General features: G+C 42.3%; 89 protein-coding genes, 7 pseudogenes and 2 CRISPR repeat arrays (1 of these 98 running past the window's edge). Of the genes and pseudogenes, 46 read left to right on the forward strand and 50 right to left on the reverse strand.

Features of this window, described 5'->3' with window-relative positions; all coding sequences use genetic code 11:
* A pseudogene (locus tag ACYRY3_RS19975) lies at positions 1-110 on the reverse strand (high light inducible protein); the annotation flags it as partial.
* A 565-nt stretch (positions 111-675) separates the two neighbouring features.
* Here ACYRY3_RS19975 and ACYRY3_RS19980 point away from each other — a divergent pair.
* A complete protein-coding gene (locus ACYRY3_RS19980; RefSeq protein WP_460203359.1) occupies positions 676-3,807 on the forward strand; it encodes an MFS transporter in 3,132 nt (1,043 codons plus the stop codon).
* Positions 3,808-3,948: 141 nt separating this feature from the next.
* On the opposite strand, the gene ACYRY3_RS19985 is transcribed toward ACYRY3_RS19980, so the two are convergent.
* Complete coding sequence (locus ACYRY3_RS19985) at positions 3,949-4,824, reverse strand: HEAT repeat domain-containing protein (RefSeq protein ID WP_460203361.1); 876 nt, start codon at positions 4,822-4,824, stop codon at positions 3,949-3,951.
* 220 nt (positions 4,825-5,044) lie between these two features.
* Positions 5,045-5,245 carry a hypothetical protein gene (locus ACYRY3_RS19990; RefSeq protein WP_460203362.1) on the reverse strand — a complete coding sequence of 67 codons (201 nt, stop codon included), beginning with the start codon at positions 5,243-5,245 and terminating at the stop codon, positions 5,045-5,047.
* A gap of 359 nt (positions 5,246-5,604) precedes the next feature.
* On the opposite strand from ACYRY3_RS19990, the gene ACYRY3_RS19995 reads away from it, so the two are divergent.
* From ACYRY3_RS19995 to ACYRY3_RS20005, 3 genes are all read left to right on the forward strand, one after another.
* Positions 5,605-7,533, forward strand: coding sequence for an alpha-amylase family glycosyl hydrolase (locus ACYRY3_RS19995; protein ID WP_460203363.1), 1,929 nt, complete (start codon positions 5,605-5,607; stop codon positions 7,531-7,533).
* Positions 7,534-7,700: 167 nt separating this feature from the next.
* Positions 7,701-8,183: a cupin domain-containing protein gene (locus ACYRY3_RS20000; RefSeq protein WP_460203364.1), complete on the forward strand. Its 483-nt coding sequence runs from the start codon at positions 7,701-7,703 to the stop codon at positions 8,181-8,183.
* Between the two features lie 142 nt (positions 8,184-8,325).
* On the forward strand, positions 8,326-11,229 hold the full coding sequence (locus tag ACYRY3_RS20005) for a PAS domain-containing hybrid sensor histidine kinase/response regulator (RefSeq protein WP_460203365.1): 2,904 nt from the start codon (positions 8,326-8,328) through the stop codon (positions 11,227-11,229).
* 92 nt (positions 11,230-11,321) lie between these two features.
* On the opposite strand, the gene ACYRY3_RS20010 is transcribed toward ACYRY3_RS20005, so the two are convergent.
* Positions 11,322-12,788, reverse strand: a complete 1,467-nt coding sequence (locus tag ACYRY3_RS20010) for an aminotransferase-like domain-containing protein (RefSeq protein WP_460203366.1) — start codon at positions 12,786-12,788, stop codon at positions 11,322-11,324.
* A 214-nt stretch (positions 12,789-13,002) separates the two neighbouring features.
* On the opposite strand from ACYRY3_RS20010, the gene ACYRY3_RS20015 reads away from it, so the two are divergent.
* Positions 13,003-13,230 (forward strand): hypothetical protein, encoded by a 228-nt coding sequence (locus ACYRY3_RS20015; protein ID WP_460203367.1) that lies wholly within the window; start codon positions 13,003-13,005, stop codon positions 13,228-13,230.
* Positions 13,231-13,537: 307 nt separating this feature from the next.
* Here ACYRY3_RS20015 and ACYRY3_RS20020 read toward each other — a convergent pair whose 3' ends face one another.
* On the reverse strand, positions 13,538-14,026 hold the full coding sequence (locus tag ACYRY3_RS20020) for a nuclear transport factor 2 family protein (protein WP_460203368.1): 489 nt from the start codon (positions 14,024-14,026) through the stop codon (positions 13,538-13,540).
* A gap of 80 nt (positions 14,027-14,106) precedes the next feature.
* Positions 14,107-15,216, reverse strand: coding sequence for an aldo/keto reductase (locus ACYRY3_RS20025; RefSeq protein WP_460203369.1), 1,110 nt, complete (start codon positions 15,214-15,216; stop codon positions 14,107-14,109).
* A 581-nt stretch (positions 15,217-15,797) separates the two neighbouring features.
* Between ACYRY3_RS20025 and ACYRY3_RS20030 the strand changes: the two genes are divergently transcribed.
* The 4 genes from ACYRY3_RS20030 to ACYRY3_RS20045 all read left to right on the forward strand — a co-directional run bounded on the left by ACYRY3_RS20030 (position 15,798) and on the right by ACYRY3_RS20045 (position 23,312).
* Positions 15,798-17,195 carry an ATP-binding protein gene (locus ACYRY3_RS20030; protein ID WP_460203370.1) on the forward strand — a complete coding sequence of 466 codons (1,398 nt, stop codon included), beginning with the start codon at positions 15,798-15,800 and terminating at the stop codon, positions 17,193-17,195.
* Positions 17,196-17,332: 137 nt separating this feature from the next.
* Positions 17,333-17,815: an ankyrin repeat domain-containing protein gene (locus tag ACYRY3_RS20035; RefSeq protein ID WP_460203371.1), complete on the forward strand. Its 483-nt coding sequence runs from the start codon at positions 17,333-17,335 to the stop codon at positions 17,813-17,815.
* Positions 17,816-18,698: 883 nt separating this feature from the next.
* Complete coding sequence (locus tag ACYRY3_RS20040) at positions 18,699-19,925, forward strand: efflux RND transporter periplasmic adaptor subunit (RefSeq protein ID WP_460203372.1); 1,227 nt, start codon at positions 18,699-18,701, stop codon at positions 19,923-19,925.
* A gap of 120 nt (positions 19,926-20,045) precedes the next feature.
* Complete coding sequence (locus tag ACYRY3_RS20045; protein ID WP_460203373.1) at positions 20,046-23,312, forward strand: efflux RND transporter permease subunit; 3,267 nt, start codon at positions 20,046-20,048, stop codon at positions 23,310-23,312.
* Between the two features lie 20 nt (positions 23,313-23,332).
* Here ACYRY3_RS20045 and ACYRY3_RS20050 read toward each other — a convergent pair whose 3' ends face one another.
* A complete protein-coding gene (locus ACYRY3_RS20050) occupies positions 23,333-23,503 on the reverse strand; it encodes a hypothetical protein (RefSeq protein WP_460203374.1) in 171 nt (56 codons plus the stop codon).
* A gap of 85 nt (positions 23,504-23,588) precedes the next feature.
* Between ACYRY3_RS20050 and ACYRY3_RS20055 the strand changes: the two genes are divergently transcribed.
* The 6 genes from ACYRY3_RS20055 to ACYRY3_RS20080 all read left to right on the forward strand — a co-directional run bounded on the left by ACYRY3_RS20055 (position 23,589) and on the right by ACYRY3_RS20080 (position 27,907).
* Positions 23,589-23,831 (forward strand): hypothetical protein, encoded by a 243-nt coding sequence (locus tag ACYRY3_RS20055; RefSeq protein WP_460203375.1) that lies wholly within the window; start codon positions 23,589-23,591, stop codon positions 23,829-23,831.
* Between the two features lie 217 nt (positions 23,832-24,048).
* Complete coding sequence (locus ACYRY3_RS20060) at positions 24,049-24,648, forward strand: GUN4 domain-containing protein (protein WP_460203376.1); 600 nt, start codon at positions 24,049-24,051, stop codon at positions 24,646-24,648.
* 23 nt (positions 24,649-24,671) lie between these two features.
* The gene (locus ACYRY3_RS20065) at positions 24,672-26,012 is read left to right on the forward strand and encodes a proton extrusion protein PcxA (protein ID WP_460203377.1); all 1,341 of its coding nucleotides are present in this window, start codon (positions 24,672-24,674) and stop codon (positions 26,010-26,012) included.
* A gap of 50 nt (positions 26,013-26,062) precedes the next feature.
* Positions 26,063-26,731 carry a carbonic anhydrase gene (locus tag ACYRY3_RS20070; RefSeq protein WP_460203378.1) on the forward strand — a complete coding sequence of 223 codons (669 nt, stop codon included), beginning with the start codon at positions 26,063-26,065 and terminating at the stop codon, positions 26,729-26,731.
* A 6-nt stretch (positions 26,732-26,737) separates the two neighbouring features.
* Positions 26,738-27,031 carry a hypothetical protein gene (locus ACYRY3_RS20075; RefSeq protein WP_460203380.1) on the forward strand — a complete coding sequence of 98 codons (294 nt, stop codon included), beginning with the start codon at positions 26,738-26,740 and terminating at the stop codon, positions 27,029-27,031.
* Positions 27,032-27,253: 222 nt separating this feature from the next.
* Positions 27,254-27,907 (forward strand): pentapeptide repeat-containing protein, encoded by a 654-nt coding sequence (locus ACYRY3_RS20080; protein WP_460203381.1) that lies wholly within the window; start codon positions 27,254-27,256, stop codon positions 27,905-27,907.
* 157 nt (positions 27,908-28,064) lie between these two features.
* Here the strand turns inward: ACYRY3_RS20080 and ACYRY3_RS20085 are convergent, their stop codons facing one another.
* The 3 genes from ACYRY3_RS20085 to fraC form a co-directional block, all read right to left on the reverse strand.
* Positions 28,065-28,844 carry an ABC transporter permease gene (locus ACYRY3_RS20085; protein ID WP_460203382.1) on the reverse strand — a complete coding sequence of 260 codons (780 nt, stop codon included), beginning with the start codon at positions 28,842-28,844 and terminating at the stop codon, positions 28,065-28,067.
* An 89-nt stretch (positions 28,845-28,933) separates the two neighbouring features.
* Entirely contained in the window at positions 28,934-29,962 is a 1,029-nt protein-coding gene (gene fraD, locus ACYRY3_RS20090) for a septal junction protein FraD (RefSeq protein ID WP_460203383.1), read from the reverse strand.
* A 57-nt stretch (positions 29,963-30,019) separates the two neighbouring features.
* Positions 30,020-30,568, reverse strand: a complete 549-nt coding sequence (gene fraC / locus ACYRY3_RS20095) for a filament integrity protein FraC (RefSeq protein ID WP_460203384.1) — start codon at positions 30,566-30,568, stop codon at positions 30,020-30,022.
* A 224-nt stretch (positions 30,569-30,792) separates the two neighbouring features.
* Here fraC and ACYRY3_RS20100 point away from each other — a divergent pair, with 224 nt between their 5' ends.
* Entirely contained in the window at positions 30,793-31,929 is a 1,137-nt protein-coding gene (locus ACYRY3_RS20100; RefSeq protein ID WP_460203385.1) for a cob(I)yrinic acid a,c-diamide adenosyltransferase, read from the forward strand.
* Between the two features lie 190 nt (positions 31,930-32,119).
* On the opposite strand, the gene ACYRY3_RS20105 is transcribed toward ACYRY3_RS20100, so the two are convergent.
* The 4 genes from ACYRY3_RS20105 to ACYRY3_RS20120 form a co-directional block, all read right to left on the reverse strand.
* Complete coding sequence (locus tag ACYRY3_RS20105) at positions 32,120-32,419, reverse strand: hypothetical protein (RefSeq protein WP_460203386.1); 300 nt, start codon at positions 32,417-32,419, stop codon at positions 32,120-32,122.
* 649 nt (positions 32,420-33,068) lie between these two features.
* Complete coding sequence (locus ACYRY3_RS20110; protein WP_460203387.1) at positions 33,069-33,278, reverse strand: hypothetical protein; 210 nt, start codon at positions 33,276-33,278, stop codon at positions 33,069-33,071.
* Positions 33,279-33,376: 98 nt separating this feature from the next.
* Positions 33,377-33,682, reverse strand: a complete 306-nt coding sequence (locus tag ACYRY3_RS20115; RefSeq protein WP_460203388.1) for a helix-turn-helix domain-containing protein — start codon at positions 33,680-33,682, stop codon at positions 33,377-33,379.
* A 2-nt stretch (positions 33,683-33,684) separates the two neighbouring features.
* Positions 33,685-34,221, reverse strand: a complete 537-nt coding sequence (locus tag ACYRY3_RS20120; protein ID WP_460203389.1) for a hypothetical protein — start codon at positions 34,219-34,221, stop codon at positions 33,685-33,687.
* A 179-nt stretch (positions 34,222-34,400) separates the two neighbouring features.
* Here ACYRY3_RS20120 and ACYRY3_RS20125 point away from each other — a divergent pair, with 179 nt between their 5' ends.
* The 6 genes and pseudogenes from ACYRY3_RS20125 to ACYRY3_RS20150 all read left to right on the forward strand — a co-directional run.
* Positions 34,401-34,865 (forward strand): ribbon-helix-helix protein, CopG family, encoded by a 465-nt coding sequence (locus tag ACYRY3_RS20125; RefSeq protein ID WP_460203390.1) that lies wholly within the window; start codon positions 34,401-34,403, stop codon positions 34,863-34,865.
* Between the two features lie 136 nt (positions 34,866-35,001).
* Positions 35,002-35,154 (forward strand): hypothetical protein, encoded by a 153-nt coding sequence (locus ACYRY3_RS20130; protein WP_460203391.1) that lies wholly within the window; start codon positions 35,002-35,004, stop codon positions 35,152-35,154.
* Positions 35,155-35,337: 183 nt separating this feature from the next.
* Positions 35,338-36,507 (forward strand): GmrSD restriction endonuclease domain-containing protein, encoded by a 1,170-nt coding sequence (locus tag ACYRY3_RS20135; RefSeq protein WP_460203392.1) that lies wholly within the window; start codon positions 35,338-35,340, stop codon positions 36,505-36,507.
* Between the two features lie 6 nt (positions 36,508-36,513).
* Positions 36,514-37,566 (forward strand): MAE_28990/MAE_18760 family HEPN-like nuclease, encoded by a 1,053-nt coding sequence (locus ACYRY3_RS20140; RefSeq protein WP_460203393.1) that lies wholly within the window; start codon positions 36,514-36,516, stop codon positions 37,564-37,566.
* Positions 37,567-37,952: 386 nt separating this feature from the next.
* Positions 37,953-39,725 carry a P-loop domain-containing protein gene (locus ACYRY3_RS20145; protein ID WP_460203394.1) on the forward strand — a complete coding sequence of 591 codons (1,773 nt, stop codon included), beginning with the start codon at positions 37,953-37,955 and terminating at the stop codon, positions 39,723-39,725.
* 187 nt (positions 39,726-39,912) lie between these two features.
* Positions 39,913-40,503, forward strand: a pseudogene (locus ACYRY3_RS20150) (WD40 repeat domain-containing protein); the annotation flags it as partial.
* A gap of 105 nt (positions 40,504-40,608) precedes the next feature.
* A CRISPR array of direct repeats spans positions 40,609-41,216; the repeat unit is 36 nt; unit sequence GTGCTCAACGCCTGACGGCATCAAAGGTTTGGTCAC.
* A gap of 269 nt (positions 41,217-41,485) precedes the next feature.
* Here ACYRY3_RS20150 and cas2 read toward each other — a convergent pair.
* The 7 genes from cas2 to cas6 form a co-directional block, all read right to left on the reverse strand.
* Positions 41,486-41,779 (reverse strand): CRISPR-associated endonuclease Cas2, encoded by a 294-nt coding sequence (gene cas2, locus ACYRY3_RS20155; RefSeq protein WP_460203395.1) that lies wholly within the window; start codon positions 41,777-41,779, stop codon positions 41,486-41,488.
* Positions 41,780-41,788: 9 nt separating this feature from the next.
* Entirely contained in the window at positions 41,789-43,453 is a 1,665-nt protein-coding gene (cas1, locus tag ACYRY3_RS20160; protein WP_460203397.1) for a type I-MYXAN CRISPR-associated endonuclease Cas1, read from the reverse strand.
* A gap of 143 nt (positions 43,454-43,596) precedes the next feature.
* Positions 43,597-44,229, reverse strand: coding sequence for a type I-MYXAN CRISPR-associated protein Cas5/Cmx5/DevS (gene cas5, locus ACYRY3_RS20165; RefSeq protein WP_460203399.1), 633 nt, complete (start codon positions 44,227-44,229; stop codon positions 43,597-43,599).
* A complete protein-coding gene (locus tag ACYRY3_RS20170) occupies positions 44,226-45,164 on the reverse strand; it encodes a DevR family CRISPR-associated autoregulator (protein WP_460203400.1) in 939 nt (312 codons plus the stop codon). Before ACYRY3_RS20170 ends, cas5 begins: the two co-directional genes overlap by 4 nt.
* Positions 45,165-45,373: 209 nt before the next feature.
* Positions 45,374-46,903, reverse strand: coding sequence for a type I-MYXAN CRISPR-associated Cas8a1/Cmx1 (cas8a1, locus tag ACYRY3_RS20175; protein WP_460203401.1), 1,530 nt, complete (start codon positions 46,901-46,903; stop codon positions 45,374-45,376).
* The gene (gene cas3, locus ACYRY3_RS20180; protein WP_460203402.1) at positions 46,894-49,293 is read right to left on the reverse strand and encodes a CRISPR-associated helicase Cas3'; all 2,400 of its coding nucleotides are present in this window, start codon (positions 49,291-49,293) and stop codon (positions 46,894-46,896) included. The genes cas8a1 and cas3 overlap by 10 nt, the downstream gene beginning before the upstream one ends.
* A 2-nt stretch (positions 49,294-49,295) precedes the next feature.
* Positions 49,296-49,952, reverse strand: a complete 657-nt coding sequence (gene cas6 / locus ACYRY3_RS20185) for a type I-MYXAN CRISPR-associated protein Cas6/Cmx6 (RefSeq protein ID WP_460203403.1) — start codon at positions 49,950-49,952, stop codon at positions 49,296-49,298.
* A gap of 412 nt (positions 49,953-50,364) precedes the next feature.
* Positions 50,365-52,115: a CRISPR direct-repeat array (repeat unit 36 nt; unit sequence GTGCTCAACGCCTATCGGCATCAAAGGTCAGAACAC).
* A 347-nt stretch (positions 52,116-52,462) separates the two neighbouring features.
* Between cas6 and ACYRY3_RS20190 the strand changes: the two genes are divergently transcribed.
* Positions 52,463-53,020, forward strand: coding sequence for a Uma2 family endonuclease (locus tag ACYRY3_RS20190; RefSeq protein WP_460203404.1), 558 nt, complete (start codon positions 52,463-52,465; stop codon positions 53,018-53,020).
* Between the two features lie 90 nt (positions 53,021-53,110).
* Here the strand turns inward: ACYRY3_RS20190 and ACYRY3_RS20195 are convergent, their stop codons facing one another.
* The 9 genes from ACYRY3_RS20195 to purC all read right to left on the reverse strand — a co-directional run bounded on the left by ACYRY3_RS20195 (position 53,111) and on the right by purC (position 65,235).
* On the reverse strand, positions 53,111-53,911 hold the full coding sequence (locus ACYRY3_RS20195; RefSeq protein ID WP_460203405.1) for a YdcF family protein: 801 nt from the start codon (positions 53,909-53,911) through the stop codon (positions 53,111-53,113).
* Between the two features lie 817 nt (positions 53,912-54,728).
* Positions 54,729-55,943: an AAA family ATPase gene (locus tag ACYRY3_RS20200; protein ID WP_460203407.1), complete on the reverse strand. Its 1,215-nt coding sequence runs from the start codon at positions 55,941-55,943 to the stop codon at positions 54,729-54,731.
* 198 nt (positions 55,944-56,141) lie between these two features.
* Entirely contained in the window at positions 56,142-57,464 is a 1,323-nt protein-coding gene (locus ACYRY3_RS20205) for a DNA cytosine methyltransferase (protein ID WP_460203408.1), read from the reverse strand.
* Positions 57,465-57,793: 329 nt separating this feature from the next.
* Positions 57,794-58,963: a lipid-A-disaccharide synthase gene (lpxB, locus tag ACYRY3_RS20210; RefSeq protein WP_460203410.1), complete on the reverse strand. Its 1,170-nt coding sequence runs from the start codon at positions 58,961-58,963 to the stop codon at positions 57,794-57,796.
* Positions 58,964-59,197: 234 nt separating this feature from the next.
* A complete protein-coding gene (lpxA, locus tag ACYRY3_RS20215) occupies positions 59,198-60,016 on the reverse strand; it encodes an acyl-ACP--UDP-N-acetylglucosamine O-acyltransferase (protein WP_460203411.1) in 819 nt (272 codons plus the stop codon).
* A gap of 195 nt (positions 60,017-60,211) precedes the next feature.
* Complete coding sequence (gene fabZ / locus ACYRY3_RS20220) at positions 60,212-60,742, reverse strand: 3-hydroxyacyl-ACP dehydratase FabZ (protein ID WP_460203412.1); 531 nt, start codon at positions 60,740-60,742, stop codon at positions 60,212-60,214.
* A 138-nt stretch (positions 60,743-60,880) separates the two neighbouring features.
* Positions 60,881-61,753, reverse strand: coding sequence for a UDP-3-O-acyl-N-acetylglucosamine deacetylase (gene lpxC, locus ACYRY3_RS20225; RefSeq protein ID WP_460203413.1), 873 nt, complete (start codon positions 61,751-61,753; stop codon positions 60,881-60,883).
* 69 nt (positions 61,754-61,822) lie between these two features.
* Positions 61,823-64,339: a BamA/TamA family outer membrane protein gene (locus tag ACYRY3_RS20230; protein ID WP_460203414.1), complete on the reverse strand. Its 2,517-nt coding sequence runs from the start codon at positions 64,337-64,339 to the stop codon at positions 61,823-61,825.
* Positions 64,340-64,497: 158 nt separating this feature from the next.
* Positions 64,498-65,235 (reverse strand): phosphoribosylaminoimidazolesuccinocarboxamide synthase, encoded by a 738-nt coding sequence (purC, locus tag ACYRY3_RS20235; RefSeq protein ID WP_460203415.1) that lies wholly within the window; start codon positions 65,233-65,235, stop codon positions 64,498-64,500.
* Positions 65,236-65,609: 374 nt separating this feature from the next.
* Here purC and ACYRY3_RS20240 point away from each other — a divergent pair, with 374 nt between their 5' ends.
* On the forward strand, positions 65,610-65,879 hold the full coding sequence (locus ACYRY3_RS20240) for a DUF7219 family protein (protein ID WP_460203416.1): 270 nt from the start codon (positions 65,610-65,612) through the stop codon (positions 65,877-65,879).
* 35 nt (positions 65,880-65,914) lie between these two features.
* Here ACYRY3_RS20240 and ACYRY3_RS20245 read toward each other — a convergent pair.
* Positions 65,915-67,738: pseudogene (locus ACYRY3_RS20245) on the reverse strand (adenylate/guanylate cyclase domain-containing protein); the annotation flags it as partial.
* Between ACYRY3_RS20245 and ACYRY3_RS20250 the strand changes: the two are divergent.
* The 3 genes from ACYRY3_RS20250 (at position 67,650) to ACYRY3_RS20260 (ending at position 71,713) form a co-directional block, all read left to right on the forward strand.
* Complete coding sequence (locus ACYRY3_RS20250; RefSeq protein ID WP_460203417.1) at positions 67,650-68,654, forward strand: glycosyltransferase family 2 protein; 1,005 nt, start codon at positions 67,650-67,652, stop codon at positions 68,652-68,654. The pseudogene ACYRY3_RS20245 and the gene ACYRY3_RS20250 overlap by 89 nt on opposite strands.
* Position 68,655: 1 nt before the next feature.
* Complete coding sequence (locus ACYRY3_RS20255) at positions 68,656-69,933, forward strand: glycosyltransferase (RefSeq protein WP_460203418.1); 1,278 nt, start codon at positions 68,656-68,658, stop codon at positions 69,931-69,933.
* Positions 69,934-70,153: 220 nt separating this feature from the next.
* Entirely contained in the window at positions 70,154-71,713 is a 1,560-nt protein-coding gene (locus ACYRY3_RS20260) for a flavin-containing monooxygenase (RefSeq protein WP_460203419.1), read from the forward strand.
* A 22-nt stretch (positions 71,714-71,735) separates the two neighbouring features.
* Here ACYRY3_RS20260 and ACYRY3_RS20265 read toward each other — a convergent pair whose 3' ends face one another.
* Both ACYRY3_RS20265 and ACYRY3_RS20270 read right to left on the reverse strand, forming a co-directional pair.
* On the reverse strand, positions 71,736-72,467 hold the full coding sequence (locus tag ACYRY3_RS20265; protein WP_460203420.1) for an SH3 domain-containing protein: 732 nt from the start codon (positions 72,465-72,467) through the stop codon (positions 71,736-71,738).
* A gap of 358 nt (positions 72,468-72,825) precedes the next feature.
* Positions 72,826-74,058 (reverse strand): tetratricopeptide repeat protein, encoded by a 1,233-nt coding sequence (locus tag ACYRY3_RS20270; protein WP_460203421.1) that lies wholly within the window; start codon positions 74,056-74,058, stop codon positions 72,826-72,828.
* A gap of 218 nt (positions 74,059-74,276) precedes the next feature.
* On the opposite strand from ACYRY3_RS20270, the gene ACYRY3_RS20275 reads away from it, so the two are divergent.
* Entirely contained in the window at positions 74,277-74,879 is a 603-nt protein-coding gene (locus ACYRY3_RS20275) for a CpcT/CpeT family chromophore lyase (RefSeq protein ID WP_460203422.1), read from the forward strand.
* A gap of 142 nt (positions 74,880-75,021) precedes the next feature.
* Here ACYRY3_RS20275 and cpdA read toward each other — a convergent pair whose 3' ends face one another.
* Positions 75,022-75,819 (reverse strand): 3',5'-cyclic-AMP phosphodiesterase, encoded by a 798-nt coding sequence (cpdA, locus tag ACYRY3_RS20280; RefSeq protein ID WP_460203423.1) that lies wholly within the window; start codon positions 75,817-75,819, stop codon positions 75,022-75,024.
* 488 nt (positions 75,820-76,307) lie between these two features.
* On the opposite strand from cpdA, the gene ACYRY3_RS20285 reads away from it, so the two are divergent.
* Positions 76,308-76,466 (forward strand): hypothetical protein, encoded by a 159-nt coding sequence (locus ACYRY3_RS20285; protein ID WP_460203424.1) that lies wholly within the window; start codon positions 76,308-76,310, stop codon positions 76,464-76,466.
* A gap of 71 nt (positions 76,467-76,537) precedes the next feature.
* Here ACYRY3_RS20285 and ACYRY3_RS20290 read toward each other — a convergent pair whose 3' ends face one another.
* Both ACYRY3_RS20290 and ACYRY3_RS20295 read right to left on the reverse strand, forming a co-directional pair.
* Entirely contained in the window at positions 76,538-76,939 is a 402-nt protein-coding gene (locus tag ACYRY3_RS20290) for an ExbD/TolR family protein (protein WP_460203425.1), read from the reverse strand.
* Positions 76,923-77,576 (reverse strand): MotA/TolQ/ExbB proton channel family protein, encoded by a 654-nt coding sequence (locus ACYRY3_RS20295; RefSeq protein WP_460203426.1) that lies wholly within the window; start codon positions 77,574-77,576, stop codon positions 76,923-76,925. The genes ACYRY3_RS20290 and ACYRY3_RS20295 overlap by 17 nt, the downstream gene beginning before the upstream one ends.
* 296 nt (positions 77,577-77,872) lie before the next feature.
* Between ACYRY3_RS20295 and ACYRY3_RS20300 the strand changes: the two genes are divergently transcribed.
* The 4 genes and pseudogenes from ACYRY3_RS20300 (at position 77,873) to ACYRY3_RS20315 (ending at position 81,827) form a co-directional block, all read left to right on the forward strand.
* On the forward strand, positions 77,873-79,444 hold the full coding sequence (locus tag ACYRY3_RS20300; RefSeq protein WP_460203427.1) for an energy transducer TonB: 1,572 nt from the start codon (positions 77,873-77,875) through the stop codon (positions 79,442-79,444).
* A gap of 16 nt (positions 79,445-79,460) precedes the next feature.
* Positions 79,461-80,492, forward strand: coding sequence for a FecCD family ABC transporter permease (locus ACYRY3_RS20305; RefSeq protein ID WP_460203461.1), 1,032 nt, complete (start codon positions 79,461-79,463; stop codon positions 80,490-80,492).
* Positions 80,489-81,328: pseudogene (locus ACYRY3_RS20310) on the forward strand (FecCD family ABC transporter permease); the annotation flags it as partial. The gene ACYRY3_RS20305 and the pseudogene ACYRY3_RS20310, both read left to right, overlap by 4 nt.
* Before the next feature lie 307 nt (positions 81,329-81,635).
* Positions 81,636-81,827 carry a hypothetical protein gene (locus ACYRY3_RS20315; RefSeq protein ID WP_460203428.1) on the forward strand — a complete coding sequence of 64 codons (192 nt, stop codon included), beginning with the start codon at positions 81,636-81,638 and terminating at the stop codon, positions 81,825-81,827.
* A 41-nt stretch (positions 81,828-81,868) separates the two neighbouring features.
* Here the strand turns inward: ACYRY3_RS20315 and ACYRY3_RS20320 are convergent, their stop codons facing one another.
* Positions 81,869-82,522, reverse strand: coding sequence for a helix-turn-helix transcriptional regulator (locus tag ACYRY3_RS20320; protein ID WP_460203429.1), 654 nt, complete (start codon positions 82,520-82,522; stop codon positions 81,869-81,871).
* A gap of 166 nt (positions 82,523-82,688) precedes the next feature.
* Between ACYRY3_RS20320 and ACYRY3_RS20325 the strand changes: the two genes are divergently transcribed.
* On the forward strand, positions 82,689-84,452 hold the full coding sequence (locus tag ACYRY3_RS20325) for a Rieske (2Fe-2S) protein (RefSeq protein WP_460203430.1): 1,764 nt from the start codon (positions 82,689-82,691) through the stop codon (positions 84,450-84,452).
* A gap of 289 nt (positions 84,453-84,741) precedes the next feature.
* Here the strand turns inward: ACYRY3_RS20325 and ACYRY3_RS20330 are convergent, their stop codons facing one another.
* The 5 genes from ACYRY3_RS20330 to ACYRY3_RS20350 all read right to left on the reverse strand — a co-directional run bounded on the left by ACYRY3_RS20330 (position 84,742) and on the right by ACYRY3_RS20350 (position 88,362).
* Positions 84,742-85,215, reverse strand: coding sequence for a hypothetical protein (locus ACYRY3_RS20330; RefSeq protein WP_460203431.1), 474 nt, complete (start codon positions 85,213-85,215; stop codon positions 84,742-84,744).
* A 300-nt stretch (positions 85,216-85,515) separates the two neighbouring features.
* The gene (locus ACYRY3_RS20335) at positions 85,516-85,995 is read right to left on the reverse strand and encodes a GNAT family N-acetyltransferase (protein WP_460203432.1); all 480 of its coding nucleotides are present in this window, start codon (positions 85,993-85,995) and stop codon (positions 85,516-85,518) included.
* 160 nt (positions 85,996-86,155) lie between these two features.
* A complete protein-coding gene (locus tag ACYRY3_RS20340) occupies positions 86,156-86,590 on the reverse strand; it encodes a hypothetical protein (protein ID WP_460203433.1) in 435 nt (144 codons plus the stop codon).
* A 189-nt stretch (positions 86,591-86,779) separates the two neighbouring features.
* A complete protein-coding gene (locus tag ACYRY3_RS20345; protein WP_460203434.1) occupies positions 86,780-87,235 on the reverse strand; it encodes a cupin domain-containing protein in 456 nt (151 codons plus the stop codon).
* A gap of 938 nt (positions 87,236-88,173) precedes the next feature.
* Positions 88,174-88,362, reverse strand: coding sequence for a CRISPR-associated endonuclease Cas1 (locus ACYRY3_RS20350; protein WP_460203435.1), 189 nt, complete (start codon positions 88,360-88,362; stop codon positions 88,174-88,176).
* A gap of 2 nt (positions 88,363-88,364) precedes the next feature.
* Between ACYRY3_RS20350 and csx18 the strand changes: the two genes are divergently transcribed.
* From csx18 to ACYRY3_RS20380, 6 genes are all read left to right on the forward strand, one after another.
* Positions 88,365-88,676 (forward strand): CRISPR-associated protein Csx18, encoded by a 312-nt coding sequence (gene csx18, locus ACYRY3_RS20355; protein WP_460203436.1) that lies wholly within the window; start codon positions 88,365-88,367, stop codon positions 88,674-88,676.
* 237 nt (positions 88,677-88,913) lie between these two features.
* On the forward strand, positions 88,914-91,172 hold the full coding sequence (gene cas10, locus ACYRY3_RS20360) for a type III-B CRISPR-associated protein Cas10/Cmr2 (protein WP_460203437.1): 2,259 nt from the start codon (positions 88,914-88,916) through the stop codon (positions 91,170-91,172).
* Positions 91,169-91,885, forward strand: coding sequence for an RAMP superfamily CRISPR-associated protein (locus ACYRY3_RS20365; RefSeq protein ID WP_460203438.1), 717 nt, complete (start codon positions 91,169-91,171; stop codon positions 91,883-91,885). The genes cas10 and ACYRY3_RS20365 overlap by 4 nt, the downstream gene beginning before the upstream one ends.
* Complete coding sequence (csx10, locus tag ACYRY3_RS20370) at positions 91,882-93,111, forward strand: type III-D CRISPR-associated RAMP protein Csx10 (RefSeq protein ID WP_460203439.1); 1,230 nt, start codon at positions 91,882-91,884, stop codon at positions 93,109-93,111. Before ACYRY3_RS20365 ends, csx10 begins: the two co-directional genes overlap by 4 nt.
* Positions 93,108-93,515 carry a hypothetical protein gene (locus tag ACYRY3_RS20375; protein WP_460203440.1) on the forward strand — a complete coding sequence of 136 codons (408 nt, stop codon included), beginning with the start codon at positions 93,108-93,110 and terminating at the stop codon, positions 93,513-93,515. Before csx10 ends, ACYRY3_RS20375 begins: the two co-directional genes overlap by 4 nt.
* Positions 93,516-93,642: 127 nt before the next feature.
* Entirely contained in the window at positions 93,643-94,782 is a 1,140-nt protein-coding gene (locus tag ACYRY3_RS20380) for a CRISPR-associated protein (protein WP_460203441.1), read from the forward strand.
* Between the two features lie 196 nt (positions 94,783-94,978).
* On the opposite strand, the pseudogene ACYRY3_RS20385 reads toward ACYRY3_RS20380, so the two are convergent.
* Positions 94,979-95,242 (reverse strand): annotated as a pseudogene (locus tag ACYRY3_RS20385) (magnesium-protoporphyrin IX monomethyl ester (oxidative) cyclase); the annotation flags it as partial.
* 467 nt (positions 95,243-95,709) lie between these two features.
* On the opposite strand from ACYRY3_RS20385, the gene ACYRY3_RS20390 reads away from it, so the two are divergent.
* On the forward strand, positions 95,710-96,219 hold the full coding sequence (locus ACYRY3_RS20390; RefSeq protein ID WP_460203442.1) for a TM2 domain-containing protein: 510 nt from the start codon (positions 95,710-95,712) through the stop codon (positions 96,217-96,219).
* Here ACYRY3_RS20390 and ACYRY3_RS20395 read toward each other — a convergent pair.
* Together ACYRY3_RS20395 and hemW are read right to left on the reverse strand one after the other, a co-directional pair.
* A complete protein-coding gene (locus tag ACYRY3_RS20395) occupies positions 96,216-96,866 on the reverse strand; it encodes a DUF2996 domain-containing protein (protein WP_460203443.1) in 651 nt (216 codons plus the stop codon). The genes ACYRY3_RS20390 and ACYRY3_RS20395 overlap by 4 nt on opposite strands.
* Positions 96,867-97,055: 189 nt before the next feature.
* Positions 97,056-98,237 carry a radical SAM family heme chaperone HemW gene (hemW, locus tag ACYRY3_RS20400; protein ID WP_460203444.1) on the reverse strand — a complete coding sequence of 394 codons (1,182 nt, stop codon included), beginning with the start codon at positions 98,235-98,237 and terminating at the stop codon, positions 97,056-97,058.
* Between the two features lie 343 nt (positions 98,238-98,580).
* Between hemW and ACYRY3_RS20405 the strand changes: the two genes are divergently transcribed.
* Positions 98,581-99,657 carry a PIN domain-containing protein gene (locus ACYRY3_RS20405; protein WP_460203445.1) on the forward strand — a complete coding sequence of 359 codons (1,077 nt, stop codon included), beginning with the start codon at positions 98,581-98,583 and terminating at the stop codon, positions 99,655-99,657.
* A gap of 367 nt (positions 99,658-100,024) precedes the next feature.
* Here the strand turns inward: ACYRY3_RS20405 and ACYRY3_RS20410 are convergent, their stop codons facing one another.
* The 5 genes and pseudogenes from ACYRY3_RS20410 to ACYRY3_RS20430 all read right to left on the reverse strand — a co-directional run.
* The gene (locus ACYRY3_RS20410; RefSeq protein WP_460203446.1) at positions 100,025-100,420 is read right to left on the reverse strand and encodes a type II toxin-antitoxin system VapC family toxin; all 396 of its coding nucleotides are present in this window, start codon (positions 100,418-100,420) and stop codon (positions 100,025-100,027) included.
* Between the two features lie 23 nt (positions 100,421-100,443).
* Entirely contained in the window at positions 100,444-100,695 is a 252-nt protein-coding gene (locus tag ACYRY3_RS20415) for a hypothetical protein (RefSeq protein WP_460203447.1), read from the reverse strand.
* 425 nt (positions 100,696-101,120) lie between these two features.
* Positions 101,121-107,420 (reverse strand): EAL domain-containing protein, encoded by a 6,300-nt coding sequence (locus tag ACYRY3_RS20420; RefSeq protein WP_460203448.1) that lies wholly within the window; start codon positions 107,418-107,420, stop codon positions 101,121-101,123.
* A 279-nt stretch (positions 107,421-107,699) separates the two neighbouring features.
* Complete coding sequence (gene gloA2 / locus ACYRY3_RS20425; protein ID WP_460203449.1) at positions 107,700-108,086, reverse strand: SMU1112c/YaeR family gloxylase I-like metalloprotein; 387 nt, start codon at positions 108,084-108,086, stop codon at positions 107,700-107,702.
* A gap of 278 nt (positions 108,087-108,364) precedes the next feature.
* Positions 108,365-108,628 (reverse strand): annotated as a pseudogene (locus ACYRY3_RS20430) (hypothetical protein); the annotation flags it as partial.
* Here ACYRY3_RS20430 and ACYRY3_RS20435 point away from each other — a divergent pair.
* From ACYRY3_RS20435 to ACYRY3_RS20450, 4 genes and pseudogenes are all read left to right on the forward strand, one after another.
* Positions 108,620-109,069, forward strand: a pseudogene (locus tag ACYRY3_RS20435) (AMP-dependent synthetase); the annotation flags it as partial. The pseudogenes ACYRY3_RS20430 and ACYRY3_RS20435 overlap by 9 nt on opposite strands.
* Before the next feature lie 229 nt (positions 109,070-109,298).
* A complete protein-coding gene (locus ACYRY3_RS20440) occupies positions 109,299-109,613 on the forward strand; it encodes an acyl carrier protein (protein ID WP_460203450.1) in 315 nt (104 codons plus the stop codon).
* Positions 109,614-109,664: 51 nt separating this feature from the next.
* A complete protein-coding gene (locus tag ACYRY3_RS20445; protein ID WP_460203451.1) occupies positions 109,665-114,491 on the forward strand; it encodes a type I polyketide synthase in 4,827 nt (1,608 codons plus the stop codon).
* Between the two features lie 17 nt (positions 114,492-114,508).
* A protein-coding gene (locus ACYRY3_RS20450; protein WP_460203452.1) for a type I polyketide synthase crosses the window boundary here: on the forward strand, positions 114,509-115,343 show its 5' portion. It continues 4,046 nt past the right edge of the window; the window shows 835 of its 4,881 coding nt (coding positions 1-835); the start codon lies at positions 114,509-114,511; the stop codon falls past the right edge of the window.

Genomic DNA, 115,343 nt, shown 5'->3' on the forward strand with positions numbered 1-115,343 from the left:
CCATTCCACAGTTCGGCTTGAGGGTTCCAGCCAAACAGAAAAGCATTGCGGTCTACACCGTTGTATTCTTTTGCGACAGGTGGTAAATCAGTAGCGGGACGGCTTTCCATTATTTTGACCTCGTTTAATTTGTTTTTTAGCTTTTTATTTCTTAACTTAAATGTAGCTACTGAGAACTCTGGTGCTTTCCGCCAATGGGAACAAACTATAGCCATCTCTCTTGGACGATTCTCGGGTCTGTGTTTTATTGGATAAATCCACCTAGAGACAGTGCAAAAAAAGTAATTATAAATAAATGTAACGATGATGACAAACTCTTGATTGAACTTTCCCCAATTCCCTAATAGAGAAGGACTATGGGGTATTAATTCCTGTTATCTAATAAGGAAAAACATTAAGAAATCACATTTAAAACAAAAAAAGGTAAAAAATCCAGAAAGAAGACTAAATCAATCTATATTTATTGACCTTGAAACTTTATCCTTAACTTTGATTTCATTAAGTAAAAAAACTTCTATCTCTCGCTGTAGGGTATGTTCAAACTTTGGAGAGATGCTTGGAACACCTGAATTCCAGGATTCTAAGCATAAAGAGTTGGGTATTACAACATACAAAATTAATTCTCATGTTAATTTTAATCCCCACCGACTTGAGCTATACGAGGAAGGAAATAGGATGTTTCATAGTACGCACGTAGCACTGGCACTCTATAAATCGCTCTTTTGGGTGGCACAGGAGCCAGTTGTTAACCAGCCAGACATCACTTTCGGACCGCGCTTTTTTTTCGCTTTAATCTCCGGTGTGATCCTGGCTTTCGCCCTACAACTGGTTTTAACGAACCTCTCCGTTGCCGCAGGTATTTCCTACTTGGGGCATTCATCTGACTCAAATGGAGATAAAGATAATGGCGAAGTTGAAAGTTTAGGTGGCACGATTCGCAAAATAGGTACGGCATTGGGGATGTGGACAGTCATTTCCGTGACTATTGCTCTTGCCATTGCTTGTTTCTTAGCAGTAAGACTCAGTCTTTTGGATTTAACTCCAGGGCTGGGAGCAATTCTCGGGTTGGTGATTTGGGGAGCGTACTTTTTATTACTGGTGTGGGTGAGTTCAACCACGGTGGGTTCCTTAGTTGGCTCGTTAGTTAACGCAGCAACTTCCGGCTTACAGGCAATTATGGGGACTGCTACCGCCGCAATCGGAGCAAAAGTTGTCAATCAGCAGGTGGTATCAACTGCTGAAGCCGCCGCCGCCGCCGTGCGTCGGGAGTTGGGCAGCGCAATTGACCCCGCTACTCTTCGTGACAGAGTGGAGGATTATCTAGATATGGTTCGTCCTCCAGAACTGGATCTATCTAAAATTCGGGGTGAATTTGAAAATTTGCTTAGAGACCCACAACTACTGGCGATCGCTGGTGGTACAGCAGCAGGTGGTGCAGCACTCCGCAATATAAATCGGCAACAATTTGTTGATTTAGTCAGCAGTCGTACCGACCTCTCCAAACGGGATGTGAACCGCATTGCCGACACATTATATGGTGTTTGGCAGCAGGTGGTAGGTCAACAACAGCCAGTGCAAGATCGCTTGGCTGAGATGATTGACTATCTCAAATCCCTACCATCGGGACACAGCAGGACTGATGAACTCAATGCCAAGCTGGATCGGCTGATGGAAGAGATGCGCTCTACAAAAGACGCAAACCAAAGGTCAACTCAAGAAGCCACTCCCGGTCCAATTCAGCGGACAATCCAACAGGCAATCACAGCGCTGACTGGTGTTGTCATGGGACGCGCAGATTTATCTGACTTAGATGTAGAAAAAATTTTAGGTGCCCTCTCGTCTGCTAAAGATAAAGTCTCCGAACAAGCTGATAAATTGGGTTTACCCACACCAAAACAACCTTACAGCCCCATTCGTGCTGATGTAGAACACTACCTCCTCAACGCCCACAGCTGGCAACTCAATTCCGATAGAGCTACCCAAGAGTTTCGCGATGTCATTTACGATCCAGCCGCTGACCCTGGAACGGTGCGGCGAGAGTTAGAGCAACTATCTCGTAATGACTTTGCTAATATTCTGCAACAGCGGGGTCTATTCACTCAAAACGAAATTCAGCGCATTAGCGCTCGCTTGGAAGAAGTCCGCCAAGAAGTGTTGATTGCAGTCACCGCTGAAGAGGAAAGAGAGATAGTACAAGACTTGCAACGTCGTGTAGAAAGCTATCTATTGGTGACACCTAAATCAGAATTGACTGCTGAAGGTATCCAAAGAGATTTCAAATCACTGTTGGAAGACCAAGACGCAGATTATGAAACCATGACTCGGCGACTGGCTCAGTTTGACCGCCAGGAACTGCGGGAAATACTATTAGAGCGGAATGATATATATCCAGAAGAAGCAGACACAATAGTTGACCAGTTGGAAAAGCAGCGAGATCGAGTTTTGGTTGAATCCCAAGGAGTTGCAGAACAGGCAAGATATCAAGCCGAAACATTATGGTTGAATCTAAAGTCTTATTTGCGTAATACTGGCACAGATGAACTTAATCCTGATGCTATCCGGGCCGAGCTGAAAAGATTGCTTGATGACCCACAAGCAGGGGCGGAGGCAATTAGGGCTCGTTTGTCTCGCTTTGACCGCGACACATTGGTAAAACTACTGGCTCAACGGCAGGATCTGAGTGAAGACCAAGCAAATCGTATCTTGGATACTGTGGAGCACTCATGGCATAACATTCGCCATGCTCCAAAAACCGTAGCAGATAAAGCAAAGGAGCAATACGACTCCATCACAACCACAATTACAGATTACTTGCGGAACACTGGCAAAGATGAACTGAACCCCGAAGGAATTCAGCGGGACCTTAACAGGTTGTTGCAAAATCCAAGAGAAGGAGTTACAGCACTGCGGCGTCGTTTATCTCAAGTAGATAGAGATACGTTGGTGAAGTTATTGAGTCAACGCCAAGACTTGAGTGAAGAACAAGTCAATCAAGTTGTTGATTCAGTCCAATCTACCCTTCGGAATATACTACGTACACCCCGCCGCCTTGCCACTCGGACACAGCAAAGAGTACAAAATTTCCAAACCTATTTGGAAGAATACTTGCGCCTCAGTGGCAAAGAAGAATTAAACCCCGAAGGTATTAAGCGCGATTTACAATTGTTGTTGCACGATCCGCAAGTGGGTTTAGAAAGTTTCGGCGATCGTCTCTCCAAATTTGACCGTTCTACCATCATCACCCTCCTAAAGCTGCGGGAAGACTTGAGTGATGAGGAAGCGGAACGGATTGCAGACACCATGATTTCTGTGAGGGATCAGTTTGTCGAACAAGTGCGGGGTATCCAACGACGCATTCAAGATGTTATTGATGGAATTTTTGCCCGCATTCGCGCCTACCTAAACTCTCTGGATCGTCCGGAACTCAACTATGATGGTATTAAGCGTGATATTCGCAAATTGTTTGATGACCCACAAGCCGGGTTTGAAGCATTGCGCGATCGCTTAGGGTCATTCAACCGCGATACCTTAGTGGCAATCCTGAGTTCCCGTGAAGATATCTCACAAGAAGATGCCAACCGCATCATCGACCAAGTTGAAAAGGCGCGTAATAGTGTCCTACAAAGAGCAGAACGCATACAGCAAGAAGCTCAACGACGCTTGGAAGAAGTGAAGCGTCAAACACAACGCCAAGCAGAAGAAACCAGGAAAGCAGCAGCATCTGCAGCTTGGTGGTTGTTTACTACAGCCCTCGTCTCAGCAGTTTTCTCCGCAATTGGGGGAGCAGTCGCTGTAGTTGTTTCATAGGTTGACAAAATTGTCTCCGCTTACCTGATAATTGCCTCTCTAAAAAGGGAGGCTTTTTTATTTTAAAATGTAGTAAGTTTTGTAAAGACGCGTCATGGCGCGTCTCTACAAGAGCATAGGTTTTTTAAAACAATTAACCGATTACCTAACACGATTCATTCTTTCTTTCTTCAATATAGTGAGAGGTTCGCTCACAGACGTCACTGCTTCTGGGCGGAATTGTAGTGAGGGATTCTGCACAAATTTCAGCGCTTCTTCCAAGTTTGAGATAACCATGTCTAATTCTTTTATAGGTAACTCATCAATATCCTTATGTAATTTTGAACTGATAGTACCTAAAGCATAAGCGGCGCTATGGCGAACTGTAATATCCGTATCTTGCAAACGAGCAACTAAGATAGGCACAGCGGGTGTAGCGGCTGTACCGATACTACCTAAAGTAGAAGCTGCGCTCACACGCATCCAAACATCTTCTTTATCCTGTAACTTTCTGATTAGTGTCGGTACAGCAGGTGCAGCATCTTTTCCCATAGCACGTAAACCATGAGCTGCATTATAGCGTTCCCATGACTTTGCACTATCTAAACCAGCTATGAGGTGAGGTACATAAGCTTGTTTGCCAATTTTGTTAATAGCTTGGACTGCATGGAAACGAACCGTCGGATCTTTGTCATCTATCATCCGCAGTATAGCCGGTGCCGCTTGAGCTGCATCTGGGCCAATTTTACCAAGAGCGATCGCAGCACTGCCACGCACTTGGGGGTCGCTATCCTGCAAAGCTTGTATTAAAGCTGGAACAGCAGGTTTACCAACAGTGACTAAATCATCTATTGCACCAGCTTGCTCTTGGGGATTTTTTAACTGCTGAATATAAAAGCTAATTTGTGTCTCGGTTGGTGATTGTGCCCAAGTCGTTTTTGTCACTAGTGAAGATAATGTCAGGCAGAATAAAGCGATAACGATTTTGGATGCGATAACATTAAAGCGTAGTTGATGGGCGTATCTCATCTTGGACATGATTTGGCAAATTTATTTATCCACGTTATCAAATCCGTAGGAGGACGGCTGTTCTCCCTACTGTAAGCGATGGGTGTATTGATGGCAAGAGAGCTTTAAAGTGCCTCAGCACTAAAATTTTTACAAATGACAAATGACTAGCTTAACTAATTAACAACAACCCCGCTTGAAATACTGAAATTCAAGCGGGGTTTTTACTGTATTAAAAATTTTATCTACTTTATCTAAGAAGTCTTGTTACCCTAACATCATATTCTATGCCTTGTGGGCGATCGCTCCTTGCTTGAGTGCGTGCTATTCTATCAGCTTTTGCTTTTGACTCTGCATCTATTTCGTAACGTCTCGTCCCGCTTTGAAAGGTATTATTTGCCAATTCAGAAAACTCTTTAATATCGACTAACACCTCATATGTGTGAACCATTTTGGGACCTCCAAATGCTCATTGAGCAACGATAGGAATGTATCTAGTATATGAACCTAGATAGGTATCAGATATACAACCAACATAATAGTTCTCAAACCAATACAATTCTTTACTCAACTCTAAATACCTATTTTTTTTTGTAAGTTTTACTCAAATAAAGCAAAAAAAGCTGTCATTGTGAAAACCCAGGTTACTTTTGCTAAAAAATACGGAAATTCCAAACATCTGTCTTGCTAAAGATAGATACTAAATCGAAAGATAGATTAGATAATATTAACAATAGTTAAGTAATGTGTATATAAATACATTACTTGCGAAAATGCAAACCCAAGTTCTGTGAATTTACGTAAGTTAATATGGTAAACACTCCTCCTTCACTGTTTTCCGAAGATCAGTACAAGGTAGAAGATGTAAATGCAGAAGTCTCTGCCATCATAGAAACAACTCCATCCGAGACAGAAATTGACTTAGAGTTCCTTTTCACAAGGGATATTGAATTTCGTCAGGAAACTCTCTACTTTATCGTGGTCGATCGCTTTTATGATGGAGATCCAGAGAACAGCACAGGTACAAATGCGGAACTGTACGATCCTACCAGACAGGATTGGGGTAAGTACTGGGGTGGGGACTTACAGGGTGTGATTGACAAACTAGATTATTTGAAAAACATGGGAGTGACTGGGATTTGGTTAACTCCCCTATTTGAGCAAATTGAAGATTTATTTGTTGGCAATGCTGCGATGCATGGTTACTGGACAAGGGACTTTAAACGGATTAATCCCCGCTTTATTGCTACAGAAGAAGAACCTTCTTTAAACAAAACTCAAGACACAAGAAATACAACATTTGATAAGTTAATAGACGAACTGCACAAGCGCAAAATGAAGTTAGTGCTGGATATTGTCTGTAACCACAGTAGTCCTGATATCAGTGGTCGAAAGGGTGAACTATACGACGATGGAGTCAAAATAGCTGATTTTAATGATGATGATGCTCATTGGTATCACCACTACGGTGAAGTACAAGATTGGGAAAACGAATGGCAAGTGCAGAACTGCGAGCTAGCGGGTCTAGCGACCTTCAACGAAAACAATATCGAGTACCGGAACTACATAAAGTCAGCCATTAAACAATGGTTAGACCGGGGTGTAGATGCTCTGCGGGTAGATACTGTTAAGCATATGCCCATCTGGTTTTGGCAGGAGTTCACTGGTGATATGTACAATCACAAACCAGATGTATTTATTTTTGGGGAATGGATTTTTAGCCATCCCTGTGACGATCGCTCCGTCGAATTTGCCAACAACTCTGGCATGACAATTTTAGATTTTGGGTTGTGTGTAGCCATTCGGCAAGCGTTGGCTGAAAATGCAGATGCGGGGTTTCATCTGATTCAAGATATTTTTAATCTAGATTATAAATACAACGGGGCAACAGAACTCGTTACCTTCATTGACAATCATGATATGCCTCGTTTTCAATCTTTGAATTCCGATCCTGCGCGGTTAACACTGGCGATTATTCTGATTATGACATCTCGTGGAATTCCCTGTATATATTACGGTACAGAGCAATATTTACATGACGACACGAATGGTGGTCAAGACCCTTACAACCGCCCAATGATGGACAAGTGGGATATAGATACTGAAATTTATCGTTATATTAGACTGTTATCTGGCTTAAGACGGCTTAATCCTGCGGTATCAATGGGTAGCCAATGGCAAAAATACATCACCCCTGATGTTTATTGCTATGTAAGACGCTATCGCGACTCGCTGTGTTTTGTTGCACTCAACAGAGGCGAATCTGTCACTATACCAGAGGTAGTCACAGACCTACCTGATGGAGAACACACCTGTGTGATGACTCGCAATAAGTACGAAGTGAAAGATGGTAAAATTTATAACTTACAACTTGAGGCGCACGGTGTTATTGTTTTAAGTCGTGTTGGAGAGCGAGTGAAGGGGCAAACCATTGTACGAGCCCAACTCAATGGGGTGCAAACTCAGCCTGGTGAAAGCGTCGTTGTCATTGGAGATTGCCCGGAATTGGGTAACTGGGATATTGCGAAAGCATATTATCTTGAGTACATCAACGAAAATACATGGTTTGGTGAAATACCCTTTAATGAAAGCGCGGGTAAATTGATTAGCTATAAATACGCTCTTTTACGAGAAGGGCGATCGCCCCTGCGGGAAAACCTGATGACCCGTCGTTGGGTAATTGCAAAAGAAGGTACTGTTAAATGGCGCGATACTTGGGCACAAGGACGCGAGTCTTAGTATATTCACGGAGAACAGGAAACTCTTAACAATGAATGTTTCAATTGGGGTCTAAATCCCCAATTGATTTGTACCGATCTAGTTATTTACAGGTATTGAATGCAGCACGTAAATTATTAATTAATATGTCTTGTGTGTTAACTCTGTAGTTCCAAAAGGATTCGGAAATGAACAGCTTGATAGCAGATGAGATTCGTGAAATTACTGAACGGTACTGGCAGGCGGGTAAAATGATACAACATATTGGCACAGAAAATCTGCCTTCTCCAAAACACGATCGCCTGCCGTGGGTAAAACATGAGTGTATGCGAGCTAAGCTGATCGAGATAACTCCTGGAAAAATTGGAGAACTTGTTATTCAGTTTCCTCCAGAAGGAAAAGAAGACCTTGAAATGCACAGCCATCCAATTTCAGATCGCATTATTACAGTTCTTGAAGGAGGGGGAGTTTTTCTGGCACAAAACGGTGAGGAAACAATCGAGAGTGAATTGATACCGGGGGATGTAGTATATATGCCAAGAGGCATTTTTCACACTTTTATTGGGGGTAAAGACCCCTTGCTCGTCCACGCTATTCACAATCCTTGGGTGCCATTTGAGCATCCTTTGAACCTAGTTTATCCAGACGGAACAACAACACGCATGAAATGAGCGATTGGGCTTGACAATTTTCAAATATAGGTAGTAGTGAAAACAGCACATACTTAGGTGTAAAGTAAAACAAAAAGTATTGTAAGGTATGATTAAATCCCTATGGACTTGATTAGCTGGATAGTCTGGGGGTAACTAGCTAATGACAAAACCCGTAAAACGTGAAGTCAAAGCAACGACACCAGGAAATATTTTCGCTGGTGGCGGTAACATGGGTGCCCTCATGCAAGCACATGATTGGTTAGCAAGCCCTCTTGGTTCAATCAAACAGTGGTCTCAGAGTCTTCAAATGGCACTGCGTATTCTACTCTCCTCAAATTTGCCCATGCAAATTTTATGGGGACCGGAATACGTACAATTTTATAACGATGCTTATATTCCAATTGCAGGTGACAAACATCCCAAAGCTTTAGGACAGAAAGCAGAACAATGGTGGCAGGAAGTTTGGGATTTTGCCAGCCCTCTTCTAAATCAGGTTATGGCAACAGGAGAGGCAACGTGGTTCAAAGATCGGCTCCTTGTTGTGAATCGAGATGGTTACTTGGAAGAGTGTTATTTTACTTTTTCCTATGCTCCTATTTGGGATGAGTTTGGCAAGGTTGGCGGTATTCTTATTACAGCTGCGGAAACAACCGAGAAGATTTTAAGCCAATGTAGTGAAAGAGAGTTAGGAGACGAGGAACAGACAGCACAAGCAAATTTAGAAAGAGTTCTTGCGAGTATCAGCGATGAATTTATGATGTTCGATCGCCAGTGGTGCTTGAGTTATATTAACAATAAAGCCATTGATACATTCGGCAAATCCAGTGAAGAGTTACTTGGGAAAAGCATTTGGGAGTTATATCCGCAAGCAATTGGTACTCTGCTAGATCGAGAGTTTCATCGAGCAATGGCAGAGCAAGTTGTGACTGAGTTTGAGTATTATGATACCGCTCAACAATGCTGGTTTCAAAATCGGGTTTATCCATTTGCCACCGGGCTTTCTCTATTGCGTGTAGACATTACCAAACATAAGCTGCTTGAAGAAGCGTTGCAAGTATCGGAAGCTAGACTCAATGAACGCAAGCAGGCAGAAGAAGTGCTGCGAAACATTGCTGAAGGTGTGTCAGCTGCGACTGGAGATGCATTCTTCCATTCACTGGTTCAATACTTAGCGAAGAGTTTAAAAACAGACTACGCGTTTATTGCTGCGTTAATAGGTGAAACACATCAGAAAGTGACAACCATTGCTGCCTATGCTGACGGCAAACATGTAGATAACTTTGAGTACGACTTGGCAAATACCCCTTGTCAAAAGGTGGTAGAACAAGAGCTGTGTTATTATGCCAAAGACATTCAGAAAAAATTTCCTCAAGACAGTTTCTTAGCAGAAATGGCGATCGAGAGTTACGTTGGAACACCCTTAATTGATTCCTCTGGATGTGTTCTTGGATTAATGGTTGTTCTGAACCGCAAGCCGTTGGATAACCCTCAAACGACTGTTGCAATGCTACAAATTTTTGCATCTCGTGCTGCAGGTGAGTTAGAACGCAGGCAGGCAGAACAAAAAATTCGCGAACAAGCTGCCTTACTGAGTGTTGCAACAGATGCAATTTTCGTTACAGATTTAAAAAACAAAATTTTGTTCTGGAATACGAGTGCAGAAAGACTTTACGGGTGGAAAAGTGAAGATATCCTTGGCAGGAATCCTTTAGAGTTAATATATGGAACAAGAACTTTGTCAGAGCAGCTTTTACAAATTAAGAAAACACTGATGGAAAAAGGTGAATGGCAAGGCGAGTTGCAGCAGATTGGAAAAAGTGGTAAAGAGTTTATTGTCGCCAGTCGTTGGACATTAGTAACAGATGAAGCAGGTAATCCTAAATCCATCCTTATTGTAAATACAGATATCACCGAAAAAAAACTTTTGGAACGGCAATTTCTTCGCGATCAACGGCTGGAAAGTATTGGTAGATTAGCAAGTGGTATTGCTCATGACCTGAACAATATCTTGACTCCTATTTTGGGCACAGCTCAATTACTGCAACGAAAAAGTTCTCATTTTGATGAACTCACTCAAGAACTTGTACAAATTTTAGAGAAAAATTCCAAACGTGGAGCGGAGTTAGTTAAACAAGTACTATCTTTTACCCGTGGAGTCGAAGGTGAACGTAGAGTAACTCAGGTTCGACATTTGCTGTTAGAAGTAAAGCAGATTGTTCAGCAAACTTTTCCAAAGAATATTAATGTTGATTCAGATATTGCAACAGATTTATGGACTGTGTGTGCTGATATCACTCAACTCCACCAAGTTTTTATGAATCTTTGCGTTAATGCTCGTGATGCAATGCCTAATGGAGGTAGCTTGCGTCTTTGCGCCCAAAATCTCTTTGTTGATGAGACTTATGCTAAAATGCAACTTGAAGCCAAAGTTGGTAACTATGTAGTTATTAAGGTTTGCGATACAGGTATCGGAATTTCTGAAGAAATCATCGATCGCATTTTTGAGCCATTTTTTACAACGAAAGAAGTTGGTCAGGGAACCGGGCTTGGTCTGTCAACTGTTATTGGTATTGTCAAGCATCATGGTGGGTTCATCGTTGTACAGAGTCAACTTGGGAAAGGAAGCGAATTTCAAGTGTTTTTACCAGCGATGGGAACCTTAGACGTAAAAGCTGTAGAAAATCGAGACTTACCTCGCGGGAAGGGAGAGTATTTACTTGTTGCTGATGATGAAACTTCCATTCGAGAAGTTCTCAAAGCAATACTGGAAACGCACAACTATCAGGTTCTTTCTGCCAGCGATGGAATTGATGCAATCTCAGTATATGCCCAGAATACAACTAAAATTAGTGCTGTGTTAATGGATATGATGATGCCATCTATGGATGGTTCAACTGCTATCCGTACTCTGCGAAGAATCAATCCACAAGTCAAGATTATTGCTTTTAGTGGGCTTGCCTCAAACGCTCGATTGGCAACGGATGCTGGAGCCACAGCATTTTTGTCAAAACCCTACACAGAACAAGATTTATTACAAACCTTACATAGTTGTCTGACAGGGTAGATCGCTGACATCTTAAGCTACTCAGTATGACCGTAAAAAAACCCAACTGGAGATGGTTGTCCTTAGTCATTCCTCATGAGTAAGGCTAAGTTTTACACAGCAATCCTTTCACAACCTTTGTGAAGGTATTTCTTCAGTAATTTACCCAAAACAGAGACACCCTGCTCAATTTCTTCCGGAGAAGGAGTGAAAGTTAACCGCATAGCAGGATAACCCTGCCTGTCTGGGAAAAAGACCGTATGACAAGTAACCAGAACTTTTTGCGACAAAGCTTCAAGGCGAACTGTTTGAATGGGAGTATGCTCTGGTAACTGCACCCAAAGAAATAATCCACCATTGGGTACTGTCCACCTGGCTTCTTGGGGAAAGTGACGTTGTAGCGCTGATAACATGACATCACGAGTGTGGAGATTTTCTGTGCGAAGTCGGTTAAGGTGACGGCGGAGATGCCCGGATGCTAAGTATTCGCTGACTATTGCTTGCGAAATAGTAGATGTGTGAAGGTCGTGAAGTAATTTTCGTTCGAGAAGTGCATGAAAATGTTTCCCAGTTACAACCATATAACCAACTCTTAACCCAGGCATTAAAGTTTTAGAAAATGTGCCTAAATTGATGACTAAATCGTTTTTATCAAAGGCTTTTATTGGTGCTGGAACGGGTTCAAAATTTAATCCTTCATAAGCATTATCTTCTAAAATTGGACACTCATATTTCTCTGCTAGCGCTAATAATTCTTGCCTATGTGCTTGTGTTGTTGTGATTCCTGTAGGATTGTGCAAAGTACTAATAGTGTAAATAAGTTTTGGGCGATGGCTCTCTAGATATTTCTTCAATAAATCCAAATTCATCCCTTGAGCAGTCATGGGAATACCGATAATTTTCGCCCCTAATTTTTCTAGGGTGGCAAGAGCACCAAAATATGTGGGAGATTCCACAATTACCCAGTCACCTGGTTGTAAATAATAATGCAATGCCAATGATAGCCCTTGCTCTGAACCATTAGTAATAATCAAATCTTCTGCCGATACTTCCATCCCTTGCTGTATTAACATTTGAGCAATTTGCCTGCGAAGTGCGAGCTGTCCTTCAGGCAAGTCGTATTTAAACAAGCGATCGGGAGTTTGTCTTAGTGCTCGTCTCCCAATTAAATCTATATCTTTTGGCGGATGAGGAAAGCCACAACCAAAGTTAATCATTCCAGGCTGTGTTTGTGCTTGTACTGTAGCCGTGTACATATCAAAAAAACTACTTCTGTTTTGCTCGGGAATAATGACGTTTTGAACTGGAGCAAATGTTGATTTTAAGTTAGCAGAGGCACGATTGACACAATTGACAAAGTAACCTGCTCCCTGACGGGCAGAAATAATTCCATCTGCTTCTAAAACGTTGTAAGCCTCAATAATTGTGAGTTTATTCACTTGCAAACTTTCTGCCAATGAGCGAATTGAAGGAAGGCGATCGCCCGCTTGCAGTACGCCCGATTTTATGAGACGACTGATGCGATCGCGTATCTGCAAGTAAATAGGTTTGGTTGATTGCCGTTCCAACAAAATCTTCATAAAGCCCAGTGTTGAAAGATTACAACATCACTACTACTGGACTATAAGCGATTTTTTCTTTCTCGATCTAGTACAGTTTGGTGAATTTTTACTAGAACAGTTGTCAAGACGCATAACTGTTCTAGTACAAATCAGCTAAAACTGTACCTTCCCTATCAACAATTCTTCAGTGAAGCTAAAAGTAATAGCTCTTTAATTCACTCAAGGTATTGATATGAAAAGTATTAATATTTCTAAAATAATATTGCCGGCATTAACAAAAGTTTGGCAACAGTTCTTAATGTGGCTGAGTGACAACTCCGAACTGCAAGTGTGGCAGAAGTCAGATCGGACAGGACGGGTCTTTTCCTGGTATGCTTACGACCCTCTGACAGGACGTTCTGCTTGTTTTGGTTCTGAAGAGGAAATGCGGATATGGATTGAGCAGTGCTATTACAGGTAATCCAACCTCCAACTGTTGTGGGATGGGCATCTTGCCCGTCCTTTCACTTCCTTCAATAAATTAAACTAATAGCTCATATTGCCTTTAATAAAGTTAACAATCTTGATAAAGCAATGTAAAGTGATGTAACTTAATGCTAAGGGCAATCGATTGCCCCATACATACAGCATCATCGCAATTATAAAACCATGACAGCAACCTTACAACGTCGCGAAAGCGCCAATGTGTGGGAGAAGTTCTGTGAATGGATCACCTTTGCCTCATGAGGCTTCTAGCGATCGCTCTTCCGGAGAGTGACAGAAGAGGGTTAATCCTGAGTACGCTGTTGTTGAGATTGCTCATGAGCAATCTCAACTAGTTGCAGATCGCCGTCAGTCCAAGAAACATTGATAACACACCCATGAATTTTCCAGCCATCCTGAGTTCGCAGCAAACTGAAAACATAACGACCACCGAGCCTCCAGAAGTTACTAATACGGTCGTTTGGTAAGAAGTGTTGCACTTGGAAATTAGCAATGCATTGTGCTGTATCACCATTGATAGTGACATAATGATTGGTAGTAACGTGCTGTGTAGCTTGGAAGCCATCGTGATCGCGCCTCACCTCTTCTACCAGTTCATCTGCCTTTGACGGCATAGATGTACCATAAAGTGCTGAATAGTCAAAATCAACCTGCTCAGTCAGACAGGATCGCATCGCATCATAATCACGAGTGTCCACACTAAACCAAAAGTGGTTGATGGTACTAATAATATTGGCTTGATCGATAACTTGTTGAACACTGGTGTCTTTCATAATTTCTCCTTATTTCTTCTCCCACTTATTCGCATTGCTTTCTTTTCTGTGTACTGGGAAGACCCAGTACTTCTATAAGCTTAGCGACTCCACGCTTTAGCTGTTGCTTCGTTTTTAACAGCCTTTAACGTGACAGGAAAACCACTTCTTAATGCTCGATGGTGGTCAATCTGACTTAAAGTATTACCATACATAGCTTGGCGCACAGATGGGTAAAAGTCGTAGGGAAAACCCATTTCGATACAGCTGGTTGCATCAAGTTGTGCTATTTGTTGCTTGCTCAACTCAAATCTAAGGCAGCCAAGGTTATTCTTGATATGCTCTAGTTTTCTTGCACCCACAATAGGAATGGCTTCCTTCTGCCGTACCCAGTTTAGAGCAACTTGAGCTGGTTCTCGACCAATTTCCGAAGCTACTTCTTGTACTACTTTTGCAATGGCAAGACTGCGCGAATTTATGTGATGAAGGTTCGTTGCATCTTGACGAGTAAACTCGCTGTTATTACCTCCAGCCTGTCCGTTCTCCCTGTTGTACTTCCCCGTAAGGATACCGCTACCAAGAGGACTCCAAGCTAGCACACCGAGGTCGAGGGCATGTGCCATTGGTATAAATTCCCGCTCCACTGTTCGCTCAGCAAGGCTGTACTCAATTTGAAGCCCAATGAACTGTGACCAACCGCGTAATTGTGCAAGCATCTGAGCTTGACTAACAATCCAAGCAGGGGTGTCCGAAATTCCAACATAAAGCACTTTGCCTTGACGCACTAGATCATCAAGACCCCGCATGACCTCCTCAATCGGCGTCATGAAATCCCAAATATGTACCCAGTAAAGGTCAATATAGTCAGTACTCAGACGTTTTAAGCTAGCTTCTACTGACCACATCATGTTTTTGCGGCTATTGCCAGAGGCATTCGGGTTATCATTGTCCAATGAGGATGAGTATTTAGTAGCTAGTACAATACTGTCTCGTTCGGAGGCAATAAATTCGCCAATCAGCTTCTCACTAGTGCCGTTAGTATAAAAATTAGCTGTGTCAATGAAGTTACCACCCGCTTCCCGAAAAGCCTCATAAATCTGGCGACTCGTATCTTTATCTGCCCCCCATCCCCAGTCAGTACCAAAGGTCATTCCACCAAGGCATAGTTCAGAAACACGGAGTCCGCTATTTCCAAGCAGTTTGTAACGCATTGCATTTTCTCCTTACTATGTAAATACTGGTTGTGTAAGTGTTTGTTGTTAATTACCTGTAAACCTACTGACTCAATTACTGCATCAGCGTTCGCCAAACAGTACTCCCAATATCTAAAGCACGCCATTGATGAGTGTAGATTTCGTTGAGCATTAGTTCCTTCATGAGGATAATTTTATTTTAAAAATGGAAAAATAAAATTCTAATCTCATATGTTCTAATGTTAGCTCTTTTTGAAATAATTAGAATTAGATCATATAAAATCTAAAGATTATATCCTCAAATCAAAAAAATGTTCATTGAGTTTTTATATCATTTTTTTTAAACTAAAATAACATATATAAGCTTTTATGTAAAAAAAGAAAGAAAATAATATCTAAAACTAAATTTGCCTTTCTTTATTAGATAGAATAAGCGAAAACATTTTTTTTATAAAATGAAGAAAATGAATTTATTAATAGTTGTTTTTAACTGTTCACATTTTTGTACGTTTTTACTCTTATAATATTTGTCGATAACCTGCCAATTTTTGCAACACAACCAACTCTACCATCATTTACTTCTACTTTTTAGTACAATCATGCTCGACATTAATGTTCTACGCCAAGTTCCACTATTTAAAAGCTTAACTAATGAGCAATTACAGTGGTTATCACAACAAGGAAAAGACCTTTGGTTGCAGCCAAATGAAATCCTTCGTGTTGAGGGTGATTCAGCTGAACACGTATTTATACTCCTTGAAGGAAAATTTCAGATTACTCAAAAACTTGGTAATCAGGAAGTGGTGCTCAAAGTACACGAAAATGAAAAAACTATTTTCGGTGAATTACCTGTTTTGACAGGACTAACTCACTTTTGGGCTAGCGGAGTAGCATCAAGTCACTGTCACATCTTTGAGCTGCCTAACGAAGCATTTTGGCAAATGATAATGACGATGCCTAGCACAACAAAAACAATTCTCCGTACAATGACTCAACGTATGCAAGAAACACAAGTCTTATTGCAACAACGAGAGAAGCTAGCAGCACTTGGTACTTTATCAGCAGGTTTAGCACATGAGTTAAATAACCCAGCATCAGCAAGTTATCGAGCATCTCAGCGGTTGCGAGAGAACCTTCAACTTGTATGTCCCATGGCACTCAAGCTTTACCAAGAAACAACAAACATGCAAAGAGTTTTTCTAGCTAAGCTTCAGGCGGAGGCGCTTGCATCTGTTAACATTTCAGAGCAGCTTGATTCTTTGACACAGAGTGAGTTAGAAGAAGAGGTAGTTGACTGGCTTGAGATGCATGATATTGAAGAAGGCTGGAAACTTGCCCCTACTTTAGTCCAAGCTGGACTAGATATAGATCAACTAGAAGCTATTAAACAAAAATTCTCCTTAAAAACACTTAACGACGTATTTACTTGGCTAGAGACAACTTTAACAGGAGCGCAATTGTTGAGAGAAATTGAACAGAGTACGGAGAGGATTGCTCAATTAGTTCAGGCTATCAAAGATTACTCTTATATGGATCGAGGCCCATGTCAACTCGTAGACTTACATAAAGGGCTAGAAAGTACGTTAACAATTCTTAATCATCGACTTAAGCAGGGTGTAGTACTAACACGTGAATACGACCGAAGTCTTCCACGTATTAATGCTTATGGAAGTGAACTAAATCAGGTTTGGACGAATTTAATTGATAATGCAATAGATGCAATGAGTAGTTCCGGTCGCATTTGGATTAGGACAAGTCGTGAAAAGAATTGTATTTTAGTAGAAATTGCTGACAATGGACCTGGGATTCCGCCCGAGATTCAGTCTCGCATTTTCGATCCATTTTTTACAACCAAAGGTGTCGGAGAAGGTAGTGGCTTAGGTTTGTATATTGCTTACCGTATTGTTGTTGAACATCATCAAGGTAACATCAGCGTTATTTCTGAACCAGGAAATACTCGTTTTCAGATTCGTTTACCTATTGAGCAAGCAAAGTAAGATTCAAAAAATGGACTTGTTTTGAGAAATTAATCCTTGTACCTATAATTATCATTTATTAAACTTAATTGTTGAGAAGATGTAGTAAAAGTTATATATTAAGAACTTTTTACGGTCAATTGAAGGACACTAGGAATATGAACACCAGTCTAGTTACAGCCGTGAACAATAATGATTTTAAATTGACAAAAAAATTAATTGAAAACGGCGCAGATGTTAACCAAACGGACAGCAGTGGAAATAGCCTCTTAATAGTCAGTTCTGCTAACGGTCACTCCGAAATGGTGAAGCTGTTGCTTGACTCTGGTGCCAATGTTCATGCAGTTGACTCAACTATGAAGGCGACTGCACTTCACGCCGCTGCTTATTTGAGGCATCCAGAGGTCATGAAAATTCTGATTGAGTATGGAATTGATATAGACGCTCAAGGTCCAATCAATGGATACACTGCCTTACACGATGCAATTTGGCAGAACAATATTGAAGGAGTTAAGCTCTTAGTCAATGCAGGTGCCCGATTAGACATCAAAGGCAAGAACAGGGACACCCCCTTAGATCTTGCTAAGAAAAGTGGGCATAAAGAGATTGTTGCTATCCTTTCTGGGCAAAAACCTAATTGACTGACATCTGCATTCAGTTCACCAGTCTTAGCTACAAGAAAAGGGGTTGCTACTTGACACTTTGCGCCTGCGCTGAACCCCATCAAGGTGACATCGGCGTTATTTCCGAACCAGGAAATACTTGTTTTCAGATTCGTCTACTCATTAAATCATCAAAGTAAGACTTGAACGCACCCCAACCAAATCTTACGATTATGGTTGAGGAATATTGCGCTATGAAACCCGTTCGCGAAGCGTGCGCTCCGCGCATAAGTTCCACAACGTTCCCAGGTACACTGGCGTCCTCAGCAAAGCGTAGAAACTTTTGTCTACGACAGCCCTAGAAAAACTAGCAATTCCTGAATAGATAATTGCTATAAATGGTCGTGCCTCCACGAGATTTCGCTTTGCCGTACCAACATTATTCTACTACATTGTTGCTGCGCTTTTATATTGGATTTCCCTTACCCCACCCTTCAGGTAAATATTTCCAAGTATTTTTGGGTGGGGACTGCGGAAAATCATTTCTGTTCAAAAAGAAAATGGACATATTTCGAGAAATTAATCCTTGTATCTATGATTCTCATTTATTAGACTTAATTATTGAAAGGATGTAGTGAAAGCTATATCTCAAAAGATAAATGAATGATGCTCATATCTAGCGAAAACTGTTTTCAGCACTCCTCATTTTAGTGCTGTTAGCAGCTTGTAAGTGTAGTGAGACTTCTGGCAGGTCTGATAAATCTTAAAAAATTAGCTTACAGAAGTATGAGTCAAGCCATCTTTAGTATAAACCAAATTTTGATGAAATGGGGGGATAAAGTTTTAGTATAAAAACCAAAATATTCATTAAATAGCTGTGAAAGTCTTAGTAAACATGAAGTATATCCGCAAAGTATTTTGAATGTTAAAAGACAACTCCTTACTTACAACAAAGGTACTAGGGATAGCCCTTCTAGCCTCCACCCTAATCAGCGGCTGCAAAGACGCTGAACCTTCTGCCACAGCAAAAGAACCGCCTTCTGTAGCTGTAAAGTTGCAGGCGCTGAAATCCAGTGAGGTCATAGATAGTTCTGAATTTGTGGGATCGCTAGAAGCCACAAACAGAGTTGACCTGAGACCGGAGATTGAGGGTCGGGTGACTGAGATTCGTGTTTCAAATGGCGATCGCGTTGTTAAAGGAACACCCATCGCTCAACTTCGTTCGGATCAAACTCAAGCTCAATACGCGAGTGCTATTGCTAGAGCTAACTCCGCTAAATCGGCAAGCGCAACTGCTTCTGCAGAACTTCGATCCACACGGGCAGACCAAATCAGAGCAGTGGCGGAAGTAGAACTTCAGAAGGTACAGTTTCAGCGAACTGAGCGACTCGTCAATGAAGGGGTACAGCCCAGGCAGGAATTAGACGTTTCTCGAAGAAACCTGAATACAGCACTTGCCTCCCTTCGAGCCGCCGAGGAACAGGTAGGCGCTGCAAAATCCAGGTTAAATCAGGCAAATGCTGACGTCAAGCAGGCTCAAGCAGATGCAGCAGCTGCAAACGTCTCGCTCCAGTACAAACAAGTACTTGCCCCCATCACAGGTGTAGTTGGTGACTTTTCAGTCAAACTCGGAGACTACGTCAGCACTGGTCAAACTCTAACCAGCATTACCCAAAATGACTCTCTAGAGTTGCGGATTTCGGTTCCCATAAACCGTTCATCGCAACTTAGAATGGGGCTGCCAGTAGAGCTCATTGACCCCAATACACGTAAGCGTCTGGTCACAGGAAGTATCAACTTTATCTCCCCTCGGGTAGACACTGGCAACCAAGCTATCTTAACCAAAGCACGCTTTCCTAATTTAAACGGTCGCTTACGCGATAGGCAGTTTGTCAAAGCGAGAGTTATCTGGAGCAAAGATTCGGGGATTTTGATTCCTACGGTAGCAGTGTCTACCGTAGGAGCACAAAACTTTGTCTATGTAGCTCAGAAAGGGCAAAAACCAGTAGTTCGGCAAAGACCCATTAAAGTAGGAAACATTCAAGACCAAAATTACCAGGTACTCGATGGGGTCAAGCCGGGAGAAGAGATTGCTGTCACACAAATTCTTAACCTGAAAGATGGGACTTCCATTAAGCCTGAATCTTAACTAAGTAGGTCGTTACAAATAAAGTTAAGTAGTTAGGGGTGTCATTTGTCCTTTGTCAAAAGTCATTTGTTATTTGTAAGAAATAAGAGCGATTGAACCATTAACAGGAATTCCTGGATTATGCTGCTAAGTATTGCTGACATTTTCATCAAGCGACCAGTCTTAACTACAGTTTGCACCGTACTTATTCTTTTAATAGGAGGGATTGCCACGCCCCTCCTTCCCTTGGATAAGCTACCAGAAATGGCTCTTAAGCAGGTCACTATAACTGCCAACTATCTTGGTAGTGATGCCAAAACAATGGAAGAAAATGTCACTACCGTACTTGAGCGGCAAATCAATGGCACGGAGCAGGTCGTGTATATGTCCTCCCAAACGACGAATAATGGTGAAACAACCATTAACGTCTCTTTCCCAACGGAGATGGACAGGAATACCGCTCAAGTTCTCGTCCAAAATAATGTGGCGATCGCTCAATCTGAGTTACCTGAGGAAGTCACCCGAACTGGTGTCATAACCCAAAAACAATCCCCGACGATTACCCTAGCTTACGCCTTTTATCCAGAAAAGGATAATAACGGTAACTTTATATACGATAATGTCTTTATCAGTAATTACGTTGACCGACAAGTCCTCGATGAGATTAAACGGATTGAGGGTGTAGGTTTCGCCAGAATTGTGGGAGAACGTAGATATGCCATGCGTATCTGGCTTGACCCTGATGCCCTCGCTGCTAGAAATTTAGCGGCTGAGGATGTCATCAATGCCATTTCAGAACAAAATATTCAGGTAGGAGCAGGGAGAATTGGTCAGCAGCCCACCTCGAACAAGCAGCAGTATGAAATTCCCCTGCAGGCAATTGGTCGGTTCACCACTCCCGCAGAAGCCGAAGACATCGTGGTAAAAGTGGGTGAGGATGGCACGCTGACTAGAGTAAAAGATGTGGGTCGAGCAGAAGTGGGGGCGCAAGACTATAACACTATTAATCTGTTTGATACCTTTCCATCAGTTATTCTCTTAGCTTACCAACTTCCGGGTACTAACGCCTGGAATACAGCCAAGTTAATCAAAGCTAAAATGGCTGAGCTACAACCCAATTTTCCACCAGGATTGAAAACGGCGGTCGCTTTAGACAACACTTTGTTCGTAGGAGCTTCCCTTGATGAAGCCTTAAAAACCTTGATGGAAGCGATCGCCTTAGTATTCTTGGTCATCTTCATCTTCCTGCAGGACTGGCGCACTACCATCATTCCCGCCATTGCCATTCCCGTTTCGCTCATTGGGGCGATGGCGTGTGCCTACGCGTTCGGGTTTACTCTCAATCAGTTAACCTTGTTTGGCGTTATCTTAGCAACTGGTTTAGTGGTAGATGATGGGATTGTGGTCGTGGAGGCGATCGCTGCCAAGCTCTCCCAGGGGATGAAACCACTTCAAGCAGCCCTGGATGCTATGGATGAACTGACAGGAGCAATCATTGCCACATCAGTTGTACTCATGGCAGTATTTATCCCCGTTACCTTCTTTCCTGGTACCACGGGAATCGTCTACAAGCAATTCGCCCTAATTATCGCCTTTTCCATCGCCATTTCCACCTTCAACGCCCTAAGCTTCTCCCCCAGTATGTCTGCCATTATCATGCGGCGGCAGCAGGAAGTACACGGGCCGTTGGGCTGGTTTTTTCGTTGGTTTAATCGCATTTTTGACTGGTTTAAGGCACTATACACCAAAACAGTAGAATTTTTGATTCGGATTCAGCTACTCGTTATTCTAGTTTTTATTGCGGGTTTGGTAGCTACAGGCTGGATTTACCAGACAACTCCCCAAGGATTTATTCCCGAGGAAGACCAGGGCTATCTGTTTTCAATAGTAGAAGCTCCACCGGGAGTTTCTCTGAATTACACCTCTGACTTAGTCAACCGGATTGAGAAAGAAGCGCTGCTAATTCCTGAAGTCGAGCACATTAATGGTCTTGTTGGCTTTGGATTTGAGGGAAATGCCAGCAACAAAGCAGTGATGTTCATTAAGCTCAAAGACTGGGAAGAACGCCATGATGCTGAGAAATCAGTCTTTGGGATTGTGGAACAAATTAATCAGAAGTTGCAGCCAAAGGTTCCAGAAGCCAAAGCAATTGCAGTAAATGCACCACCAGTAGATGGACTGGGCAGTACAGGTGGCTTCGAGTTTTATGTCCAAAACAAACAAGCTCTTCCTATGGAAGCGCTGATTAACAATACGCAAAAGGTCATAGAAGCAGCCCAAAAGCGACCGGAACTGGCTGGAGTCTTTACCCAATTTACCTACAATAGCCCCATAATGCAGATTTCTATCGATCGCAACCAAGCCAAGGCACAGAACATTCAAATTAACAGCATTTTCAATACCTTACAAACCTACCTTGGAGCAAGTTATGTTAATCAATACGTTCTTGGTGGGCGGCTCTATCGGGTTTATGCTCAAGCAGAAGGGGAATTGCGCTCCAATCCTGAAGATATTGGTCGCTTGTATGTGCGCTCCGAAGATGGCAATTTAGTTCAACTAAACACTGTAGTCCGCATGGAAAAAATTACTACTCCACCCATTGTGACCCACTACAATGTTTACCCATCAATCAAAATCCAAGGAGCTCCAGCGCCCGGTTACAGTACAGGACAAGCCATAAAAGCGATGGAAGAGGTTGCCAACGAAGTGTTGCAACCCGGATTCGGTTTTGCTTGGACAGGAACTGCCTTCCAGGAGCAATCCTCTGGCGGTGCAGCGCCAATCATTTTCGGCTTAGCCTTTGTCATGGTCTTCTTGGTGTTGGCCGCTCAGTACGAAAGTTACGTTGACCCCACCATCATTATGATTACAGTGCCTCTAGCAATTTTAGGCGCTCTTGGTGCGGTTATATTTCGGGCAAATGTTTTCCAGGCAGGCAGCGTGTGGCCCGCAGTTAACAATAACATCTATGCCCAGGTAGCTTTGGTCATGCTGATTGGTCTGGCAAGTAAAAACGCGATTCTGATTGTAGAATTCGCCAACCAGTCGGTAGAGATAGGCATGAACATTACTCAAGCGGCAATTCGAGCCTCTGAGGAGCGCCTGCGACCGATTTTGATGACTGCCTTTGCCGGTCTGGTCGGTTTTTGGCCCTTGGTAATTGCTAAAGGAGCCGGGGCGATGAGTCGTTGGTCTTTAGGGACAGCACTCTTCGGCGGTTACCTCATTTCGACTATCTTGAGTTTGTTTTTAGTGCCAGTTTTGTACGTCGTGATTAAAAACTTAGAAGAACGTTTCTTAAAACCAGGCAAACCTGGTAAGCCCGGTAAACCTGACCAATCCAAACAGCCCCTGGTTCAGCAGGAGAAGGGGCAAGCTGTTTCTTCTCAGAACGGTCGAGTTCGTTGACCCATATTATCTAAGTCCTCTTAATGTAATTTAACACACAATTGGCTACTAAAATCATCTTTCCCTCCCTCACTCCCTCCCCCATAGAGGTAACAAAAATGTTTAGCAAATGGAATTTCAACGATTGGATTAGCCACATCTTGTTTTCTATTACTATTTTGTATCTGTTTTACTCTTTCTTTTTGCACCACTAGTTTTTACAAGTCTTTGCATTTTTCATCTTTGTTTAGTTAGTCAATAGACAGAAACAAATGAAACATAACAGTAGAAAAAACCATGAACATTAGGATAATTATCTTTTCAGGGATTATAACTGCTCTTGTCGGCGCGGTTATAGGTTTAGCTGCTACCAAAATTGGTCAACGTAACTTTAATCAACTTCAATACAACGGTCAGTACTACCAAGACTTAAATAAAAAATATGTCTTAATTGGTGCAGCTTTAGGTTTCTCTGTGGGTGCTGGGCAAGAATGCATTCGAGAACTAAAGGCTGAAAGAAATGGAGATTCAGGGCAATAAAACTTCAAAATGTTGTTTAAGTTTAAATACGGCTTACTTTGCTTACTCGTTATTGGCACTGCCACCCTTACCACAACTTACTGGTACTTAGGCATGACTGGAATAACGACATTCTTATTAGCTTACTTCTCCAAAGGCATAAGATGCTATCGATAAAACTTTAACACGTCTAGCATCATGGCACATATTTTTACTGTTTTCCCTTGTGAGGACTCCAATGTCTAATGAAATACAAAAATCTGAAGCTATCACTGGTTCAACTACTACTGAAACGCAGCTACAGCAATTCAATCAGCTTTTATCAAGCCTCACTGAGCGAGTTGCTCAATTAGAAGAGAATTTTAGAATGGTTACGGATGTGTACAAACACAAAAAGCTGCGAGATTTGTTAGCAGCTGGGAATCTGCAAGAAGCGGATAGGGAAACTATTCAAGTTATCCTAACGGTCACAGGAAAGCCAGATGTGGAATCCATCACTCCTGATGACATGAGGCAGTTTCCCTGTGATGAACTTGGCGTAATTGACAACCTTTGGACAACCTATAGCAAGGGTCGCTTTGGCTTCAGCATACAGATGCAAATTTATCAAGATGTGGGCGGTTCTCTTGATACTACCATCTCTCAAGATTATGCAGTTATTGAACGCTTTGGCGATCGCGTCGGCTGGTACATAGAAGGTAAATGGCAAAAATGTGATGAACTAGACTACACCCTTGCAGCGCCGATGGGCTGTCATCCCTCCCGTTGGTGGAATTCTCCCTTTGGTTCAAAAATGACAAACTACTTCTTCAATCGACTGCTTGTGTGTAATCTTTAATCAACTTTGAATCATTTCCTACTATGAAAAAAACTCTCTGGCAACATAAAATTACATCCTACTTAATCTCTATTAAGGAGTGGACTTTAGAAACCCCTGAACGTTCCTTAAATCAAGCATATCAAGCCGCATTATTGATTAGGTCATTGGAGAACAAACACTTCAATGGGAAAAAAATCCCCGCTGAATCCACAAATCATGGAGACGCTGTTATAGCTTACTTTAATTTGGAACTAAAAAAATACTTAAGTCTTATTAGAATAAGATTGGGGGAATTTTATACCAGTAGTTTTTTAATTAAAAATTTTAACAGCGGATTTCTTACAGTAGTTGAATCCACTTCTCCCAATGCCCATCAAAAATTCTTAACGACTCAAAATCCGCTTCATAAAACTTCCGATTTAGAAAAATTAAAATTTATTGATGAAGTCTTAGCTAGTTATAAATTAAATAATGATACTTTATCTATCAATCCTCAAATTATACAAGATGAGAATAATCAAGATAAGATTCCCGAAGAAGTAACACCCATAGTTCATAAACCTAGTAATATTAAAAAAGTAAGTAATCTTGATGAAACAAGTATAGTACCTAGGTCTATCATAAGTACATTCAATCGTATTAGGCTGGATTGCTCACCCTCAATGGAGCAAGAACTAGTCAAAACTTTTCGCCAATCTAGAAGAAAAACTCAAACATCTGTTAAGTTTATTATACTGCTTATTATAGTTCCTGTTATTACTTATAACTTGTCAAAAAACCTAATTATAGAACCTGTTTTTCACCATCTAGATTTATTCCAAAGCCCTACATTTATTAATTCTGAAATGGAGGAAAAAGCTCTTGAAGAAATGCAAAAGTTTGAACAAAAATTAAAATTTGAAAATTTGATGTCTGAAGAAGCCACAATTTCAGCAGAATTAATGGAAACCCAAATGAAGGAAAAAGTGCATGAAATTGTACAAGATTTTCGACAAGAAAGTTCTAATGCCATCAAAAATGTTTTTGCCGATCTTCTCTCAGTCGGAGCTTTCTGTTGGCTTCTACTTATTAGCAAACGAGAAATCGTAATACTAAAAGACTTTATAGATCAAATAATTTATGGTCTCAGTGATACTGCTAAAGCATTTCTTATTATTTTGGTTACAGATATGTTTGTAGGATTTCACTCAGCACATGGTTGGGAAGTCATCCTAGAGGGGGTACTGCATCATTTTGGTTTACCTGAAAATCAGAATTTTATTTTCTTATTCATAGCAACAGTACCAGTTATTTTAGATGCCATATTCAAATACTGGATTTTCCGGTACTTAAGTCGTATGTCACCCTCCGCTGCTGCTACTTATCGAAATATGAATGAGTAGTTTCATATTATTAATACTTGAGAACTGATATTATCTAGAAGGAGAATCTTATGTCGATTCAGGGATTAATTAAAGGTTTGAGAGACTTTCGTCAGAACTATTTTTGCACGCATCAGGAGTTATTTGAGCGGCTTTCTCATTGTCAAGCTCCTGAAGTACTCTTTATCTCCTGCTGCGACTCACGAATTGACCCCAACCTATTAACTCAAACTCAGCCAGGAGATTTGTTCATTCTTCGTAACATTGGTAATATTATCCCCTCATATGGAATATCTAATAATAGCGAAGGCGCTGCTATTGAATATGCTGTTCAGGCTTTGGGTATTAAAGATATTATCATTTGCGGTCATTCTGATTGTGGAGCTATGAAAGGGCTGTTACAGCTTGGCAAACTATCTGAGCAGATGCCTTTGGTTTACGATTGGCTAAAACATTACGGACAAACAACCTACCGCCTTATTAAGGACAACTACAACGAGTATTCTGGTGAGACGCTTTTAAGAGTCACGATAGAGGAGAACATCCTGACTCAAATACAGAACCTAGAGACTTATCCAGTCATCCGTTCTAAACTTCACTCAGGTGAAATGTACCTTCACGCTTGGATTTATCAAATTGAAGTTGGAAGAGTTTTTGCTTATAACGCAAGTCTAGGACAATTTGTACCTATTGAGACCCCATCTCCCGTACCTAATCCTTTAGCAAGTGTACACTCGTAATAGCAGATGAAACGTTTAAAACCTACTCTTACACTGAGTGACTGCAAAAAGTTACTCAGTCGCGTTAAGAATTCGTTTAGAGGGAAGTATCAACTCTACACTGGTGAGCAATTACATTGGATTAAAGTTGTTTTACGATTGGAAAGCTCACTTATTCCACATATCCTTCCTTGGGTATTCTTTTTTACCCTTTATGGCTTTTTAGTATCGTCACTTTACTATTTCGGAGTCCCTGTAGGATTCCCAGCAGGTAATCGTGTCGTTACCAGTGCTGTTTTAAGTATGACCAATGACCAATGACCAATGACAAATGACAAAGGACAAGTAAGCTTTATCAGGGGATTTTGACATGGAAAATCGCTAAAACTGCGTATTTTAAGGTCTTCTCGAAATTTTCCCGATTTTTTCTCAATTTTTTTTAGATTCTTTACCCAGTTTGTCTCCTGTTGCGGTGTAATCTCAGAGATACACTGATTCTTAAGTATCTCCGGCGGAGGTACGTTACACCCAGAGGTCTAAACCATGAGAAACTTTGCTGAACAACAGGAATTTATTCTCAGTCAAATCACAGATACGTCTTTTCAAAGAAGGGATTTAAGTGGATGTGACTTAAGTGGAATCGATTTAAGAGCAGTTGATTTAAGTGGAATTAACTTGATAGGAACCGATTTGCGTGGTGCAAACCTAAGTGGGGCAATCCTCACTGGTGCAAATCTCAGCGGTGCAAATTTAATGCAAGCTAATTTACAAGAGGCTTATCTGTACGAAGCTTCTTTATGCGAAGCAAATTTGTTGAATGCGAATTTGCAGCGGGCAAATTTGTGTGGAGCATTCCTATGGAGAGTGAAATTGTGTGGAAGTAACCTGTGGTCAGCTTCTTTATGTGATGCGGATTTGAGTGAAGCGGATCTGAGTGAAGCTAAATTAATTGAAGCATCACTTATTGAAGCCAATCTTGTCAGGGCAAATCTTTCAGGAGCAAAGCTTTGTGGTGCAACGCTGCTAGAAGCCAATTTAAATCAAGCTAATTTAACAGGCGCAGACCTGACGTGGGCTACCTTAGTAGAGGCAAACTTAAGTGAGGCTAACCTTTGGGAGACAAATCTCACAAACGCCAAGCTTTACGGTACTATTATGCCTGACGGTACAATTCATTACCCGCAATTATTTTTTTAAATTATTTTGATTTAGGGTTTTTGATTTAGGGTGCAAAGTTTCAGGGGCAAGAGGGAGATGATAGACAAAGGGGACAAAGGGGACAAGGTAGACAAGAGGAAATTTGCTGCCTTGTTTTCACACTGTCCTTTTTCTCCCTCTTAATTATTACCGTTAATTAAAACTCCCGTTGCGAGAAAATAAAGATAGCTATCAATAACAGCATAGTGCTGTACAGCAAGCCGTAACCAGCATTGAGTACTAGCGTGATTGCATCGGGTAAGGAACCAAAACCATAAACAGCATCATTTTTCAAATCCAACCGAGATAAATCTGGTAACATCAAGTACAAGGCTTGAGTGATGCGTTCAACACTGGGATTCTGACTTAGGCGACCAAACTGAAGTAAATCTTGAGTAATATTACCCGCAAAATAGACAGCAAACGTTAATGCTGTGGCTAGAAGGGAACTGGTAAATACACCTAGGGTAAGTGCGATCGCTGCAATTAAAGATAACTGAAAAAATAGAAAAATTGTGGTAGCAAGAATGCTGCCCACTGGATATGAAATATTGCTGAATTGCAAAAATAACAGGTAAATCACCGTCATAGCAGCAATCAGCACCGCCAGGACGATGAGTAAGCCTAGATATTTACCTGTAATAAACTCACTGCGGCTAACAGGCTTGGCAATGAGGACTAAAACAGTGCGTTTTTCAATCTCTTTGTTAATCAGTCCCGTGCCAACAAAGATGGCAACGATTAAACCAAGAATACTCATTGCCGCCAAACCCAGGTCTAAAAACATTTTGTCCTCTGTTGCGGCGGCAAAAGCAGGAAGTAAGCGACTGGCAACTCCAAGTATTATGGTATAAAAGCCGATAATGTAGAGAATGCGATCGCGTATCACTTCCCGAAACACGTTAGTTGCTAGTACAGTAACTTTACCGAAGTTCATAGAAATTTAGTCATTGGTCATTCGTCATTGGTCATTAGTTATTCACCCCATCAACCCATCACCCCATCCCAACGTCTCCCCATCTTCATTTATTGTTGTGGTGGGGGTGAACCTGCAAAAAATGATGTTCTTCTGTCACAGCTAATTTCTGCCACAGTGTTTTTTTCATCTGGTTGAGCGACGGCTCTGGTTCTAGTGTTCCCAATTTTTGCAACTGGATCTATCTGACAGGTCTTTTTCAGATAGTACCCACGGGGGTTGGAACTAGGACCCATCCAAATACTAAGTAAGTCTAGTTGGTACCCGGATTGGACATTAGAGACACGGGGTTCCACTACCCACAAGGCTTTCTCTTCATATTGTGCCAAGTTTGTTTCGATAACTCGTCTTCCGAGGTTACCTACGTTTTGTCTGGAATTCAAGAGCCACTGTTCCACTTTAGACCAAGGTTGTTCGGACAATTGCTGTTCTATTTGGGGTGCAAGTCTATCTAAAATCAAATCCCCATTTCTCGGAATTCTTTCTGGGGGTCGTAGTCTAACGACAAAAGCACTGCCCTGGTAATTATCAACTTGTAAACTTGGGTATTCGCTTATCCAGTTTTCCGTGACAAAGTAAAACTGCAACCAGCAGCTAATGACAGCACAACTACCAATTAAAATTATGATTTTCTGACGGTCTTCGAGCTTGGGAATCTGAGTTTTAGCTTCCGTACCAGTTCCTTCAATAAATTCTGGAATTGCAGTAATGATGGCTGAAATTGTTGGCCAGAGAACTATGGTTCTTGGGGTAACTACATCCTCTTCACGACCAAAGGCAAAAACACTCACCAAGAATCCGGTAATTACTGCCCCTATGGGCATATTAGTGCCCGGAACAAGTATGGGGCTATCTGTTGTATACCAAGCAGTACCTAAAATTAAAAATCCCCAGCCACAAAAGGCAATGACATCTTTGATAAAATCTGTAGCCATGGATGACATGAACCACGAGAAGATACTCAAATAGATTAATGTCTGCCATGAATATGCCTTTGGCGGGATGACTATTTTCTTAATGCGTTCGTATATATCCCCAAAAATGTTAAGTATACCAAAGACATCTCTAACTATCTGCATACTCTCTCCTTCGAGGCGATTGATATTTGTCTTCGTCTTGCTGCTAAATTATAAGTTTTAAAGATTGAATGAGCGAACAAATAAAATAGTTGCGATCGCAGTATAACTGAATCCATTTGCTATAAGTATACTTGTAACTACATTCGTATTCTGCAATTTACTTCTATAGGCACGGCGGGAATTGAGTTCCGTAGCTGCTTCCTTCTGTTCTGGGGTTTTGCCAAATTCAGCCAGTGACAGTAATAAAACTCTCAAAAGAATATACTTGACTAAAAAGGTTCCGAAGAAAATGATAAAAGCAGTTAGGATAATTAAAGTTTGTATATTAGGAGATTGTAAACGATTAAAAAAAATGTAGTTAATCATGTCTGCTTTTATGCGTGTTGGTAGTATTGGCTGTGAAAAGAAAAATACCATCCAACCAATAACATTAGAAAAAAGATTGATAGCAACGGCATAGAAAATACTCGTTTTTCTATCAAATTTTAATCTAGAATTTAAAACATATGCTTCTAGGGGAATTGAGACCAGTATAAATAAGAAATTGAACAGAATAGCACCCACAGGGAAAATTCTGGGAATTGGTAATTGGGGAAGTTCAAACATATGAGGCTCACTCCTTCAGTGTGACTTCAAAAAGTATACCTTCTACACTGAGTATGGCGAAGGTAATTATTTTATTCTTCTTCTTGTACCACCTTTTTGTCCCGATCTGTTCTTGTTGCTTTTCTTCATATCTCTCAATAGCCCGCAACACCCCGCCGCCCCTCACCCAATCGGGCAAAACCTTGTGTAATATAAAAGACTGCTACCTTACAGCTTTTGAAGAGATGACAAGAAACGGCATCGGTATCCGGACAGCACAATTGCGTTCCTCACGACTGACTGGTCAAATTCATGTCTATGACGGCGCGGGAAAGGGCAAGTCACAAGCTGCGCTGGGAGTCGTTTTACGCTCTATTGGTTTGGGAATTCACGCACAAAACAACTCTAACCGTGTCTTACTACTACAGTTTTTGAAAGGACCGGAACGGGATTACGACGAAGATGGGGCTATTGCAGCATTGCAAAGCGGATTCCCCCATCTTATCGATCAAGTTCGCACGGGCAGAGCAGAATTTTTTGGACCAGATGAGATTACGCCCTACGATCGCGCCGAAGCAGCAAGAGGTTGGGACGTGGCGAAAGGTGCTCTCGCCTCTGGTTTGTATTCAGTTGTTGTTTTAGATGAAATTAACCCCGTCTTGGATTTAGGTTTGCTTCCTGTAGATGAAGTTGTTCAGACATTAAAATCTAAGCCCCAGGAATTAGAAATTATTGCCACAGGACGCGGAGCACCGCAACAGTTACTCGATATTGCGGATTTGCACTCGGAAATGAAACCCCAAGTTCATCCCACAGCAAAATTGCAGGGAATACAAGGTATTGAAATTTACACTGGTGCCGGGAAAGGCAAGTCTACCAGTGCATTGGGCAAAGCATTAAAAGCCATTGGAAGGGGAATTAATCATCCAGGTTCTACCCGTGTATTAATTATGCAGTGGCTTAAAGGCGGTAGTGGTTACACGGAAGATGCTGCCATAGCCGCTTTACAAAAGTCATATCCAGAAGTTGTAGACCATCAACGCTGTGGTCGAGATGCCATTGTCTGGCGCAATTCTCGCCAAGAATTAGATTACGTAGAAGCCGAACGTGGTTGGGAAATTGCCAAGACTGCAATTGCCTCCGGTTTGTACAAAACCATTATCCTTGATGAACTCAATCCTACAGTCGATTTAGAACTGCTACCCGTTGAACCCATTGTTCAAACCTTACTCCGCAAACCCCGCGACACCGAAATCATTATCACCGGGCGGTGCCAAAATCAGCCAACATACTTCGACTTGGCAAGCGTTCACTCTGAAGTATACTGCCACAAGCACTATGCCAACCAAGGGGTAGAACTCAAGCGTGGAGTAGATTTTTAGCTAATGGCTAATGGCTAATGGCTAATGGCTAATTGCTAATTGCTAATGGGTAATGGCTAATTGCTAATGGGTAATGGATCGTAGTTAGTAGGGTGGGCACTGCCCACGGATACCATGAATTGTGGTACTGCCCACCCGACACACATCCCTGATATTACTCAAATGAAGCCATGCCCCATTAACAATTGGGTTAGTCATCCCCTTCTCTCCCATTACCATTGCTGCTGATTTGCGACTCAAGGTATCGCCAAATGCGATCGATATTTTGTTGAGATTGCCTCAACGCTTGCTGGTGCAATCGGGCAATATTACCCAGTTCCAAAACAGTCCGTTCCAACCGAGCAATACTTTGGCTGTTGCCACGCAGTTCTCTTCTGTTGGCATTTTGCACTGTGCGGAGCAAATCAAACTCGTCCTCTAACACCTCCAAGCGGTCATCAATGTCTTTGAGTCGAGTGCTGACATCTTCTGGTGGCTGTGCGTTGGTCATTTATCCTCCTTGTTGATGGTTTACTTACCGTTATGCAAGCGCATCCTCAATAAAAATCTTTCCAAAAGTGTTTACTGTATGCCCTTTCTCCTCAGCCAAGGCTTTAAGAAAATGTTTGAAAAGTGTATTGTTAAACATTCCTCATTGTCTCGACCTAACCCCCCTGCCCCCCTTCCCTACGAGGGAATGGGGGTGTTCAAAACCTCTCTCCTCATAGAAGGGAGGAATGGAAGTGAGGTTTGGAGTAAACTATATGACTTGACAAACATCCTCTAAGGTCATTCAAAAAACTCTCCTAATTATTTCTATTTCCATAACTGAAAGTCAAAAGAAATCTATTAGATTTCAGATGTGTCTTGTTGGTTGTAATTATCAAAATCCCAAGCCATGATATGGTTCATAATAGTATTTAAACGCTATTATGAACCAGTTAACAATTACGATTTTAACAACATGGACAACCATACACTCGATTTGATAACAGCAGGAATTGCGATCGCAATTCTATTAGGTGGTTTCCTGATGATGTTTACCACTATCTTTACAACAAAGAAAAGGAAGGGGGATTAGCGGTTAAGAGCGAGCGGTTATCAGTTAATTCCTGTGGTTGCCATGCACTCAGACTCGTTTTGATTTAACTGATAACTGTTCACTGTTTGCTAGTTTTGGGCATTTGGTGTTGGAGTTCCAACACCGGACTAAAAATGATTGTAAAATTTGCGCCTGGGATAAGTCGTCTCATGATTTGCAGGTGAGCCTCTGCATCATTTCGGCGACGAAAACGAGTTAGTACTTGGTGTTGCAGATTGGGTTGAAGTCGAACCAAACACCAAGGGCTTAATTTGTCTAAGTATGTCATGGGATTCTTCTGGCAATATTTGCAAACTTAAGCAAGCTTACGTAAGGTCAGCTAAAAAAGACATTTCAAAATGAACTTGCTTTTTTTCACCTTTTGTTCTAGTCATCGCTCAAGTTGGGAAAGCAAAGTTTTATCAAGACTTCTGGAGGAATATCGTCAAAGTGTTCTAGCAGAAAATCCAGCAAAGCAAGATGGCGCAAATCCGAAGGCATGGGACGGCGATAGTTGCGACCCGGAGAAAACCAGCCTTTCACAGTTGAAAGCGATCGCGAGCAGATTTGAGCAAGCAATTCATAACTAACTTGCCACTTGGAGTAAAACTGCGTGGGAGTCATTTCCAGTTGGCAGGAAATGTAGAATTGGATTAACTCTTGTTCTTGCTGAGTGAGAGGACGAGGACTCATATTTAGGTTTTCGCGGTCATTGGTTCCAAATCATCTTCCCAAGCAGTATCGGTAACAGTCCAAGCAGCACTCGGGCTATCTTTGCTCAACCAAATCAAATAGCACCACATCCAACAGCAACGATGGGGAGCAAAGGTATAGAATCTGCCAATAGCAATTCCCCAATCGGTGTTGCTTGCGTCCGTTCGCCAACGCAATCGCTCACCAAACAAAAAGCGAGGTGTATGCGCCGTGTCAGGAAAGCCGGGAGGTAGGTCGATCCGTGATGGAAATTTCAGCTTGATGCCGCCTGGAATAATGTCTCTACTGCCTTGACGGATGGCATGGAAATATTTGGCAATTAAATGACTGTTGATACCTTCGGTCAACCCAGCAATCAACATCGCCGCTACACTTTCTAGTTCGCGCTGTTCCAGATGTATCCGGGCGCTGTTGTGACAGTTGCGAAGTTGTGCCAGGAGTTGTGTGATACCAAAATCATCTAAAGCTTGGAGATAGCCCCTGTACCCATCAGTATGGCAACCAACAGGTCTTGTCATTGAAAAATTCTCCTGAAACAGAGAGGTCAGAAGCCAGTGTTAACCGTAAAAAGTTGAGCGCTGGCTTTTGACTTGACACAGAAGGATTGATAGAAATTAGCATAACACAGTTTTTGTGTGTTCTTATGTGTTTTTGTGTGTTTGAGTCCAAAACACATAACAGAGCCTATGATGGGGACATGACAAAAGTAACCGTGACTCTTTACATAGAAGAAGATGACAAGGAAGCTCTGCAAAAATTGGCAGAAGCAGAAGAGCGTTCCTTGTCTCAAATGGCAGTGTTGATTCTCAAACAAAGGCTTAAAGCACCTCAAGAAGAAGGAAAAACCCGCCAACTCAAAGCCCAGCAAAGGAATGATGGGACAATGAAACAGCCTGGAGTTGCGGATTCAGCGTCTCAATACCGAACCAATGGAGCGGAACTTAAACCGAAAAGTCAGGTGCGAGTAACAGCAGCTTACTTGCAACCCCACGAACTTCAAGCATTAGCTGAAAGAATTGTTGAACTCGAAAATGCAGCGGCTGGTAGTGACCTGAAGTTGAAAGTGCAAATTGAACTGGGTGGAGAATCGCGGCTGTCGGAAGAAGCGATCGCCACACTCAACGAAATACTTCAAGACATTACTCAGGATTTTCAATTGTGATTGTTAGATATCTAAAACCCTGACCAATGACGAATGACAAAGGACGACCCTAACTAGTTAACTTTCATTTGTGCCGACCCACTTATATCATGTCCGGGTAAAGACTTATCATTAAGGCAGATGGGGGGAGGGGGAGATGGGGAGAGAAGCACACATTCTGGCAGGTGAGATGCGATCGCCAGGAGTATACAAATCGCCTGTAAGCGAAATAGTAGTGCCGCAGTCGGCGATCTTAGTGTTAAGAGAATGCAGCTATAGCACTCCTAAATCATTCTTGAAAAATCTCTAAGTAACGTAGGTAGGGCTATGCCACACAATTGAACAACGTGTGGCATAGCCCTACCTACGAATGTTTCAAAAATCAAATAGGATTCTTATATAGACAACTTTACCATCAAGGGAAGCGCTAGGCTATATTCAGCAGGTTTAACCGTGTTTTATGTGCCACTCACTGTTAAGGAGGATGGAGTAAATGCAACTAGCGCCAGCCGAAGAAAAGATGTGGGAAGAATCACGTGCAAAAAATCGCGTCAACAGAATGACGGATGAGCAAATTAACGCTAAGTATGAGAGCGGAGAGCAAAGAATACTCACTGAAATGAATCGTGAAAAACTTCCCAGCTTTGCCCAAGCCTTAAAAAAAATTGGATATATGGATGTGCGACCTTTTTACCAAAGAAGGAGTAGATGGGATGAAAAAATGCAATCACGACTGATAGAATCGTTTTTAATAAACATTCCTGTCCCTCCAATTATTCTTTATGAAAAAGATTATAATTCCTACGAAGTGATGGATGGTCAACAGAGGATTACTGCTATTCAGGCTTTTTATGAAAATAAACTAGTACTGACAGGGCTTGAACTTTGGTCAGAACTAGAGGGACGCACCTATAATACTCTTCCTGCAAAAATTAAGGCAGGTATCGATCGTCGCTCAATATCATCTATAGTATTAATCACAGAGTCTACATCTGACCCCGAAGAAGCATTTTTTTTAAAACAGCTTGCCTTCGAGCGCCTAAATACTGGTGGGGTGGCACTAAGCCGCCAGGAGATACGTAATTGTTTATATTCCGGCAAGTTTAACCAACTATTATTTGAACTAGCAAGTCATTCTATATTTGCGGAAGCTTGGGGAATTCCTGTCGATAATGATGAAGAGATAGTGCAAAACAACCTTTACAAAAAGATGGAAGATGTGGAATTAGTTCTTCGTTTTTTTGCCCTACGGCATATAGAAGACTTTCGTAGGGGAATGGAGGGATTTCTTGACTTATATATGATTAAGAGCCTTAATTTTTCTGATGAGGATATAGATATTTTGAGGGACATATTCCACAATACTGTCAATTTAGCTCACAAAATTTACGGAGATAATTTGTTCAAACCTTTTGATCCAGAAGCTAACAATTGGAAGAATAAAGCTTATAAAGCTTATTACGATGCCGTTATGGTTGGATTGAGCAGTCATTTGGCTGATGCCGATATGTTAGTAGAAAGGAAGTCAAAAGTGATTGAAGAGACAAAAAAACTTTTAAAAGAAGACAAATCAAAGCTCTTAACAGGTAGTGGAAAAACTAAGGCAGATATTCAAAAGCGAATAAGATTGTTTGACGATATGCTGTCCCAAGTCGTTAAATAAATAGCCATGTTCCAGAAGCTTTTAGTGACAGTAAAAGAAAACCTTTCTACTGTCCGTTCTATAATTAAAACCAATGATAAATTAAGAGAAATTGCTTTTGGAGAAGAGGCAACCGGAAAACAAAAATCTCAAGATTATATAGAAGTTATTACCACTCTAAGCCAGGATATTCCCAAGGCAAGGGAGTGGCGAGTTTACGACCACTGTGCTACAGTAACGCGGTTGTACGCGATTTATGAGCGCTTTGCTGAAGACTTAGTTAGTAACTGGTTAGTAGTTCTGCCAGAACTGTTCCCGTGTTATTCTGACCTAGATGAGAGAATCCGCAATACTCATCAGATGGGAGTAGGAAAATTGCTGACCGAACTGAAGAAAAGTAAGTATGAACACTTATCTATTGAGGAAGTTATTCGGGGGTTATATCTCGGTGCTACTGGTGCAGACGAAAAATATGAACTACTGTCACACGCCTTTCTTTTTCATGAGCAGAACTTACGCAAAGAAATCTTAGAGAAAATGTTAGCAGATGCAGGTATATCGAATGCATGGACTTGGGTAAATAAGCACAGATCTGTAAAGAATTTTGTTGAAGTGATTCAAGGGAGCCAAAATACTGCGGAAGGAGAACTTAATGAACTGATTATTTATCGAAATGACGCAGCCCACGGAGCACCGATAGATGACTTTTTAGGTTCCAACACACTACTCGAATTGTGCGATTTTGTAGAGACTTTATGTCAAGCACTTGCTGAACTAGTGACTTATAAGGTCATTGAGCGAAAGAAAGCAACAGGGCAAGCTAGGGAAATTGGTCAAATTACAGAATGGTTTAAGAAGCCGCAAGCAGGAGTAGCAAGGGTTGAGCCAACGAAATTAGCTGTTGGAAGGAGCCTTTTTCTGGTAAGCGAGGCGTACTGCTACTGTCAACTGGCTACAATTGAAAGTATTCAGATTGATAATATTCCAACTAATGAAGTGAAGACCACTACTCAAATGGAAGTGGGATTAAAGTTTGATGTTGATGCTAGAAAAGAGCTGCGTCTATATATAATTGAGTAAATACTTCATCTACAAGACACAGATGAGGTTACAAGTGCCAAACTTCAATTGATAATCGGGTGTAGGAGCTTATTGCATATTTGTTAATAGCTCATAGAGCAACTACTAAAGTTAGAATATTGAGACGCTTCGCGTTGCCGATAGGCTATGCCCTTTGGGCTCTTGCCGTAGGCTATGCCCGATAGGGCTATACGCGCCCTTCGCGTCTATGTCCTTACAGACACGCTTTGCGAACGCGGTTCGACAAAAAAGGGGTTTATAAACCGGAGTTAGTGTTATATATCGCTGCTAGTTACACAACTATGATATTTGCGATCGCCACCAATATACTTGCTATACTGATTCTTATTGTCTTCTTTTAAAAGATTATCATTATTTGCTACTGTATGACAACAAGTATTATTAACGCAATCAAAGGAGTTTTCACTGCTTCGACTCCTTGGATAATGAATAAAGCTAAGGGAAACGAGGTTTTAATTAAATTATTACAGGACTGGAAAATTGACCTAACCAAGCATCCAGATGAAAAATTTGACGTTATTTATGCTTGTACTTTAGTAGTTTACCTCGATGAGAAAAATAAAAATCAAGAACCTAAGGATTTTTTTCAAAATAAAGATGAACTCATTTTAGAAATTTTCGGACAAGAAAAAATTAAAACAGCTTTTGATGAAGCATTTTATCAAAACAATTACGATCTTGTTATTTTTAAAATAAAAGAGATTATTAATTGGGAAGATAAGGATTGGAACACGTTAGGCGAATCAATTCGTAAATTCAATATTGATGTACCTCAGGTATTATCTGAATTTAAAGAGACTTTTATCAAAATGGTAAAACTGAGTCAGACCCCATCTGACAGGTTAATTCATACGGATGTTGAAGAAATACGAGAAAACCAAAAGCTAGATAGTATTAAGCTTGATAAGTTGCTGGAAAAAATTGCTGAGCTTGAGAAGTCACTCTCTAAGCCGCAGGATGTAAAATCTGCTGATTTATCTCCCTACTCAGAAGAATTTGAAGCCCTTATCCAAGAAAAAATTAGCTTATTTTGTGGTCGCAAATTTGTATTTCAAGCTTTTGACGAATTTCTTAACAAACATAGTAAAGGTTATTTTACTGTGGTAGGAGATGCGGGAATGGGAAAAAGTGCCATTGCAGCTAAGTATGTGAATGACCACAACGCTATCTTCTATTTTAATAATTTTCTAGAGGGTCGTACTCGCCCCGAACAGTTTCTAGAAAGTATTCGTCATCAATTAATAAATCGTTACAATTTACAAAACGAAGATGCCGATTTAGGAAAATTACTGACACAGGTTAGTAAAAAACTTGCAGATGGTGAGCGTTTGGTTATTGTGGTGGATGCACTGGATGAAGTAGAGCAAACAACTGGAGGAAATTTGCTATACTTACCCACAACACTGCCAGATAAAGTATATTTTCTGCTGACGAGACGACCCTATATTCCCAATCAAAAGCGTTTGTTTGTACAGGGTACTCCTGTTAAAGAATTAGATTTAACAAGTGAGTATACAGATTTGAGCCAGCAGGATATTAAAGATTACATTCGCTTCTCTCTAGAGAATGACGCCTGTGAATATAAAGATGATTTGAATCGGTGGATTCAAAACCGCAAAGAAAATATCACTACTGATGCTTTTGTTGAGCAGGTTGCAGAGAAGAGTGAAAACAATTTCATGTACCTGCGCTTTGTTTTACCAGACATTGCCAATGGGAATTATGATGACTTAAATTTAAGGGAATTGCCCGATGGTCTGCAACAGTATTATGAAACCCACTGGGAACGTTTGCGTATGACGACTCCAGCAATGAGTCAAAATGCCATCATCTTATATGTACTGGTAGAAGCAGGTAAGCCAATTTCTTGTGAGGCGATCGCCAGTATAACGAATCGAAATGAAGACGAGGTTTTGGAAGTTCTCCAGGAATGGACTCAGTTTTTGCGGCGACAGAGGATTAAAGAGGAAGAGTGTTATTCGATGTATCACAAAAGTTTTACTGATTTCCTCAGAGCTAAACCAACGCTTAAGAAAAATCGCGTGCAATTGCAGGACATCCAGAGCTTAATTTCTCAACAAAATGACCGTTTGTGGGAGGAATTAGAAAAAGAAGGAGAAGAGGAAGAAAATGAGTAATTTTGCTCAAAAATTTGCCAAGATGTCGCCTAGCGAACAACGGCTCTTCCTTGACGACCCCAGTACAAAAGCTAAAACAGGTGAGTTAACCAAGCTATATAAAATACTGACTAATTTCGACTTTATTACCGCCAAGATTAATCATGATGAATTTGGAGTGCAGGCGCTGATTGGTGATTATGATTTGATGAATGATGCAAAGGTCGTTTCAGAGGACAACCTCGAAACCGTCAAAGCGCTGAAATTGGTTCAAGGGGCGTTGCGGCTGTCGGCACATATTTTAAATGAAGATAAAACGCAATTAGCAGAGCAATTAACGGGGCGTTTACTACCTTTTAAAGCATCAGAAATTCTGACTCTGTTGGAACAAGCAAAACAAAACAAAACTACTTGGTTGCGTCCCCTGACACCAAGCTTGACTCCTCCTGGTGGAGGGTTGATACGCACTCTCTGCGGTCATAGTTTCGGTGTGAATGCAGTCGCCGTTATCGATTCGGAGCACGTGATTTCTGCTTCTCGTGACAAAACTCTCAAAGTCTGGAATTGGCAAACTGGGGAGGAGGTGCGTACCCTCACAGGTCATAGTTCCAGTGTGAATGCAGTCGCCGTTATCGATTCGGAGCACGTGATTTCTGCTTCTGGTGACGATACTCTCAAAGTCTGGAATTGGCAAACAGGAAAGAAGGTGCGTACCCTCACAGGTCATAGAGACTGGGTCAGAGCAGTCGCCGTCATCGATTCCGAGCACGTGATTTCTGCTTCAGATGACAAAACTCTCAAAGTCTGGAATTGGCAAACAGGAAAGAAGGTGCGTACCCTCACAGGTCATAGAGACTGGGTCAGAGCCTTTAGGCTTACGCCAATCCTCAAGCTCAAGCTAGGGGTGCTCAACGCCTGACGGCATCAAAGGTTTGGTCACATCTTGTAGCGATCGCATTGTCCTCATTGCTCATGTGCTCAACGCCTGACGGCATCAAAGGTTTGGTCACCCTGTTGCCAGGTCGCAGTAGAAATTTTAGATTTCGTGCTCAACGCCTGACGGCATCAAAGGTTTGGTCACATTCCACTTGTGATGCGATCGCCATGTAAGACAACAGTGCTCAACGCCTGACGGCATCAAAGGTTTGGTCACTGTAACTGAATTGAATTTGTCCCAGCAGTAACAACGTGCTCAACGCCTGACGGCATCAAAGGTTTGGTCACTTTCTTGGGACAATTACGGGACATACGATTTTAAGTGTGCTCAACGCCTGACGGCATCAAAGGTTTGGTCACCGTAGTCAATGTTGGGGTTGGCTTTTCTGAATAACTCGTGCTCAACGCCTGACGGCATCAAAGGTTTGGTCACTTGAAGCTAGTACCTGGCAAGCAGTAAAGAAAACTGTGCTCAACGCCTGACGGCATCAAAGGTTTGGTCACGATAGAGAAGGCATTCCTTATAGGGAACAGCTTAACGTGCTCAACGCCTGACGGCATCAAAGGTTTGGTCACAGCAAGTGCTGAAACCCTTCCTGCTAAAGAACTTGTAGACGATTATGCAAGCTCCTCTCCGTTTGTGCAAAAAGTTCAGCCACAATTGTACTTTAAATACGATTAGGAAAAACAGCCAGTCTTGAAAACCCTTGGTTTGGCTAGCTTTTAAGCCATTGTGAGAAAATGCAAGCATCTCCTGAGGGTTTAAAAATCCTGTACCGTTTGGCTAGCAAAAGTTTCCGCCTTTCCTGCATCATTTTAGCACTTCACAATCACAGATCCATGCATTATATAACTCGGTATGGCTCCTCTAAACCAGACCAAGCGCCAGGGCGGTTGTACATTGGGATAGCAGCAACGCACTGGTGAGACAGCCGAATCAACAGCAAAGAATCTTCTGAGGATAATATTTTTTCAAGTTCCCAACGCAGTTTTTCTCGCGATCGCTGACTGAGCCAACAGCGAAAAATGGAGTATTGCACCCTTTCACCGTATCCCTGAAGTAATTTGTAAGCCTTGCGCCAACGCTTTTGATTGCGAATATCATAACAGATTAAGTAGCAATGTTTGAGTTCAGCCATTTTTCTACCTCATCGCAAGACAAGATGACCAAATAAACCACCCTCCCCAGACCATTCTTTTTCCAATAACCGAACCTCTAGTTCAAACAAACGGCGATAAGTTAAGGAATACCCTGTGACTGGGTGCTTCCAAGTTTCTTGTTTGCGACGTTCATAAAGCTCAACGAATTTACGCTTACCAACTTCGCTTAACCACACCTGCTTTCCTCGGATTTCAAAATCTGCTTTGACATCCCATTGATTTCGATTTACTGAAGCCATTACAGTCATATCCACCAAAGGAACTCGAAAAATTTCCATTAAATCGAGTGATAGGGGTGCAGCTTGAGATCTAGGCTGATGGTAGAAGCCAAAAGCCGGTTCTAAGCCAACTGTTAAAATTGCGTTCATTATATCCTTGAGCAAAAGAGAATAACCAAAGCTTATTAAGGTATTAAACCTATCTAAAGGTGGGCGGCGATTTCGACCTTGAAAGTGCAATTCTTTTGCAATCCCTTCTGAAATCAAACAAGGCAATGCACCAAAATATAGCGCAGCTAGATTGCCTTCGATTCCTAATAGTGATGCTATTGACTTGGTTTTAGGAACTTGTTTGAGAAGAACTTGCATTTGAGCGATCGCTTTCTTCAAGGTTTCTGCTATTTCGCCTTTACCTCGTGTGCCTCGCATTAAAAACTTCCGCTGTCCCTGACCGCGACAAATAACTAGTTTTCGTGCTAATTCCAAGCAAGTATCAGGAGAACTCAGAGCGGCATACTGACGAATACGTCGTTGAATGCTACCCTGACGGGTATCGAAGCTACCGATATAGCGTCCGCCCCCAGAAATGAAATGGATTCCAATTCCCTGCTCGGCACAAAAATACAGTGCTTGGGTGGAAATTTGCGAAAAGCTGTGCAGTACCAGTTGTCCTACTTGACGAGCGGGAACGGTTTCCACAGGTTGATTCCGTCGGGTGATTTTGATTTGTTCTCCGGTTCTACCAACAGTTGTTCCTGGTTCTAAAATGTGAAGGATATGCCGTTCATCATCTTCAGGAAACAACCGAATTGGTTGCCATTCCCGGTTATGTGCCAGTCGAGCCTCTTCTGGCAAACAAACTGGAGCTAGGGAACAACGGGCGCACAATCTCTCGTTGTCAGTCACTGGTGGTCGGTAGCTAGACTGTCTGAGTATTCTTGCTTGTTGAATCGCGTCTCGAACTGCGGCTCGTCCGGAATCGTTTAGTGGAACGTGAACCAGCACATTATCTGCATGGTAGCGGATGCGGTCTTCATTAACTTTAACTCCTAAAGCAGATTCTAATAAATATGCGTAAGCAAGAATTTGCAAGCGATCGCTTTCCCAAGCTTGCGGTTGATTGTTCTCATCTCGGTGACATCGCCCCCGCTTGTGTTCGTAGGGAATTGTTTCACCATTACGAGTTCGCAAAGCATCCACTCGACCGCGTAACCCCAACTCCTCGCTTTCAAGAAATAATTCTTCCCATTCTTCCTCTTCCTGTTTTTCAATCTCTGTATGGAGTCGGCGACCTGCATAAACCGCAGCATCTTGGGTATAAAGTTCTTCAACCTCTTCTAAGTAGAAAAGGCGCGGACAATAGGCGAGGGCATGAAGGGCAGAGACGCGGATAGTATTGGGTTTGGTAAGTTCTAAGTAATCTAAGGTTTGCATGAGTGATATCTGTAAGGTTCTTTTGTTAAGATTTCAGCGCCTTACGACATCCAAGGTTAATTAACTGCCTAGCGATTCAGCCCCCTGATTGCGTGGGATTTTGGCTCAACTGTCTTTGGCATCTGAGAATACCGTGCTTAGAGTTAAGCTGCTTGAATTTCAGTCCAAGCTAACTCGGGCGGTTGCACCTGTTGAGGAATCTGTTGCAATGAATATCGCAACCAACGAGTTCCGCGAGAACCAACGTGATCGACCCAGTAAGGTAAGGTTAATAAACCATCTTCATTTTTAACTAACCACTGTAGTGATTCACTTTGGTTGATTGTAGATAGTAGAGCGATCGTATTTACTAAATCCCGACTTTCTCCAAGACATATCCCTCCAAAACGATCTATAGTCTCTGGGTGAGCAAAGGCTGTTTGTATCCGTTGGGGTAGGGTTAGGGGTTGGGAATCTTTGCCAGAATCAACCCATACTATAAATTGAATATCTGTCAGTAATTCTTGATAATCGGGTCGAGCATTACTGGGATCGCTGAGTTCTTTTTTCTTAAAACGTCGAAATGTCCGAAGGACAGTTGATTTTTGAGGTTGAGATAAAAGAGCGATCGCCAGACGAGTGCCACAGTGTTTGTAACGATCTTTCTCTCCCACGGTTGAGAGTAACATTCCATACACAGTCGATGGTGGGGGAACTGGATAAGTCTCGGCATACTCACGGGCGCGAGATTGCCGAAAACAAGCAATTGGCACTTCTACTTGCAGTGCAACTATCATGTTGTCAACTCCAATAGCGGTAACTTCAAATCTTCAGTAATCTTTTGCTTCAAGGTTGTTGTGGCTAACTTAATGCCTGGAATAACTTGAGCACCTAGTTTTTTTAGCCTGCTGCCATCAGGGGTATGAGCGATCGCACCTGCTACCCACAGTTCTTTGGGATTGATATCCTGAGCTTCAACCCGACGAATTAACTCAGGTGCAGTAATTTCTCCTTCTTCAGTTTCCTCAAAACAGTAGAGACATCTTGGGGAAAAATCATGAGTCCAGAGTAACACCAGGCTATCTGGTGAAAAATCGTAGAGAAAACGAGAGTGATTGCCTGCAACTTCTCCCAAACAAATCAAGCCATTGAGGACTCCAATAGTCCGAGATTTATCTTTTAGTCGTTCTGGAGTCAACGCAAATCCATACTGATAACGTGTTGCATGAACCTCTGTTCCATAAAGTGAGGTTCGTCCCTTTTTGCCACTAGCAGCATTGAAGGTGAGGTCACCAGCATAGGGAGTTGTAGAAACGGCACGTGTTACTTCTAATACTCCCCGCTTTGCAGTCGTTTTACCTTTTGACTTTGTTGCCTTTTTTCCACTTTGTTTAGTTGACTCAGAAGCAGCGCCAGCCTCTTCTTTCACCCCTTCTGCTTTCATAAATCCCAAAACATCATCATCAATGTAAAGTTCATCGTCAAAATTTGGGTTTTTCCAGACATTATCATTAGTATCGTCATCCCATTGACGATTCACTTGATATTCCTGACCAGCAGTTTGCCAGTAATAACGCAATGCCCAGCGAATTGCTTCAGCTGAAACAGTCGTATGGACTTCTCCCTTCCAGAGGATTTTTTGTAGGGTAGTGATATTCCCCTCATTTTCTCCTCGATTATTAGCAGATGTTCCATATCCGGTTAAAACATTTCCAAATAAATGCCAAGACATTTCTACTCCTTATTAAACCAAATATAATTAGCCTTTGTCATGCCAGTTAATTGATGATTTTTAATGGCATCTAGTGCCTAAACACCAATTCTCTAATTCCAAAAACCTGATTTTTCTAGTTGAGCCAACAAAATTTTAGTTTTTTCTATTCTAGAAACTGGGTTTTTAGTTGCGATCGCGAATCTCGAACTGATACTCTAGGTCAAAATTTACAAACCAATATCTATGTCACCATTATCTTCTTCGTTTTCATTGCCCTCATTTGAATCAAGAACTCCTTTACCTTTGTAACTAGCTAATGCAAGCAAAGCAAGGTCTCTAGACTTCTTCCAGTAACTGTCTCGCATGACAAAGTCTATCAAATCTTCCCAATGCTCTTGCAAAGTAGGGATTTTTCCTGCCCTTGACCAAAAATCAGTAATAAATTCTCTAAAATTGACAGCATTTTTACAGCGACCCAAACCCGTTCTAATACGTACAGTTTCTCGGTCAAAGTTTGGTAATTCTCCTCTTTTCTTTGCCTGCTCGGAAATCTGACCATAGGTAAACTTAATGGCTTCATGGCAAGCTTGCACAAATAGTTTTTCACGTGGATCTGAGTCAATTTTTTGAATCACTTGATAGAGCCCTCTTCTTTCATAAGCTAATTTTCTAAACAATTCATCACTATTGACTTTCTCTGAAATACCTGAATACCAAGGTTGAGATTTTGCTAAATTTTCAGCAATCAATTCCCTAGCAAAGCTACTAACAACAAATCCACCTTGCTTACCTTCAATTGATTTGTCCTGTAACCAATTCCGACACACGTCATATTTCTGGCAAATTTGAGTATTTGCCTCTACTATGTAGATATCGCTACGTGTTTTCTGCTGTGTTGCCCAAGGTACAGTTCCTAAAGTTATGACCTGGCAAGATGGTACTCCAAAAGTACTAGCAATATTCACTGTTGTCTCATAAGTCAAAAAGCGTAGTCCAGCATCCCCTAAGCCACAAGCATGGAAATCCTTATAAGTCGCATTTCTCAAATGAGGGTTTTGTCGGTACTGAGCGTACTTTTTTATGTCAGTTACCTCAGGAATAACCAGTGCATATTGAGCACGTTTATCTCGTAGCTTGGATCTCAGCAGGTAGTAGTAACACGCTACAGGAGCAAACAGGAGAACAAAGGCATTTTCTGGAGGTTCTTCAAAACTGGTATCTGAACTAAAGGCAACATGACGTACTACAGCACCGGGATTAAGCCACCCAGCAACGTTAATTGGTTGGCTCAACAACCTTCCCTGTCGATCGCAAAGATTGTTAGCAAAATCCTGGTAAGCATAACTTGTTAGAATTTTGTAGGTAACTTGAATTTCTTTTCCTCCCTCATCTAATTGTAAGGATTTGGTTGTAGTACCAGCCGATTTGTGTGTACTATTATGTTGCAAAAAAGTACCCAAAATTCCTTGGTGAACAATGACTTGAGCATCCTTTCGGATTGTTTTGAAGTCCAAACCTCTAAGGGCTATCAGCCCATCATGAATTTCAAAAGACTCTGCAAGCAACCATTCTAGTACTTTTTTATCTTCTCCTTCCCAGGAAAGGGTAACTTGTCGATTGTTAAGCTGCCAATTTAAATTGTAAGGAGCTTTAATATGCTCTTTTTCCAGTTGTTTCAGGGTCATCCACAACCCAGCTAAACCAGCACGATGCAGGAGGGTAAAACTTGGGGAACCCAAATCAAATTCTACTTGCATGGTTCTGCTCCCGTTTCCTCGTTGTAGTAAATTTCCTCGGTAGGAGCAACAGGATAAAAACCAATACGCTTCCACTCATATAAGTTCTTAGGAATTCGTATGGGGACTGACCATCCTTGAGCTTCTCTCAAAAATGACTTGTCTTTTCGCTGATTAGCTGCTTCACGGATTGCACCCAAATCTTGTTGAAGTAATACGGTGATGGTGTATCCTGCTTCACGTAAAAAGTCTGGATAGGTACACCAGTTATCTTCTAGCCATCTTGATTTGACTACCTTCACTTCTTTGCTGTTCAATTGGGCAGCAATCTCGGCTAAATCTCTTTGAGAGATAGCTGCTTGTCCAGCAACTTGCTTAACTAGCTGCCTTCCTGTTGCTAGTTCTAACTCATTATAAGGATTTTTATCTTTCCAAGGATAAATAATGGCAAGACGTGTTCCCTCTTCTGGTTTGGTCATGCGACGGTTTAGTCTTCCCAAGCGTTGAATCAAAGCCGCAGCAGGAGCCATTGCAGAAATTAGCAAATCAGCGCTCAAATCTAAGGACATCTCACAAACTTGTGTTGCGATCGCCACTACAGGTGCATCTTTTTGGAAAGCTTCAATGATAGCTTTGTGCTTCTTCAGCCTGTCTTTGTAACGGTAACGACTGTGATAAATCAGTGGTGAGATTTTTAACGTCGGTAAATGTTCTGCAAGCTTGTTTTTTGCTGTACGATACAAATTAATGCAAGTCTGTACGGAATTAGTTACCCACAAAACTTTCTGCCCATTTCTGACAGCTTCTATCACTATTTGCCATAGTTCGGAAAGCTCATCGGAATTTGTCAGTTCGGTAATGGCTTGGATTTGATATCTTTTAAGCTCTTCTAACTCTTTTGGCCCCTCGATTGGCTCTTTTATCTCTTCTCCTAGTTCTGAGAGTACCCCTTGAATTGCATCAAGCTGTTGGGGGGTAAAGCTGGCGCTCATCAGAAGTATAGGTGCTCCCCGAAAAGCTTTTAGGAATTGCAGAAGTGCTCCGAATAAACGCTCTTCGTAGGCATGCACTTCATCAAAAACAAAGGCTCCTTGGGCGATAGCTACCCAAGAGTACAGAGGCTTGCGGTTATTCTGAATTAAGCCCAACACAGAATCAACCGTACAAACAATTAACTTCTTTCGCCAAGCTTGAAAAGCTGTTAACCGAGCATCTATACCCTCAGAATCATCTGACTCACCAGAGAACAGAAGTTCTCGATCTAAATCTGCACGGGAATGCATTAAGGCTGCTTCTATTTCCGTACCATCAGCATAGTCAATATATCCTTGAGAAGCTGTACCTGTTGTTGGATAGCAAAAGAAAAGCCTGTGCTTTCCATAATTTACCGCCCATTTTTCTGACCATGCATAAGCAGCAATAGTCTTACCTGTTCCACAACCTGCTGTCACTAAAGTGACTCTAGAACTAGCAGTGGCAATTTGCTCTTGAAATCGACGCAAGGGCTTACCCCGTAAGCGTTGATTGACTAGCTTTTGAACTTCTTCTGCTGATAACTGTAAGCTGAATACTTGCTGAATCCAGGTTTTAAAATCTTCCTCAGCCAACGGCAATGCTGAGCCAGCTAAATCGGCTGCTATAACAGTTGCTTTTACGGCTGCCGTAAATTTTTGATGTTCCCAGTCAAGCTGGGATTCAAACTGAGTAAATTCCTCTCTAAGAGCGTTTAAGGCTTGTTGCAGTTGGCACTTAGACCAAATCTCTTGAGGTAATTCTGGTAATTTTTCCGGTAATTCAAGAAATTGAGTACCCATTCTCAGTACTGCTAAAAAGTCTGAATGATGGGTATATATTTTTAATTCATCTCCAGTACCTGGTGAAATTTCAGCAACAAATTCTGCTGGTTTGCCATCTTTGTTTAGTCCTATCTTAAGGTGATGTCCCATTGCTGCCCAAACAGCAATGATTAAGTTGGTATTTGGACACTGTTCCAACCATCTGCGAAAGTCAGGAACTTGCAGTGCCAAAATACCGCTTATGACTTCATGGCGCAGCATTTGTCTTTCTGAATGGGTTTTGAATAGATCTAGAATCTGCTTTCTGTACTTTAGAATTTTCTGGTCTGGCGATTTAGGATCGAGAGTTTTTAAATACACCATCTCTTGAAAATGCTGATTCGCCTTACCCCAATCATGCAAGTAAGCACTAATCCTGACCGTGGCGGCAAAATAGCCTAAGTCAATTGACTCGATACCTAGCTGCTTCAAGATAGACAACCCTAATCGGTCTACTATAATGTCAGCAGCTTGCATCACACAGTTAATGTGTCCCGTGTACTTTGCTGCTCCTCTTGCTCTGTCTTGGTCAAACTCATATTTAGATAGAGATTTAGCAAGTAACGTTTTAAACACCTCTACCTCCCTTTATGGGGCAAAAAATACCCACAGCCCAAGTGTCTCTTTCCTCCAATACCGCATTGCAAAAGCTTTAGGGAGTGCTCATCACTTAAGCCTGATACTTCAGTAGTAAAACCAACAACGGTGTACCGCTTTATTTTGAGTGTTTTGCGACTTGGTTTGCCTTCTTGATTAACTGGAATAGAGATTTGACCTGAAATTTCTAAACTATCAAGCTGACGTTGGGCAGCAGCTAAAAAGGACTCTGGTTCGTTATATCCCTTGATGGTGACAATCCTAGACCTTAGTCTTGACGCTGGTTTAAGAATAAAAATTTCTGGAATGCCTATGTGAATCGTATGAATTCCAATACAAATAGACTTCCCTGCTAGCTGATAGACCAATGGTATTTGAGAGATTGGGACACGAATTCTTACGCAAGATTCCTCAGTAAGTAGAATTTTGCCTTGGCGATCGCCAATACCAGGAATTGTCAGGATACTGAGAGCAGCCCGTTCACGTATTTCTGGAATGAGATGGACACATGCAGCATACAGTCCATAGTTATGGTCAGCAGGAAGATACTTTCCTTGCACTGGAAAAACAAGTTCAACAAAAGGTTCAAGCCCATTACCTGCATCTAGAGATGCAGAAAAACCCACAGACGCAATCATTTCAAAACCCTCCAAGCACAGCAAATGTTTTAGCAATCTAAAACGCTCAACACCTTACGGGATCTGAGGTAGCTAGTACGGGCAAATTCTGTGTTGTAGCTCTATAGTGACTGGATTTAGTTTTAAATCTGTCACTCCAGAGACTTTACTTTTAAATATTGAAACATTGAAATTATTCAAACACTAGCAAAAGCGATGCGATATGTCAATAAAATTACGATAGGTGCTAAACGCCTTGCGGCATCAGAGGTTAGGAGCAGACAAGGTACTGTTAACCCTAGCTGCCCAGCACCGCTTGAAGGTACCAAACCTTGAAATAGTGAAAGTGCTCAACGCCTTACGACATCTTAGGCACTTTGTGTGAGATGTGTTTGATTTCAAGAATTTAGCTTAGCATTAATTTGAGCATTTTGTGCTCAACGCCTAACGGCATCAAAGGTCAGAACACTCTTGGGGTCGCGGTTTGCAAATCTCAATCATTGAGTGCTCAACGCCTAACGGCATCAAAGGTCAGAACACGTGCGTACTGGTCTAGATATATAAGTCGCTGTTTCGTGCTCAACGCCTAACGGCATCAAAGGTCAGAACACATTTAGTGGCTGTCAAAGCACAGCAATACGACACGTGCTCAACGCCTAACGGCATCAAAGGTCAGAACACCTTTTGACACATTCCTCAATCTCATATGTCATATGTGCTCAACGCCTAACGGCATCAAAGGTCAGAACACTCTAATTGACGCTCTGACCGACGAGCAGATGAAAACGTGCTCAACGCCTAACGGCATCAAAGGTCAGAACACGCCAATCGATTCGCGATCGCTTCCCAATCTATCTGTGCTCAACGCCTATCGGCATCAAAGGTCAGAACACAACAGAGATTTGCATTAACTCAAGCAGTCAATGCCCGGTGCTCAACGCCTATCGGCATCAAAGGTCAGAACACTACTTCCTAGTTTTGTTCGTAAATCAGAATTACCTTGTGCTCAACGCCTATCGGCATCAAAGGTCAGAACACATTCACCTCGCCCAATAGTTTCAACGCGTCCTTTGGTGCTCAACGCCTATCGGCATCAAAGGTCAGAACACGTAGGGTCGTTGCGATTCTAAAAACCTACACTTGGGTGCTCAACGCCTATCGGCATCAAAGGTCAGAACACCAGAGAAAGATTGTAAATTCTTCTCCAAATCGTTGTGCTCAACGCCTATCGGCATCAAAGGTCAGAACACAAACAATATTGCCATCAACATCTTTAATTTCTAATCGTGCTCAACGCCTATCGGCATCAAAGGTCAGAACACTAAAGGCAATTCAATTCTCCCACTGCCTGATAAATCGTGCTCAACGCCTATCGGCATCAAAGGTCAGAACACCGCTCTAAAATTAGCTAAAGAAATAAAAGCTAATTTGTGCTCAACGCCTATCGGCATCAAAGGTCAGAACACCGAGTATGCGTCTTTGCCCAACAGTCCTTTTAGTTGTGCTCAACGCCTATCGGCATCAAAGGTCAGAACACTAGTTGGTGGATCTCCCGTACTAAATACTTGGTATGTGCTCAACGCCTATCGGCATCAAAGGTCAGAACACTGCCTTCTAGCAAATATTCTGGAAAGCAAGCAAAGGTGCTCAACGCCTATCGGCATCAAAGGTCAGAACACGCGTTTAACGAATGATGGAATCACTTGGTCTAATTGTGCTCAACGCCTATCGGCATCAAAGGTCAGAACACCAGCTAACACTCTGGTTGGAATTTTGGGCAGTGCTTTGTGCTCAACGCCTATCGGCATCAAAGGTCAGAACACATTTCTAATAGCACATTCTTAAAACCTGCTTAACTAGTGCTCAACGCCTATCGGCATCAAAGGTCAGAACACCCTTCGTATCTCTCTCTTTCTATAAAAGCTATCTCTTGTGCTCAACGCCTATCGGCATCAAAGGTCAGAACACCCCTTAATGACAGAGATAAAAACGGTCAATTCACAGTGCTCAACGCCTATCGGCATCAAAGGTCAGAACACCTTTTGCCGTTTTGCCAAACAAGCTCCGGTTGATAGGTGCTCAACGCCTATCGGCATCAAAGGTCAGAACACGACTTATGAAACAGATTGCCCTTACAAACTCCAAGCTGTGCTCAACGCCTATCGGCATCAAAGGTCAGAACACGGCGATCGCTGAAACCGTTGCTACGAAGAAGCTTGTAGACCATTTTACAAGCACCCCAAGAATTTGTGTAAAAAGTTTAGCCATAATTGTATTTTAAACGCAATTGAGCAGATTTAGCAATCTTGCAAACCCTTGAATTGCAAAGCTTTTGAGTCACTGTAAAAAGATGCAAGCATCTCCAGCAGTGGGGAAAATCTTGAACAACAGGCTCAGTGGGAGTTTCCGGCTGATATTGCTAATTTCAGTAGTCTACAATCACAGATCCATGCATCACACAGTTTGTTATAGCTTTGCCTGCACTTGCATATCCATAATAGATATTATGCAGCGAGCAGCTGGAGGTTGCCATGACCAAGACACCTTTTAAAATAACAACCCTGGAGGAGTACCGGAATTTTGATGACGGCACGGATAAACGTTATGAACTTGAAGATGGGGTGTTGGTAGAAATGCCTCCGGGTACTGGCAAACATGAGGAGATTATTACCTTGCTCCTTGTTCGCTTCTTTTTGGAGAAACAAAGGTTACAACTACCTTTACAACCACGTCCCAACGGTACTGAGGTGCTAACCGGAAAACAGGTGAGAAGACCTGACGTGTGTGTCATGACTGATGAGCAAGCGCAAAGCATTGCAAATACTTCTGCTATTCTCTTGACAGCACCGCCATTGATTGTTGAGGTGGTCAGTCCCGAATCTGTTAATCGGGACTACAACGACAAGTTGTTGGAGTATGCAGCTATAGGTGTTGAGGAATATTGGATTGTCGATCCATTACAAAAAAAGGTGACTGTCTGTTTGCTGGAGCAAGGAGTCTATCAGCAAATAGCGTACACCGGAAATCAACGGATTGTATCGAGGCTGTTTCCCCAACTGGAACTGATGGCGGAGGAAATCTTGCTTTGATTTGTTTCCAGATTGCTTAAGATAAATCCGAAAGCAGCTAAAGCTGCAACGCATTCATCCCACGGCTAAAAGCCGATGGGCTTTCTGCTTTTATTGCTGTAAATTTTTAACCTTTGCAACTGGTGGAGTCACTTCTTTAGCGACTGTGTGTTGAGGTAAAAACCGCCCTTGCAAGCCGTAGCTCACTAAGCCCATATACTCGTAAAATACCATAATTGCTGTTTTGCTGGAAGATAACCCCCTAGGTACGGGGCTGGTGTGTGGCGTGACTTCAAACCCCATACTCTGAAAAGTGAGTAATGAACGCAACATATGGGGAGGATCGGTTACGAGCAAAATTCTTTTCACTCCTTGTGGTTGTAGTTTTGATGCGGTGAGGAGTGCATTTTCTCTGGTTGTTTCAGAACAGTGTTCTTCGTCTAATGCTTGAGCGGGAATGCCTTTTTCTTTAAGTTGTTCGACGATTTCAGAACCATCTCCCGCACCACTGGCAAAAATTAAAGGTGCGCGATTGGCTTTCCACAACTCACCGGCAACTTCAACACGGGATTCTCTAAAAGGTTTCCCCCTGCCCAGTACCACGATTGCGTCTGCAGTTGTACCGGAGTCAGGGGGGATAAATGCTACTAGTCCTTGTTTTGCAACTGCGATAATAGGGGGAAATGTAGCACTGAAGTAAGATAGGAGCAACACAATTCCCAATCCGCTCAAGATACGTTTCCAGCGCAGTCGGGGAAAGATCCAAGGTAAAAAAACTAAAACCAGGAGCGGTAATACTATTATTATTGGTGTTGTCAGCCACTGAGACAGCGTTGCCTTGAGACTTAGCCACTGACTTACAGAGGGATTCCTTTGGTGAGCTTGGCTAACGCACATAGCTAAATCGAACATTGCAGTTAACCTTTAGACTGTCAATACACTCTTTACTTTTTGTTATATTAGCTAAGTCTCAAGCTATGATGTGTTATCTACGAGCGTCTTGATGATGAAATGAAAATGTGCTTTCTACTTACTCCCTTCGCGCTAGAAGATGACCTCAGGGGGTAATGAACGGTGGGCAGTGCCCACCCAGCCCTTTCAATGCGAACAAATGAACTACTAATTCAAGGGCTGCAAGGCGCTCTGTGTCACACATTTTCTCTTGACTGCAATCCTTGATATTTCGTGAATTTAGAGACGCGCCATGGCTCGTCTCTACACAAAACAAGGTTTCTGGTCTTATCTGAATCGTATTGTCCTATAAAGGACGAATCTATAAACTCTGTTAGGGGGTTCAGGGCGAATGTTTATGCAGTCAGAGAAGTGTCTTGAAGCGGATGGGCGCAAGATTACCGATATTTCCATGTGCGGGTGATTTCAGGATTTTCACAACTTAGCAGAGCAAACAGTAATCGAACCAAATACGTCGATAAGAACAAATAATAATATGTTTAAGGTGCCGTAGATGCAAGCTAGTGATGGTTTCCCGACTTTTTTTACTTAAAAAATCTTTTAAACTTCTTTGTTCATTTACAGAGAGGTATGTTTTAGCAATTGCATTTGAATCAAAAATGTACTTATAATTTTCATTATAAAAAATTGCATTAATACTTTTAGTATGTATTAAGTGAATGTTGCTCTCCATTAAAGCTTTAAGTATTTTAGCTAAGGTGGCTTGTATCTCAGCATCTTGACTGTGAAAAACGATGGGATTGAAAGAAATTATCATTTATTTTTCGTCTTTTTTATTCAGTGCCTTTTGCATTTCCAATATTTCTTTCAATCCCTCATCAAAAACCCCATCTCGCCAATCGCTTAGAACTCCATCTTCATCAATTGTAATTTCCATTAATTCTTTCCCTTTGAATTCAGCATCTTCTAACCAGTAAATTACCACATCATCTTTTGTGAAACCGAAATCATTTTCAACAACTAGCTTACGAAGACGTAAGAGCATATTTTCAGAATGAGTTTCGATGATAAAAGTCTGATTATTCTCCTTTGCTGACTTTGCAAATAACTCAGCTAAATCACCATGTGCCGCAGGATGCAAATGCAGCTCTGGCTGTTCTAAAACAATGATAGAATCTGGTCTATCCGTAACATTAGCTCGAACTACCAAAGGCAAAGCTTGACTCATTCCTTGCCCAACATCTACAAGATTCACATCAGTACCATTTTTAGAAAGTAAAATTTGAATAAGAGGTTTTTTATCCCTGTCATCTACCTTTAATTCCCATCCATCAAAATGTTCTCTATACCACTTTCCTACATTTTTATATAAGTCATCGTCTTTCTTTAATTTACTTATTGCCAGCATTGAATAAGCATTTTTACCTGTAACACCTGTGTCTCGAAATTCTATCTGACCCGTTAAATAAAAATATCTTTCAGGCAAAATTCTAAAAGGTCCGATATAATCAACATCAATTGGCTCTATCTGAAGATTTTCTACTAAATTTTTGTTGCCGGGTTTTTCAAAAAATGTAGTAGGAATAAATCCTTTAAATTCGCAATTATATACTTTTTTACTAATATTATCAAAGTATTCATTATCCTTAAGTTCAAGTTCAAATTCCTGTATACGATCCTTATACTTCCACTGAAAAACTTCTAAGCCATATCCGTCTAATTTTTTTAATAAACCAATTTCTATTTCTACATTATTCTCGAATATAATTTTAAAAATTAAAGGAATTCCAGCCGGATTGTTTTCAAAAAACAAATTATCAAACTCTCCGCCCAATTCCACTTCATTATTCTTTAATAACAACGGTACATCAATATTACCCATTAGCGAGTTTTCAAATAAGGTAAATAGTTTAGCAATAGAACTTTTACCCGAACTATTTTTGCCAATTAAAACAGTAATTGGCTTTATTTGCATTGTCTGCTTTTCTGAAAATGCTTTATAATTTTCAAATGAGACAGATTTTATTTTCATAATTTTTAATTATTCAATTTGTTACCTCAAGTACCAAGTATATTTTTTTACATTAAACTAGGCGTTGAGTTGTGGACTACTTGAGCAAAGTTGAGTAACTCAAATCAGCCTTGAGGGATTATACTTCTCACAGGAAGACTAAACCTGGATTTTTCCAGCACAAGCTATTACTCTCATGCTAGCAAAATTTGGTATGAGTCACCTTGAATTTCTCGTTCTTGGTTCTATGACACGTGGGTCAACATTATAATAATGAGCAGCTTGAGACATATCAAATGTTAATAAATTTTCGTCGCCTAGCTCTTGTGGAGTTCCAGGCTTATGGGGAAGTATATCTAGAGCTTTTATAATCTCTGTTGCAACCGCCTTAGCTAGTAATGGTGGAACTGAATTTCCTACTTGTCGAAATCCATGCCATTTTGTAGCGTGAAATCTAAACCAGTCCGGGTAGGAATGTAAACGCGCTGCTTCACGGACAGTAATACATCTTGGCGTAAAAGGATGAATTGGTCGAGCAGAAGTAAAAGCTCCTCTGTTGCTGGGAGTCCCTGCTCTTAAAGTGTTACAAATTCCTTGTGGGTCGAGTTTATGAAAGCGGCTGACAGGTTCTGTTTTACCTGCTGGGGTAGATTCAAATCTACTGATAGTTTCTAAAGAGTGCTTTGTTCTTAAACTTGACGTTAGTATCCGAGAGTCATATTGGCGTGAATAAGAATAGTCATGATTTATAGAGCAAAGACCGCGAAGTTGTCTGCCGTAATTACTTGGCTTTCCAAATTCTGCTATGACCCAATCTTTTTCTAAAAGCTCTGGGTAATCTTCTACTTCTGGTAAGTCTTGAAGTCCATCCCAAACTGTAGGGCTAATTGGTAGTTGGTTATTTAACTTTGCTTTTTTTGATTTAACAGGTATTGTTATTATTTCTGGGTATTTTGGTAATTCTAGGTTCTGGAGACAACCTAGTAAAAATAATCTTTCACGGCTTTGTGGCACTCCATATTCAGATGCATTTAATACTTGATAATTTTGGCAAACTTTATACCCGTTATCTTCAAATTCATTAATGATGGCTGAAATGAATTCTTTGTGTTTGCCGACAGTCATTCCTTTAACGTTTTCTAAAACAAAAAATTTGGGCTTTAATTCCAAAACTAGCCGTATGTAATGAAATATCAGAGCATTACGAGGGTCGTCAAAAACACGTTTACCTATTAATGAAAAACCTTGACAGGGTGATCCGCCAAATACTACGTCTATTTCTCGATCGCCAATAGAGGAGTGACTTCTAATCTCTTCTCCAGTGATATCAACAATACTTTTACAAAAAATTTTCCAAAAAGGAAAATTAAATTCGTGTGTTACACAGTGAATTGGATCGAATTCTACAGCAGCAAGAACATCGAATCCTGCTTGCTCAAAACCAAGGGTCATGCCACCAGCACCAGCAAACAAATCCACAGCGATGGGACGACTGAGGATTTTAGGGTCTGAATTTGGGATTTGAGATTGTGAGAGTAGCAATCGTGATTTTTAGATAAAAAACACACTGACACATAAACGATCTTGCACCTCATGCCCTTGGGTTGGAAGCCCCAGAGTGTCTTCTTTCGGCTTCATATAGCCCCACCTTTATAGGGTTGTTGGAGGGCGAATTTAATGTAGGTAGGACGGTGCCACACTTTTACATTATTGGTGGGCAGTGCCCACCCTACAAATACGTTATTGGTGGGTGGTGTTCACCCTACGAATTGGGATTTGTAGAAATTCGCGCTTCAGTATCTTTCTAAATGGAGATGAATTAGTGCAAAATGTATAGTTATTGTTTTTTAGCTTATCCTAAAGTCCGAAATTTAATTTTTAAGATTTGGTATCATTTGCAAAATTTCCTTGACAACGCGATCGCAAACTCCAACTTCACCCAAACAGCGCTGCATTTCCTGGTAATCTGCAAGCATTTGTTGCTTGCGTTCCCCATTCAGCAGTAATTCCATTGCTGCTTGAGTGATATTTTCCGGATTTGCTGTGTCTTGGATAAACTCCGGCACGATTTGCTTCATAACTACCAAGTTAACAGGGGAGGCGAAGGGAAAAGAAATTTTCAAAATATTTCGAGCCACCCAATAAGTCAAAGAATTCAAACGGTAGGCAACCACTTGCGGTACATTTAACAATGCAAGTTCCAAATTGACAGTACCGCACTTGGTAATCGCCAAGTCAGCCGCTGCCAGTACCTGTTGCTGTTTGCCAGAGACTACAGTAGCTCGCAGGCAGTATTTCTGTACTGCTTTGACAATTGTTTCTCGATATATTTCCAGAGATAGAGGAATCCAGAAATACACTTGGGGCAATTTGCTTTGAATCTCCTGAGCAGCCTGAAACATAACAGGCAAGAGATACTTAAGTTCTTGATGGCGGGAAGCAGGAATAAGAGCAATACTGATGGTGTCATCTGGAATTCCCAGTTGAGCACGTGCTACTGCCCGACTTGGGAAATTGCGTACATTGTCCACCAGAGGATGACCTACCCAGCTTACTTTTGCTCCTTTCTTTTGGAAGTAACGCGCTTCTTCCTGAAAAATGGCTAGCAGCTTATCACTGACGCCAATAATGCGATCGGTATCGCGAGCAGTTACTGAAGATACCCATACTTGTGGTGCAATGTAATAAACAATGGGTACTTGTGGCAGGTGGCGACGAATATAGCTGCCAATGCCCAAATTTGGACCCATATAATCAATCAACACCACTAAGTCCGGTGGATGTTTCTTGAGATAAGCAATTGCTTGTCGCTGAACTTGAAGTGTTGGAACAACAAAGCGTATTGATTCCACCAGACCAAAAGAACCAATATGGGTGGTATTACCTAGTAAGGTTGCTCCGGCAGATGCCATTTTTTCACCACCTAGCGCCACAATTTCTAATGACACCCCAGTGGTAACAGCTTGGTGCTTAAGTGCGGAGATAAGTAAAGACCCCTGCAGGTCACCTGACACTTCGCCAGTACTGATAAATATTCGCATTTTATAGGAGGGAATGGAGATTGGGGTTAGGGATTGGGATTAGGGATTGGGGGGTTAGGAATTAGGGGTTAAGGATTGGGGGGTTAGGAATTGGGGAAAGAAGATTAACTGTGATGTATTAAAGATTATTTAGTTATTATTAACTCCTACTTAGTTACCTATTTCCTCTACCCCTATCCCCTGCTCTGAACTTCCATCCCCTATCCTGTGTACCCTATCCCCTTTTTCGCTAACTCAAGATTCATCACTGCCAGCAGCTTTCCCCTTACCAGGAATTAAGCCACGTCTTCCTGGCATTTGAGAAAGAAGCAGGAAGCGACGCAAGTGCTGTAACGGTTGAGTTTCTCCTAACAATTCCAGTTGTTCTATAGCTTCTTTAAAAGTCAACTCCGAACGATAGATAATGCGGAAAGCTTTTTTGAGGATTTGGAACTCGTCAGCATCCATACCAGAGCGTTTGAGCCCCACAAGATTGAGGGTGCGTATCCGTGCCGGATTCCCTTCCACTAACATATATGGAGGTACATCTCGGTCGATACGTGCCATGCCTCCCACCATTGCTAGGCTTCCAATGTGGACAAATTGATGGACGCCCAAAACCCCACTGAGTCTTGCGCGTGACTCTATATGAACGTGACCCGCCAAAGCGACGGAGTTGGCAATTATTACAGAATCTTCAATAACACAGTTATGACCCACATGGACATAAGCCATAAGCAGGTTTCCATTACCAATGCGAGTTTCTTCACCTGCACCAGTTGCTTTATTAATGGTGACGTATTCTCGAATTGAGTTATCGTTGCCAATTTTGACCCAGCTATATTCGCCAGAGTACTTTAAATCTTGAGGTTCCATGCCAATAACGGCACCTGGAAAAATTCGGTTTCGCGCCCCAATTTCCAAAGGTCCTTCTAATACAGCGTGAGCGCCAATTACGGTTTCGGGACCAACTGTGACGTGCCCTCCTATCACAGCATAGGCACCGACTTGCACTGTAGGGTGCAATTCCGCATTAGGATGAATGACAGCAGTAGGATGAATTAGCGTTTTCAAGGGTGCATCTCCAGAGAAGTCTTGAGTGCTGAGAGTTTATATATCAGTAGCAAATTGTAATTTTTGCTACATATGTGTGTGAGGGCGTCGAAATTTGAGCAAGATGCTGTTGTGGCTTATTTATTTTACTGATATCCTTGTTTGGGATTCAGAAAAGGCACGTCACGGTCGTGCCTCTACCACAAGAGCAAGCTTTTAGGTTGATAGGGAAAACATTAGTTCGCCTTCAGCCGCAAGCTGGCTGTCAACTTCGGCACGCGCTTGCATCTTACCGAAACGACGTTGTTTAACCCACATCAGTTCCACTGTCATGACCAGTTGATCGCCTGGTACAACCTGACGGCGAAAGCGAACTTTATCTATGCCTGCAAAAAGAAAGAGCCCACCCTCAAATTCTGAGAGTTGAGTGAGGACAACACCACCCACTTGCGCCATTGCTTCTACAATCAGCACTCCTGGCATAATGGGCTGTCCGGGAAAATGTCCTTGAAACTGGGGTTCATTAAACGTGACGTTTTTAATGCCTACTGCTCGTTTGCCCGGAACATATTCAATAATTCGATCTACAAGTGCAAACGGATATCGGTGAGGTAGCAGTTTGTGGATATCTTCTACTGTAAAAATGACTTTGGAGTCAGTTTTGTTTGTAGTGGTATCATCTGGCTGGTCAGTAGATGTTGGCGTGGAAACATCAATGGTATTCACTTGTTCGGTGACGGTTGACATCGATCTTGTTGTTTTTCTGTATTGGTTTATGTCCGTAGGTGCTCGATCTGAACCTCCCCTTAGTCATTTTTGATTTGAGATTATTATTTGGTAAGTTGTCAATTGTTTTAATACTTACCGAGTGGTAACTACTAACCACTAACCACTAACCAGTCCCAAATCTAAAATTTTTTGTGCCAGTTGAATGTGTAAATTGTGGCTGGCTTTGTACGCTAAGACATGAGCGCAGGGGAAAGTACCTAGTAAACTCAAATCTCCTACTAAATCCAAAATTTTATGACGTACTGGCTCATTTGCAAATCTTAATGGTGGATTTAGCCAACCATCGGGTCCGCAAACGAGAGCATTATCAAGGTTTCCACCTTTAATTAAACCTGATTGTTGTAACTGTTCAATCTGATGCAGTAACCCAAAAGTACGAGCCGGAGCAATTTCAGTTAAAAAACTTTCCATAGAGTTTGCCCTATCGCTGCTCAACAACCAACTATGCCATTGATTTCCAATAGCAGGCAAGTCAAAATCAATACCGTAGCTAAAACGGGTTTCTGCTGATGGAAGGGCACAGACAAAAGCGTCTCCCTGACGCACCCAAATGGGTCGATCCACAACTGGGAGAACTTTGTCTTGAGTTAGAGGTTGTGACACTAAGCCAGCAGATGCGATCGCCGTTGCCCACAACTTTGCCGAACCATCTAGAAGCGGAACCTCCGGACCATCAATCTCAATCCGAGCATTATCTACTCCCATAGCCGCAAGAGCTGCTAGCAAGTGTTCCACTGTGCGAACACAAGCTTCTCCCTTGCCCAACTGAGTGGAAAGTACAGTTTGATTCACAGCTGCCACTTGTGCTGGAATTATCGGAGTGTTTGGCAAATCGACTCTTACGAAGTAACGTCCGCTTCCTACCTCAGCCGGTTGTATCCGGACTTGGGTAGTTACACCGCTATGCAGTCCCACTCCTGTTTGGGTAATTTCTGATGCTAAAGTATGTAGCATTTTGTCCTTTGTCATTTGTACGAGTGTCCTTTGTCACTTGTCTTGGTCATTTGTCCTAACCAATGACTAATGACTAATGACTCTCTAAAATCTTTCCCCAATACCAAAGTTAATACGGCTGTCTCCATCATCATTAACACCGTAGTCAATACGAATCGGACCCAAAGGAGATTGCACGCGCACCCCAATACCAAAACCGTACCCACTACCGTTCTTATTCAGCAACTCAGCAGACCTAGTACTCGTTCCTAAATCGGAACCGACATCAAAAAACAGGGCTCCACTGACTACAGAGAACACGGGGAATCGATATTCAACAGATGCTTGGACAAAACTGCGCCCACTGCCCAAGCCTCCCTCTTCATAACCCCGAACAGAGTTGCTACCACCAAGAGTAAAAGCTTCGTAAGGAGGTAAGTCACCAAGTATAGTTCCGGCTTGAACGTTAAAGGCAAGGGTTTCCGGTCCTTTGGTAAAGTTCGTAAAATTGACAGGGAGGTATTGGCTGTAGCTACCGCGCAATCTGGTGAGCAAAATAGTCCCCAGTCCTATGGGTACAGATTGGTCAACACCAAATCGGAGGAAGGAACCGCTTGTCGGTTGCAAGGGATTATTTCTGAGGTCACGCGCCAGTCCCAATTGCACTAGCAGCAAATCGTCTCTACCTTCCCCAGATTCACTGAGTTCAACAAACTCATTTGTACCCTCAAGACGTCCCACGCTTCTAGTATCGCCATCACTATCTCTGATAGTCACTCTCTGGTATTGCAAACCAGCTGAAGCCGTCCATTCCGACCTTTCAAAGGGATTTCTGGATAAGGGACGGGTGAAGTTAACCCCACCACCCAAGCGTATAACACGGGGTGTATCACCGTCCTCATTGGGGTTTAAGGGATTGCTAACAGTTTCGATATCTTCATCATCGCCCTCAAAAATCAACGAAATTGACCTGCGGCGGAAAATATTGGTTGTATAAGAAGTACGGTAAGGGTCACCAGCGATCCAAGGGTCTGTAAAGCGGAGGTCAAATAACAATTCCCTGATCCCTAGCTGTACCTCAGCACCCAGTTTTTGATTTCGTCCATTCAGGTTTTGCTGCTGATAGCTGATAGTACCAAACAAACCACTGGCAGAACTAATACCAGCACCTGCTGCGATAGAACCACTGTTGCGCTCAACGACATTGACCACTACATCCACTTTACTGGGGTCTGTACCGGGGTCAAGGGAAACATTTACATCTTCAAACAACCCCAGTCCAAACACCCTCTGCAAATCCCTTTGCACTGTATTGCGGTTGAAAACCGTTCCTGGTTTTAATTGCAGTTCTCTCGTTACGATATAGGGTTGTGTCCGTCCGCGAATTTGTTCTCCCTTTTCGTTTGTTGTTTGACCTTCTTTATTGCGGAACTGAACTCGAATATCTTCTACCACACCTTCGGCTACTTGCAGCGTCACAACTCCATTTTCAGAAACTTGAGGTGCCCCAATCACGTTTGCAAGTGCATAACCTTGTTCTTGATAGCGCTTGGTTAATTGCTTGATGCCTTCCTGCAAATCACGCAAATTAAGAATTCTGCCGTACTGCTCTTTAAAGATTGTCTCTACAGTATCAGCAGGTAGTACAGACGCCACACCAGTACCTGGGTTTGCTTGTAATTGTACTTTGGTCAGGACAGGGTTAGGTTGTACAACGAAACTTACCCGTACACCCAGGGGAGTATCTTCTGGTACTGCTTGAACATTAGAGAAGAACCCTGTGGCAAAGACAGCGTTAATATCTTCTTGCAGCTGAGAACGAGTTGTCGTTCTACCTGGTTGGGTACGAATTGCTCTGTAGATTTGATCTTCTAACTCGGTTGCTATCGGTTGTCCAGCCTCAGATCGAATCAGAACTTCAGATACTAGCACGCGGGGTTCTGCTGCGGCTGGGGCTTGGTCTGATGGAGTTTCCTGTTGATTTTGTGGCGGTGCTGAGTCAAATGTAGGCGGGGCTGTATTCTCTGGCGTTGTGTTACCAGAAGGTTGAGACGGGGTTTGTTGTTGAGTTTCCGGGGATGGGGTTTGTTGAGTGTCTGGGGATGGGTTTTGTTGTTGAGTGTCTGGGGATGGGGTTTGTTGTTGAGTGTCTGGGGATGGGGTTTGTTGTTGAGTTTCTGGGGATGGGGTTTGTTGTTGAGTTTCTGGGGATGGGGTTTGTTGAGTACCCGATGGCTGGTTTTCCAGTAAAGGTGTTTGCTGGTTATTTTGTGCTGGTTCCTCACTGGGTTGATTGGTATCTTCCGGTGTACTGGTACCGGGAGTTGATGGTAATTGTTGTTGGGTACTGGGGGGCTGATTTTCTGGAACTGGAGCTTGTTGCAGATTTTGTGCCGTTTTTGATGTTATGGAAGTTGGCACTATCACTTCTGGCTTTGCCACCGATCTGGGTGAAGCCGGGAATACCCCAACAACAACGTGCCCCAGATCTTTTGCAGATGTTGTGACCTCTGCTGTTTGTTCTGTATTTGAACTTTTGACCGTTTGTGCATTTCCACTCAGCGAACTGCCCAATGGGGCTGCGATCGCGACAACTGTAACTATAACGGGAGATAAGCGCATTTTATTTAGATTCCTCTTCACGTCCACACACCATCACAAGGCAGTCATGCTTATATGCGACCTGTATAAAGTAAAAATTATATTTTTACTTTTGCCTTTCTAATTTATATGCCAAATTGCAAAAGGCAAAAGTCAGCAAGGTCATTTGTTTTTCTTTTTTATGAGTTCTCCACCGCTTTCAGCACTCTTTGTAATACCTCCTGATAGGCATCCTCTACATTACCCAAATCCCGACGGAAACGGTCTTTGTCTAGTACCCTGCGATTTTGGTCATCTCCTGCGGAATTATCCCACAATCGGCAGGTGTCGGGGCTAATTTCATCTGCCAACAGTATCTGCTGTTGTGAATCCAAGCCAAACTCTAGTTTAAAATCTACTAAGGTAATGTCACAGCGTTGGAAAAAGTCGCAGAGAAAATTGTTGATTTGCAATGCTAGATGGGTAATCCTTTCCACTTGTTCCGGTGTTGCTAACTCCAATAGGAGTATGCGATCGCCTGTTAATAAGGGGTCGCCTAGCTGGTCGTTTTTGTAGTAAAAATCTACCAATGGCTGTTTCAGCACAGTTCCTAAGGGTAATCCGGTTTGTTGACATAAACTTCCGGCGGCAATGTTCCTGACAACGACTTCTAGGGGCAGAATCTTAACTGCCTTGACCCGCATTTGATTGGGAGCAGGATTGTCGATGTAATGTGTTTTAATGCCATGCCCTTCCAGGTGTTGAAACAGCTTGCTGGAAATGCTACAGTTAATGATCCCCTTACCCTCAATACTGCCACGCTTTTGGGCGTTGAAAGCAGTTGCAGCGTCTTTAAAGTCAGCTAGTAAGATATCAGGATCGTCTGTCGTAAAAAGGATTTTTGCTTTTCCTTCGTATATTTTTTTTTGAGCAGACATGGTCCAAGGTAAATTTATATAGAACGTCAAGTGGCTTTAATAGTTGTAAGCTAAATCATTTTATCTCCAAAGGTGTAGGGATTAAGGGCTAGTTTCCAAACCTGCCCATATGGGATAACGGTATGAACAAAATAATTCACCAGGTTTTACATTAAATAAAGTAGTATTTCTCCTCACAAAAAATTTTAATAATTTTTGATAAACGAAATGCTAGAATGAAGCAGAAGTGTATATATTAATACAATGTTTTTGACGTTTTCCAGTCACGTTGAATAAAATAATCAGTTACACACAAATACCGTAATGAGCAACGACCCAATCAAACTTGCTCTTATTCGCTTCAAACAGTGAGGTTTTAACCAACGGAGAAAACAATGGTTAGCAATAAAGACAATTTTATCTACCCACGCGGACGTTACTACGGCCAGGTAAAGCCAGAAAATTTGGTTTTCAACGCCAATTTACAGGAATTTGCCCAAAGAGTCAGTTATATTTGTAACTTAGAAACAGCGGGTAAAGTATCACCAGAAGAAGCTTACGAACAAGTAAAAGCTCTTTGGCAAAGTTTGAAACAGTCAAAAAAAGAACTGGGTATAGGTGAAAACCCTTTTCATACTGATGGAGGTAATATTGAAGAAACTTAGGAGTTATGAATTTTGCTTTCTTAACTCCTTTGTCTTTACTTAGTTATCATTGTCCAAACCCCATCCCAAAATTCACCAGGAGGGTGATTCAGGTAATTACGAGCACGTTCTAGATGGATCTCAACAGCTTGATCTCTAGGTCGGATTTTTTGAGCAACTTTAAATAACTCAATTGCTTTTTGAAACGCCCGTTCCTTGTAAGCAGTGCGTCCTTGTTGGTAAAAGGACAAAAACTCTTGAGTATTATCATCTAAAGCAATACTGCGATCGCCGATCAATTCGTAAATATAAACTGCTTGATGTTTTCCTTTGACCCTAATCTTGTCTAATTCGCGTACCCAGATGCGATCTCCACATAGTTGATAAGTAAATTCACTTAAAATGATGTCACAACCATATTCCTTAGTCACTCCTTCCAAGCGAGAACTCAAGTTTACGCCATCTCCGATAGCAGTGTAATCCATCCGTTTTTGAGAACCAATATTACCAGAAACGACTTCCCCAGAACTAATTCCGATACCAATATGGATTTGCGGCTGTTCTTGGATAATACGCCGTCTATTGAATTCTGCCAGTCTTTGCCGCATTTCCAAAGCTGATTGAACCGCCCTCCAAGCATGATTGTCTGTAAGTGGAAGCGGCGCACCAAACACTGCCATTAAAGCATCACCAATAAATTTATCCAAAGTCCCTTCGTGATTAAAAACCGCCTCAACCATCGTTTCAAAATACTGATTCAGTAGGGAGACTACTTCAGCGGCTCCTAAATTTTCTGTTAACGTAGTGTAACCTCTGATATCAGAGAATAAGATAGTGACTTCCTTGCGTTCGCCCACCATTAAGGCGTCGTCTCCAAGTGCCATAACTTGTTCTGCTACACGGGGAGTTAAGTAGCGGTACATGGTAGTTTTCATTCTTTTTTCTTGGCTAATATCTTCTAAAACCACCAAACCACCTCGAACTCCACCTTCTGGATTCGTCAGGGGGTTGACCGTAAGATTAATGCTGCGATCGATTTTCTTGACTTTGGATTCGTGGAGGAAAGAAGAAGACGGCGCGAGAGATTGATTCCAGGGAATAAAAATGTGTGGGTTGCTGCGTTCCGGTATAACCAAAATGTAGATAAGTGGTTCCTGTAAAGAAGTTGTGTGGGATGTATCCGCATACAAACCTACTGTTAAGCTTTGTTCTGGTACATAATGTCTTGCACCATATTTCAGGCTATCTTGCAACCTGTGTTGCAAATTTTCAATAGGTACAACTTCCCAGACTAAACGACCAGTTAAATTCTGTTCCCAAAGATTCTTAGTATTTTTACCGTTTGGTTCTCCCAAAGGACAACCCAACAATTCTAGAGCTGCATCATTAATAGTAACAATTCTTCCTTCCATATCCGTAGATATTACGGCATCAGAAAGACTTTGCAAAATATCTTTTTGATACTGTTTTTCTAGCAATACATTTTCAAACAAACGAGCATTTTCTAGAGCAATTCCTGCTTGAATATTAAAAGCTCGCATAAATTCTTCATCAGAAGCGGTAAAACTGCTTTGTTGCTTGTTAATTAACTGTGTAACACCAATCAATTCATTAGCAGAATTAAACACTGGCAAACATAAAATATTACGAGTCACATAACCCGTTTTCCGATCTGTACTTGGATCGAAACGCGGATCTTTGTAGGCATCAGGAATATTTAAGGCTTCACCAGTAGATGCTACATAGCCAGCAATACCTTTATTAGCAGGCATACGAATTTCCATCATAGTTTTGCCATCAGCCGCTGCGACCTTAGTCCACAATTCCCCCATCTCTTTCCGATATAAAAACAACGTACTGCGGTCTGCCTGCATTAAAAGCAGTCTTAAATGCAGTTCTTTAATTCAAGCTGTCTCGGATTTGGATGATTCCTACAAAGTTGTTGCTTTTATAGATGCTGATGCAGTCGTCCATCAAGATTGGTTGCGTGAATTGGTCAGCCCTTTATCCCATCCTAAAATTGGAGCAACAACAGGTAATCGTTGGTACTTACCCACAGGTAAGTATTGGGGATCGTTGGTGCGTTATATATGGAACATATCTGCAGTTCTACAAATGTCCCTTTACCGGATTGCTTGGGGTGGAACTTTAGCTCTCAAAACAGAAACGATCCATCAAATAGGGCTATTAGAAAAATGGGGGCAAGCCTACAGCGAAGATACTATGATTCACAGCGTCCTGGCAACACATGGGATGCAGGTCAAATTTGTGCCTTCTCTGTTAATTCTCAATCGTGAGGAGTGCGATTTACCTAGGTTATTTGGATGGCTCAAGCGTCAGCTGCTAACTTCTCGTCTTTACCACCCTTGGTGGTGGGCTGTCGTTGCTGACTCCTTCTTAACTATACTGTTACCCAATGTGGTTTTGGTGCTGTGTCTGACAGCGTTATGGACAAAACAATTGAATATCGCAGCTGTATGCTTTGCTGCCTTTGGTAGTTATACAGCGACATTACTGTTGCTGGTAATAACCTTAGAGAAAGAAGTACAGCAAATTCTTCGCAAGCACTATCAGCAGGGAACACAGTTGTCAGCTGTCACAGTTATCAAAATGTTGGTGACAATTCCGCTGACACAGTGGGTATATGGATTAGCTATGATGTTTTCCTTGTGGATGCGAAAAGTCAACTGGCGCGGTGTTACGTATTTGATTAAAAGTCCTTGGGATGTTCGTTTACTGGAATACCGTGCTTATCAAGGATTAGATAATTCTGACGATAAAAAAGTTTCTATCTAAAATGAACAACCAACCTCTTCGGATTGCAATTTTTACAAGTTTGTATGCACCGTTTTTAACTGGTGTTTCTGTAGCCGTACACCAACGAGTTCGGTGGTTATTACAGAAAGGGCATGAAGTTTTTCTCATTCACCCTCAAATTAACGATTGCTATCCCGAATATATTGGCAATCGTCCCATGCCTGGGCTGGATGAGTTAAAGCCTTTCCCAAATTTTTCCTCCTATGCTTTTCCAACGCAGCCACTGATATTTTATAAGTCTCTTCCCCAACCATTACACTATCGCCATTGGAGTGATACGAAGTTAATGGAAGAGTTTCAACCAGACATTATAGTGGTTGAAGAAGCACCGCAAATGAGAGGGTTTTACTCACTTTATTTACAAGGTTACGGTCGCCCAATTGGAAGTGACTATGCAAACCGCACGGGTACCCCAATCGTTTCTCTTTTCCATACTGATATCATTGCTTATATACGATATTACTTGGGCGATCGCGTATTCAGCTTGATTCGTCCTATCCTTCCTTTCTTAGTGAAGCAGTTCAGTGAAGTTTACGATTTCAATTTCTTTCCTTCTCGCGAACAACTTGCCAAGTATCAACAGCTAAAATCTCAACGCAGCCAATATCTCCCCTTTCAAGGAATTGACTGTCAAAAATTTAATCCGACAAACATCTGTTACGACCCTATTCCTGACGATCGTAGACCAACCCTCCTGTTTGTCGGGCGCATTACCGCAGAAAAGAATGTTTTTCAACTTCTAGAAGCCTATGCCATAATTGCTGCTAGAATTGCCGATGTTCATTTGATTGTTGTTGGTAGGGGTCCCCAAGAAGAGGAATTTCGCCAACAAGCAGAAAAGTTCAAATCTGGTGTGACTGTCTGGGGTGAGTCTCATGGAACAGAACTTTTGGGTTTGTATGCTCGTGCCGATTTATTTGTAAACCCCTCAACTACTGAAAACTTTTGTACGGCAAATAACGAAGCACTCGCCTCAGGAACCCCTGCGATCGCTGCTGTTGCCACCTCTACCTCAGAGCAAATTATACCCGGTTACAATGGCTTCCTAGCTGAAGCTAATAATCCACATGATTTAGCTGACAAAATCATCACAATTCTTCAAAATCCCAACCTCAAAGAAGAGATGTCTCAAAATGCCCGCCTTTCGGTACTTGAATTTGATTGGTCAGTATGCATGAAAAAGTTTGAGACAAAACTATACGAGGTTATTCGAGCATCGAAGACACTGGACGCACAACCTTCTTCATTCGTTAGTTAAAGCGTCAGTACAGGAATCACAATTTCGGTTTAGCACGACCAAAGGGGCTGACACAATTCTTGTGCGAGCCCTAATTTTATGAAAAAATGTAAATACTCCAGAAAACCTGATAACAGATGACAAGTAACTGAGGACGACCTTCTCCACTTACCTTTTTTCATACCAACCGACTGAATTGCGTGGGATTACTGTACCAACGTTCTAGCAAAGTTTTTAGGATATGGAAAAAATAGTGGAGAACTATAATGGTTTTAAAAAAAATAGAAGAATTGCGGTTATCGGTGCTGGCATATCAGGAATTGCAGCAGCGCACGTACTCAAAAAGAATGGATATGAAACTGTTGTTTTTGAGAGGTCTACAGAAATTGGTGGTGTATGGACTGAAGCGTACCCCAAAGTTCGCCTTCAGAACATCAGTTCACAATATCACATATCCGACTTTCCTTGGCCTTTTACACCAGATTTCAACCCGACAGCGTTACAAGTTGTACAATATTTGCGTGCGGCAGTCAATACATTTCAGATTGATGTTCGCCTCAAACACGAAGTTTTTGCACTTGAAGAACAAGAGGATGGTTGGCGAGTGCGGTTCCAAAACAACGACGGTTGTCACGAAGAGACATTTGAATATGTTTTGGTTGCCGTAGGTCATTATACCCAGAAAAAACATCGTCCAACATTTCCGGGAGAAGCAGAATTCATCGGTAAAGTTGTTACAGCTCTAGATATCAAATCCCTCGACATTTTCAATGACAAGCACGTTGCAGTCGTAGGATTTGGGAAGAGCGCTATCGACATGGCTGTGTTTGCGGCGCAGCGTGGTCAGCAAATACACCACGTATTTCGTACACCCAGATGGCTAGTGCCACAAAAGATTTTGGGTTTCCACTACACTTATGCTTTGTTCAATCGGATAAATTCTGCTATGATTCCAAGTTGGGCACATCCAACCATAGCAGAGCGCTTCCTCCATACCCGTCTCAATTTCATTGTCTCCGGTTTTTGGAGCCTAATTGAGTTTATTTTGCGATTACAAATTCAACGTATCGGTTTTGGTAAAGGTCAATCTGCTGCAAGTAGATTAAAAGCCATACAACCAACACATTCTTTAGTTCCTGACTTGCGTGCGGCTACCGCTATAGCACCAGATGCTTATTATAGATTTGTGGCTGAGGGTCGGATACAACCACATCATGCACAATTGTCCGGTTTTTCTCGGGAAACGATAAAGTTGGAGCAGGGGGAGGAAATCCACTGCGATGTTGTTGTATTATCTCTAGGTTCGCAGACTCCAGTTTTTCCCTTTCTGCCCGAAAAATATCGACATCTGCTGGAGGTTCAAAAGGATGGGGTACAACTGTACCGACACTTAATCCACCCAAGAATTCCCAATCTTGCTTTTGTAGGTTTCAATCATGGGTTTTTACACGTACCTGCCGTCGAAATTAGCACACTTTGGCTTAGCGCTTATCTAGAAGGCGAGCTTGAATTGCCCTCGGTTGAAAAGATGGAGCAAGACATTGAAGAAGTCCGACAATGGAAGAATGCATATATACACTTTGAACCCGCACGTGGATGTGGGGTTAACGTCCGTTGCCAGAAATACATAGACATCTTGCTTCAAGATTTAGAGGTCTCGAGCTACAGAAAAATGCCCAATATTTTTGCGGAGATTTTTGAGAGATACAATTGCTCTGACTACAAAAATGTCTTTGAAGAATATAACCGCAATAAAACAAGCCGGACAACACCTCTGCATCCGCTTGCAATTCCGACTTGAGATTCTCCTTGCTTGAGATAGACTAATCTCCTGTAATAAAAACCGTCATTTTCCACTGCCCCTGCTTGTTTTCAAACCGAGCACGATATCCCGCAGGATAGTAGGCATAACGGCTTGAAATGTAGCCTTGTTGACCCGCAGGAGTGATAATCGGTTGCCAGCCGTCAAAGGTTTGTTGTTCCTGCTGTTGCTGTTGAGTCAGACGAGAAAATCCAGTCGGATTGGATTTAACAACTTCATCCGATAAAACTCCAATGACTTGGCTATCATTGCGCGGTTGTGCGCGAACATTAATATTTTCACCCACGATGTAAACATCGCTAAAAGGATCGCCTAAGGAGGCTTGAGACACATGCGGGCATTGGTAGGCATTTATCTTAACTCCCGGTGGCGCTTCATAAGGGGTACAGCCAATACTGATGATTCGCTCCAATCGCGTCCAGGAAAGTGAGTTGGGATTGTCAAATCTGAGTGAACTAAAAGGGATTGGAGATCCAAAGGTAATTTTAATCTTTGGATCTGCGATCGCACGAATAAATTTAGCATCGCGCTCGCGAATTGCCTGCTTTAAACGCTCGCGAAACTGGTAGAAGGAACTGCTAGAAGGAACTCGATCGCGCAGTTTAAAAGGACGACGAGGGTAGGACATGGCTTGTGCAGTAAATTTTGGTTGATAAACTGTGTTGTCTGTTGGTTGGCTCGTGCCAAACAGAAACAGGTTTGCAGTGTGACCTACAAGGAAGCGATTTGTCATGCTCTGACAGCCCACTAATAACAGCATTAGCGGCACAATACTTTTAAACTTCAGAAAATGGAATTTCATAGCATTTGCGGAAATATATAAGTTAAGTTTGGAGGTAACATAAATATTGACGTTTTAAATGATGAATGGGTGGCGATCGCTATCAAGATGAAGCGCTGCAAGATACCCGACTTCTTACGATAAGTTGGGTATCTGACCAATATTAGAAATCCCAAAATCCAAGCCTCTTGACTTTTTACTTAAGTAAGTGGGCGGGAATCAACAAAATTACGTTACAAAATGTAAATGCATCTGAAACCCTTATCAATGACAAATGACTAAGAACGACCCTTACTAGTTACATTTTTTCTTACTTAGTACTTTGCCCGGAAACTTGTTGAATCTGCTCGGTAAAGTATTCTTCATCGTGCTTGAGTTGTTGAGCAATCTCCAGCCCTTTTTGAAAGGCTTTGAGTGCTTGCGGATAGTCCTTACGTTGCACGTGAATTTGCCCAATTTGGTCATAAGCAGTCATCAAACCATAAGAATTGGCAGATAATTCTTCTGCTTGCACTAGAATTTGGCTTGCCTGCAACGCTTCCTGGATTTGACCCTGAGAACGGTAAAGGGCAATTAACTTCCGCAAAATCTCTCCAGCACGAACGTACTGCTGTAACTCCCAAGCAGTCATATACGCCACTTGGTAGTTCGCGAATGCTTCCTGAAGTAAACCGGGATTATCCTTTGCTAGGGCTTCGTAATTTGAGGCAATTTCCTGCTTCAAATCTGGTAACTGGGCGAAGTTATTCTCGCTTTGGTAAATTTTTGCTAGCTGATTGCGTACTCTTAAGGAGTTTTCAGGTTGTTTTGCTTGGTCGTAAATGTATGCTAGCTGCTTTAAGTATGCTATCTCGTTAATGCGATCGCCTTGAGAAGAAGCTAAAGCAAGTAATTTCTCATAAGTCCCGCCGGCGGATGGATAATCAAACCAGCTTAAATGGGTTTGCCCAATGGTCTTGAGAGTCTCAACCTCTGCTGCGGCATCTCCAAGCTGTCGTACCGATGCTAAAATTTGGTCGTAAACTGCCAATGCCAATTTAGGAGAACGTACTTGCTGGTAAGCTTGACCTAGAGCTTGCAAAAATTGTAAATCGGCAGTGTTTTGAGTTTGTGATTGTTTTTGAACGGTTTGCAATCGCTGTGTAATATACTGTACTTCTTGGCGATTGTTTGCATTCCATGCGATCGCTCCCACTCGTGACAGTGCCTCTACTTCAGCCAACGGTCCTAAAAAGCGACGCAAGCGCAGTTCCCGATTCCAAATATCGAATGCTCCTATCTCATCCCTTGCTTGCATTTTAGCCGCAGCTTGCTGATTCAACTCATCCAAGGATGCCTCTAACTGCTGGCGTTCTTCCGGGCTGAGAGGTCGTTTGTCCTTCGGGGAACGCGGACGCAGGGGGTCTGGCGTGTTAATTTCTAGGGGATTTGGGGGGAATTTATCTGGCAGTTGAGGCTTTTTACTTGCCGCCAACGTCAACGAACTACAGAAAATAAATAATGTAGCAGTTGCAGTTAAAGTAAGACCTAAGCGCCGTAACATGGCTGTTGTACCTTTGAGTTGCATCGGGAATGGCTAATAGCTAGTTCTTAATTGCTAACTGTAGCCGTAAGCTATGAGACTTTGACGTTGGTCAGCAAAAAATTCTCCTGAAAAAAAGAGTAACTACAGTTTTACAATACTTTATACAGGATTTTTGTTTTGTCAAGCTCTAAAGCTAAATTTTTGCAATCCAAAGTCTAAAATTCAAAGTTGACATAATGACGAATTCTACACATATTGCCACTTTAGCCCGGTGGATGGCAGCTGATTTCAGCAATCAAGAACAAGCTTTTGAAAATCCGCCTTTTTTTGCCCATATTCGCGTGTGTATGCGCCCTCTTCCCCTATCCGTTTTATCTGGGGTTAGTTTTTTTGTCGAACAAGCCTATGATTATCTGCTGGATGTTCCCTACCGCGTTCGAGTCTTAAAGTTGATCGACGCAGGGGACCACATTGAAATCGAAAACTATTCTGTGAAAGAAGAAAAAAACTTCTACGGGGCGTCCCGCAATCTCGAACGCCTCCAAACCCTAAAAGCTGGTGATTTGGAAAAACTGCCAGGTTGCAACATGATTGTAGAGTGGACAGGTCACAGCTTTCAAGGCAAGGTAGAACCAGGAAAAGCGTGCATTGTCTACCGTAAAGGGCAAAAAACTTACCTTGATAGTAACTTTGAAATTGATGAAGCAAAATTCATCAGTCGCGATCGCGGACGCGACCCGGAAACCGATGAGCATATTTGGGGGTCTGTCGCAGGACCATTTCATTTTGTTCGCTGGGCTAGTTTTGCTGATGAAGTGAAGTTGGCAACCAATGGGTAACGGATACAACAAATAGTCACAAAGCGGTTATTGCCCACCTTCTTTAAAGGGTGGGTAAACCGCTTCATAATCCAAAATCTAAAATATAAAATCCATCTATCAACCTATTTTTCATACTTTATCCTTTATCCTTCATCCTTATTTAATACCCTGTTGCTGCCAAGTCCAGCTTGTAGGAAAAAGGAAATCGTTCAACCGACGACTCCCAAGTTCCATCTGGATAAAGTTTTAGCAAACGGAATCCAGGTGGTTTTTGGTCAAGGGCAAACTTTGTGCTTCCTGGCGCAAATTGTATGGAAGTTGAGGGAGTTCCCAAGTAATGGACTTCCTTGCGTTGCTGATGAAATTCCTGATGTATGTGTCCAAACAAAACCAACTTCACTTGTGGGTGACGGTCAAGTACAGCAAACAATTCTTGCGAATTTTGTAGGGTGCTGGTATCTAGCCAATAAGAATTCACCTGGAAAGGTGGATGGTGTAAGGCTAATAGCGTAGGCTTATGAGCTATCATTTTTAATTGGAGGTCTAACCAATCCAAAGTTCCTGCTGGCAAATAACCGTGGACACATCCAGGTACAGTGGAGTTAAGTAGAACAAAATTCCATCCCCCACGCTCGAAAGACTTGCGCCGAGAAACTAAACCCAAATTGAGAACCTGTTCCATTGCCATCGCACAGTCATGATTTCCTGGTAACCAGTAAGTTGGTACTTCCAGTGGACGCAACAGGTTTTGCACTGTTTCATAAGATTCAAGACTACCGTCCCCAGACAAATCTCCGGTAAGTAGTAGTAAATCAAGTTCAGATTGCAGTTTCTTCAACTGCTGAATTGCTGCTTGAAAAGATAAAGTCGTTGGCATTCCAAGCAATCGTTCATTCTCATCTGCAAACAGGTGCATATCTGACACCTGTGCGATTGACACGGGAAAAACTGGATTCATTGTTGCTGATAACAGTTTAGGCTTTATATGCTAGTTTCCTTCATGAGGATAACAAATTGTAACTAAAGTTGCTCTATTTAGTCCGATCTCAGGTAAATATCATATATTTTTTAAATTATTCTGTTCTCGATTCTATAAGCTTTCCATAACTTATATCTCCTCTTTTTTTATCCGTAATCCACGCAAAACAATTTTTTAATTATACTAATCATTGAAATGATTTATTTTTTTACTTATTCTAAAATACTATATTAAAAATTCTTATGAATGCAAAAAAGATTAAAGAAAAGTGTAATCGATTTTATTTGAGAAGGCAAAAATATAGCGCTTCTCACTTGAATCACATACAGCGCGATAGCTTCGCTCCTGCCCTCTGGGCAGATCGACACAATGTAGGGGCGTTAGCGTAGCTTGCCGACAGGCATACGGTTGAAAGCCCTCCAACGTGTATTGCAGAAAGGAAATATGTAATTTGTGAAAATTGCGATATGCAAAAAGAAACCCAGTTTAAAGAACCGGGTCTCTTAGCTTTTATCAATCGTTTAGGACTGCTGTATAGCCAAATATCTGAAACCCAGCCTGCGAAAAAGCAAAGGGCTGGTAACGCTATTGCCGGAATTTTCTCATCAGTACACCGACGAAAATAAACTCAACTATGTAAACAAATGTGAAGCGGTTATTTTTTACGACTAACCACCAACCACTAACCACGATCTACTTATGGCTTTTGTGTAGCTATTGCTAATTTTGCACCCTCTACTCGCCGTACCCGATCCATCACTGCCACAACTTGACCGTGATTGACCCCTTCATCGGCGTTTAATACAACCATCACCTGCTGTTCTGGCTGAACTTTTTGTCTCACTGCACTCTCTAACTGTTCCAAAACAATCTCCTGCTTGTCCAGAAATACCTGACCCGCCTTATTGATTGTTACTGTGAATTGTGCGGGACGTTCGGCTTGTCCGGTTGCAGCTTTAGGTAAATTTACTGGCAAACCTTGCGATCGCGTTAAAAACAGCGTTGACATAATGAAAAATGTCAAAATCGCAAAGATCACATCTATCATTGGTACGATGTTAATTTGCGCTGGAATATCCGGTTCATCTTGCAGACGCATAGGTTTTTCCTCCCCGTTCGTAGCGACGGCGATAAAGTAACTCCAACTGACCACCATACTCCTGAATGAGTGCTATTTGCCGTTGATAGAGACCTCTAAAAGTATTGGAAAATAGAAGTGTAAAAATAGCAACAATTAATCCCGACGCAGTAGAAACCAATGCTTCACTGATACCAGCCGTTACTCCTGCTGTTTTAGTTCCTCCCACATCACCAAGATTGAGAGAGGCAAAAGAGACAATGAGCCCTAAAACAGTTCCAAGAAGCCCTAACAGGGGTGCCAGAGAGATGATAGTATCGAAAATATTCTGAAAGCGCTTAAGCAAAGGTATCTCGGCTTGTGCTTCACTTTCTAAAGCCAAACGAAATTCGTCTGGTGTTGGTTCCTCTAACTCTAGAGCAGTAAGAAAAATGCGTGCCATTGGTAAATCTGCATTTTTCCGCAATTTATCTATTGCACCAACGACATTGTCCAGACGATAAAGGTTCAAGACTTCCTTGACCACGCGGCTTTGTCGGGTATTAACCATGACCCAAAATCTCACGCGTTCAATAATTAAAGCCACTCCTAGAACCGAAAATGCCAGCAGGGGCCACATCACCACACCGCCTGCCGCAAACAGATTTTGAATTCCCATGTGCTGTCTCTTAAGCCTCTAGATTTTGATCAGACTACCAGATTAGGGGACAAAGCTGATAGAAGTTCTCAATATAAATTAAAAGAAATGACAATCCATGTCAAACGGCAAGTGGTAGTAAAATCTGAAATTCATGATTTTTTTAGCTGGGATTTTTTGCTAAAAATCCAACAAATAATGCCTTTTAGCCATATTTTCCTTAAAAATCCCTAAATAATTATCTTTGTTGTTTGATTGACATTTGTTTCTAAATGTTTTAATGTTCACTAGTTACTGATAATGGGTGGCAACAAGCTATGAGCTTTTCTGGTACAGCTCTAAAGCAGCGTGAAAGAGAGTTAAAGGCTCTTAAAACTTTTCTCATTTTTAGTCTAGTTGGCTCATTAGGACTGCACATTGGTGTTTTGGCTTCTGGTATAGTCAATCTTTTAATAAGCTCTCCAGAAATTAAAGATGAACCTATAGAAGTCATGGTTCTTGAAGACGCACCTGCTCTAGAAAAAGCCAAGCCCGTAGAAACGACTAAAGAACAAGTAAAGCCTCCTTTGGAGAAGCTACCACAAGTACCCAAACAGGAAGTTGTAGATACAATCAAAACCCAATCAGTTGAACAAATCAAACCAGTGGAGCCTCCCCCTGTAGACCCCGTGTTACCAAAACCAGAGGTGAATCCTGAACAACCAATACAACCCAGGCAGACTGTGGTCGTACCGCGAAAGCTAGAGGTGAAGCCTCAAAAAATTATCACCGCACCAGTAGAAAAGCCAATCCAAAAACTCAAACCGGAAGTTACTGAACCAACAAATATACAGAATACACCATTACCTGCTCCCTTAGCGCAGTCTGATGAAAACTTGAAGCAGACTTTAAGAGGGATAAGAGAATCTAAAGTCCCTCAAAGCGGTGGTGGCGGTGGTGGTGGCGGTGGCGGTGGTATCCCTGTTGCCACTGGCTCGGGGAGTGGCACTGTAGCTACTGGCAGTGGCGGTGGCAGTGGTACAGGCACAGGTACAGGTATTGGTAGTGGAAGTGGTTCCGGTATCGGTAGCGGCATTGGCAGTGGTAGAGGTTCGGGCATTGGCAGTGGTAGAGGTTCGGGCATTGGCAGTGGCACTGGTAGCGGCATTGGCAGTGGTACAGGTAGTGGAACACAAGTTGCAACAGCTCCCAGACCAAGACCAGCAGTGACGAAATTCGATTTCGTGGACTGCATTAAATGCGACCTCAAATATCCACAAAGGGCAGAAAGGCAGGGTATTGAAGGTAGACCGGGTATCACCTTCGATGTGGATCAAAATGGAAATGTCATTAATATCCAATTGACTCGTCCTAGCGGTCATAGGGAACTGGATGAAGCACTGGTGAGTCAAGCCAGAAAATTTAAATTAAATGCCGCAGCCGCTGGAAAACAGAATGTACAGTTGATAGCTAATTTCACCAAGCCAGGATCGCGACAAAATCGAGAAGCCTTGAAGCGTCAAAGGGAAAGAGAAGAAGCCCGCAGACAAAGACAAGCAGAAGCAGAAAAGAAAAAACGCGAGGCTGAAGCTGCAGCAGCTAGTGAAACTGAGGCAACTCCGGGACGCAGGCGGCGCACAATGATACCAGATTCTCCGGCTTCAACGAGTTCACCAACTTTACCAACATCACCGACTTTACCCTCACAACAGCCAGAAAATGCCACTCAGCAGTTAGAAAAAACACCATCTTCCAGCCCAAGTAATACAGAAGAATCTCCACGCCGCCAACGGACACTGGAGCCAGACACATCTAACAGTGAGAATAACTTACGCGATAGTTTACGTCGTTCTCAAGAAGAGCCATCACAGCCATCTCAGGTCGTTCCTTCAGATGCTGGTGGTAACTAAAAATCATTAACGTATGATGAGCAAACCAGCCACTTCTACAACCAAAAGATTTATTGCAAAGGAAGCGCTACCCCTTAGTGGCTTGATGTTGGGATTGCTGATTCTTGTGCTATGTCTGGTATTCAGCGTTACCCTTGGCGCTGCCAATATTCCTTTAGAAAAGATTTATTCTGCATTCACAAGTTTTGACGGTTCTAGAGAGCACTTGATTATCCGCACTATTAGGCTACCGCGATCGCTCCTGGCAATAATAGTGGGTGCGGCAATGTCTACAGCTGGTGCGATAATGCAAGGTATCACTCGAAACCCATTAGCTGACCCAGGTATCTTGGGCATCAACGCTGGTGCTGCGTTTGCTGTTGTGATTGCGATTTTTGCCTTTGGTGCGTCTTCGCCAAGTGTTTATATTTGGTATGCATTAATAGGTGCTGGCGTCACGGTTGTAAGTGTCTATATTTTCGCATCTCTTGGTCGTAGTGGTATCACCCCGCTCAATCTTACCATTGCGGGTGCAGCTGTTAGCGCTTTTCTGGCTTCACTCACAACAGGTATACTAATTGTCAGTCAACGCACTTTGGAAGAAATCCGCTTTTGGTTGGCTGGTTCTTTGGCGGGTACTGATGAAACTATTATTTGGCAAATCTTGCCATATATTTGCATTGGAATGATATTAGCACTTGTCTTGGCAAGGCAAATAACTATCTTGAACTTAGGGGAAGATGTTGCTAGAGGGTTAGGTCAAGAAACTTTATGGGTAAAAATAACTGCTGCGATCGGTGTCTTATTGTTAGCAGGTAGTTCAGTTGCAGCCGCAGGGTCAATTGGACTTATTGGTTTGGTAGTCCCCTATATTGCTCGCTTGCTCGTTGGGGTAGATTATCGCTGGCTTATTCCATATAGTGCCTTATTTGGAGCTATGCTACTTTTAGCATCAGATGTCGCTGCTAGATTGGTGATTCAACCGCAAGAAGTTCCTGTCGGGGTTATGACAGCTTTAGTGGGTTCGCCGTTCTTCGTTTATTTAGCCAAAACTAAGGTGAAGAAATGAAGAGCCATTCATTTGTTTTCCGTTCCAACAAGCTTGGTGTATCCTTCCGTTTTCAAAGGCGTGTTCCCATTGTTCTATTCATTCTGATAACAATAACTTTGGCAGTAATGGTGATTGCTACTTCCTTTGGGGAATATCCCACACCACCATTAGTTGTGATTCAAACAGTATTGGGAATAGACACGGGAAATCCCGATTACGCTTTTGTGATTAATACACTGCGACTGCCAAGAATTATAACTGCTTGTCTTGTCGGTATGGCATTAGCAATTTCTGGAACAATAATGCAAGGAATCACCCGCAACGGGCTGGCTGACCCCGGTATTATTGGCATTAATGCTGGGGCTGGTCTTGCAGCTGTAAGTCTAATTGTACTATTTCCCAATGTTGGGGTGGGAGTTTTACCTTTGTCGGCTTTTCTTGGTGCTTTAGCAGCTTCTTTACTAATTTACCTACTGGCTTGGGATAACGGAAGCCATCCTATTCGTTTGATATTAATTGGTGTGGCAATTGCTGCGGTAACAAGTGCTTTTACTAGCTTGTTAATAACATTTGGAAATATTGATGATGTCAGTCAGGCTTTAGTTTGGTTGGCAGGAAGTGTCTACGGAAGGAGTTGGGAACAGGTTTTTTCGTTTTTACCTTGGGTGATAGTATTTATTCCTTTAGCCTTAGTAAAAGCACCACAGTTAAATGCTTTAGCTTTAGGAGACGAAATCGCAAAAGGATTGGGGAGTCAAGTCGAATGGCAACGCAGTTTCTTATTATTAATTAGTGCAGCGCTTTCTGGTGCGGCAGTGGCAACGGCAGGAACAATTAGTTTTGTTGGGTTAATTGGCCAGATAAACCTGTGATTTTTATAGCACCGTATGGTTTAAACCTTCTAAATGATGTCAAAATGGCGTATGGAGGTTAATTTATCCAAGTAACTTATAATTAGTTTCCTGTTAGGGTAGACTTACAAGATAGCGTCACCGTTTGAATGGGCAGAAGGCGCAGTATTTGGTACCGATATAACTCAGTGCTACAACCGATAGATGTATCTACGCTATTTGAGGGTGCATTTGTCTGACCCTGATGGTAGTAGTAAGGATATTGTATTTTACCATATGAAACGCGAATTTGACGATCGCCAAGGTCAAGATGGCTTTCGCTATCTCTACTGGTGGCAAATATAAAGGTGTACCGAGTCCGTTTGTTGATTTACTTGAACTTGAGGAGTTTTATCGGCACCAGCTAAAAATTGCTTCTTCGCGTAATGATGATGAAGTTGCTTTGCTAACTCTTGCCTATGTCGAAGGTTGTGCATTCTTTGAACAACGTTTGAAAATATAGAATTTAGCGGATTCTGGCTAGGAGTCGGCGTTAACTTTTCGTCATGGCGAACTAACCCGGTAGACGCAGCGCCGCCCACCTGCAACAATATGCTCGGTTCTTTCAACAACGGTGTTCTGTCCCAAAACAGTTTGAAACGTTTCTAGTTCCTTGCGACAAAGCCCCGTACAAGCAGTTGCAGCAGCACAAATAGGACAATGATTTTCAATGAGTAAAAACGAACCATCTTCCTCTGGTTGAACTTCAGCCATGTATCCTTCATCAGTCCGTTTTGCAGCTAATGCTTCTACTCGCTGCTGAAGAGACCCATCACCGGGCAATTTTGCTTGGTACTCTACAATTTGCTGGCGAGTTTTAATTTCCAGTAAACGCTCAAGCCCTTCTTCCCCAAATGCTTCTATCATGGCATGAAGCAGGCTTAGGGTTAACTCTGCATAGCCCTCTGGAAACAGATGATTGGCAGCTGAGGTTAATTGCCACAGTTTTGCAGGTCGTCCCATCGATCGCTGTTCCTCATGGTAGGTCACTAGGCTTTCTTCCTGCAAAGCGTATAGGTGCTGGCGTACTGCCATTGCTGTCACCTTCAAGTGGGAGGCTAAAGCAAGAGCGTCCATCGGTCCCTCTTGCTTTAGGAGTTTCAAAATAGCCCGACGTGTACGGATAGTCGCTGATTTATTGGGTAATTCACTCTTCATAATAACAAACTAAAGAAAACCCTTTACAAAGTCAAGCCATTCTTTGAAACTCAATTTTATAAAGAAAATACTTTACAAATTTAGCCAAAAACAACTAATATACTTTATAAAGAAAATACTTTATAAAGTAGCGGACGAGATTTTGTTCATTTAATGCAAAAGACTTATGACACAAACTTCTGATACTGCAATAGATAAGAACTATTATGTCCGTGCTGTATCTGTTGCCGATGTTCAAGCCGCAGGTAGTATGGTGGTTCATATAGAAAAGCACGCGATCGCCCTTTTCTACTCAGACAATAAAATTTATGCCATAGACAACCGTTGTCCCCACATGGGTTTTCCCCTAAACGGTAGTACTTGCAAAGATGGAATCGTAACTTGCCCTTGGCACTATGCTCGTTTTGACTTAGCTAGCGGGGGAACATTCGATTCTTGGGCAGATGATGTCCGCGCCTTCCCTGTAGAAATCCGAGATGGGGAGGTATGGGTGAATTTGACTTCCCAAGTTGACCCCTATGTTCATCAACGCCAACGACTTCAGGATGGATTGGAGCAAGGAATTTCCCTTGTCATCGCCAAATCTGTCATCGCCTTACTAGATATGGCAACCGATGCCACGGAACCATTTCAAGTTGGTTTGGAATTTGGCACCCGTTACAACAAAGAGGGTTGGAGTACAGGCTTAACCATGCACACCTGCATGATGAACTTGTTGCCCTACTTAGACGCAGAAGACCGACCCCTTGCCCTGTATCAAGGTCTTTCAGCAGTAGCCCGTGATAGTGGAGGTGCGCCGCCTCACTTTGTAGTTCATCCATTGCCCAATTCCACTGTTGATTTGAGTACCCTCAAAAACTGGTTCTGCCAGTTTATTGAACGGCGGGACAGTGAAGCGGCAGAACGTTGCTTGGTATCTGCAATTCGGATGGTTGCTGATAGAAAGCAGATTGCAGATATGTTATTTACCGCTGCCACTGACCATCGCTATATTGATGTCGGTCACACACTCGACTTTATTAATAAGGCGTTGGAAGCCCTCGATGCTGTAGATTGGCAGGGGGCGGAGAAAGTTCTTGCCAGTTTGGTTTCTGGTTTGGCAAATGCCTCCCGCATGGAAGAGTCAAATTCTTGGCGCTATCCAGTGGATCTCGTGGGAATTCTAGAATCTGCATTTGAGCAATTGCCAGCTGCTTTGCAGGAAGGACAATCCCATCAGGGCAATTGGTCTGGTCAAGGACAGTTAGTTCCTATTTTACTGGGTGAGGATGCTCAAGCAATAGCTGATGCTTTGTTAACTGCCTTACGAGAGGGTTGCACGGAGGAACAATTAGCAAGTATTGTCACTTACACTGCAGCTCTTCGTGTTGCCCGCTTTAATACCAACAATGATTTTGGAGATTGGGATACAGCCCACCATCCCTTTACCTTTGCCAATGCCGTTCATCAGGGGTTGCGACGAGTCCGCTCTTTGGAGTTACTTCGAGGCGTGTTTGATGCTGCAATGAGCGTGTATCTCAATCGTTTTTTAAATGTCCCGCCAGCCCGACTTCCCGAACCAAAAGACTCTGTCGAAAATCCAGAGGAATTGCTCGAGCAACTGCCGGAATTACTAGATCGGCAACAGCAAGTCAATGAAGTTGGTCGGTTAGTTGCTCGGTACTTATACGGTGGGGGCAAACCAGAACGTTTGATGGCAATGCTGGGTAAACTGATGCTGCGAGAAAACCGAGATTTTCACGTCATTCAGCAAATAGAAGCGGCTTTCCGACAGTATTCTTTGTTAGGTCAAAACCCTGCAGGTATTCACGTACTTGTTGCCGCTGCTAGGTATTTGGCAGCACACTCGCCTACAATGCGATCGCAAGCTCAAACTTATCAAATGGCTTATCGATTGCACAGGGGCGATCGTCTGTTTGAGGGTAGTTAAGTTAGGAACTTCCAAATCATATCATGTTCGGTTAAACACTTGTAATAAAAATACCCCTCCCTAACCCAGACCTTAATAAGGGGAGGGTGCCGTTAGGCCCAGAGAAGTCGCGTGCGGGGGTTCCCAGAGTTGAGCGAACTTCGGGGTGGGGTAGAATTTGTGTATCGTAAGTAATGAGTCGAACATGATATCATTCCTTGAGGGCACCGAATTACGAATTGGGGCGAAGCGACTTGACAGGGAAGAAGCCATCACTTTGCCCGTGAATATAAAAAACTAGTCTCACTCCTTAAGGTTGACTTACCCCTTCAACTGGGTTAGTAATGTCCTTCACTATCTTATTAGGATAAGCACTATACCATTTAGCTACTGGTTGATCGTATTTTTTGACATATTCAGCAAACTCTTGAGGGCTTTGTTGAACCGGAACCAAATCTTCAGGAACATCGCCTAAATATTCTAGTAAGGCATTGAATGTGTCACCAACTTTTGTCACGAAGTCCTTAACATACTGTTCAAAAGTTCCATCATAGAAGGTAAAGAGTGCGAACTTCTTATAATACTGATTACCATCGTTTCCAGTGGCTGGCTCAAGAAATATAAAATTTCCAAAATGCACTGTGCCTACATTATTAAGACCTGTTGCATCAACCCTTGCTATTAATGCACTTAGTTTTTGATAGTTTTCTTGTACTGATGAATCGTCCGCACCCTTAATTGGTGCAATGAAGCTTAATGGTTGTTGCTTTGGTTTATCGCTCACGATCGAAACTCCTTACTTTAGACTAAATGGAGAATCAGCCAGACAAACTATAACCCAATACGGTTCAGTTAAGGCTGATGTGTAAATAATCACGCTGTAGAGACGCGCCATGGCACGTCTCTACGTCATGGGGCGTCTCTACGCTATGGCGCATCTCTATATTGTGTTCTCAATCAGGGTTCTGGTCTTATCTGAACCGTATTGAACTATAACCTATGGTAGATGCATGTCAAGTTATTTCAGTATTTTTGAATAAAAGCTTATTATTTCTTTCTCAAGCTCCTTACGTCTCAATGCCTGTTACAGCTTCTTAAAGTACCTGGCGACTGGTAACAACCTGAAACCCACCTTTTCATAGGTACAACGTGCTGGTGCATGACCGGGGTCGCATCCTGTATCAACCATAGCAACAGACATACCAGCCGCTTTCATCCAATCAAGAGCGAACTCTGCGAGAGCGGTTCCAATGCCTTGACGTTGATAATCTGGATCGACGGCAATCATGTAGATTTCTCCCATACTACTCTGTTCGTGGAGTTTCACGGCTACGAAGCCCACAGTTGAATCAGAGTCGATAGCAACCCACACCTTCATGTCTGCGGACGTACAGACGGATTCGACAGCATGAAGCTGGCTTACACGCCAACCATCAGGATAGAACGAGCGGTACACTTCAATATCTATTGCTTTTTCAATCGAATCAAAGACCGGGCTCCATGCTCGAAGCGAAAGACTTTTGATGGCATCAAGTTGGCTATCTTCGTATGGTTTGATTCGCATAGAGGTATTATGTGGTTATTTTATGTTACATTCATACTACCAGAAAAAGGTTTGGTTTTTGCTTACGTTTATGTAGAGAATGCAGGAAAGAACTTTTTTCAAAATCTAAGTATTTTGGGAAAAAATGGCAAATCCGTAGGGCATACAAACCTATTAGTAGTTACTCCTTAAAAAAGTGTGAAAATAGCAGCAAACCATCTGCTGCCCTTAAAATAATGTAACCTTTTGTAAAAGTTGGAGTAGATGTTATTACTTTTTTCTGGGAGCGTTGATGATTTCTCCTTTTAAAAGTCCCGACAATTTCTATTACCCTAACTGGAGTATTAAAAAACTGATGGTCTGACTCTATAGGCATTGATAGTTGTTGTCGAGCCTCGTTATAGGTCGTTAAACTGGACTTGATGACTGCTGAATTACTCGCTATGAAGCGCTTTGCTGCTACCCTAAGTGCTGTTTCTGCGGCAACTTTTTCACCCATATCAGCATTCTTGTCAACAGGAGGGGAAAAACCCTGGTTAGGCTCGGTGTTCCCTGAAGGTAGTTGGCGCTCAGAGTCCTCAGGATTTGGTACTGATTCTGTAGGAGGAACATTCATAGGAGAAGATTGAGAATTTGACTAGCTAATCGCGTCTTTACAAGTGAAATTATGCGATCTGCTGCTATGCTGTAGCGAAGCTATCGCATCTTTATTGGTAAACTACTCTCACGCATTTCTTAACCATTCTAAAATGTCATCAAATCTGATGGTAATACTTTTGTTAACCATTGAGGAAGTTCTGACAAATTAATATTTGCTACCATCTTTATGCAAAAAAATCCAGCCATTCTCACCCTCACACGCAACTAAATCATCATCCGGATAATGTGCTTCATCATTAGGAGTTCTATCACCAATTTCCAGGTAAACAACTACTTGGTTCGATTTATTGACTAAGTGATGTCCCGAAGCTTCACCTGCGGGGAAACCTGCCATCATTCCAGGTCTTAATAATTGTTCTCCAGAATCAGTTATTAATGTAATTTCACCTTCAATCACATATATAAATTCATCCTGCTTGGTATGCCAATGCCGAAGTGCTGAACAACTTCCCGGTGAAAGCTGGACTAAATTAACACCAAAGTTCTTGATTCCTGCTGCGTTCCCTACAGCTTGTTTAATGCGCCCAGTGACTCGCGATTGAAATTGTTCGGGGTAATTTGAAGTGGTTCTCTGAGGGACATTTTCGGGATTAATTATCATAATATAAGCAATTTTTTTTATAATAACATCCTCTCTCCAGATTCTGATTCCGGTATGATGTCTTGGTTTGTGTTACTCGTGGTTGTTAATTTATTATTGCTATTTAATTTATTGTAAAGCACTTCATAGGCGCTCCATGTGATGGACTGATTGACAGTGCCTAGTTGTCGTCCCCTTACGGGGAAATGTCATCACTGACAACTTCCATCCCCTGCGATCGCAACAATCTTTAAGTTTCCGTCCCCTTGCGGGGAGAAGGTCATAACTGACAGGCGTAGAGGGTAACTTCTACAAAATCAACCCACACTTGTTTCCGTCCCCTTGCGGGGAGAAGGTCATAACTGACTTCCTCAATGCAGTACGTAACGATAGCTTCGAGAATGTCACGGTTTCCGTCCCCTTGCGGGGAGAAGGTCGTAACTGACTAAATGGAAAATTGTAGGTGCTGACAATCCATCTAACGTTTCCGTCCCCTTGCGGGGAGAAGGTCGTAACTGACTTTTAACACGGGCTTATTTCGTGCTACTAATTGGAATACTCCTGCTGTTTCCGTCCCCTTCCGGGGAGAAGGTTGTAACTGACTCTATATCTAGGAAACTTAGACGCTATTTACTTTTCAAGGTTCAGTTGCGCCTGAGTACGGATTAGACAGGGTAACAAAAACTGCCCTTACCATAAATTCACAGAACGACTAGGGAAAATTTGGAATTAGACCCAATATAATCGAAAAACTAGAAGACATGAAGGCGAAAATGGAATTATCTCTTTTTTTCATTTTATTACTCACTAATTCTTTCTAAAGCTCCTTGCGACAAATTCACGAGGAACTTTACAATTCTTCACAAAAGCCAAAACACCCTAGAAGACAGAAGAAACAAGCAATTGTCTCCCCTCTTCCTCAATTGATATGCCTTTACAAAATTAAATAATCCGGTGGTTCATAAGGCGGCCACACAACTTGCAAAAACTCTCGATAACAACACTCCATAGCCCCAACTTAGTAAGGCGTTAATGGGGTCAAGGGGTGGGCGGCGGTTGCGTCCGGTAAAATTCCATTGGCTTGGAATTGCCCTCTTCCAATAGGGTTGTATAAATAAACTAGTTCCAAAAAAATACCAAGGAATCAATTATGTCTCCGTCTGTTGCCAAACAATTGGTACGCTACCGCAGTTGGTTTGTGGCGATAGCAAATGCTACAATCACCTGGATTATTCTGATTATTGCGCCTTTAGGGTTGTTTGCCGTCATCACCTGTACGTTGGGGGTGTTTCTTAGCAGCTTGATAATTGGGTGGATGTTGGATAGGGCGTTATTCCAATGGCTGCGTGTTTCCAACCGGGATGTCATGTCAGCGCGTCGGGAATCTGCGAATTTTAGTACTGGGCTTCAAAGCGAGATGGAGTCTGATTTTTTGCCAAAGCAGCGACGCACACAAGATTAAAATCCTTGTAAATACTGAGTTAACCTTTAATCGTTTTCAAGTTAACTAGTGATATCCCGGTGGTGGAAAATGATTACAAGTGCCAATCTTAATCATAAGTGCCAATTTTTATTTGTATACATTAATAAATTGAGGATACGTCAACAGGTGCAACGGATATCAAGGTGTTATTGAAGCCATTACAAGTGTGTTGACAAAGTACAGAGGAACTTCAGCAACTATACACTCAAAATTTTTATGACAAATTCTCAAATTAGCATCACGATCGCAATCAGCTGGTGCTTGGCTTGGGGGGACAAGCGAGAGCCAAATTTTGACTTGGCTGTTTTACAGCAAACGCGCCAAGCTTTGCAAACAGGGGGAGAAGTACCCGAAGTGACGCGATCGCTAGTAGAACAAGTTGAGGAACTACAGGGAATCACTGACAAAGATTTTCCCAGAAAAATCGCACAACTGCAAGAGAAATACCCTAAATTATGGAATCAAACGACCCGTATTGGTTTAGTCTATGGTGGTGCGACCAAAATAAAGCAATACGTGTTTGAAGCGGCTAAAATCCAGGATGTACGTGGAGCTTCAGCAATTCTAGATAGAATCAACCTACATGATTTACGAGCCTTCTTTGACACCCCACAAAAGCCTCATCCAATATCAAACTGGCTGAATGAAAATTTTCCTGGTTTAGAAGCAGCACTCATTCCAGAGTTAATTATTTACTCCACAGGTGGAAACATTCTAGCGTTTTGTCCTGCAGCTTATGTCCACGACCTAGCCAACACCATTGAACGACGTTACACAGAAGAAACTCTCAACGCCAATTCTTGTGCGGTAGGAGATACATTCAGACTTCTGGAAATCCAATTTGGATTGCTGCAAGACTCCATAGAAGAAACCAAATGGCTTGAGTGGTATCAGGATAACAAAACTGACCCAATGGTAGAAGCCTACTACGGACGACCCGAAGCGGGTCAAGATTGGGAAGAACTCTTCAGAAATCGCAAAAGCTTTAACGAGTTGGTTGGCAAATTAGCCTCCGCATTCAACAAACGACGTAGCGGTAACGATGTAGAAAATGTAGAACGTTCCAGCCGTCGCTATCCTCCCATGTTTGAAACTCATCCTTATTTGCATAGAGATGAAACCGAAAGACGGAATGCTGTTATCAAAATACAGGAACTTCCCGGTGAACCGTGGTTTTCCGAAACTCTTGTTCGCAAGCGATTGATGGGAGAAACAACCAAGCGATATGTTGAAGGAGAAGTTCCAGAATGGTACAAACAAACAAAATTCGATTGGGAAGCAGGGGGAATTGATAGCTGGGTCAAGAAATTTGAAATATTTTTACTGAAATCGGAACGGTGGCGGAAGTATTATGCAGGATTTTCCAACGCTGACACAAAAGAAGCACGAAGCTTAACAGAAATTGGAAATGCCAGTGATGGTTTTGTTGGTTACATCTACGCAGATGGTAATAACATGGGAGGCTACATCCAAAAGATTAGAACTCCAGAGCAATATAAACAGTTTAGCAAACATATTTCAGATGCTACAGAAGCATCGGTCTATGAAGCCCTGTCTCAACACCTAAATCCTCATATACTCAATGGTCTTACAGGTAAAGAATCACAAAACCGTAATGGAACTGTAATTCACCCCTTTGAGATAATAACAATTGGTGGTGATGATGTCCTGCTGGTTGTTCCTGCAAATAAAGCGTTAGAAATTGCTCATACAATTGGTGAAGAATTCGAGAAACACTTGGCTCAATTTCCAGAGTACCGAATTCCCCAAGCACAGCAGAGCCAAAAATCAGTACAATGCCATCGCTATCGACAGGAAAAAGCACGGATTTCTTCCTGTCAACTCAGTATGTCTACTGGAGTTTTAATCACTGCTTATAATACCCCAATTTACTACGCTCAGAAACTCGTAGAACAATTGTTAAAGAGTGCAAAGATCCGTGCTAAAGACTTAAAGAAAGATTGTAAATACAACGGCGGGACTGTAGACTTTTTGGTGATGAAAGCAGTCACCATGATTTCATCAAAAATCAATTCCTTCCGCCAAGAAGGGTTAACTAAATCAATCAGTAACGAGAAAACTCTCAAGCTTTACGCTGCACCCTATACCCTTCATGAACTAGCAGGGCTTCTCAAAACGGCTAAAGCACTCAAACAGTCGCGTTTTCCTCGTTCCCAACTGTATCAAATCCGCAGCTTGTTAGAACAAGGTAAACATACAGCCATTTTAAACTACCGCTACTTCCGCGTGCGATTGGACAACCCAGCCCAAAAGCTGTTGCAAACAGAATTTGAAGAAGCTTGGTGTGCTGCAAAAACCAATAACGGCAATATTGCACCTTGGATGTATCAGTCATCAGAATCGTGTACTTATGAAACCATTTGGCGGGAACTGGTTGACCTCTATCCATTTATTGAGGTTCCTGAGACATCTGAAAACAGCCAACAGCCCACAGCAATGGAGACCAATCCATGATTCAGCTAAACTCCCCAACGACTTATTCAAAACAATCCTTAACACTCACAGCTATCGTTGACACTGCTTTGTGTGTAGGTGCGGGCGGTTCATCTGGTTCTCTAGCAGATAAACCTATCGTCCGCACTGCAAAGGGAGAATTACTGATTCCTGCTTCTCAACTCAAGGGACGGGTTCGTTATGAATGCGAAAAGTTAGCCAGGGGTTTGCACTTACCAGTATGCGATTCTCCCAATCCCCAAACCATGTGCCCTCAAAGAGCAGGTTTTACAAAAGATTTTAACAGGCGTTTTCAAAATTCAAACTTTGAGATAAAAGATTGTAAAGGCTATCACTGTCCAATCTGTCAGATATTTGGCAATCCCGTTTTGCCATCCCGCGTTTTATTCGATGACCTAATTTGCACTGAAGACCCTGCAAACCTTCCAGAAGTGCTGCGCCCTGGTGTTACTCTCAACCGTCGCCGTCGCATAGCAGAAGACCAAAAGCTGTTTTTCCTGGAAACTTCACCTGTTAATATCCAGCTGTCATTTCAAGGTGACATTCACATACTCCCAGGATGTCCCCCCTACACAAAAGCACTTTTGCTAGCAGCACTCCGCCACATCCATGCTTTGGGTGGAAGCAAGTCTGGTGGGTTGGGATGGTTGCATTGGCAGTTTTCGCCACAAGAAATTGACAACACTGTTTGGAATGCTTTGTTACTGGAATGACATATCAAATTCTACTCAACATTCAAGCCCTTTCTCCTCTAGCCATTGGACGACAAAAACCAGGTGGTTCAGTCAGTGAAGCGGAGAACTATATTCCCGGTTCTGTGATTCGAGGTGCGATCGCTTACCAAATCTTACAGCAATACGAGCAGCCACAACCGGGCGATAACTTTCACAGCCTGTTTGTCAGCGACACTCCCGCCATCTTTCAAAACGCTTATCCTGCGGTAGCCAAAGTAGATGATAAAGTGCAGGTTGTTTCCGATGAAGTTTTGGTTTTACCCGCCACAGCCGTAAGTTCAAAAACCAAATCCGGCTTTAAGCCCAAAAATCACGGTGTTTTTGACACCTTAATTGACCGCTTTTGCGCCGAAGCTTACAATCATCCTTACGATCCAAATTGCCCGGAAGATGGTGGAAGGGTAGAACCGTATGGTGGTTTTTATGCCCGTCACAAACAAAACTACTACCAAACATCCGTTAGCACCCGGTTGTTAACGCGAGTAGGCATTAATCGCCGTCGCGCCACAGCCGAGGAACAAGTACTTTATAGTATAGAAACCCTAAATGAAGTTGAGGGGAAAAATCAGCAACCCGCTACTTATTTTGGGTCAATCCTAGTAGAAGACGAAACATTAGCCCATGCCTTAACTGCATTCATTCATAATAATTCCCTTGCTTTTCGCTTGGGAGGTTCCGCATCGCGGGGCTTGGGTAAAGTCAAAATAGAAGTGACACTAAAAACTCAAGAAAATTCCACAGCCTCTCGGATTGAAAAATTCAACAAACACCTAGAAAGCCGTTGGAAAAAATGGCAAATCTTTGGTCAACCAACACAAGATTTGCTGAAGAACCGTACATATTTCACCTTAGATTTACAAGCTGATGCCATTTTCAAAGAAAACTGGCAGAGAACAACAGTAATTTCTGAAGAAATGCTACGCCAGTTTGCTGGAGTAGAAGACACATCCTTAAAACAGCACGTTGCTTACACCAGCTACGATTACCGTTCAGGATGGAATACAGCTTGGGGACTGATGAAAGATGTGGAATTAGTCACTAATAAAGGTGCTGTGTATTTATTCAGTACCAGTCAACCAGAAGCATGGACTCTTGCTTTACAAAAGTTAGAAATGTGTGGTGTCGGAGAACGGACATCTGAAGGTTTTGGTCAAATTCAAGTTTGTAATGAATTTCATTTAGTATTTCGGGAGGAAGCCAAATGACTTTAACAGAACAGCAAATTGAACTAAAAATTCAAAAAGGAATTCGTCAAGCCGAAGACGAGTTAGTTCAGTGGATTCAAGAAGCTTTGAATAAAACAGATTCCTATGGTGATTTACAAGAAGCGCAATTTCGGAATTTAGTCCGGGTAGCAGATACCACCGATAGTTCAGAAGTTATTAAAAACTTTCTCCTTTATCAGGTTGGACGAGATAAAAAGTGGGGAAAAGGCAAAAATTCCTTAGCTGAAACAATTATCAAAGATATTGATGGCAAAATCAAAGACAAAGCTCAAGAAATTGCTAAAAAGTGTGGAAATTCTAATAGCAAGGAAATTTTCTTGGAACTGATTCGTCGTTATTTGGGCTACGGTGCTCGATATCTGAAATATTTAAATTCAAAATAAAGATGCTTACTACTCAATCTTCCACATCTTACCTTCGCGCCCTTCGCGCCTTCGTGGTTCAATCTAACCGCAAAGACGCAAAGAACACGAAGAAATGACTACATATACTTATTAACAGGATAAACCCATGCAGCGAGTTGTTATTTCATCTATTGGAACTAGTTTACTTACCAATCAAATTAACCGCAGTCAGGAAAGTGAGAAAAATTGGTATTCTTCTCTACGAGACACGGCAAATTTGACATGGGAAGATACTCCAAAGGATGTCAAAGAAATTATTTCTACTCTCAAAGATAGAGCAAGCAAAAAACTAGAAGCTGGTACAATACCTCAAATTCGTCTTGCTAGCGCTGAGTTAAACGGCATACACGGACTGTACCAGGAAAATCTACAACAGGGCAAGCAGGATGTTCACTGGTTAATCGCCACCGATACCGCACAAGGGGAAACAACTGCACAAATTGTCGAAAATTATTTGCGATCGCAAGGCATAATGAATGTCAACATATACACTCCACCGGGACTTTCCACAGCCAGCACCGAAGCTTTTTTAGAAGGGATTACGCAACTGATTAAGTGGATGGCAACAAACATAGAACCGTACAAAAAGCAATATAAAATTTGCTTTAATTTAGTAGGAAGCTTCAAATCATTGCAAGGCTATCTCAACACCATAGGAATGTTCTATGCCAATGAAATCATTTATATCTTTGAAGGTGAAAACTCAAAGATGTTGACAATTCCCAGATTGCCAGTCACCGTAGATAAATCCTACATTGAACCACACAAAGTTTACCTAGCCATGATGGATGCTGGAGACATCCTAGCTTCATTACCAGAAGCACAAAAAATCCCCGAAGATTTGGTTTGGAAAGATGGTGACGAGATGACATTATCACCTTGGGGACAACTCATTTGGAATCAATGTAAAGATGACCTACTGACCCAAGAGTTATTGAAATTTCCCAGAATTGCCTATGAGAGAAGTTTCATCGAAGACTATCAAAATATTCTCAACAACACAGAGAAAGTCAAGTTACAGGAAACCATAGCAAAAGTTGCTCAACTCCTGAACAAATCAAATGGCAACCCCATAAGTTTGAAAGAAGATGGAGGTTTGCAGTACAGCAGATATAAAAATACAGATGGCATTGACCACTTCCGCGTCACACTCAGCTTGCGCGTAAGTTGCAAGCTATTGGGAGATACACTGCAACTCCGATATTACGGAACCCACGCCCACGTTGAAGGCAGAGAAATATCTTAACAAATGGCAAATGATAAGGGATATCCAAGAAATAAATTATCCCGGAATGTGGGACGGGCGTCCTCGCCCGTTCTATATAGGTGGCGGGCGAGACGCCCGCACCACAAGAGAAAGTTGGATATTTTTGTATTTGGAACTCCCCAAATGACCACTGACTAATGACAAATGACCAATGACCAATGACCAATGACCCAACTACGAACAACCGACGAGTTTCCCCATCAATACGATCCCAGGATTGTTCAAACTCAGCATCCCGAACAAAGTGATGGCGGTTGTAGTCTGCACGAAACTCTTCTAAGATGGCTCGCAACTCATCTTCGTTGACGGAAATGTCCATCCGTGCCATCTCGTCGAAGTCAGTTGTGTAGAATCGGGGTGTCAGCAGGGTTTCCTTGGCTGGGACTTTAATCCCTGGCCGTATTTCTTCAAAGCCTGGTTTTTTTAGGGAATCTACCATGTCCTGATTGCCATGAATGTCTTATTATTGCAACTGCCTGCCAAAGCCATGAGTTTTACTCTCATATAGCGCAACAGACAACGGTATTTTATTTGTATAGTTCAGTCTACCAAGGGTAGGGGTAACAACAGGCGTTAAAAACGTTAAGACTTGCAACAAAACTTGAACTCTCTTGGAATTTGCAATTTGCGATGTGTAGCTTTTAGTAAAGCCCATACCAAAAAAATCATCAAATTGGGTGAATCTATTGGGTGAGGTGCAGTGGTAGTGGCTCAAGTACGCTAAAGATATAACCCATAAATTTATGTAGTTTATATCACTTATAAATTCAGTATATTTTCTATAATTGTCGTTAGAACTAAATTTCTTAATTTTGAATGCTTATTGCTGCCTATCCTGAGTTGAAACAAAACAGAGTAGGAAAGCTGTCTGGAAAAATAAGTACGAATCCGAGGGGTTGGAACAAGATGAGTGCAGGCAACAATACAAACAAAGAGCATCAAGACCGTCTTCTTGTCTCCTACATGTTGAATGTAGTTGGGTTGCTTGGTCTAACGGGTGGGCTGCACCGTTTGTATAATGGCAAAATAGGGACGGGTTTGTTATGGCTGTGTACTGGTGGGTTACTGGGTGTAGGGCAAATAGTGGATCTTTTCCTCATCCCTCATATGGTTGACGAACACGAAATGAGGCTCAGGCTCAAAGCGGGTATGTCTCCCTATGGTGTTCCTTTAAGCCAACCTGCTGTTGCAACCCAAGTCTACAGATCGCCTCAAGAAAAACTCATGACACAGCTACTGAAAGTAGCAGCCAAAAGGGGTGGCAAAATTACTGTCACTCAAGGAGTTATGGAAACTGGGGCAAGCTTTAGTGAGGTAGAAGCTACTCTCAAGGAAATGCTGAAATCAGGTTATGTGACGATAGATAACGACCCCGTAACTGGAGCCGTTACCTACGACTTTCACGAACTTAGCTAGTTTCTTCCCAGCCACTTTTGTCCATTCAAGCGCTGCACAAGCCCAAATACCAGTAGGTCAAGTGTGATTTTGCGCTCATCTATCAGGAATGACTCAAGGGTGCTGGGTTTTTTCCCTTCATGGCAGGAAAATGCCTTTTTCCCTTGAATATCTTCTTCAGGAAAATACAGGTTAAATTGACGTGACCCGTTTTGCCAGCTGCCTGCGAGCTGCCAGCACTCTTCCGCTTTTTCAAAGCCAACGATGGGAACCTTTTGCTTGGCAAAAGTTAACTGTAAATCTTTTACCCCTTCTTGTGCGATCGCTTTTTGTAAAGCTGGCAAGTAGTCTTGCTGTATAAAGTCTACAAACGGCTTATCCTCAACACCAGGGGCTTTCTCTTTTTTTGCTCCTGCCTTGGCTGCTGCTGCGGGTTTACCTTCTCCGGCTGCGGCTTTCGCTGGTGGCTTTTCCCGCTTGGGTGCTGCTGCATTCGGGTTAGTTTCGGGGTTCGCCGTTGTGGGGTCTGGGGCGTTGGCAGTAGGGATGTCTGTCGCTACTGATGAGTCTGTGCTGGGAGCATGTTCTTCAGCGACGCTGGGAGCTTGCTTATCTACAGTGCTGGGAGCAACTTCCCCAGCTTCATTGTGATTGGTTTCTTCTGCCATTGCTCAAGGTCAATCCTTTATTTAGCAAACCAATGAAGGATGAAGTGTGAAGGATGAAGTATGAAGTCAATTATTGAACATTTCATTTTTTATCCTTTACCCTTTATCCTTCAGACTTTACTGTTTCTTTCTCATTTTGACACAGGGAAGGCTGTTGGCGGTTGAGAGTTAAGTGTTAACTGATAACACTCAACTAAATTTGTTAAATAACTCCGCCAATACCACATTAGAAAACAAAAAACCATCGGGATCGGTTAACCGCAACCTTCCTTGTGCAACTTCTACCCAGCCTTTATCATAATAGGGCTTACAATAATAGTGGATTTGTTTGACTTTTTCATCTCCAAACTGTTCTGCCAAAGCCGCTAAACTCACACCTTCTGCCAAACGCAGCCCTAACATTAAAGTTTCTAATAAAATGTCATCATCTGATGCGATATCGCAATCAATGATACCTCCATTTTGCACCCATTGATAGTATTCCTGAGTTTTACGCGGGCGGGTAAACCGTTTTCCTTGGGTATAGCTTGCCGCGCCCATGCCAAAGCTATAATAGGGGCGGTTTTCCCAGTACACTCGATTGTGGCGGCACTGATGTCCCGGTTGGGCGTAATTGGAAATCTCATAATGTTCGTAGCCTGCACTGGTTAAGAACTGCTGTGCCAAGCGATACATTTGAACTGTCATTTCATCTGTTGGCAAAGGGCGATCCCCCGGTTTGTAGTAGCGACCAAAAGCAGTCTGTGGCTCAATAGTCAGGTCGTAAATGGATATGTGCGTAGGTGATATGGCAGTCGCTTTTTCTAAAGATTCCAGCCACCTGTCTAAGGTTTGATGCGGTAAGCCCGATATTAAATCTATGCTGAAATCAGGAACCCTTACCTTTTTAATCAGGTCTACGGCTGCCAAAATATCAGAAACTTTGTGCGATCGCCCGCTGACTTGCAATAAATCATCTTGAAAAGCTTGCACGCCCAAACTTATCCGGTTTGTGCCAGATTCAAGATATCCTTGGATATGCGCTAAATCAAATGTCCCTGGGTCCATTTCCATTGAAATTTCTGCTTCAGGGCATATACCAAACTTATTGTCTAGCGCTGTCAATATTTTTTGCAACTGCTCTACAGATAAAAGGGAGGGAGTACCGCCACCAAAAAAAACTGTTTGTAATTTTTGACCGAGAGGAGGCGTTAAACTGATTTCTTGACACAGAACTTCAACATACTGGGAAATAGTGCCAGATGTTTCACCCCGCAGGCGATCCCCAACAACGGATATAGGAAAATCGCAATAGAAGCATCGCCGCCTGCAAAAGGGAATATGAACATAAGCAGAAGTAGGAATGCTAGAAACAGTGACTTGATGAAGCATTTTGTTACAAGCTTAAATTATGAATTCAAGAGTTACAAATAATGAAAATTACTTTCTTATTTAGATTTTTTTATCGTTTTACAACAAAAAGATGAAAAAGATAAAGCATAAAACTCTTTGGTTATAATGATTGCAGATGTTGTCAGACTAAACTCTTAGGATGACTGAATAAAGACCTAAAAGGGATAGAGTGTTAAGAATAAAGGGGGAAACATTTTATACGTCATATTTTTGCCTTGATTTTATACTTATCACTTCATCCTTATTTCTAAATTTATCTGACCGAGGAGATAAAAAATACTTGACTTCCTCGGGAAACACAGTTCCAGGAAAATACACAATCATGGTTGATGCAATTATTATTTTCTCATTTGTCCTGGCAGCAACGGGCGTAGGTTATTACAGTATAGACCTGCTACCTAGTGGGACTCTTGCTGGAGTTAGCAATTTAGAGGCTTTACGCTTGGTCTTTGCTGCTTTTACCGCTATCATGGGCGGTGCAGTTGGATTGAGGTTCCAAACAGGGTACAGACGTTTGGAAGCACAAGTCCGGGAATTGCCATTTGATGTTGTTTTAACTCGTGCCATTGGCTTGGTTCTTGGGCTACTGGTAGCAAATTTAATGCTCGCCCCCTTATTTTTACTACCGATTCCGGCTGGCTTTAGCTTTATTAAACCATTGGTAGCTGTTGTGGGTAGCATCATTCTGTCCTATACGGGGATGAATTTAGCGGATTCCCACGGAAGAGGTTTGTTGCGGCTGATTAACCCCAGCACCGTAGAGACTATGCTCGTGGAAGGAACACTCAAACCTTCCAGTACCAAAGTGTTAGATACTAGCTGTATTATAGATGGTCGTATTGAATCACTGCTAGAAACTGGGTTTCTGGAAGGGCAGTTGATTGTACCACAGTTTGTCTTACAAGAATTACAGCAAGTGGCTGATGCTAGCAAAGACCAAAAGCGAGTTAGGGGAAGACGCGGATTGGAGATTCTCAACAGAATCAAAGCGGCTTACCCAGATCGTATCCTGATTAACCCCACTGATTACGAGGACATTGCGACTGTCGATTCTAAGTTGGTGCGGTTTGCTCAAGAGATTAATGGCACATTGCTCACGAACGATTACAACTTATCAAAAGTTGCTAGCGTACAGAAAGTTCCCGTACTTAATGTTAATGATTTGGTGAACGCCGTTCGTCCAACTTACTTACCTGGCGATAACATCGACCTCAAGGTACTGAAAGAAGGTAAAGAACCAAGTCAAGGCATTGGCTATCTTGATGATGGCACAATGGTTGTCGTCGAAGAAGGTAGTGGTTACGTTGGCGGCGAAGTCCGGGTAGTGGTGACTAGTGCTTTGCAAACTTCTGCAGGAAGGATGATTTTTGCAAAACCCCAGGCTTCAGCGATCGCATAATCTCACATGGCAAGAATTCGAGTAAAACTTTGTGACCGATGCGGGCTAACTGCATCGGTTCTTTATCGCGTAAAGTACGAAGAAGAGGGGCAATGGGTGTTTGTTTGCCTCAATTGTTGGGAACAGGTAAGTCAGGATAATCCGTTTTATGTGTACGGGGGTACGTGGAAAGCGAAGAAGAAGCATTGATAACGTCACTGGTAAGGGTAGTCCTTAGTCATTTGTCATTGGTCATTTTTTGTAAAGCAGTTAAAATCGCTGTAATCTAGCACTGTTGCCTGTTCCCCGTTCCCTATTCCCTCTCCCAATTAGATAATTTATTTTGCACGACTACTTATTATTTATTTACCAAGATCGCACAGTTTTTTCAAGGTTCTAACCAGTTTTCTAATTCAAGATTAGAAATGTTTTCAAAATGTCTAATATTATTGGTAACAAGTATATCTTGACGAGAACGAGCAACAGCAGCAATCAGTGCGTCAATTTCTCCTGTTGGTCTCCCAATTCGTCTTAATTCAGCTTGGATTTTACCAAATTCTTCGGCAGATTTGTTATCAAATCCAACAATTATTAATCTACTAGTAAATTCATTTACTCTGTTAAGATTCTGTTCAATTCTTTGAGAACAGTAGGCTCCTTTATATAGTTCTGCTAATATAATTGTAGAAATATAACAATCACTTGATTTTACATAAAATTTTGCAAGTGCTTGAGAGTTTTGGTTGTTGAGTGCAATACATATGTTTGTATCTAACAAATACATAATACATAAAATTCTGCTTTAGTTTAAGAGAAGTGCCCATAAAGTTTTTCCCAATTTGCTTTTTTCTCTTCCTCCAATTCTTCCATAGTTTTGATATAGTCTTCCCTTCCTTCCCAATCGGACTCAAAAAAATCTTTAAGCTTTTGCTGTCTTTCGTCAATGCTCATAAACTGATAACTTGAAATATCAATAATAACTTCTGTATCATCAGGAATATTGCTAATATCTTCTACGATTTCGATATATTGACCGCGCTTGATACCTTTGAGCTTCATATTGATTCATCTCCTGATAGTTATTGTTTATATCTATGAACTACTCAATTATAGCAATCGTATCTGCAAAGTGAAAATTGCAATCTGGCGTTTCCCGAGCCAACGCATGCTTTTTCAGAAACTTCAATGTTTTTGCTCACAACCTTAGCAATTTTCATAGTATGCAGCGCAGTCTAACGGTTGGTTACAAATAATCTTAGTTTCAGAATGTCTTGATTACAGGTTTGAGAGATCGGGTGAAAAGTCAGTCAACAAGAGTCGATTAGATGCTGCGCTTGAGGGCTTCGGAGATGAATTTAAAGGCAAAGTCTTGGACATTGTTCATAAAACTGGGTTAGAACCCGATCGCGAACTAACTTCTTTTTGTCCAAAGTCCAATCCCTAAAGACTTGTGAAAAAAATACCCCACCTAACGGCACCCTCCCTTACCATTGAGGATTGGCGATAATTAGCGCCTCAGCCGCAGAGCTATCCAAGGGACGGGCGAAAAAATATCCCTGACCGTATTCACAGTTCAACTCTCTTAAAAGTGCCAGTTGCTCGGAAGTTTCCACCCCTTCGGCAGTAACATACACACCGAGTTTCTGTGCGAGTGTAGTAATTGTTTCAATAATCTCCAGATTCCTGCCATTGGGGTTTATTGGGCTCACAAAGGAGCGGTCAATCTTCAAGCCACAAATTGGAAAGCTGTGGAGACGACCTAATGATGAATACCCAGTCCCAAAGTCATCAATTGCTAACTCAATACCTAGAGCTTGAAGTTGTGAGAGTGCGGCAGTGGTGCGATCGCTCTTTTCCATAATGGCGCTTTCTGTAATTTCCAGCACCAGAGAAGAGGCATCAAGACCAGTCGATCGCAAAATATTCGTTATCTGCTCAATCAAATCTGCCTGGGAAAACTGTTTGATTGAAAGATTGACGCTAATTTTCCTGGGCGAGTTGGTACCATAGTACACCCGCCAAGCTTGCATCTGGCGGCATGCCTCCTGCAGCACCCAATAGCCAATGGGGACAATGAGCCCAGTTTCTTCCGCCACTGGGATAAAATCTAATGGAGAAACAAAACCGCGCTCTGGATGCTGCCACCGGAGCAATGCCTCAAAAGCTGTCATCCTGCCGCTAGCGAGGGAAATAATCGGTTGATAATAAACCCGAAATTCCTGGCGGTCAATGGCACGCCGCAAATCGGTTTCTAACTGCAATCTCGCTACAGCATTAGTGTACATATCGGAGTTGAACAGCTTGTAGCGTGCCCTGCCCAGCGCCTTTGCTTGGTACATCGCTGTATCAGCATCGCGCAGGACATCTTCCGGTCGGTCATAACCGATTTCGCTCAAGGCGATGCCAATACTTGCAGTACTAAAAACCTCTTGCCCATCCAAATAAAAAGGCAACGACAGCGCTTGTTGAATTTGGTCGGCAAAACAGAGGGCATCACGAACATCCTGAAGCCCCTCCAACAGAACTGTGAACTCGTCTCCCCCCAGACGTGCAACGGTGTCCCTAGGTCCCAGGCAAACTTTTAACCTGCTGGCAATAGCAATCAGGAATTGGTCTCCAAGAAGGTGCCCTAAGCTGTCATTGATCACCTTAAAGCCATCCAAATCCAGAAATAGCACAGCAAATAGATAATCCTCCTGCTGCTTTGCCTGTTCGACAGCACATTTCAACCGCTCCATAAACAAAGCACGGTTTGGTAAACCCGTCAATGTATCGTGGAACGCATCATGGTGCAATTGTGACTCTACCCGCTTCCGTTCGGTAATGTCATGGGTGATTCCGAGAATCTGATGGATTTCTCCGCGTTCATTCAACAACGGTACGTAGGTAACAACTAGAGTGAAAGGATCGGCACCGGGCAAACTGATTTGGCATTCTCCAGTTTGTAAGGTGCGTGTCTCCACAGTTTTCTGAAGAAGTGGTAGATACGAATTCGTCACTTCTGGCGGGAATATCTCCTCATCCTTATAGCCAATAAGTGCCTCTATAGGATGACCACTGCGCCTAACTCCGAAAGCATTGACAAAGTGGAACCGCCGATGAGCATCGTAGATAACAAAAGTATCGGGGATATTTTCAATCGCCAGTCGGAATCGTTCTTCACTCAGGCGCAATGCCAACTCCGCTTGTTTACGTTCGCCAATTTCAGCTTCTAGCTGCCTGTTAGCCCCTAACAGTTCGGTATTTTTCACCTTAAGTTCTTTAGAATAAGCTTGTAGGTGAGTGTAAAGTTCTGCATTTTCAATTGAAATTAATACTTGGGTCGTTAATAACTTTAAGACTTTTAAGCAGTCAGGCGTAAAGGCTCCAGTGGTTTGGTTATTTTCCAAGTAGAGGAGACCTGCCAGTTTGCTTTGATTCAACAGTGGCACGCACAACACCGATTTCGTTTGGTGTTTCACGATATATGGGTCACGGGTGAAATTTCCTTTTTGCCAAGCATTATTTAAAATAATACTCTCTTTGGTACGGATAACAAAATTGACTATACCAAGAGATACCATTGAGATACCGTTGCTACCATCTACCGTTTCCATCGGCATGGACGGTAAAACTTTGAATTCATTATTATCAACTGTTCCTGATGCCTCAATCACCCATTGCCCTTGTTTGTCCAAAATGAGATAACCTTTCTGTGCCCCCGCATTTTCGATGAGAATTTTCATCATTTTTTCTAACAGGGTACTCAGCACAATTTCACTTGATAGAGTTTGAGATGCTTTAAGAACACTCGTTAAATCGAGATTGGTGAGTGTTGTTGAATCAGTGGTTGAAGTAGGAATGAACGGCTGTTCGCCCGTCCCAGACGACCTTTGAGCCAAAAACTGAGGATACTGCCGTTCCAAATCCTTAACCTTTGCTTTTGCACCCCAGCAAACATAGCCATAATGAGCTTTTTTTATATAAAGTTTGGCAAATTCCTCCATTCCACACGCCAAATAAAAATTTGCCGCCAACTCATAAGCTAATGCTTCCTCTGGAATGTATCCGTTCTCCCTTGCTCCTTTTATAGCTCGTTCATAAAGTTTCATTGCTTCAACAACTTGTCCCAAAACTCGTGCCTTTTCTGCCTCTACGAGATCGTAATTGTGCTGAAAATTCATTGGCGCATGGTCAGCCCAGGTTTTCATTTCCTTTTGGTTAGCTGCCACTTGTTGTATGTATTGTTCTCGTTCTCGCTCTTCTTGGTGACAATAATTGGCTAGAAGAGAGAGAGAATAATAGAAATTATGTTCGGCAGAAGCCAATAGACCTTCCAAAGATTGTTTATAGGTAACTGCATTTTCGGAATTTTTAACTGCTGCAGTATAATTTTTAAATAAATAACTGAGCTTGGTTTTTGCTAGAGCGATGACAAATAAAGATTGATGGTTATTCTTTCTTTGTAAAATGGGAAGCATTTCAGTTTCATTAAAATGCTCTCCAACCAACATATTGGGTTCTCTAGAATCTTCAATTAAATTTAAGATTAACTGATTCCATATTTTAGCATAATGTAGCGAGAAATCTTGTCGAATGGTTTGAAGTACATTGATGTAATATTTATACTTTTGCTTGACAAATTCTAAAGATTCTCCTACTAAAAATAAATTGGAGCAGTAGTTAATCACTGCATAGGAAGCATATTCTATGTCTCCGGTTTCAATTAATACTTCAAACGTCTCACACAAAGCTTCTAAAGTTTCACGTTTATGTTCCTTCCAAGGTCTGATACAACAGTTAAACATTAAGTGAACCTTACCTGCTATTTCTGAAGCATCAAATTGCTGCAACATTTTCAACGAAAGTTTGCCCATCTGGTAACCCAAATCAAGGTTGTATTGCGTCCTACAAAGAAGCAAGCCATATAAAACACAGGCAAAAGCAGCAAAGGATGAATTTCCATAGTTTACGCATAGCTCCAACATTGTAAAAACAATCGATGGAGCCAGTGAAGAATTGGTTGTATGCACCGGAGACCATATCGTCTTCAAGATACGCATAGCTATGTGCTTATCTAGAGCGGTCATTGGTGGAAGATTGCACAAATCCTCAACAATCAGTTTGCTTGGCGGTGATTGTGACAGAGATATGCCTAGCATCTTCAAAAATTGCAGCCCAATATCTATTGAGGCTTGCATCTGATTTTGAGCAATATAAATCTGAATTTTTATTTCATACACATTAGCTTTTTCAAGCACTGTCTTAACTTGTTGTAGAACAACATTCGATAGCAATTCCGTGCGTTCGTAATTAGTATTTAAATATTCTGCATATACAGCGGCTTCATATAAATTCAGCGTCAAGTCGTACTGAGTTTGCCAACTATCCTCTGCTAATAAATCCAGCCCAATGTTCAAATACTGAACTGCTGCTTCATAAGCCATTGCTGACTTTGCTTTCTGACCCGCCATTAAGTTCAGTCTGGCAATTTCTGAACGTTCTTCTTGATGTAGAGACGAGAGGTGGTAAGTCTTTACACCTATATTGAGGTGATCGACTATCTCAAATATCCTTTCTGGTAATGTTTCTGGTGAAGTATTCTGTAATAGGAGGCGACCAATTTGTAAGTGAATGGTTGTTTTTTGCGATTCATCAATTAAGGAATAGGTTGCTTGTTGTACGCGATCGTGCAGGAATTTAAAACTGACTTCACTTGCCGCAAAATGATTTTCCGCTTCTATTAATTTGTAATTGTTATCCAAAGGAAGCACTAAGCCTTCTTGCATTGCTGGAAACAAATCAGTCAAGACCTTAACAGGTTGATGTTGATATATAATGCTTAAAGTGGATAAATCAAACCTGTTGCCAATACAAGCCGCTAATTGTAAGACCGTTTGAGTAGAGGCGGTTAACTTGCCAATCTTACCCGCCATTAATTCCACCACATTATCTGCGATATCCTTAGCTTGGATTTGTGCAACATCCCAATCCCAATGACGGGTTTGTTGATTGAAGGTTAATAACCCTTCGCTGTAGAGCGACCTCAAAAACTCTGTGGTGAAAAAGGCGTTACCTTGTGTTTTATCATAGATTAAATTTGTTAGCACCTGCGTTGAGGTGGTTGAGCAAGCCAAAGTCTCTGCAATGAGAGCGTTGACATCCTGTGGACGCAAGTTGTCTAACTGAATAAATGTCAAAGCTCCTTGTTCTTTTTCGATTTCTTCTAAAGTCATCATCAATGGATGGTGAAAGTCCACCTCGTTATCCCGATACGCGCCAATGATGAGTAAATATTGAATATTGGCATCGCTCATAATAGTTTTGAGCAAGCTCAGTGATGCTCTATCTGCCCATTGCAGGTCATCAATGAATATAACTAGCGGATGGGAGGGCTGGCAAATGACTTGGATAAAGTGTTGAAAGACCAAATTAAAACGGTTTTGTGCTTCAGATAGTCCAACTTTAATGACAGATGGCTGTGAACCAATGACTCGTTCCAAATTAGGAATGACATCGATTAGGACTTGTCCGTTATTGCCAACTGCTGCTAAGATTCTCTCCCGCCACTCGTTTAATACCGCTTCACTTTCAGTAAGCAGTTGATTGCACAAATCATTGAAAGCTTGGGAGAGAGCGTGGTAAGGGGTATTGCGTTGGTATTGGTCAAATTTACCGAAAATAAAATTTCCGCGTTTGGCAGTCATCGGTTTATGGATTTCTCGCACTAAGGCGGATTTGCCTACCCCGGAATAGCCTGCGACTAATACCATTTCGATTTTGGATTGGCAAATTGTCTCACCTTCTCCCCCATCTGCGGTTTCTATGTTTTCCGAACAAGTTACGCGCTCAAAAGTTGCTAGGAGAGTTTTAACTTCTTGCTCTCTGCCATACAATTTCTGCGGAATTTGAAAGCGATCTGAAATATCTTGTTTCCCAAGGGGGAAGAGATCTATTTGTCCATTTGTCTGTAGCTGGTGCAGGCATATCTCTAAATCCGTCTTGAGACCATAAGCTGATTGGTAGCGCTCTTCAGCGTTTTTTGCCATTAACTTCATAACAATCTCAGACACGATGGGGGGTACGGGCTTACAGCCGTGCGTCCCCGGAAGTTCGTGCGGTGGTATGGGCTGTTTGGCAATATGACTGTGTACCAATTCCAATGCATCTGAACTCTCAAATGGCAAAATACCAGTCAGCAATTCGTAGAAGGTGGCACCTAAGGAATAAAAATCAGTGCGATAGTCTATCGCTCTATTCATTCGTCCTGTCTGTTCTGGCGAGATATAAGCGAGTGTGCCTTCTAAGACATTGAGATTGTGACCTATGGGATTTTCTTGTGAAAGTACCGTTGAAATCCCGAAATCGATAATTTTGACTTGCCCTGTGCTTGGATTGAGAACAATATTGCTGGGGTTGATGTCTTTGTGGATAATGTTGGCAGCATGAATTTGACCTAAAATTTCGGCAATCGCGATCGCCAACTTCAGAAACTTAGATAACTCAACTTGACCTGCTATTCCTAACAAAGCTAAGGAGTCGCCCCCAAAATCTTCCAATACCATTACCGGGCGTTCTCGATCGCGTATCCAGGCGTAAGCATCCACCACCCCCGGTATTGTTAAGTTACGGGTGACTTCGTATTCTCGCTTAAACCAAGCAATGCGTTCTGGAGTGGGATAAGCATCTCTGAGCATTTTCAACACAACAGGTTGCTCATCGGACAACCGGTGACCTCGATAAATCACAGAATTGACGCTTTCATAGAGCTGAGCCACGATGCGGTAAGCGGAAATCGTCAACATCTGTCGTCGCCCCCATCCAAATCATACGCTCAACAATTGAGTTCAATTCGTTCTCTCAATGATGAAAATGGAGATCCCAGCTATAGGAATCAATTATAACAACTTTATCCAATTGTCCCTCTCGAACTTGATACAGAGGTTGGGGTGTAAGGACACCAGCCCTGACATCCAATTGGTCTTACGCTGCTAATTTCTTTTAAGAATAATTCTAAACATCTTACCATCCAATTCAACACCTTCTATTTGTTAAGATTTCCTACCTCCAATACCTTTCTTCTATTAACTTTCGTAAATTTCCAAAGGTAGAGCATCTGGATCTTGAAAGAAGGTAAATTTCTTACCTGTTATTTCATCAATTCTAATATTTTCTACCTCCACTCCTTGTGATTCTAAGTAGCTAACAGTTTGCTCTATATCATCGACTTTAAAAGCCAAATGACGTAATCCGCAAGCTTCCGGTCTGCTACTTCTTGCAGGAGGATTGGGAAAGGAAAATAACTCTATTTGGCTATTTTCTCCTACCCGTAAATCTAATTTATAAGAATTTCTCTGAGGGCGAAAGGTTTCTTTAATGATAGGAAAACCTAAAACTTCTACATAAAACTTTTTTGAACGTTCGTAATCCGAACAAATAATGGCTACATGATGAATTCCAGTGGTTTTCATGATAGTTAATAAAGGATAAAGTATGAAGGATAAAGGATGAAAAATGGGTTAATAGATGGATAATTGACCAGAGGAGTTGGTTTAAGCTCTGAAAAGAAAGCCAACGCACTGCTCCCTCAATTTATTCATGGATTTATGGATTTATTTTATACTTTATACTTCATAATTTATCCTTCATAATTTATCCTTCTTCAGTTGGGTTTCGCGATCGCTTAACCCAACCTACATTATGGAAAGGATGACACACCAGCTAGCACAGCCCAGACACTATAACCTAATTAGGAATCTTGCAAAACAGTCTTGGAAACAATTCTAGTTTTCTTGCGATCGCTTTCCGATAAGTCTTCTCCTGCTTGCAGGCGGGTAGCAGAAGTTTGCAAGACGGTAGCAGCGCTAGTATCTCCCATTTGCAGGGCAGTCTTAGCAGCAGTTTGCAGCATTGTAGCAGCACCAGCGCGATCGCCCTGTTGCAATCTTGCCTCAGCCAATTGTGTTTGTCGATACTTAGCTAATGCCAAAATATGCTGTTGCCCTTGAGAATTATGATTATCATCCGAGGGCAAAACCATTATCCTCAAGACATTGAACTGACGGTAGAAAAGAGCCATCCGGCACTACGCGCTGGTTGTGGGGCGGTGTTTACAGTCGAGGTTAAGGGTGAAGAGCGATTGGTCGTTGTTCAAGAGGTAGAGCGTCATTATTTGAGAAAACTCAATGTGAATGAGGTAGTTGGAAGTATTAATCAGGCTGTTGCGGCGGAACACGGTCTACAGGTTTATGCTACGGTACTGGTTAAGACTGGGAGTATCCCTAAAACTTCGAGTGGTAAAATACAACGGAATACCTGTCGATCTGAGTTCCTCAGTGGAAGTTTGAATGTCTTGGAAGATTGGAGCGAGAACCCAGAGAGCAAAACGAAATTCTTGCATTTGCATACTGAAATTGAATCACTATTGCAACAACTGCAAGCTTCTAAGCAATAAGAATCATGTTAGGACATCAAAGTTTGTAAAAGTGAGATATCTATAGGATTACTATTTGATTTTTGAAATACACGTAGGTAGGGCTAAAGCCCACCACAACTTAGATTTGGTGGGCTTTAGCCCACCCTACAAATATTTAAGATTTTTTCAATAATCAAACTGGATTCTTATATCAAACGCCCCGTGAAAAAACGTTTTAGTTAAATTTGTAGAGGCACGAGCGATGGAAATGCTAAATGTTAAAGTTAAAGAGAACATGACGATTTCTCCTAAAAAGGATGCACAAAAGGAGCCACTAACTGTAAAAAAGATTCAAGCTTGGCTTGTTTCCCGTTTAGCAGAACAGATGAAAATTAACTCAAATCAGATTGATGTCACAATTCCCTTTGAAAAGTACGGTGTGGATTCCTTAACAGCAGTCAGTTTGACTGGTGACTTAGAAAAGTGGCTTGGATGCGAACTAGATCCTACTCTACTCTACGATTACCCAACTATTAAGGCTCTGGCGCAGTATTTATTTGAGGAAGTCGTAGTCAAGGTGTAGGTGTAAGCCGTAATTCATTGGCTGACACATTAGTAATGATACGTAACGGAAATGGAACCCATAGCAATTATCGGTATTGGTTGTCGTTTTCCCAGTGCTGACAACCCAGAAGCATTTTGGCAACTCTTGGGTAACGGGGTAGATGCCATTACTGAAGTACCAAAAGAGCGTTGGGATATTGATGCACTCTACGATCCAAAGCCAGCGACACCAGAAAAAATGAACACCCGCTGGGGTGGCTTCTTGAAGCAAGTAGATCGATTTGAGCCCAATTTCTTTAACATTTCTCCTCGTGAAGCAGAACCGATGGACCCCCAACAAAGACTGTTGTTGGAGGTTGCTTGGGAAGCTTTAGAAAACGCGGGGATTGCACCGCAAAAGTTAGCTGGCAGCAAGACTGGAGTTTTTATTGGCATCTGCAACGCTGACTATCACAGGCTTCTCTACCAACGTTATTCCCGCATAAATGCATATAGCGGCACAGGTACTGCTTCCTCCATTTCAGCTAACCGTATATCCTATATGCTGGATTTAAGAGGTCCAAGTGTAGCAATAGATACTGCTTGCTCTTCGTCCTTGGTCGCAGTTCACTTCGCCTGTCAAAGTTTGCGGAATGGCGAGTCTAGTATGTGCTTGGTTGGTGGGGTAAACTTGATTCTGTCCCCTGAGATGGGCATAACTTTCTCTCAAGCGCAGATGATGGCATCTGATGGTCGGTGTAAAACTTTTGATGCTAAGGCTGACGGTTATGTACGGGGGGAAGGCTGCGGCGTAGTTATTCTTAAACGCTTAAAGGACGCAATTCGGGATAAAGATAATATTCAAGCAATTATCAAAGGCTCAGCAATTAATCAAGATGGTTTGAGCAATGGGCTGACAGCACCCAATGGGCTTGCCCAACAGGCGGTCATCCGTGAAGCTTTGAAAAATGCGGGAGTGACACCAGCGCAAATTAGCTATGTTGAAGCTCACGGTAGTGCCACCTCTTTAGGAGACCCAATTGAATTTAAATCCCTAAAAGCCGTGCTCATGAAGGGTCGTCAGCCAGACCAACCTTGTTGGATTGGTTCGGTTAAAACCAATATCGGTCATTTAGAGGCGGCGGCTGGAATTGCTGGACTCATCAAAGTGGTACTTTCACTGCAACACGGGGAAATACCACCGAATCTACATTTGGTCCAGTTAAATCCCTATATTTCCCTCAAAGGAACAACTTTTTCTATCCCTACTGAACGCCAGCCTTGGGTTGCTGGTACAGAGCACCGTTTGGCTGGGGTAAGCTCCTTTGGCTTTGGTGGTACAAATTGTCACGTCATTCTAGAAGAAGCACCTGTCGATTTTAGATTGAAGGATGCTGGCAACAATCCAAAATCCACAGAGGGCAACCCACACCTTTTAACGCTTTCGGCAAAAAGCGAGAAGGCGCTTGTGGAACTGGCACAAAGGTATGTAAATTTCTTTGCGTCTCATCCTGAAGTATCGCTGTTTGATGTTTGCTATACGGCTAATACGGGGCGATCGCATTTTAACCACCGTCTTGCTGTAATGGCTTCTTCATCTGTACAAGCACGAAAAAAACTAGCAAACTTCTGCACCAAACAAGAATCAGGAGAAGTTTTCAAGGGACAGGGCAGCAGTTTACCAAAAGTAGCCTTTCTTTTCACCGGTCAGGGGTCTCAATATGTGGGTATGGGACGCCAACTCTACAAAACAGCGCCCGTTTTCCGCGCCGCCCTCGATCGCTGCGATGAAATTTTGCGTCCCTATCTGGAAAAACCCCTGCTATCCGTTCTTTACCTGGAACCAAGCCAGACTTCACCAATTAACCAAACCGCTTACACCCAACCCGCTTTATTTGCCATAGAATATGCGTTGGTGCAATTGTGGCAATCCTGGGGAATACATCCAGATGCTGTCATGGGTCACAGTGTCGGGGAATACGTTGCCGCTACGGTAGCGGGAGTGTTGAGTTTGGAAGATGGGTTAAAGCTGATTGCCAACAGAAGCCGCCTGATGCAGAGCCTACCGACCGGCGGTGAAATGGTAGCAGTGTTTGCTGATGAAAAATATATCCGTTTTTTCACTGACATAGATAATACAAAAGTCTCATTTGCTGCCTTTAATGGAGGGGGAAACACGGTAATTTCCGGCGACGCACAAGCAGTCCAAAGAATTTGTGCTGACCTAGAAGCAGCAGGAATACCCACCAAAAAGCTACAAACCTCCCACGCCTTCCACTCACCACTGATGGAACCGATACTGGCTGAATTTCGTGAAATTGCCAATCGGGTCATCTATGGTGTTCCCGACATAACCATCATCTCCAATCTCACAGGAGAGCCACTGACTCAGGAGGAGATATCAGCTGATTACTGGTGTCGCCATTTGCGCTATCCGGTACAATTTGCCAAAAGTCTCAAGACACTTCATGCAGATGGATATGAGGTGTTTGTGGAGATCGGGCCAAAACCAACATTGTTGGGGATGGGGCGCAACTGCTTACCAGAAAAGGCGGGAGTTTGGCTGCCTTCGTTACGTCCGGGGCAAGAAGATTGGCAGGTATTACTCCAGAGCTTAGCAGAACTATACGTGCGTGGCGCAGAGGTAGACTGGTCTGGCTTTGATTGGGACTGCGGTCGTCGTCTGCAATTACCAACCTATCCTTTCCAACGACAGCGCTATTGGGTGGAAATGGTCGCAAACGATGCTTTCCAAGCAGGCGACTTATCCCAAGACAAGATTCAAAGCCCCATCATGAAACTCCTAAACCAAGGAGATATCCAACACATAGTTCAAAATTTAGAAAAGGCAGGAGAACTTTCAGAAAACGAGTTAAGAGTGTTGCCAAAGCTATTGGAACTGTTAGTCAAACAAGACCGACAGTTGCTAGCAGCAGCATCTATCAAAGATTGGCTTTATGAAGTAGAGTGGACGCAGTTGCCGCGTCAGGTAAAGGCTCAAGAGAAAAGCGGAATTCAAAAAACCGGTACTTGGCTAATTTTTGCTGATTTGGAGGGTGTGGGACAAAACCTAGCCAATCTTTTGCGAGCGCAGGGTCACAGCTGTATTTTAGTTCATCCGGGAAATACCTATAATTTCAGAAAGGACGGAACTTGGAGCATCAACCCTTCTAGCCCAGCAGATTTTGAATGTCTGTTCCAAGAAGTTTTAGAAACTCTAGAGAGTCCTTTACAGGGAATTATCCACCTGTGGAGTTTAGAGGCGCAATTAACTTCATCTCTGACAATCTCCTCTCTAGAACAAGCTCAAACCCTTGGTGTTGGTAGCGTATTGCATTTGCTGCAAGCTCTCATCAAAGGACTGGAGACTAAAAAGAATGGTGATTTTCCTGCATCAGTTTCCCCCCTACCCCAATTGTGGTTGGTGACACGGGGGGCAGTGCCAGTCGGTTCAGAACTTCCTGGGGTGGCGCAATCTTCTTTATGGGGATTGGGCAAAGTCGTGGCTCTAGAACATCCCGAACTATGGGGCGGAATGCTCGATTTAGCACCGGAATACACTGGTGATGAAGCTACAGAACTGTTAGCAGAAATTGAGAATTCTCTTGGGGAAGACCATATCGCTTTTCGCAACGGCACGCGCTATGTTGCTCGCTTAGTACACAAACAACCGTCAGAATTCAAACAAGTGGCACTCCCTTCAGATGCCACATACCTAATTACCGGGGGTTTGGGTGCTTTGGGATTGAGAGTAGCCCGTTGGATGGTGGCACAGGGGGCAAGACAACTGGTACTCACCGGACGGAGGGAAGCTTCATCTGAAGCGCAATCAACCCTCACACAACTCGAACAACTTGGAGCCAAAGTTTTCGTTGCTCAAGCAGACGTGTCTAATGAAGCGGATATGGTGCAGCTGCTTGAAACAATGAACGCATCAATGCCACCCCTGCGGGGAATTGTTCATGCTGCTGGAGTTTTAGATGATGGCATCTTGCTACAGCACTCCTGGGAGCGCTATAGTAAAGTGATGGCTCCAAAAGTCAAAGGGGCATGGAATCTACATGCTTTGACCCAAGGTCTGCCGCTAGATTTCTTTGTTCTATTTTCTTCAGCAGCTTCATTATTAGGATCGCCCGGTCAAGGAAATTACGCTGCTGCCAACAGTTTCATGGATGCCCTAGCTCATCATCGCCGATTCCAAGGACTACCAGGATTAAGCATCAATTGGGGACTTTGGGCTGATGCGGGCATGGCAGCTAATTTACCAAACCGTCACCAGGCTGTCATTGGGATGGGATTAGAGAGCATCGCTCCAGAGCAAGGATTGCAAGTTCTAGAACAAGTTCTGGGACAAGCCACATCACAGATTGGGGTGCTACCAATCGATTGGTCGGTTTTGGGACAGCAATTAAGGGTTAGGGGTCAACTGCCATCGTTACTCGTTGAATTTGCTAAAACAGAAGACCGGACAGAAAGCTCTCAGTCATCGGTGCCCCAGTCCAATATTCTACAAAAATTACAGGCGGCTGCGGCAAACGAACGCCTCTCTCTATTAACTGCCCACATTCAAGGAGAAGTCGCCAAGGTTCTGGGGCTTCCACCATCTGAATTGCCCGATCCAAAACAAAACTTCTTTGATATGGGTATGGATTCTCTGATAGCAGTTGAGCTTAAAAACCAGTTGCAAAACAATTTAGGGCAATTCCTTCCCTCAACTTTAGCCTTTAACTATCCCAACATTAATGCCCTTGCCCAATACCTATCTCAAGATGTTCTTTCTCTAGAGATTTCTGCTCAAACAGGTCAGGATGTACTGGAAAATCAAGAACAACTGACCGCTTCTTTGGAAGAAATTAAACAACTTTCGGAAAGGGAGGTTATGGCTTTAATTGCTCAAGAATTTGAAGCGTATAGATAAGGAGATTTTCTGTTGATATGGGTCAGTTGCCGTCAGATACTAGCCAACTTTCTGCACTGCAACAATCGCTTTTTGTAGTGCAGAAGTTAAAATCCAAAATTGCTGAGATTGAGAATGCAAAAACAGAGCCAATTGCCATTATCGGCATGAGTTGTCGCTTTCCTGGGGGAGCTAATGACCCGGATACATTCTGGCAGTTATTGCATGAAGGTGCAGACACCATTTCTGAGGTGCCAGCCCAAAGGTGGAACATCAACGATTATTACGATCCAAACCCCGATGCACCGGGGAAAATGTACGCTCGGACTGCGGGTTTTTTAGATGAGGTAGACCAGTTCGACCCCTTGTTCTTTGGGATTTCCCCTCGGGAAGCAGTCAGCCTAGACCCCCAGCAGCGCTTGCTACTAGAGGCGAGCTGGGAAGCTTTGGAAAATGCCGGACAGCCATCGAACCAGTTAAGTAGCAGTCAAACCGGCATTTTTATGGGCATTGGACAAAATGACTACGCCCAATTGCAAATAAAGTTGGGTGACCCGACACGAATCAACGCTTACAGCGGTACTGGAAACGGCTTTTGCTTTGCCTCTGGTCGGTTGTCCTACGTTCTGGGGCTGCAAGGTCCCAACATGGCAATTGATACCGCTTGCTCTTCTTCGTTAGTAGCCATTCATTTGGCTTGTCAAAGCCTGCGTGCGGGAGAATGCAATTTGGCGTTAGCAGGCGGCGTGCAGTTAATATTATCGCCAGAAACTACCATTTTTCTCTCTAAAGCACGCGCTCTGTCCCCAGACGGTCGATGCAAGACCTTTGATGTTGCTGCCGATGGCTTTGGTCGGGGTGAGGGCTGCGGAG

The sequence above is a fragment of the Scytonema sp. NUACC21 genome (assembly GCF_054684315.1).

What these genes read in the sequence shown, in the direction of transcription:
- ACYRY3_RS20115 (WP_460203388.1), bottom strand. Translation starts at nt 33,682, where the DNA reads ATGAGTCCTCGTCCTCTCACTCAGCAAGAACAAGAGTTAATCCAATTC.
- ACYRY3_RS20005 (WP_460203365.1), top strand. Translation starts at nt 8,326, where the DNA reads ATGACAAAACCCGTAAAACGTGAAGTCAAAGCAACGACACCAGGAAAT.
- ACYRY3_RS20060 (WP_460203376.1), top strand. Translation starts at nt 24,049, where the DNA reads ATGTCTAATGAAATACAAAAATCTGAAGCTATCACTGGTTCAACTACT.
- ACYRY3_RS20135 (WP_460203392.1), top strand. Translation starts at nt 35,338, where the DNA reads ATGCAACTAGCGCCAGCCGAAGAAAAGATGTGGGAAGAATCACGTGCA.
- ACYRY3_RS20000 (WP_460203364.1), top strand. Translation starts at nt 7,701, where the DNA reads ATGAACAGCTTGATAGCAGATGAGATTCGTGAAATTACTGAACGGTAC.
- ACYRY3_RS20170 (WP_460203400.1), bottom strand. Translation starts at nt 45,164, where the DNA reads ATGTCTTGGCATTTATTTGGAAATGTTTTAACCGGATATGGAACATCT.
- cas6 (WP_460203403.1), bottom strand. Translation starts at nt 49,952, where the DNA reads ATGATTGCGTCTGTGGGTTTTTCTGCATCTCTAGATGCAGGTAATGGG.
- ACYRY3_RS20345 (WP_460203434.1), bottom strand. Translation starts at nt 87,235, where the DNA reads ATGATAATTAATCCCGAAAATGTCCCTCAGAGAACCACTTCAAATTAC.
- ACYRY3_RS20110 (WP_460203387.1), bottom strand. Translation starts at nt 33,278, where the DNA reads ATGACATACTTAGACAAATTAAGCCCTTGGTGTTTGGTTCGACTTCAA.
- ACYRY3_RS20085 (WP_460203382.1), bottom strand. Translation starts at nt 28,844, where the DNA reads ATGAACTTCGGTAAAGTTACTGTACTAGCAACTAACGTGTTTCGGGAA.
- cas2 (WP_460203395.1), bottom strand. Translation starts at nt 41,779, where the DNA reads ATGGCTGAACTCAAACATTGCTACTTAATCTGTTATGATATTCGCAAT.
- cas5 (WP_460203399.1), bottom strand. Translation starts at nt 44,229, where the DNA reads ATGATAGTTGCACTGCAAGTAGAAGTGCCAATTGCTTGTTTTCGGCAA.
- cas8a1 (WP_460203401.1), bottom strand. Translation starts at nt 46,903, where the DNA reads ATGCAAGTAGAATTTGATTTGGGTTCCCCAAGTTTTACCCTCCTGCAT.
- hemW (WP_460203444.1), bottom strand. Translation starts at nt 98,237, where the DNA reads ATGCTTCATCAAGTCACTGTTTCTAGCATTCCTACTTCTGCTTATGTT.
- ACYRY3_RS20300 (WP_460203427.1), top strand. Translation starts at nt 77,873, where the DNA reads ATGAGCTTTTCTGGTACAGCTCTAAAGCAGCGTGAAAGAGAGTTAAAG.
- fraC (WP_460203384.1), bottom strand. Translation starts at nt 30,568, where the DNA reads ATGTTTGAACTTCCCCAATTACCAATTCCCAGAATTTTCCCTGTGGGT.
- ACYRY3_RS20200 (WP_460203407.1), bottom strand. Translation starts at nt 55,943, where the DNA reads ATGAAAATAAAATCTGTCTCATTTGAAAATTATAAAGCATTTTCAGAA.
- ACYRY3_RS20285 (WP_460203424.1), top strand. Translation starts at nt 76,308, where the DNA reads ATGCAAAAAGAAACCCAGTTTAAAGAACCGGGTCTCTTAGCTTTTATC.
- ACYRY3_RS20325 (WP_460203430.1), top strand. Translation starts at nt 82,689, where the DNA reads ATGACACAAACTTCTGATACTGCAATAGATAAGAACTATTATGTCCGT.
- cpdA (WP_460203423.1), bottom strand. Translation starts at nt 75,819, where the DNA reads ATGAATCCAGTTTTTCCCGTGTCAATCGCACAGGTGTCAGATATGCAC.
- ACYRY3_RS20190 (WP_460203404.1), top strand. Translation starts at nt 52,463, where the DNA reads ATGACCAAGACACCTTTTAAAATAACAACCCTGGAGGAGTACCGGAAT.
- ACYRY3_RS20100 (WP_460203385.1), top strand. Translation starts at nt 30,793, where the DNA reads ATGACAAGAAACGGCATCGGTATCCGGACAGCACAATTGCGTTCCTCA.
- ACYRY3_RS20390 (WP_460203442.1), top strand. Translation starts at nt 95,710, where the DNA reads ATGAGTGCAGGCAACAATACAAACAAAGAGCATCAAGACCGTCTTCTT.
- ACYRY3_RS20295 (WP_460203426.1), bottom strand. Translation starts at nt 77,576, where the DNA reads ATGGGAATTCAAAATCTGTTTGCGGCAGGCGGTGTGGTGATGTGGCCC.
- cas10 (WP_460203437.1), top strand. Translation starts at nt 88,914, where the DNA reads ATGACAAATTCTCAAATTAGCATCACGATCGCAATCAGCTGGTGCTTG.
- ACYRY3_RS20035 (WP_460203371.1), top strand. Translation starts at nt 17,333, where the DNA reads ATGAACACCAGTCTAGTTACAGCCGTGAACAATAATGATTTTAAATTG.
- ACYRY3_RS20260 (WP_460203419.1), top strand. Translation starts at nt 70,154, where the DNA reads ATGGAAAAAATAGTGGAGAACTATAATGGTTTTAAAAAAAATAGAAGA.
- csx18 (WP_460203436.1), top strand. Translation starts at nt 88,365, where the DNA reads ATGTCTCCGTCTGTTGCCAAACAATTGGTACGCTACCGCAGTTGGTTT.
- ACYRY3_RS20395 (WP_460203443.1), bottom strand. Translation starts at nt 96,866, where the DNA reads ATGGCAGAAGAAACCAATCACAATGAAGCTGGGGAAGTTGCTCCCAGC.
- ACYRY3_RS20070 (WP_460203378.1), top strand. Translation starts at nt 26,063, where the DNA reads ATGTCGATTCAGGGATTAATTAAAGGTTTGAGAGACTTTCGTCAGAAC.
- ACYRY3_RS20405 (WP_460203445.1), top strand. Translation starts at nt 98,581, where the DNA reads ATGGTTGATGCAATTATTATTTTCTCATTTGTCCTGGCAGCAACGGGC.
- ACYRY3_RS20140 (WP_460203393.1), top strand. Translation starts at nt 36,514, where the DNA reads ATGTTCCAGAAGCTTTTAGTGACAGTAAAAGAAAACCTTTCTACTGTC.
- ACYRY3_RS19990 (WP_460203362.1), bottom strand. Translation starts at nt 5,245, where the DNA reads ATGGTTCACACATATGAGGTGTTAGTCGATATTAAAGAGTTTTCTGAA.
- ACYRY3_RS20065 (WP_460203377.1), top strand. Translation starts at nt 24,672, where the DNA reads ATGAAAAAAACTCTCTGGCAACATAAAATTACATCCTACTTAATCTCT.
- purC (WP_460203415.1), bottom strand. Translation starts at nt 65,235, where the DNA reads ATGTCTGCTCAAAAAAAAATATACGAAGGAAAAGCAAAAATCCTTTTT.
- ACYRY3_RS19985 (WP_460203361.1), bottom strand. Translation starts at nt 4,824, where the DNA reads ATGTCCAAGATGAGATACGCCCATCAACTACGCTTTAATGTTATCGCA.
- ACYRY3_RS19995 (WP_460203363.1), top strand. Translation starts at nt 5,605, where the DNA reads ATGGTAAACACTCCTCCTTCACTGTTTTCCGAAGATCAGTACAAGGTA.
- ACYRY3_RS20020 (WP_460203368.1), bottom strand. Translation starts at nt 14,026, where the DNA reads ATGAAAGACACCAGTGTTCAACAAGTTATCGATCAAGCCAATATTATT.
- csx10 (WP_460203439.1), top strand. Translation starts at nt 91,882, where the DNA reads ATGACATATCAAATTCTACTCAACATTCAAGCCCTTTCTCCTCTAGCC.
- ACYRY3_RS20275 (WP_460203422.1), top strand. Translation starts at nt 74,277, where the DNA reads ATGACGAATTCTACACATATTGCCACTTTAGCCCGGTGGATGGCAGCT.
- ACYRY3_RS20375 (WP_460203440.1), top strand. Translation starts at nt 93,108, where the DNA reads ATGACTTTAACAGAACAGCAAATTGAACTAAAAATTCAAAAAGGAATT.
- fabZ (WP_460203412.1), bottom strand. Translation starts at nt 60,742, where the DNA reads ATGTCAACCGTCACCGAACAAGTGAATACCATTGATGTTTCCACGCCA.
- ACYRY3_RS20240 (WP_460203416.1), top strand. Translation starts at nt 65,610, where the DNA reads ATGGTTAGCAATAAAGACAATTTTATCTACCCACGCGGACGTTACTAC.
- ACYRY3_RS20040 (WP_460203372.1), top strand. Translation starts at nt 18,699, where the DNA reads ATGTTAAAAGACAACTCCTTACTTACAACAAAGGTACTAGGGATAGCC.
- ACYRY3_RS20270 (WP_460203421.1), bottom strand. Translation starts at nt 74,058, where the DNA reads ATGTTACGGCGCTTAGGTCTTACTTTAACTGCAACTGCTACATTATTT.
- ACYRY3_RS20335 (WP_460203432.1), bottom strand. Translation starts at nt 85,995, where the DNA reads ATGCGAATCAAACCATACGAAGATAGCCAACTTGATGCCATCAAAAGT.
- ACYRY3_RS20080 (WP_460203381.1), top strand. Translation starts at nt 27,254, where the DNA reads ATGAGAAACTTTGCTGAACAACAGGAATTTATTCTCAGTCAAATCACA.
- fraD (WP_460203383.1), bottom strand. Translation starts at nt 29,962, where the DNA reads ATGCAGATAGTTAGAGATGTCTTTGGTATACTTAACATTTTTGGGGAT.
- ACYRY3_RS20045 (WP_460203373.1), top strand. Translation starts at nt 20,046, where the DNA reads ATGCTGCTAAGTATTGCTGACATTTTCATCAAGCGACCAGTCTTAACT.
- ACYRY3_RS20440 (WP_460203450.1), top strand. Translation starts at nt 109,299, where the DNA reads ATGCTAAATGTTAAAGTTAAAGAGAACATGACGATTTCTCCTAAAAAG.
- ACYRY3_RS20145 (WP_460203394.1), top strand. Translation starts at nt 37,953, where the DNA reads ATGACAACAAGTATTATTAACGCAATCAAAGGAGTTTTCACTGCTTCG.
- ACYRY3_RS20010 (WP_460203366.1), bottom strand. Translation starts at nt 12,788, where the DNA reads ATGAAGATTTTGTTGGAACGGCAATCAACCAAACCTATTTACTTGCAG.
- ACYRY3_RS20230 (WP_460203414.1), bottom strand. Translation starts at nt 64,339, where the DNA reads ATGCGCTTATCTCCCGTTATAGTTACAGTTGTCGCGATCGCAGCCCCA.
- ACYRY3_RS20290 (WP_460203425.1), bottom strand. Translation starts at nt 76,939, where the DNA reads ATGCGTCTGCAAGATGAACCGGATATTCCAGCGCAAATTAACATCGTA.
- ACYRY3_RS20055 (WP_460203375.1), top strand. Translation starts at nt 23,589, where the DNA reads ATGAACATTAGGATAATTATCTTTTCAGGGATTATAACTGCTCTTGTC.
- ACYRY3_RS20380 (WP_460203441.1), top strand. Translation starts at nt 93,643, where the DNA reads ATGCAGCGAGTTGTTATTTCATCTATTGGAACTAGTTTACTTACCAAT.
- ACYRY3_RS20015 (WP_460203367.1), top strand. Translation starts at nt 13,003, where the DNA reads ATGAAAAGTATTAATATTTCTAAAATAATATTGCCGGCATTAACAAAA.
- ACYRY3_RS20340 (WP_460203433.1), bottom strand. Translation starts at nt 86,590, where the DNA reads ATGAATGTTCCTCCTACAGAATCAGTACCAAATCCTGAGGACTCTGAG.
- ACYRY3_RS20265 (WP_460203420.1), bottom strand. Translation starts at nt 72,467, where the DNA reads ATGACAAATCGCTTCCTTGTAGGTCACACTGCAAACCTGTTTCTGTTT.
- lpxC (WP_460203413.1), bottom strand. Translation starts at nt 61,753, where the DNA reads ATGACAAAGGACAAAATGCTACATACTTTAGCATCAGAAATTACCCAA.
- ACYRY3_RS20420 (WP_460203448.1), bottom strand. Translation starts at nt 107,420, where the DNA reads ATGTTGACGATTTCCGCTTACCGCATCGTGGCTCAGCTCTATGAAAGC.
- gloA2 (WP_460203449.1), bottom strand. Translation starts at nt 108,086, where the DNA reads ATGAAAACCACTGGAATTCATCATGTAGCCATTATTTGTTCGGATTAC.
- ACYRY3_RS20255 (WP_460203418.1), top strand. Translation starts at nt 68,656, where the DNA reads ATGAACAACCAACCTCTTCGGATTGCAATTTTTACAAGTTTGTATGCA.
- ACYRY3_RS20315 (WP_460203428.1), top strand. Translation starts at nt 81,636, where the DNA reads ATGGCTTTCGCTATCTCTACTGGTGGCAAATATAAAGGTGTACCGAGT.
- ACYRY3_RS20415 (WP_460203447.1), bottom strand. Translation starts at nt 100,695, where the DNA reads ATGAAGCTCAAAGGTATCAAGCGCGGTCAATATATCGAAATCGTAGAA.
- ACYRY3_RS20130 (WP_460203391.1), top strand. Translation starts at nt 35,002, where the DNA reads ATGGGGAGAGAAGCACACATTCTGGCAGGTGAGATGCGATCGCCAGGA.
- ACYRY3_RS20320 (WP_460203429.1), bottom strand. Translation starts at nt 82,522, where the DNA reads ATGAAGAGTGAATTACCCAATAAATCAGCGACTATCCGTACACGTCGG.
- ACYRY3_RS20105 (WP_460203386.1), bottom strand. Translation starts at nt 32,419, where the DNA reads ATGACCAACGCACAGCCACCAGAAGATGTCAGCACTCGACTCAAAGAC.
- ACYRY3_RS20030 (WP_460203370.1), top strand. Translation starts at nt 15,798, where the DNA reads ATGCTCGACATTAATGTTCTACGCCAAGTTCCACTATTTAAAAGCTTA.
- ACYRY3_RS20075 (WP_460203380.1), top strand. Translation starts at nt 26,738, where the DNA reads ATGAAACGTTTAAAACCTACTCTTACACTGAGTGACTGCAAAAAGTTA.
- lpxB (WP_460203410.1), bottom strand. Translation starts at nt 58,963, where the DNA reads ATGCGAATATTTATCAGTACTGGCGAAGTGTCAGGTGACCTGCAGGGG.
- ACYRY3_RS20195 (WP_460203405.1), bottom strand. Translation starts at nt 53,911, where the DNA reads ATGTTCGATTTAGCTATGTGCGTTAGCCAAGCTCACCAAAGGAATCCC.
- ACYRY3_RS20120 (WP_460203389.1), bottom strand. Translation starts at nt 34,221, where the DNA reads ATGACAAGACCTGTTGGTTGCCATACTGATGGGTACAGGGGCTATCTC.
- ACYRY3_RS20445 (WP_460203451.1), top strand. Translation starts at nt 109,665, where the DNA reads ATGGAACCCATAGCAATTATCGGTATTGGTTGTCGTTTTCCCAGTGCT.
- ACYRY3_RS20025 (WP_460203369.1), bottom strand. Translation starts at nt 15,216, where the DNA reads ATGCGTTACAAACTGCTTGGAAATAGCGGACTCCGTGTTTCTGAACTA.
- ACYRY3_RS19980 (WP_460203359.1), top strand. Translation starts at nt 676, where the DNA reads ATGTTTCATAGTACGCACGTAGCACTGGCACTCTATAAATCGCTCTTT.
- cas1 (WP_460203397.1), bottom strand. Translation starts at nt 43,453, where the DNA reads ATGCAAACCTTAGATTACTTAGAACTTACCAAACCCAATACTATCCGC.
- ACYRY3_RS20305 (WP_460203461.1), top strand. Translation starts at nt 79,461, where the DNA reads ATGAGCAAACCAGCCACTTCTACAACCAAAAGATTTATTGCAAAGGAA.
- ACYRY3_RS20125 (WP_460203390.1), top strand. Translation starts at nt 34,401, where the DNA reads ATGACAAAAGTAACCGTGACTCTTTACATAGAAGAAGATGACAAGGAA.
- ACYRY3_RS20365 (WP_460203438.1), top strand. Translation starts at nt 91,169, where the DNA reads ATGATTCAGCTAAACTCCCCAACGACTTATTCAAAACAATCCTTAACA.
- ACYRY3_RS20410 (WP_460203446.1), bottom strand. Translation starts at nt 100,420, where the DNA reads ATGTATTTGTTAGATACAAACATATGTATTGCACTCAACAACCAAAAC.